The following is a 111,895-nucleotide window of genomic DNA, read 5'->3' as shown; positions in this document are numbered from 1 at the left end:
GGAAGCGCGGGGAGGGCGGGAAGAAGTTGAACCCGACATGGCTCGCCCGCGCCTCGATCGTTGCGGACAGCGCATCGCGGGTGGTCACTCCGCAGATCTTGATCGATGGAGATTGGGCTGACACAGTCGGAACAAGGCCTTCAGGAGGAGTTGATCGATATGCGGATGATTGCCGTGGCTTCCATGGCCATGTTTCTGGCCGCTTGCAATGTCTCCGGATCGGGCAATGGCGGTCAGATCAAGCTGGCCGAGGCCGAGGCTGTTCGGTTCCACGCACGGCTCGATGCCGGAAAGTATCACGATATCTGGCAGGCTAGCAGCGACGTGTTCCAAAAGGCTGCGACAGAAGAGCAGATGAACCGTATCTACACCGCCGTCTCGACCAAGCTTGGCAAGGTCAAGACGTCGAAGCAGGTGCAATGGCGGGAGAACTGGGGCACCGCCGGGCACCTCGTCGAAATCGTCATGGACACGACCTTCGAGAAGGGGACAGGGATGGAAACCCTGACGTTTCTCGAAGAAGGGCAGCGGCTCAAGCTTGCCGGCTACCACATCAATTCCACCGACATGATGCTGAACTGACGGGGATCACACAGTGCCGGTGATCCCCGCGAGCCTTTCCGTTTACATTGCTGCCAGCTCGTAGCTGACGTTGACCGTCACCGTCATTTCCAGCTCGCCAGCTGCCACGGGCGTGGCACTTTGCGCCATCGCCTTGTCAGCACGTGCGAACAGCATCGGCGGCTGCGGCGGGGGAGCCCAGCCACCGTTCTCGGAAATCGACAGAATGCGCACCACGCGCAGGCCCGCGGCCTTGGCATAGAGCTCGGCCCGCGCCTTTGCCTTCTGCATGGCCTCGATCCGGGCCTCGTCCATGGCTGTGCCGGGGTTGTCGATCTGGAAGGCAGGGCCGTTCACCTGGTTCGCGCCTGCCGCTACCAGCGTGTCGATCACCTTGCCATACTGGTCGAGCTTGCGCTGGCGCACCGAAACCTGATTCGCCGCCTGATAGCCGATGATCACCGGGTCCTGCTGCTCGTAGGAGCCATCGGGCAGGCGCTTGGGCTGGCCATAGACCGGGTTCACCGAAAGGTTGCTGGTCTGGATATCGCGCTCGGCGATGCCCGCCTTCTTGAGTGCGGCGATCACCGCGGTCATTCGCTGGGCATTCTCGGTCAGCGCTTCACCTGCCGTCTTGCCCTGCGTCGTCACGCCTGCGGTAAACACCGCCAGATCGGGCATGCGGGCAGACTTGCCCTCAGCCGAGATGCTGAGCAGCGTGTTGCCTGCTGCGACAACCGGTCCGGTCGACATGGTCTGCGCGTTGGCGGCAAGGGGGGCAAGCGCTGCACAGGCAGCGGCGAGAAGGAATGCACGTTTCATCAGGGAGGCTCCCGTAAGTGTCGTTGTCGCACGATGTGGGCAAACCGACGTTACGCAGCGATGAACCGTTCAGCGCAGGCTTCGTTCCAGCACCACCATGCGGAAACGGTCCTCTCCACCATGGGGAAAGGGCCGCGTCTCGCCGGTGCGAACATAGCCCCGGCGTTCGTAGTACGCGATCAGTTCAGGGCGCGCGTCGATAACGGTCATCTCCATGACCGCTGCGCCGAACGCCTCTGTCGCCATATCCTCGGCATCGGCAATCAGCGCGCGGCCAAGACCCTCAGCCTGCAATTCCGGATCGACGCAGAGCATGCCGAGATAGGCGCGGGCCTCTCCGACATCGGTGATGGTCACTGTGCCAGCGAACTTGCCGTCGATCTCCGCCAGCAACACGCGCGAGGCTTCCGAGGCAATCGTCTCGGCCAGTTCCGCATCACTCGTTCGCTCGTCGTAAAGCAGATCAGCTTCGCTCGTCCAGCCCCGCTTCGAGCTTTCCCCGCGATAGGCGCTTTCGACCAGCGCCCGTAGCGCCGGAACGTCGCTCGCTTTTGCCAACCGGAACCGGATCATGGATTTAGAGTGTCGCCTCAATCGCCCGTGCCGCAGCAACGGGGTCCTCCGCGCGGCTGATCGGGCGACCGATCACCAGCACGCTGGCCCCGGCATCGCGCGCGGCGCGCGGGGTGACGGCGCGCTTCTGGTCGCCCAGAGTGCCATCGGCGGGGCGCAGGCCCGGCACGACGAAGAAGCCCTTTTTCCAGCGCTTGTGGATCGCGCCCACCTCGTGCCCTGAGCAAACGATGCCATCCAGCCCGGCTTCCTGTGCCAGATCGGCAAGACGCAGCGCCTGATCATAGGCCGAACCGCCCACGCCCATCGAGGCCATGTCGCCATCGTCCAAGCTGGTCAGCACCGTGACGGCGACGACCTTGGTATGCTCGCCCGCCGCGGCCTTGGCATCTTCCATCATCGCGCGCCCGCCGCCAGCGTGGATCGTGACGATGGCCGGCTCCAGCACGTGGATAGACTGCATCGCGCCCGCCACCGTGTTCGGGATGTCGTGCAGTTTCAGGTCGAGGAAGATCGGCAGACCCACCTTGGCCACTTCGTGCACGCCATGGTGGCCATGGGCGCAGAAGAACTCGAGCCCCAGCTTCAGCCCGCCAACGTGGCCCTTGACCTTCTGGGCAAGCGCAATGGCGGCATCGAGCCGGGGCAGGTCGAGGGCAAGGTAGATCGGGTTGCTCACGGGGTCTCGCTCTTGAGTGTGTCGGAGCCTTGCGCGGCTTCCAGATTGGTGGACGAAAGCGACGGCGCGGCCTTTGCGCCCAGCGACGTTTCAAGGCCCGCAATCCGCCGCGTCAGGCGCCAACGGGTCGCGCGATAGAGCAGCCATGTCGGCACGAGGCCAAGCAGGAAGGCCATGATCACCAGCACCGGCAGCCGGGTTTCCAGGAGCAGGCCTTCCCAGATCCGTACTTCGACGGGTTGCCAGTTGGCAGCGGTGAACGCGGCCAGAACGGCCACCACCACTATCCAGAATATCGTGCGCAGCATCCTCATGCCTTTCGCTCCGTGACCCGTCCGTTGGTCGCATGGTTAGGACAGGTCACGGCTCTTGGCGAGTCCCGCCGCAGCGGTGCAGCAAAGTGGTGCTCAGGCTTCCCCGAACACACGAGCAAAGATCGTGTCGATCGCCTTGAAGTGGTAGTCGAGGTTGAACTTGTCCTCGATCTGCTCAGCGGTCAGCACCGCAGCCACTTCCGGATCGGCCTTGAGCAGTTCCATCAGCGAAAGCTGTCCGTCCGATTCCCACACCTTCATCGCGTTGCGCTGCACCAGACGGTACGAGGCATCGCGCTCCAGCCCGGCCTGCGTCAGTGCCAGCAGAACGCGCTGTGAGTGGACAAGGCCGCCCATCTTGTCGAGGTTCTTCTGCATCCGCTCGGGGTAGATGACCAGCTTGTCGACCACCGACGTCAGGCGGGCGAGCGCGAAGTCCAGCGTGATCGTCGCGTCGGGCCCGATGAAGCGTTCAACCGAGGAGTGCGAGATATCGCGCTCATGCCACAGCGCCACGTTCTCCAGCGCCGGCGTCACCGCCGAGCGGACCATGCGCGCAAGGCCGGTCAGATTCTCGGTCAGCACCGGATTGCGCTTGTGCGGCATGGCCGACGAGCCCTTCTGGCCGGGCGAGAAGTATTCCTCTGCCTCAAGCACTTCAGTGCGCTGCAGGTGGCGGATCTCGACGGCAAGGCGCTCGATGCTGCTGGCGATCACGCCCAGCGTCGCAAAGAACATCGCGTGGCGATCACGCGGGATCACCTGCGTCGAAACCGGCTCGACCTCAAGGCCCAGCTTCTCGGCCACGTATTCCTCGACCGAGGGATCGATGTTGGCAAAGGTGCCCACCGCGCCCGAGATCGCGCAAGTCGCAACTTCCGCGCGCGCGGCGACAAGGCGCGCACGGCAGCGGGTGAATTCGGCAAAGGCCTCGGCCAGCTTCTTGCCGAAAGTGGTCGGCTCGGCATGGATGCCGTGGCTGCGGCCGATGGTCGGCGTGTACTTGTGCTCGAAGGCGCGGCGCTTGATCGCTTCAAGCAGCGCATCAAGGTCTGCCAGCAGCAGGTCAGAAGCGCGGGCGAGCTGCACGCTAAGCGTGGTGTCGAGCACGTCCGAGCTGGTCATGCCCTGGTGCATGAAGCGCGCCTCGGGGCCCACCTGCTGCGCCACCCAGTCGAGGAACGCGATCACGTCATGCTTGGTCACGGCTTCGATCGCGTCGATCGCGGCAACGTCGATCTTGGGGTTGGTCGCCCACCAGTCCCACAGCGCCTTGGCGCCCGAAGGCGGCACTACGCCCAGCTCGCCCAGCTTCTCGGTGGCGTGCGCCTCGATCTCGAACCAGATGCGATAGCGCGCTTCCGGCTCCCAGATCGCGGTCATGGCGGGGCGGGCATAACGGGGGACCATGTTCGACTCCGTGCAAATTCTTGAGGCAGCAGCTTTGCCGCGCCGCTAGGGCGCAGGGGCCGCAAAGGCAAGGGGCCTGTGTCTCAAAACCCGCCCGTCGCCTGCACCATTTGCGCGATAACCCTGTCCGCTGCGCCCCTGGTCAGATGCGTATCGTCGACATAAAGCACCCGGCCACCCCGCACCACGTCGCATTGTTTGCCCCCGCACAACACCGTGGCCGGATCGAAGAACGAGACGCCCGCATGGCGTTCGGCATAGGCGGCCAGCACCGGATTGATCAGGTGCCCTTCGGCTCGCTCTGCCGGAAATGCTGTAGCGCAACGCGCGTTGATATAGGCAAGGCAGCGCAAGTACCCGCCCGCCATCGCCTCGCCAGCAGGTGCAGCGGTCGGGACATTGCCGATCACCACGATCCGCGTGTCCTTGGGCAGCGTTGCGATCATCCGGTCCAGCCCCGCCTCGAACGCGGCACGACCCTCTGCCGATGCCTTACCGATCCTGTCGAAGCTGCCCTGTGCGAACAGTATCCGATCCCACCGCTGCGCCAGAATCACCGTCCCGATCCCCCGCTCGCGCACCAGTCGCGCCAACGCATCGGGCTGCGCGAGGCACTTGGCGGCTTCCGGGGTGTCTTCGGCATAGTTGGTCACCCCCGGCAGTGCGAAGCACCCCGCATCGGTCAGCATCGCCCCTCCGGGCATGCGCTGCGCAAGCGCCGCGAAATACTGCCGCGCATGGCTATCTCCGAAGAGCACCCAGTGCACCGGCTGACCGGCTGGTGGAATGCTCGACACCGGCTCGGGCAGGGCCGCCGGATAGGCCTGCAACGCATCGCGTATCGCTGCGCTGGAGGGTTGCAGGCGCTCCATATGCCCACCAACGCCAAGAGCCACCGCCACGAACAACCCACCACCGCAAAGCGCCACCAGCGCACGCCGCGATTGCAGCCAGCGCTTCTCCCGCACCGGTCGCTCGATCAGATGGAGCGAGGCAAATCCGAGCAACACGGACAGCGCAATGGCGAGTCCGGTCAGCCACAGCGGCGGCGTCCCCCACCAGACGTAGCCGAGAAACGCCAGCAGCGGATTGTGCCAGAGGTAGATCCCGTAAGATGCCCCGCCGATGGCAACGAGCGGCGCGGCGCCCAGAATCCGGCCCGCCAGGTCTGATGCCGAGGCATGACGCACCACCAGCGCCGCCCCGCCCACCGGCAGGATGAACCGCCAGTCCGGCGCCGTCGCCGCATCGGCCAGCACGAATCCGCTCAAGATCAGGCCAAGCCCAACCAAAGCCAGCCCCGGCCTTTGTCGCGAGGGCGCGGGCAGGGCGGCACAGACTGCGCCCGCCAGCAACTCCCACGCCCGCGTCGGCAGGAGATAGAACGCCCATTCCTGCCGCCATGGTGCCAGCGCCAGACTCAGTGCCAGCGACACCACGGCAAGCCCCGCAAACACCACCGGCATCCGCCCGCGCCCGAATTTCCACAGCACCACGACCAGCGCCGGGAACAGGATGTAGAACTGCTCCTCGACCGATAGGCTCCACGTGTGCAGCAGAGGGCGAAATCCCTCGTCGTCATCGAAGTATCCGGTCTGCTGTGCAAACAGCAGGTTCGAGGCAAACGCACCGCTGCTCCCGAGCGCTTGGGCAAACTTGCGGAAGTCCTCCGGGATCATCAGCGCCCACGCCAGCACCGCGCTCACCCCCAGCACCGCCAGCAGCGCCGGGAGAATGCGGCGGGCGCGACGCTCGTAGAACGCGAGCAACGAGAAGCGGCCCGTGGCGAGATGCTCGAGGATCGTCGCGGTGATCAGGTAGCCGCTGATCACGAAGAACACGTCCACCCCGGCAAAACCGCCGCCAAAACCGGGCAGGCGGGCATGAAACAGCACCACCGGAATCACCGCAAGCGCGCGCAGCCCCTCGATTTCCCGCCTGTGTTGCAAAAGCCGTCCGATGAAGTTGCCCCTGCCGTCACGATGGCGAAGGCCGCGCGGCGTGGCAACCGTCTCGCCCTCCGACCCTGTAGGTCACAGCCCGATTGCGTGCCTCGTCCGGTCGCGATATTTGCCGCCCCACCAACGCCAACGGAGAATGCACATGGTTCGCAAGGTTCTTGTCCTCGCCACGCTCGGCCTCTCGCTGGCGCTCGCTGCGTGCAACACCGTTCAGGGAATCGGACGCGACATCGAATCCGTCGGCAAGGCGGGCGAAAAGGCGATCTGATTGCTTAGATCAACCCCTGCGCCTTCAGCGAGGTATAGCCCTCGCGGCCGATCACGATGTGGTCGTGAACGCTCATCCCCATCAGGCGCGCGGCTTCGGTGATCTTGTTGGTTACCTGAATGTCAGCCCGGCTCGGCTTGGGGCTGCCCGAGGGATGGTTGTGGACAAGGATCATCGCCGCCGCCCCCACGTCCAGCCCCTTCTTCACCACCTCGCGGGTATAGATCGGACTTTCGTCGAGCGTGCCGTCCCCCACCAGATGGTCGAGTATCAGCATGTTCTGCGTGTTCAGATAGAGCACCCGCACTCGCTCGACATTGAGGTGCGCCATGTCGATGTGCAGGTAATCGAGCAGCGCCTGCCAGTTTGAAAGCACCGGTTGCTCGCGCACCACCGTCCGCGCCAGCCTGCGCGCAGCCATCGCCACGATGCGCAAAGCCGCCGCACTCGTCTCGCCCATGTTTGGGTGCAGCGCCAGCGCCTGCGGATCTGCCGTAAGCACGCCTGCAAGGCTGCCGAACCGCTGGATCAGCGAACGCGCGATGGGCTTGGTGTCGATCCTCGGCCGCGCCACCATCAGCAGGTATTCGATCACCTCGTGATCGGCCAGCGCATCTTCCCCGCCCGACATCAATCGCTTGCGCAAGCGCGAGCGATGCCCGCTCGGGTCTCCGCCGTCGAAAGTTGCGGCGGTTTTTCCGGAAGGCTGATCCTGTTCAGGAAAGAGTCGGTCTTGGTCGGCCATCTGTCCCTTGCGGGCACCACTTCGGCGCTAACGCGTTCTACGCCGTGCATTGCCCAAGCCATGGGTATGCGCAAGAAGGGGGCAGATGGCAGATAGTTTCGAAATGGCGGAACCGGACCCGGAGTCGGGCAGGCAGCCTGCTCCCGCGCCCCGCCGCCGCATGAGGCGCGTGGGCGTGTCGGCACTCGCCATTGCGGTGCTCGGCCTTGGCGGACTCTGGCTGACGCGCAATTCCATTGCCGACCGCATCATCGTCGGGCAGCTGCAGGGCTATGGCGTGCCTGCCACTTACGAGATCGAAAGCATCGGTCCCGGCACGCAGGTGCTGAGAAATCTGGTGATCGGCGATCCGCGCCGCCCGGACCTGACGGTCGAGCGCGTGGAAGTGGGCATCCGCTATGGCCTTGGCGTGCCTTATATCGGCTCGGTCCGGCTGGTCGCGCCAAGGGTTTACGGGCAATACCGCAACGGCAAGCTGAGCTTCGGCGCGCTCGACAAGGTGATCTACGCGCCCAGGACCGACAACGCGCCGTTCACTCTCCCCAAGCTGAACCTGCAGGTCGAGGATGGTCGCGGGCTGATCCTGACCGATTCGGGCAAGATCGGCCTCGCGCTCGATGGCAAGGGCGCCTTGCAGAACGGATTTGCCGGAACCCTCGCCGCCACCGCGCCAGCGCTGCAAAGTGATGGTTGCAAGATCGATGGCACGCGCTTCTTCGGCCGGATCGCGGTGCAGGACGAGCGGCCCTCGCTGACCGGCCCGCTCCGTCTCGATAGCCTCACTTGCAGCAATGGCGTGGACAGCGGCGCACTGGTTGCCGATATCTCAGCGCGCGCCGACAAGGCCTTCGCCGGTCTCGCCAGCAGCGCCACGGTGCGCGCCGGAAAGTTCACCGCTCCCGGCATTGCTGCCGAGACTCTGGCACTCGACACCCGCCTTGCCTACCGCGACGGCGCGCTTACCGGCCGTGTCGATGCCAATGCCGGCAGCGTCAGCAGCGGCGGCGTGCGCTTTGGCCTGCTCGGCCTCGAAGGCTCGGTCCGGACGCGCGAATCATTTCGCAAGGCCGAATTCCGGGGCACGATCGACGGGCAGGGCCTGCGCCAGGGCGCTGCCCTCGACAAGGCCCTCGCCTCGGGGATGCGCAGCGCGGAGGGCACGCTCCTTTCCCCGATGCTCGCCCAGCTCCGCGCCAGCCTCAAGCGCGAGGAGCGCGGCAGCCGCCTTGCGGGCGAGATCGCGCTGCGCCGCAACGGGGAGGCGATGTCGGCGGTGATCCCGCAGGCACGGCTGGTGGGCGGCAGCGGACAGGCGCTGCTCACCGTGTCCAGATTCCAGATGGCCACCGCGAGCGAAGAGGGCCCGCCGCTGCTCGCGGGCAACTTAGCCACCGGAGGCGCAGGCATCCCGCGAATCGTCGGGCGCATGGAGCGCGGCCGCGCCGGACAGGCGCTGTTCCGGCTGACCATGGCCCCATGGCGCGCGGGCGGCGGGTCGCTGGCGATCCCGGAAATGATGATCGCGCAAGTCGGCGACGGCTCGCTTGGTTTTTCCGGCACGACGCAGGTTTCCGGCGCGATTCCCGGCGGTTCGGTCCGGAACCTCGTGCTCCCAGTTAACGGTGCCTACGGCGCGCGCGGCGAGCTTGCGCTGTGGAAGCGCTGCGTCACCGCCCGGTTCGACCGGTTGACGCTCGGCCAGATGGCGGTCGACGGCAACGCGCTCCAGTTCTGCCCAGCGGGCGGCAGCGCCATCGTCCGCAACGGGACGAGGGGGCTGCAGGTCGCGGCCGGCACCTGGTCGCTCGATCTCACCGGCAAGCTTGGCGAGACGCAGATGGCGGTTCGCAGCGGGCCTGTTGGATTTGCCTGGCCGGGTGTGCTCAAGGCGTCGTCGGTCGAAGTCGCGCTGGGTCCGCCTGCTACTGCCACGCACCTGACAGTTGCCAATCTGGATGCAAGAGTTGGGGGAGAGTTGGGGGGGAGTTACGGGGGAGTTGGAGTTAAGCTCGCCCAGGTCCCGCTCGACGTCTCGAACGCCTCGGGCGAGTGGCGCTATGTCGATGGAAAGCTTGTGCTTTCCGGCACCGAGTTCGACCTGACCGACCGGCTTGACCCTCCCCGGTTCGAGACGCTGCACTCCAGCGGCGCGACGCTGACTTTGGCGGACAATCGCATAACAGCCAATGCCTTGCTGCGCGAAGCGAAGACCGCGCGTGAAGTTGCCGCCGTCGCCATCCGCCACGATCTCGCCACCAGCACCGGCCACGCCGATCTCGTCGTGGACAACCTCTTGTTCGACAAGGGTTTCCAGCCCGCGCAACTCACGCGCCTTGCATTGGGCGTTGTCGCCAACGTCAACGGCAAGGTCACCGGGAACGGAGCGATCGACTGGAACGCGCGCGGGGTGACGAGCACCGGCACGTTCGGCACGCAAGGCCTTGATCTTGCAGCCGCTTTTGGTCCGGTGAAGGGCCTCAAGGGCAACCTGCAGTTCACCGACCTGCTCGGCATGGTCACCGCTCCGCACCAGAAGCTCACCGTCGCCTCGATCAACCCTGGCATCGAGGTCACAGAGGGCGTCGTCGACATAAGTCTGCTGCCGGATCAAGTTCTTAGACTGCACGATGCGCGCTGGCCATTCCTTAGCGGCACGCTCGTCCTCGAGCCCACCGACCTGCGCCTCGGCCTCGCCGAAGCCCGCCGCTACACCCTCACCGTCGTCGGGATCGACGCGGCCAAGTTCATCGAGAAGATGGAGCTGGGAAATCTTGCCGCAACAGGCACTTTCGACGGACAGTTCCCGTTGATTTTCGATGCCAACGGTGGCCGGATCGAGGAGGGTACGCTCATCTCGCGCGCGCCGGGGGGCAACGTGTCCTACATCGGCGCGCTGACCTATGAGAACATGGGGGCGATGGCCAACTTCGCGTTCGATGCGCTGAAATCTTTGGATTACAAGACGATGACCATCGCCATGCGCGGCGATCTGGAAGGCGAGATCGTCACCAATGTGAAGTTCGGCGGGGTGAAGCAGGGCGCGGGGACGAAGCGCAACTTCATTACAAAGCAGATCGCCAATCTGCCGATCCAGTTCAACGTCAACATCCGCGCGCCGTTCTACCAGCTCATCACTTCGTTCAAGGCGATGTACGACCCCGCTTTCGTCAAGGATCCCAGAACCTTGGGCCTCGTCGATGCGCAGGGACGTCCGCTCTACCGTTCCGCGAATGGCGTTCGCCCCGGAGGGGTCCCGGTGATCGTGCTGCCGGAGGCGCATCAAGACATTCAGCCTGCAGAAAGCGGAAACCTGCCATGAGGAGCATAGAATTGACCCGATCCGCGAACCCTGCGACGATCTTTCCGATGAGGAAAAGCGGATCACAATTCGGGCGACGCCTTCTGCTGGCGGCGCCGTTGGTCTTGGGACTGGCGACGGGGGGCTGCATTTCGGTGAAGGCACCGGACAAGCCCATCGTGATCGAGCTCAATATCAACATCAAGCAGGAGGTCGTGTACCGGCTGGCGCAGGATGCCAACAACACGATCGAAAGCAATCCGGACATTTTCTGATGTCCGGCAATGGTTTGAGGATGGACACATGACCATGGTTTCAATGCGCAAGAGCCTTGCCGCGCTGGCTGCTACGGGCCTCCTGCTCGGCACGATCGCCGTGCCCGCATCTGCGCAGAACCGCGATCCCGCCTATGCCGCAGCTCGCGCCTCGGGCCAGGTGGGCGAGAAGATGGACGGCTATCTGGGCTATGTCACGCCGCCCGCTCCGGCGCTGCGCGCGGTGGTCGAGGACATCAACATCAAGCGCAAGGCGGTCTATGCCGAGAAGGCCCAGGCCAACAAGGCCACGGTCGAGGAATACGCGCTGACCTCGGGCTGCCTGCTGATCGCGCAGACCAAGCCGGGGGAAAAGTACCAGGCGCCCGATGGCTCCTGGCAGACCCGCGGCAACGGCCCCCCGTTGCGTGATTCGCGCTGCCCTTGAGGCTGGTTTCTGCATACGAATCGCCAACGCCATTCTGCCGGTTTGACGCCCTTTCTCGCAACTGCGGGGAAGGGCGTTCGCTTTTGCGATGATACCTTGGGTCAGGCTGGGGGCCAGACACGGTTCGTGACGGTTGACTCAACAATACCCCCCGCCTAAGGGGGCGGCGCCCTCGGCGGTCATCCGTCGTTTGTGCTGCACTTTTTGTCGGGCAACTGGCTTCGGCCGGTAGGAATGACAGGGGACAAGGCATGAATGACGATCCGTCCGGGATGGAGCCCATCGGCGAGGATGCGCGGATCGACGCGCTCGACAAGCGGCTGAAAGCCCTTCGAGAGCGGGAAGAAGAGCGCAACCGGCCAAAGGCAGGCGGGGAAACCGATGCGAATTACCGCATGGGCAACCGCGTGCTGGCGGAACTGATCGGGGGTCTCGCAGGCGGCGCGTTCATCGGCTGGGTCATCGACCAGTTTGCCGGGACGTCCCCTGGAGGGTTGCTGGTGATGTTGTTCATGGGGGTCGTCGTGGCATTCCGGAACATCATCCGAATTTCGAGCCGGCGCCCCGAATAGGGCGCTGTTGTTGTATTCGAGTGATACGGGGTTAAGCGCGTGGCCGAAGGCAAGGTCGATCCGGTTCACCAGTTCACGATCGAGACCCTTTTCGGGACCGATCACTGGTCTATTGGTGGTTACAACATCGCGTTCACCAACTCGTCGCTGTGGATGGCGATCACCACGGTGGTCCTGCTCGTGTTCGTGGCCGGTGGCGCCAAGCGCGAACTGGTTCCGGGCCGCTGGCAGATGGCGGTCGAGGGGCTGACCGGCTTCGTCGACAACCTGCTTCAAGCGAACATCGGCAAGGCTGGGCGCAAGTACCTGCCTTACGTCTTCTCGCTGTTCGGCTTCATCCTGTTTGCCAACATGCTGGGCCTGCTGCCGCTGGCGCTGGTTGGCGTTCATCCGTTCACCGCCACGAGCCACTTCACCGTCACCGGCGTTCTCGCCGTGATGAGCTTTGCGATCGTGCTCGGCGTCGGCTTTGCCAAGCACGGCCTGCACTTCTTCTCCCTTTTCGTGCCGCACGGTACGCCCGTTCCGATGATCCCGATCATTTTCCCGATCGAGCTGATCTCGTTCATGGTGCGTCCGTTCAGCCTTGGCCTGCGTCTTTTCGTGGCGATGATGGCCGGGCACGTGCTGCTCGAAGTGCTCTCGGGCTTCGTCATCTCCGGCACCAACGCCGGGGTGGGGACGTTCTTCCTCGCCGCCGTTCCCAGCTTCGTGCTGATGATCGGCATCTGTGCGCTGGAACTTCTGGTGGCAGGCATTCAGGCTTACGTCTTTGCCCTGCTCACCTGCGTTTATCTGAACGACGCCGAGAACCTTCACTGATACCCGCAACAATTTCCCATACGGTTTTGAGAAAAAGGAGTTTTTGACATGGACGCAGAAAGCGCAAAGCTGCTCGGTGCTGGTCTCGCCGCTGTTGGCGCCGGTCTCGCCTCGCTCGGCGTGGGCAACGTGTTTGCCAAGTTCCTCGAAGGCGCGCTGCGCAACCCCGGCGCCGCTGACGGCCAGCAGGGCCGCCTGTTCATCGGCTTCGCCGCCGCCGAACTTCTGGGCCTGCTCTCGTTCGTCGTCGCGATGATCCTGATCTTCGTTGCCTAAGGCAAACGAAGCTTACTGATTGTTGAAATGCTGGCCGGGGTTCGCCCCGGCCGCCTGACGCCCGGACACCCGCGATGCCTCAGATTGAACAGCTTGCCACCACCTATTCCAGCCAGGTTTTCTGGCTGCTGGTGTTCTTCGGCATCGTCTTCTTCGTGATCGGCCGGGGCATGTTGCCCAAGGTCGTCTCCACGATGGACGGCCGCGACAAGCAGATCGCCGACGACCTTGCCGCTGCCGAAGCCGCACGGGCCGCCGCCGATGCCGAGGAAGAGGCATGGCGCGTCCAGGCGAACCAGCAGCGTGCTGCCGCCCAGGCGGTCATCGCTGCCGCCAAGGCCGATGCCGCCAAGGCCACCGAAGCCAGCCTCGCCGTGGCTGCGGCTCGCATTGACGAGACCGTGACCGCTGCCGAAGCCCGCATTGCCGCTGCCCGCGCTGCCGCGCTGGGTGAAGTGGAAGGCGTTGCCGCCGAAGCCGCGCAGGACATCGCAAGCCGCATCGCCGGCCTGTCGATCCCCGCCGACGAAGCGCGCGCTGCCGTGAAGGGAGTTCTCGCAAATGGCTAACGCTGTAGAGACGACCGCAGTCGTCGAGCACGAAGCTGCTGGCGGCGAACACCACGTCGAACCTTCTGCGCTGGGCCTCGGGCCGGGCGCATGGGTTGCGCTGTCGATGGCCATCTTCCTTGCGATTCTCGTGTCGAAGAAGGTGCCTGGCGCGATCGTCGGAGGTCTCGACAAGCAGATCGACGCGATCCGCAAGCAGCTGGACGAAGCCAAGGTGCTCCGCGCCGAAGCCGAAAAGCTGCGCGCTGAATACGCCGCCAAGATCGCCAACGCCGAAAAGGACGCGGCGTCGATGGTCGAACACGCCAAGACCGAAGCTGCGGCGATCATCGCCAAGGCGGAAGCCGACGCTGCGACCACGATCGTCCGTCGCGAAAAGATGGCATCGGACAAGATCGCCGCTGCCGAGCGCGCAGCAGTCGACGAACTTCGCGCCAAGGCTGCCGAGGCTGCTACTGCTGCCGCACGCAACCTGATCGCCAAGAACCACTCTGCCGGAGCCGACAAGGCGCTGGTCGATGGTGCCATCGCCGGGCTGGTGAACTGATCCGCTAACCGCGCGTCAGGGCTTACCGAACACAAAACCCCTTCCGGTTTCCGGGAGGGGTTTTTGTTTGTGTGTTAGAGGTGGCGTTCCACGTCCTGTTTTCCGTGGAGGATGCGGATGATCTCCACCTGATCCGCCGCGATGCGATAGTAGATGAAATGCGCCCCGCAGCGGAGCTTGTTAATGGAGCGCCGAGTGCTGGGGCGACCGATCTTGTTTCCGTTTGCTATGCTTTCGCATGCAACTTGCAAGTCGTCCGTATAACTCTCGGCTTGCTCGATGCCCCAGAGGTCGGCGGTATAGTCCCAGATCCGGTCAATGTCCGCATAGGCGGCAGGTGTAAGCCTGAGTGCCTTCACCTTGCTTCGAACTCACGCCGCTTCCTTGCCTTGAACTCGTCAAAATCGAACGGTTGCGGCTCACCGGATTCTTCGCCTTCGATCAGGGCCTGCTCTAGTGCTCGGACCTTTTGTTCGTGGTCTTCGAGCAGCCTGAGTCCCGCGCGGACGACTTCGCTGGCCGATCCATAACGTCCCGTTTCGACTTGAGACGCAATGAAATCCGTGAAGTGTTCGCTGAGGGTGACGGAGGTGTTGCGGGGCATCTTGGCGTCCATATCTGTCGAGATGTACCAAAATATAATACAACCGTTCGAACGGCTCAAGCCAAGATCAGTGACTTGGATTGAGGGCGAAAAGCAAAGCGCCTAGCAGCGGTAGAGCGAGCAAAGCCATGACGATAGCAGCTAGCGTGAGTGCGTCTTGGCTATCCTGCCGGTTCCACTTCAAGCGCGCGTCGACCCCCGGATCACCAGCCTGACCGGCACGCGCCGCCCGGAGCCTTCCGTACCGTTGATCTTGGCCAGCAGCTGTTCGACCATCAGCGTTCCGGCCATCTGGAAGTCGGGTTCGATCGAGGTGAGGGGCGGGGTGGACCATGCGCCGGCGCGGATGCCGTCGAAGCCGATGATGCCGATCTGGTCGGGGATTGCGTAGCCGCGCGCCGTGAGTTCCTTGAGCGCGCCAAGGGCCATCTCGTCGCAGACGGCGAAGATCGCGTCGAACGGCTCGCCGCACTCCGCCAAGGCAATCGCTGCCCGGCGGCCCTGTTCTTCGCGGGCGAGGCCGCTTTCGACCTGTTGCAGGCGGGGTTCGAGCCCTGCCGCGCGCATGGCTTCGGCATAGCCTTCATAGCGCTCCTGAAACTGGCGCTGGGGCGAGGTGGCAGAGCCGATGCAGACGATCTGCTTGTATCCGCGCACGAGCAGGTGGCGGGTGGCGAGCGTCGCGCCCGAGAGGTTGTCGCTGCGTACCCAAGGCATGTCGTTGTCGGGTGAGCCCCAGCAGGTCCAGTGGCTGCCTTCGGGCAGGTCGCGGAAGTAGTCCCACGCCTTGGTGTTGGTGGTCGTGCCGATGACGATCATGCCGTCGGCCTTGCGGCGGTCCTGGAAGTGGCCCCAGAAGTTTTCCGGTGCATCCTGGAACGAGACCAGCGTCTCGTAGCCCTTTGCCGAGGCGGCGGCACAAGTGGAGCCGAGCAGCGAGAAGTAGAACGGGTTGATGTCCTTGCGGTCCTGCGCCTCGCGGCAGATCATCACCACGGCGAGCGTGCCGGTGCGGCCACGACGCAGACGGGCGGCGTTCTCATCCACCTGATAGTTCAGGCGGCGCGCAGCCTCGATCACGCGCTGGCGGGTGGGCTCGCTGATCGAGGTGTCTCCGGCAAGGGCGCGGCTGACGGTCGACTGGCTGACGCCTGCCGCCTCGGCCACGTCGAACGACGTTACGCGAATGATTTTCCTGTCGCCGGCCATGCTACCCCCAAGTCAACTCACGCTTTAGCAGGATCGGCGCTAGCGGAAAGTGTCCTTGGCCTTGCGCAGGGCGGCAAATGTCTCTTCCGGCGACGATCCGCCCCAGCGCGCGGCCATGTCCGGGTCGTCGGCGCGCAGGAACGGGTTGGTGGCGAGTTCGGCGGCGAGGGTGGTGGGGACGGTCCATTCGCCACGCTCGCGCTTTTCGTCGACGCCTTGGGCATAGGCGGTGAGCGCCTCGTTGTCAGGATCGGCGAATGTGGCAAAGCGGGCGTTGGACTTGGTGTATTCGTGGGCGCTATAGAGCGTGGTTTGGGCGGGCAGGGCCTTGAGGCGCTGGAGGCCCGCCCAGAACTGGGGCGGGGTGCCTTCGAACATGCGGCCGCAGCCCAGCGGGAACAGCGCATCGCCGACGAAGGCGACCGAGGCCTGGGGCAGGTGGAAAGCGCAGTGGCCCATGGTGTGGCCGCCGACGTCGATCACGTGGGCGGTGAAGTTGCCTAGCTGGACGGTGTCGCCGTGGGCAACGGTGCGATCCACGGCGGCGATCTTTCCGGCGTCATCCTCGGGCGCGGTTACGGTGCAGCCGGTGGCGGCCTTGATGGCTTCGTTGCCGCCTGCGTGGTCGGGGTGCCAGTGGGTGTTCCAGATCTGGGTAATGTGCCAGCCCTTGGCTTCAGCCTCGCGCAAATAGGCGGCGGCATCGGGTGTGTCGATGCAGGCGGTCTCGCCGCTGGCAGGGTCGTGGACCAGGAAGCCGTAGTTGTCGGACAGGCAGGGGAACTGGTGGATTTGTAGCGTCATGGTGCCAGCTTAGCGCCGGACATCGGACAAAGCAAAAGCCCGCCCGGATTTCTCCGGACGGGCCTTGCTTGTTCAGTGCCTTGAAGGCGGTGAAGCTTACTGCTTCGCCTTCAGAGCGGCGCCGAGGATGTCGCCCAGCGAAGCGCCGGCATCCGACGAGCCGTACTGTTCCACGGCTTCCTTCTCTTCGGCCAGCTGGCGGGCCTTGACCGAGAAGTTCGGCTTCTTCGAACGATCGAAGCCGGTGACCATGGCGTCGAGCTTCTGGCCGACCTGGAAGCGGTCCGGACGCTGTTCGTCACGGTCGCGGCCCAGATCCGAGCGCTTGATGAAGCCGGTCGCGCCGTCTTCGCCAGCCTGCACTTCGAGGCCGCCATCGCGGACTTCGAGAACGGTGACGGTGACGACTTCGCCGCGACGCAGCGAGCCCGACGAGCTTGCCGAAACGCCACCAGCGGCCGGAGCACCCTTTTCAAGCTGCTTCATGCCGAGGCTGATGCGCTCCTTCTCGACATCGACGTCGAGAACGACGGCCGAGACCTGCTCGCCCTTGCGGTGCAGCGCCAGCGCGTCTTCGCCCGAGATGCCCCAAGCGATGTCCGACATGTGGACCATGCCGTCCACATCGCCATCGAGGCCGATGAACAGACCGAATTCGGTCGCGTTCTTGACTTCGCCTTCCACGGTCGAACCGACCGGGTGCTTTTCGGCGAAGGCTTCCCACGGGTTCTGCTGGGCCTGCTTGAGGCCGAGGCTGATGCGGCGCTTGTCGCTGTCGACTTCCAGAACCAGCACGTCGACTTCCTGCGAGGTCGAGACGATCTTGCCGGGGTGGACGTTCTTCTTGGTCCAGGACATTTCCGAAACGTGGACGAGGCCTTCGATGCCAGCTTCCAGTTCCACGAACGCACCGTATTCGGTGATGTTGGTGACGGTGCCCGAGAGCTTCGCGCCAACCGGGTACTTGGCGGCAACGCCATCCCACGGATCGCTTTCAAGCTGCTTCATGCCGAGGCTGATGCGCTGCGTATCCTGGTTGATGCGGATGATCTGCACCTTGACGGTATCGCCGATGGCGATGACTTCCGACGGGTGGTTGACGCGCTTGTAGCTCATGTCGGTGACATGGAGCAGGCCGTCGATGCCGCCGAGGTCCACGAACGCACCGTAATCGGTGATGTTCTTGACGACGCCGTCGATGATCTGGCCTTCCTTGAGGTTCTGGATCAGGCCCGAGCGCTGTTCGGCGCGGGTTTCTTCCAGCACCGCCCGGCGCGAGACGACGATGTTGCCGCGGCGGCGGTCCATCTTGAGGATCTGGAAGGGCTGCGGCATGTCCATCAGCGGGGTCACGTCGCGGACCGGGCGGATGTCTACCTGCGAGCCGGGGAGGAAGGCAACGGCGCCGTCGAGGTCGACGGTGAAGCCGCCCTTCACGCGGCCGAAGATCACGCCTTCAACGCGCTTGCCTTCGCCGAATTCGTTCTCGAGCTTGTCCCACGCGGCTTCGCGGCGGGCGCGATCGCGCGACAGCATGGCTTCGCCGTCGGCGTTCTCGACGCGGTCAACGTAGACTTCGACTTCGTCGCCGACCGAAAGGCCGTGCGGCTGGCCGGGGGCGGCGAATTCGCGCAGGGCAACGCGGCCCTCGCTCTTCAGGCCCACGTCGATGACGGCCTTGTCGTTTTCGATGGCGGTGATGGTGCCCTTGACGACGCGGCCTTCGAAGCCACCGTTGGCGGCTCCGCCAAGCGATTCGTCAAGCAGCGCGGCGAAATCGTCGCGCGACGGGTTGGTAGCCATATTCAAAGCTTCCTGTAACAAGTATTCCGGCCAGGCGGTTGTTTCCGCCGGTCTTTCCTCCACGAACCGCCCCATGCGGGCCGTGGGCCAAAAAGGGCCGAACCGCCCCCGGAGCCGAATGCCGCCGAAGGCACCCGCTCAGGCCAAGGCCTGCGCGGACGGGCGGCGCTTAGGGGCAAAGGGTGGGAAAAGCAAGGAAAATGGGGGGATGGTATCTTAACCTGTTGGGCCAAAGACCTGTTAATCACCGCATGGTAGACTGATCTTCGGAGGACATTCGTCATGGAGCAGCCGGGGGTGTTCAGCTCATTTGCCGACAAGGCAACCGAGGCGCGCTACAACGAGACGGCGCGTACGCTGCGAACCCCGTTCGTGCGGCTCTATGCCGTGCTGTTCATGACCGTGATGCTGGCCTATTCGGTGGTCAATCCGCTCTATCTCGATCCGGTCGAGAATGCCCGTCTGGCCTTCTGGCTGGGCGTGGCGTTGATGACGACCGGCGTGTACATCGGCGCGACGTTCTGGAAGGACTACATTCGCCATCCGGTAGTCGACTTTGCCGCGTTGCTGGTCATTTCGCTGATCGTGGCGCGGATCAACTTCGTGCTGTTTGATCATCTCCTGCACATTCATGCCAGCCTCCACGCGGTCGGGGTGGTCAACCGCCTTGCGATCACTGCTTTTGCGGCAGTGACCCTTGCGGGTCGTCCACGCCTGTTTCTCGCGTGGCTTGGCTGCGATCTTTTTGGCTGGCTCGGCCAGATCATCCCCCAGCAGACTGCCGATGCCGCGCTGGTCTATGCCCTGCTGAGCTACTTCAGCGGCGCGCTGGTCATGGCGGCGATCAATCTGGCGGTGGGGCGGACGAGCCGCGCCGCGTTCATGCTGGCGGATTCGCTGGATGCGGAGCGTGCGCGCAACGAGGAGCTTGTGCTCAACATGCTGCCTCCGACAGCCGTCGAGCGCATCCGCACGGGGCAAATGGTGGCTGATGCCTATGCCGATGCCAGCGTCATCTTCATCGATATGGTGGGTTTCTCCAAGCTTACCAAGCGGGTCTCACCGGGGCATCTGGTCGAACTGCTCAATTCCTTCTTCAATCACGCCGATGCTTGCGCACGCGAGTTCGGGGTGGAGAAAGTCAAGACGGTGGGCGATGCCTATCTCGCCATAGCAGGCGGCAACGTGCCGAGCGGCAACAGCGCCGATGCGGCCATCGCCTTTGCGCGGGCCGTGCTTTCGGGCGTCGAGGAATTGAAGCGCGTGGCGGGTGTGGATGAAGTGGGCCTGCGCGCTGGCATCCACTCGGGACCGGTTGTCGGAGGCGTGATCGGTGCGACGCGCATGGCCTATGACTACTGGGGCGACACCGTAAACATCGCGGCGCGGCTTGAAGGCACGGCGGCCACGAACGGGATTGCGATTTCGGAAAGCACTTGGCTGCGCGCCAATGATCGCGGCGCATTCGGCCCGCCGATGATGATGACGCTGAAAGGCGTTGGCGAGACCTGCGTATTCCACGCCGTGGTCGACGAGGCCGATCTGAAGACGCGGGCGGCTGCGGCCTAGGCCTTCGCCGCTACGTGCTTCTCCACCAGCGCAATCGCCGTCGCCACCGCCATTTCCTTGGTCAGGTTCGACGTATCCAGCAGCGCTGCGCCCTCGGCCTGACGTAGCGGGGCTTCGGCGCGGTTGCGGTCGCGTTCGTCGCGGGTTTCTAGGTCGGCTTCGATTTCGGTGCGTTCGACGTCCTTGCCCAATTGCTTCATTTCCACCCAGCGGCGCATGGCGCGGGCGGTTACGCTGGCGGTGACGAAAAGCTTGGCGTGCGCCTGGGGGGCGATGACGGTGGCGATGTCGCGGCCATCCAGCACTGCGCCGCCGGGCTGGTTGGCGAAGGCCTGCTGGCGGGCGAGCAGGGCGGCGCGGACGGCGGGGTGGACCGAGACGCGGCTGGCGTAGCCGCCGGTCTCCTCGCTGCGCAGTTCGGGATCGTCGAGCAGGCTTTCGGGGAAGGCGCAGGCGGCCTCGGCCTGCGCCGGATCGTCCGGGTTGCCGCCGCTCAGGAACACCTGCCGCCCGACCGCGCGATAGAGCAGGCCGGTATCGAGGTGGGGCAGGCCGAAGTGCGCGGCGAGCGCCTTGGCGATGGTGCCCTTGCCCGAAGCGGTCGGGCCGTCGACGGCGATGATCACTTGGCGTTACTCCGGTTGCGGAAGGCCTTGACCAGCCCCCATATCGCAATTGCCGCCCAGAAGAACTCCAGCACGAACGAGGCCGGGTTCATGTTGACCAGCAGCGAGATCGTCAGCAGCGCGGCGCCGAGCAGATTGACGCCGTGCTGGACGAAGGGGTTCGGGCGGTCGAGCTTGGTGGTGTAGGCATAGGCGAAGATGATGCAGGCGGTGCCGCAGAAACCTATCGCGTTTGCCAGGGTGTGACTGATCAAGCGCGGGCGCTTTCCAGCAGGCTTTCGAACACGGGGAAGCTGGTGGCGATGGGGCGGGTGTCGTCCACCTCGACGCCGCGCTTGCTGGCGATGCCGGCAATGGCCAGCGACATGGCGATGCGGTGATCGAGGTGGGTGACGACGCTGGCACCCTCGGCTGTGCCGGGGAGGGGGTCGCCGCCGGTGCCGTCGATGATCAGGCCATCCTCGGTTTCGGTCACGGTCGTGCCGGCAAGTTCGAGTGCGGCGCGCATCGCGCTGATGCGGTCGCTCTCCTTGACGCGCAGTTCTTCGAGGCCGGTCGTGACGGTGCGGCCTTTGGCGAGCGCGGCGGCGACGAAGAGGATGGGGAACTCGTCGACCATGCTCGGCACCACGGCGGGATCGACGTCGATGCCGGTCAGCAGCGAATGGCGCACGCGCAGGTCCGCGACCGGCTCGCCACCAACGTCGCGGCGGTCAAGCTCCTCGATCGAGCCGCCCATCAGGCGCAGTACATCGAACAAGGCGGCGCGGGTGGGGTTGAGGCCGACGTTCTCGACCACGAGGTCCGAGCCTTCGACCAGCAGCGCGGCGACGACGAAGAATGCGGCGGACGAGGGATCGCCGGGGACGACGATGTCCTGCGGCTTCAGTTCCGCCTCGCCACGTACGCGGATCACGCGCGCACCATCGTCGGCAAGGTCCACCGTCAGCTCCGCGCCGAAGCCGCGCAGCATGCGTTCGGAATGGTCGCGGGTGGGGATCGGTTCGATCACCGTGGTCACGCCGGGGGTGTTGAGGCCTGCGAGGAGGATGGCGCTCTTCACCTGTGCCGAGGCGACGGGCAGGCGGTATTCGATCGGCACGGCGGGCGAAAGCCCTCGCAGCGTGAGGGGGAGGCGGCCGCCGGGGCTGGCGGTGAACTCTGCACCCATCGTCGACAGCGGATCGATCACGCGGCCCATCGGGCGCTTGGACAGCGAAGCGTCGCCGATGAACGTCGCGGTGATCGGGTGGCTGGCGACAAGACCCATGAGCAGGCGGGTGGAGGTGCCGGAATTGCCCATGTCGAGCGCCTGTTGCGGCTGGAGCAGCCCGCCGACGCCGACGCCGTGGACGTGCCACATGCCGCTGTCGTCGCGCGTGATCGTCGCACCCATCGCGCGCATGGCGGCGGCGGTGGAAAGCACGTCCTCACCCTCGAGCAGGCCGGTCACCCGCGTCTCGCCCACCGCCAGCGCGCCGAGCATGATCGAGCGGTGGCTGATCGACTTGTCGCCCGGAACGCGGATGCGGCCCTTCAAGGGGCCGGTGGCGGTGAAGCGGCGGGGGCGCATCTGGGCGAGGTCGTGTGAGGACACGGAGAAACTCTTTCGGATCGGGGAGGCGGATAAAGCGCGCGGCTTTTGACAGCAGGGCGCGCCTATGGCAAGGCGCGCGCTCTCTTGATTCCGCGAGGGCGCGGACCCATCAAGCGTGCAGTTTCTCCGCCCGGGCAAAATCCTTCGCGCCGGGCCAGTCTTGAGGAAGTTTCATGGTCAAGCCGGAATGGGGCACCAAGCACAGCTGTCCGAAGTGCGGCACCCGCTTCTACGATCTGGGCAAGAGTGACCCGGTCACCTGCGTCGAGTGCAAGTATTCTTTCCACCCGGATCCGGTGCTCAAGTCGAAGCAGCCGATTCCGTACGAGGAAATCCAGAAGGACAAGGTCGATGTCGTGCCTGACGTCGATCTGGCCGACGAGGATCTCGACATCGACGAGGACGGCGATTCGCCGGACAACGACGTTGACCTTGGTGGTGACGACGATCTCGGCGTTGCCGGTCACGAAGGTGACGACGACGAAGTGTGAGCCTTTCGGGAGCCGGTCGAGTGATCGGCTCCCAAAAAAATCCGGTGGCTCGAAAAATGCTCTTGCCAGTGCCGAAAGCCTCTCTTAAAGGCGCGGCTCCCGGCGAGAGACACCCGCCGGAACGGTCTGCCTCCAGCGGCAGACTTGATGGAAATTGGGGCCTTAGCTCAGCTGGGAGAGCGCCTGCATGGCATGCAGGAGGTCAGCGGTTCGATCCCGCTAGGCTCCACCATCCACCTGAAAAGGCCGCCTTCGGGTGGCCTTTTTCGTTCTGGTCCCGCGTGTCGGGCCACCGCTTCGTCGCGCCCTGATTGACGAAGATCACAGCCTTGCTAGCCTTGGTTCAACTAAGGGCCGCACAACAAGTCATAGCGATGGAACATCCAGCATGCGCGTGCCGCAGTCCCTTATTGTCGTCTCGATCCGGATAACTGCCGTTGTGGCAGCTTCTGCCCTGCTGGCGGGGCAGGCATCCGCGCAGTTCGGGGGCTTCAGCATTCCCTCGATCCCGCGCAGCACCTCGTCGGCGCAGAAGAGTTCGGACGGCTGCCCCAAGGGCAAGAGCAAGAGCGCAGGCTCGTCGATTCTCGGTGGGCTGATCGGCCAGAGCGTCGGCCGCGCGGCCAGCTCCGCAGGGGTTGGCAGCTACTTCCCCTCGGCTGAGGTCGCCGATACGCTGACCAACGCCATCGCCTGCCGTCTGGACCCCGAGGAGCAGAAGCAGGCGGCCGAAGCGACGGTTGAGGCGACGCGGGGCGAAGAGGTGGGCAGCAGCTCGTCATGGACATCGAACACGCGCGAGAATGTGTCCGGCACGTCGACGATCACCGAGCGCAACGACGAAGTGGCAGCGAACGGCACGGTCGGCCGCCAGTGCATCACGGTGACCGACGTGATCATCGTCAACGGTGAGGAGACAACTGCGAACAAGCGGATGTGCCGTGCGCCGGGCTCGGCACGCTACTCGCTGGCGGCGTGATGCGGCGCCTACTGCCGGTTCTGGCCCTGCTGTTGGCGACCGGCGCGACGAAGCCTGTGGTCATGGACCCGAAGAATCCCACCTGCCCGGAAAAACCGGATTGGGGTGTGGCGAAGGCGATGACGCTTACTCCTGCCGACAAGGGTGGCAAGCGGGTGCTGATCGCGGACGGGATCATCGATTCGCGGCTGCCCGAGCGGTTGAAGGCGGCGATCGATGCTGACGAGCGGATCGAGGAAATCTGGCTGAAATCGCGCGGCGGCGATGCCGAGGCGGGCAATCGCGCGGGCAAGGTGATTCGGTCCTACCCCGGGCTGGTCACGCGCATTCCGGCGGGCTGGACCTGCTTTTCGGCCTGCAACTTCGTGTTCATGGGCGGCGACCGCCGCTTCGTGGAGCCCGGCGGGATGTTCATGGTCCACATGTTCACCCACACCGGTGACCGCGACGTCATCGAGATATCGGTCGACGAAGGCACCGAGGAGACGACGCGGCTGATCGGCGAGATCGAGCAGGCGAGCGCCTTGCTGGCGAGCGAGGACAACGACTTCCTCATCCGCATGGGCATCAGCCGCAAGCTCCTGACCGAGGTCATGTACAAGCAGCAGGCGGTCGCGACGAAGGAGAACCCCTCGACCCGCTACTGCCTGAGCCAGGATGAGGTGCGGAAATACAACGTTGTGCCGGTTGAGCGGCCTGCGGGATGAAACCGCTTACCTCTTCAGCCCGATCTCGCGCAGGCGCTCTTGCAGGTAGTCATCGGCGGTGATCGACACCGGGTAGCGGTCCGGGTTTTCCGCAGTCACGCACTGGGGCAGCGTTTCGAAGCGGAAATCGCTGCGCAGGTGGAGGAAGAACGGCATCGAGTAGCGGCTGAACTTCGCCCGCTCGCCTTCCGGGTTGCGCACGCGGTGGGTGGTGGAAGGCAGGACATGATTGGTCAGGCGCTGCAGCATGTCGCCGATGTTGACCACCAGCGCACCTTCGGGCGGCGAGACGCCGATCCATTCACCTTCCCGGGTCAGGAGTTCGAGGCCTGCTTCCTCCGCGCCTAGGAGCAGGGTGATGAGGTTGATGTCCTCGTGCGCCCCGGCCCGGATGGCTCCGCCTTCGGCATCGGGCACCGGGGGATAATGCAGCAGCCGCATGACCGAGTTGCCATCTTCGATTGCCGGATCGAACCAGTGCTCGTCGAGCCCCAGCCACACGGCGATGCGGGCAAGGATGCGGGCGCCGACGCGGTCGAATTCCGCATAGAGCGCCTCGAACGTCTCGCGGAAACCTTCGGGCTTTGCGGGCCAGACGTTGGGGAACATCGACATGGCCGTGAGCGGATGATCGGACGGCAGGTCGCGGCCGACGTGCCAGAACTCCTTGAGATCATGAAGCTTGGCACCCTTGGCGATTTCGGTGCCAAAGGGGGTGTAGCCGCGTGCGCCGCCCAGTCCCTCGACGAAGTAGCTGCGCTTCTCGTCCTCGGGCAGGGCGAAGAAATCGGCTGTGAGCTTCCAGGCGCGGGCGATCAGCTCGGCATCGATGCCGTGGTCGCGCACCATGGCGAAGCCGAAGGTGCTGAAGCTCTCGCCAAGCTCACTGGACAGGGCGGCGGGCTCGCTCTCAAGCGAGATCACCGGCAGGGTTTGCAAGGGCATGGTGTTCCAGTTCGCTCAATTGTCGCTATGGAAATCGCCTGTAACGGGATTCGCATGGGGTTTCATGACCAAAATCAACATCACTGACACGGCTGGCCGCAATCTCTGGCTGATGAAGTCGGAACCGGACGTCTATGGCTGGGACGATCTTGTCGCCGAGGGCGAGGGAACGTGGGACGGCGTGCGCAACCATCTGGCCGCGCGCAACCTGCGCACGATGCAGGCGGGCGACCTTGCGTTCTTCTATCACTCCAACATCGGCGTCGAAGTGGTTGGCGTGATCGTGATCAGCCAGGGCGGGCTGACCGATCCCACCGATCCTGAAGGCAAGTGGGCGGCGGTCAAAGTGAAGCCGGTGCAAAAGCTGCCGCAGACGGTCACGCTCAAGCAGATCAAGGCGACGCCGGAACTGCAAGAGATGGACCTTATCCGCCTTTCGCGACTGTCCGTGGGCGCTGTGCGACCGGACGAGTGGGCGCTCATCCTCAAGATGTCCGGCGCGCTCTGACGGGAACATCATCTGGTCTGAAGCGTAGTGTGCTCCGACGATGCAATAGAGCAGTCTGTTGATTTTTCGAGGAGATTTGTCATGGGTGAACTGACTGACAAGGCCAAGGGCCTCGCCAACGAAGCTGCCGGCAACACCAAGCAGGCCATCGGCAAGGCCACTGACAACGCCCGCCTCCACGGCGAGGGCGTAGCGCAGGAACGCAAGGGCGAAGCCCAGCAGGTTGCGGGCAAGGTCAAGGGTGCGCTGGGCGACGACGTCTGAGCCACTGCGACCATGTTTTGACTGGCAAGCCGGTCACGGGAAGGCCGTCCTCAGGGGCGGCCTTTTCGTTAGCACCGCAATTTGTCCCGAACAGGAACGGGATGGAAAAATGTCGCGGTGGTGGGATACCGGATGGTGAATAAATCGTTAAGCTCGCGTCATGAGCACTTCGACAGCCAGCACCTTCGGATCATCCCGCCACCCGTTCCGGGCGTCGCTGCCGCGTCACGTGTTGCGCGAACTGCCCAGCTATGAGCCCGAGGTCATGGCTGCGATGAAGCGGGCCGAGACCATGCTGCGTGAGGCGGAGATCCGGTCAGAGCCGGTCGATCTCAAGCGGATCACCATGCAGGACCTGCGCGATTTCCTGATCGCCTACTGCGCCTGCTTCCTTGCGATCATGGTGTTCATCGCCTGAAGTTCTCTGGGCCTGAAGTTCTCTGGGCCTGAAGTTCTCTGGGCCTGAAGTTCTCTGGGCTTGAAACTCTCCGGGCCTGAGGCATCAGGCCGCAGCAGCACGTTCCGCCTTGTAGAGCAGGTAGCCGAGCCACGCCGAAACAACGCACATCGCCGCACCCAGCAACAACTGATCTACGATCGCAACGCCTGCCGCGCTGAGACCAACCGCCAGCAGCGAGCCGATCACCATCGCGCCCGAATTGACGATGTTGTTGGCCGCAATCGTGCGCGCCGTTTCTGATTTGTCGACGACGGTGGTCAGGAACGCGTAAAGCGGAACCACGAACATGCCACCTGCGATGGCGATACCGAGAAGGCAGAGCAGCAAGGGCACGGCAAGCGGCTGGGCGAGGAACGTGGACACATCCATCAGGGGCATGTCCGGGTGGACCGTCCAGGCATCGCAAACCTGATGAAACGCGGCGATGAACAGGCCCATGACGATCACCGACGCCGGCGAATAGCGCGCCGATACGGTTCCCTTGAGCAGAGCGTTGATCGACATCGAGCCGATGGCGATGCCGACCGAGAACATCACGAGGAACAGGCTCGCCACTTCCTTGCTCGCCGAAAGCACATTCTTGGCGAGCGGCGGGAACTGGATGAACAGGACCGTGCCCACCGTCCAGAAAAAGCTGATCGCGACGATTGCCATGAACACCTGCCGGTGCCGCGTGGTGTTGCGGATCAGGCGCCAGGACGAGGTGAAGACGTTGAAATCGATCTTCTGCGCCTCGACCAGCGGCGGGGCAGGGGGAACCTGCCTTCCCGAGAAATAGCCGATCAGCGCAGTCAGCACGACGCCGCCTGCTGCGACTTCGACCGGAATCCAGCCAGCAAGGATCGTCCCTGCGAGAATCGCGATGTAGGTGCCCGCCTCGACCAGCCCGGTGCCCGCCAGCACTTCGCCTTCATGGAGGTGCTGCGGCAGGATCGCGTACTTGATCGGGCCGAAGAATGTGGAATGCACGCCCATCGCAAGCAGCGCGGCCAGCATCAGCGGGATGGCGATCGCCTCGACTTCCATGCCGAGCCACGCAAGTACGAGCCCGGTGCCGCCGACCAGCATGATCGCAATCTCGCAAGCCTTGACGATGCGGATGATCTGCGCCTTGTCGCGCATGTCTGCGAGTTGTCCGGCGAGCGCGGAAAGCAGGAAGAACGGCAGGATGAACAGGCCAGATGCAATTGCCGAGAAGCGCGCTTCGGCCGCTTCAGAGTTATAGACGCTGTACACGACGTACAGGACCATCGCGTTCTTGTAGAGATTGTCGTTGAAGGCCCCCAGAAGCTGGGTGACGAACAGCGGCAGGAAGCGGCGCGTGCGCACCAGATGCGTCGATGTTGTCATTTACCTTCTTGCCAGCATCTGTCCTTGCCCGCACCCTTAGCCCGATGAGGCAGGCGGGCAAGTGCATTTCGATGGGACAGGTCCTAGTTGGCGAATGTTGCGATTCCGTTTGTCGCATTCCGGCGTTATGGCTGACGCGATGCTGACGCTGCCCAACCTGCTCACGCTGTCACGGATCGTGACCGTTCCCCTCCTGGCAGCTTTGCTGTGGTGGCCGGAATGGCGGCTGGGCTACGGCCTTGCCTTCGGGGTCTATTGCCTGATGGGCGTGACCGACTATTTCGACGGCTACCTTGCCCGGGCACAAGGCGCGGTCAGCAAGCTTGGCATCTTCCTCGATCCGATTGCCGACAAGATCATGGTCGCCGCCGTGATCCTCGTGCTGACGGCGCAAGGCATCCTGCGCGGGCCTTACGTGGGTGACATGCACGTGATCGCGGGGTTGGTGATCCTGCTGCGCGAAATCGCGGTCTCGGGCCTGCGCGAATTTCTCGGCGGCATTCAGGTCTCGGTCCCGGTGAGCCGCCTCGCCAAGTGGAAGACGACCTTCCAGATGATTTGTCTTGGTGCATTGATTCTGGGACAGGCTCTGCCGGAATGGCTTATGACTATCGGCACCTTCACGGTGAACGTGCCGCACACCGTGGGCCTGACCACCCTTTGGGCCGCGGCGGCGCTGACCGTGATTACCGGCTGGGACTACCTGCGGGTCGGCCTAAAGCACATGGATTGAGGCCGCGGCAATTGCTGATCTGTTAACTGCTAACCCTGCCTGCGATAATCTGCAGCACATTGCTTTGAACATCGCCCAACAGTCTTTCGCCCCACCACGCCATGTATTCCGGCAGGCGTGTCTTCATGGCGTAACGCGTAGTCAGACGGATTCTCGTGCGATCTCCAGCCAGTGGCTCGAGGTCGTAACCACCTGAGACGATGCGCAAGTTCTGCCCATCCGGCGCGATATGCCTGTCGGTGTGGTCTTGAAGGCTGCTATCTGGAAACGAGAATCGCCAGCGCATTTCCTTGCCGAAGCGCTCCGAGATAACTTGTTCTTCGAAATGGATGCCTTCGCCCCAGCGGGCATGCCGGACAATAGCTCCGTTGTCCATTTTGACCTGCGCATCTACCGGGCGGGGAATGCCCAGAATGTCGTGCGAGAAGGTCCAACGCCCTTCTCCGGACTTCACATGCCTGATCTCTATGAGTTGCGGCCACACATCCGATGGCTTTGCCGTGACAGTGATCTCCCGCACCACCTCACGCTCGGTCCAGACCGGGGGAGCCACGGTCTCGGCGATGACGAGAAAGGCGGGAAGGACTGTCCACGCTGCAAGCTGGAGACTGCTGTCATCATGCGTGTCATCCTGCGACGCGTCCCGCCTGTGCGTCCATATACTGGCCAAGGTACCGCCAATGGCTGCGGCAATCCAGATCGGCATGATCATCGCGATGCAGATCACGCCCTCACCGAAGATCAGGTACGCGACGAAGAGCAGCGCGATTACCGAAAGTGTAGGCCAGAGAAAACAACCCATCGTCTGATCGCGGTCGATGGTCTGGCCGACAAGCATGCCGAAGGCGAAAGGAATGCCGAGCAGCATGGCGATGCCGCCCCATGCCACTCCGAAATCCGGTCCATAGACCATCAGGGCGACGACGGAGACAAAGATGCAGATGGCGAGGAACGTCAGCTTGCGACCTCGCGCTTTTTCAACAGGAGGTTTGGGTTCGTCGTTCAACTGCCGCTACCCCACCCGCAACTCCTGAGCCAGCATCCGGAACTCCTCCGCGCGCGGGCTGTTGCGGCGCCATACGAGGGCGATGTCGCGCCAGGCGTGGTCGGCTTTCAGCGGGCGGGCGACGATCTGGGTGTCGTTGAGGATGCCTGCGTCGATGGCCATCTGCGGCAGCATGGTGAGGCCAAGGCCGTTGTCCACCATCTGCACCAGAGTGTGCAGGCTGGTGCCGATCATCGTGGCGCTGGCGCGCATTTCCGGGCGGTTGCAGGCGGCGAGCGCGTGTTCCTTGAGGCAGTGGCCGTCTTCGAGCAGCAATAGCCGGTTCTCGTCGATCATGTCAGCTGTGATCGAGAGCGGCGGATCGCGCGGGTCGTCCTTGGGGAAGGCGACGAACAGTTCGTCCTTGAACAGGATTTCGGTTTCCACCTCGCCGGTGGCGTAGGGCAGGGCGAGCAGGACGCAATCGGCACGGCCATGATGGAGGGACTCGATCGCTGCGGCACTCGGTTCCTCGCGCAGGAACAGCTTCAGTTGCGGGCGCTCCTTGCGCAGGCGCGGCAGGATGCGCGGCAGCAGGAAGGGCGCGATGGTGGGGATCACGCTCATCCGCAATTCGCCCGCCAGAGGTGCGCCGTGGCTTTGGACGAGTTCGGACAGTTCCTCTGCCTCGCGCAGCAGGCGATGCGCCTTGGCGACGACCTGATTGCCCAGCGGGGTGAAGCGGACGACCCGGCGCGTGCGTTCCACCAGTGTCACCCCGAGCAGCGACTCGAGCTCGCGCAGGCCCGCAGAGAGTGTCGATTGCGAGACGAAGCAGGAATCCGCTGCCCGCCCGAAGTGCCCATGCTCGTGCAGGGCAACGAGGTATTGCAGCTGCTTGAGCGTGGGCAGGTAGGTGCTCATCTGGGCCTATTCATCCACATGAACGACAATTTCCGGCTCTGCGGAAGAGCCGCCGATATCATCGATATGCGCCATCTTCAGCTTGCCGTTCACCACCGCGAAGGCGAGCTTGCCCTCGACGAGTTCCAGCGCATCGCGGCCGAACTGCTCGAAGCGCCAGCCTTCGAGGATCGGCAGGTTCTTGCGCTGTCCGGCGGCCAGCAGTTCCAGATCGTCGGTGCGGGCGAGGAGGCGCGCGGCGATATCGATCTCGCGGCTGCGGATCTTGAGCAGCAGCTTGAGCAGGTCGGCGACCAGTGCGCCTTCCTTGCCCAGCGGCGCACCACGCGGCGTCTTGGGCGGCATTTCGGCTTCGGTGAGCGGCTTTGAATCCGCCAGCGTCTGCATCAGGCGGCGGCCAATGTCGTTGTCCTTCCAGCCCGTGGAGAGGCCGCGTACCTTGGCCAGATCGTGCTGGTCACGTGGCGGATGGCTGGCGATGTCGGCCAGCGTTTCATCGCGCATGATGCGTCCGCGCGGGATGTTCTTGTCCATCGCCTCGCGCTCGCGCCATGCGGCGAGCGACTTGAGGCGGCCGAGCACGGCAGGATTGCGGCTGGGCGCGCGGATCTTCTGCCACACGGTTTCCATGTCGATCCGGTAGTTTTCCGGGTCCGCCAGCTTCTCCATCTCGATATCAAGCCATTCGCCGCGACCGGTCTTGATCAGGCGCTTCAGCAGCTTGGGGAAGATCTTGGAGAGGTGAGTGACGTCGCCGATAGCATATTCGATCTGGCGTTCGGTCAGCGGGCGGCGCGACCAGTCGGTAAAGCGCGCGCCCTTGTCGATCGACAGGCCAAGCCACGATTCGACGAGGTTCGAATAGCCGATCTGTTCGGACTGGCTGACCGCCATCATCGCGATCTGCGTGTCGAAGATCGGGTGCGGGGTCTTGCCGGTCAGGTTGTAGATGATTTCCACGTCCTGTCCGCCGGCGTGGAAGACCTTCAGCACATCCTCGTTCTCGCACATCAGGTCGAGCAGGGGCTTGAGATCAATGCCGGGCGCCAGCGGATCAATCGCTGCGGCTTCCTTGTCGTCCGCGATCTGCACCAGGCACAGTTCGGGCCAGTAGGTGTTCTCGCGCATGAATTCGGTGTCGACCGTGATGAAATCGGCCTTGGCCAGACGCTCGCACAGATCGGCCAGAGCGTCGGTCGTCGTGATCAGGGGATGTATCTTCATCGGTCTTTTCTGTATGGCGCGCCCAAAGGGCGGCCCGGTGGTGCTCCCGTCAGGGAGCGCGGCTTGACAAATGCGCGGCCATCGCCTGTTAGCCGCCCATTCCCCCTGCCCGATTGCAGACCGATTGGAAAGAGTTTCGATGCACCTTTATCGTTCCCATACCTGCGGCGCCCTCTCGCGCGGTGATGTCGGGCAGACCGTCCGTCTTTCGGGCTGGGTGCACCGCAAGCGCGATCATGGCGGCGTCCTGTTCGTCGACCTGCGCGACCATTACGGCATGACCCAGATCGTCGCCGACGTGGACAGCCCCGCGCTGCCGATCCTCGAAGCGCTGCGCGTGGAATCGGTCGTGACGATCGACGGCAACGTAAAGGCGCGCTCGGAAGGCACGATCAACGCCAACCTTTCGACCGGCGAGATCGAAGTCTATGCGCGCGGTGCCACGGTGCTTTCCGCCGCCGAAGAGCTGCCGATGCCGGTGGCAGGCGAACAGGAATATCCGGAAGACATCCGCCTGCGCTATCGCTTCCTCGACCTGCGCCGCGAAACGCTCCACGCGAACATCGTCACGCGCACCAAGGTCATCTCGGACATGCGCCGCCGCATGGAAGCGGCAGGCTTCACCGAGTATTCGACCCCGATCCTGACGGCATCAAGCCCTGAAGGCGCGCGAGACTTCCTTGTGCCAAGCCGCATCCATCCGGGCAAGTTCTATGCGCTGCCGCAGGCACCGCAGCAGTACAAGCAGCTGCTGATGGTGGCTGGTTTTGACCGCTACTTCCAGATCGCACCGTGCTTCCGCGACGAAGATCCGCGCGCAGACCGTCTGCCGGGCGAGTTCTACCAGCTCGACCTCGAGATGAGCTTCGTCACCCAGGAAGAAGTCTGGGAAACGATGGAGCCGGTGATCGGCGGCGTGTTCGAAGCTTTTGCCAATGGCCGCAAGGTCACGCCCACCGGCAGCTTCCCGCGCATTCCCTATGCCGAAGCGATGCTCAAGTACGGCTCGGACAAGCCTGACCTGCGCAACCCGATCATCATCTCGGATGTCTCGGAAGAGTTCACCCAGTCGGGCTTCGGTCTGTTCGAGAAGATCGTCGGCACCGGCGGCGTCGTGCGTCTGATCCCGGCCCCCGGCACGGCGGACAAGAGCCGCAAGTTCTTCGACGAGATGAACGACTGGGCGCGCGCCGAAGGCCATGCAGGCCTTGGCTACGTCACCCGCAAGGGCGGTGAGTTCGGCGGCCCGATTGCCAAGAACCACGGGCCTGAGAAGATGGCCGCGCTGTTCGACAAGCTTGGCCTCGGTCCGGACGATGGCTGCTTCTTCGCCGCTGGCAAGGCCGAACAGGCTGCCAAGCTTGCTGGCGCTGCCCGCACGCGCGTGGCCGATCAACTCGGCCTGATCGACAAGGACCGCTTCGAGCTGTGCTGGATCGTCGACTTCCCGTTCTACGAATGGGACGAGGAGAACAAGAAGGTCGAGTTCAGCCACAACCCGTTCTCGATGCCGCAGGGCGGACTTGAAGCGCTGAACACGCAGGATCCGCTGACGATCAATGCCTACCAGTACGATCTGGTCTGCAACGGCTACGAGATCGCATCGGGATCGATCCGCAACCAGTCGCCTGAAACGATGGTCAAGGCGTTCGAAATCGTCGGCCTGTCGAAGGCGGACGTCGAGGAGCGTTTTGGCGGCCTCTACCGCGCATTCCAGTACGGCGCACCGCCGCACGGTGGCATGGCAGCAGGCGTGGACCGTGTCGTCATGCTGATCTGTGGCGCTCAGAATCTACGCGAAATCACGCTGTTCCCGATGAACCAGCGCGCTGAGGACCTGCTTATGGGCGCGCCCTCTCCGGCAGCGCTCAAGCAGCTTCGCGAACTGAACATTCGCGTCGTCGAACAGACCAAAGGATGAGGCAGATGGGGCGCGCGGCGTGGTGATCCACAGCGCGCCTCTTGCCAGCGCCCTTCGCGTTGATTAGGGCGAACTCCGAAACAGAACACCAACGCTTTCCTTCGAAGGGGCATTTCATGAGCGATACCGCCGACCGCGTTAAGAAGATCGTTGTCGAGCACCTCGGCGTCGAGGCTGACAAGGTCACCGAAGAAGCCAGCTTCATCGACGATCTGGGCGCTGACTCGCTAGACATCGTTGAGCTGGTGATGGCGTTCGAAGAAGAATTCGGCGTCGAGATCCCCGACGATGCGGCCGAGAAGATCTCGACCGTGCAGGACGCGATCAAGTACATCGACGAAAACAAGGGCTGATTGCCCCTTTCCCCGTTACGCCCTGAGCTTGTCGATGGGCTGCCCAAGGCGTGAATCGCCGGGCAGGGGAGGACTTCGGCAGGCTCAGCCCTATTTCAGGGGCTGGGCCTGTTTGCTTATTTTCCGGAGATTTCAATGCGTCGTGTCGTCGTAACCGGACTTGGCCTCGTTACCCCGCTGGGTGCGGACGTGGAAACCGTGTGGAAGAACCTGCTCGCCGGCAAGAGCGGGGCAGGGCTTATCACGAAGTTCGACACCAGCGACCAGAAGTGCAAGATCGCTTGCGAGGTGAAGCCTGCCGATCATGAGTATGGCTTCGATCCCGGCAAGCGCGTCGATCACAAGATCCAGCGCCAGGTCGATCCGTTCATCGTCTTTGGCATCGATGCCGCAGGGCAGGCACTCGAAGACGCCGGGCTTGTCGACATGGACGACGACCTGAAGATCCGCACCGGCTGCTCGATCGGTTCGGGCATCGGCGGACTTCCGGGAATCGAGAGCGAATCGATTGTCCTGCACGAAAAGGGCCCAGGTCGCGTTTCGCCGCACTTCGTTCACGGACGCCTGATCAACCTGATCTCAGGGCAAGTCTCGATCAAGTATGGCCTGATGGGTCCGAACCACGCCGTGGTTACCGCCTGCTCGACCGGGGCACACTCGATCGGCGACGCCGCGCGCATGATCAAGGACGGCGATGCCGACGTGATGCTGGCAGGTGGTGCGGAAGGCACGATCAACCCGCTCGGCGTTGCCGGCTTCGCACAGGCCCGCGCGCTCAACTGCAGCTACAACGACCGCCCGACCGAAGCGAGCCGCCCCTATGACAAGGACCGCGACGGTTTCGTCATGGGCGAAGGCGCTGGCGTCGTCGTGCTCGAGGAGTACGAGCACGCCAAGGCTCGCGGCGCGAAGATCTACGCAGAAGTCGTCGGCTACGGCCTCTCGGGCGACGCCTATCACGTCACCGCGCCGCACCCCGAAGGCAAGGGCGCCGAACTCGCCATGCGCATGGCCATGCGCAAGGCCGGGATGGAGCCGGGCGACATCGACTACGTCAACGCCCACGGCACTTCGACGATGGCCGACACCATCGAACTCGCCGCCGTGAAGCGCGTTCTGGGCAATGACCTCTCGGGCGCTTCGATGAGCAGCACCAAGTCTGCCATCGGTCACCTGCTGGGCGGTGCCGGAGCAGTCGAGACGATCTTCTGCATCCTCGCCATCCGCGACCAGATCGTCCCGCCGACGCTCAACCTCCACAACCCTGACGAAGGCACCGAGGGCGTCGATCTCGTGCCGCTCGTGGCCCGCCCGCGTAAGGTCCGCGCCGCGCTGAACAACTCGTTCGGCTTTGGCGGGACCAATGCCAGCGTGATCGTCAAGGCGCTGGAAGACTAAGGAAAGCAAGCGATGGCCCGCCGTCGTCGATCAAGGCTGCCGCTGTTTGCGGCAGCCTTTGTCCTGCTGGCCGCCGCCGCGTGGCTGGTCGGGGGCTGGTACTCTGCAGGACCGCTCGAACAGCAGATCGAATTTGACGTGGGCGAGGGCGAAGGGCTCAGCGCGCTGGCCGATGACCTGCAGACGCAGGGTGCAATCGGCTCAGCAACGGTGTTCAAGCTGCGCGCAAAGCTGCTTGGCGGTGGCACCGAGATCAAGGCCGGCTCCTTCCTGATCCCCAAGCGTGCCAGCGAGGCGACGGTCCTTGAAATCCTCAAGGGCGACAAGGTTATCCGTCGCCTTATCACGATCCCGGAAGGCATGCCCTCGGTGCTCGTGGCGGAGAGGCTGTCCGCCAACAAGGACCTCACCGGTACGATTTCCGCACCCGAGGAAGGCTCCGTCCTGCCTGACAGCTATGACTGGCAGAAGGGCGAACCGCGCGCCGCCGTGCTCAAGCGGATGCAGGCGGCGATGGACAAGACGCTGGCCGAACTCTGGGCCAAGCGCTCGCCCCGTACCGTCGCCAAGACACCGCAGGAAGCCTTGATTCTCGCCTCGATCGTCGAGAAGGAGACCGGCAAGCCCGAAGAGCGGCGCATGGTTGCAGGGCTCTATTCGAACCGTGTGCGCAAGGGCATGCTGCTCCAGGCCGATCCGACGATCATCTACCCGATCACCAGGGGCAAGCCGCTCGGCCGCCGCATCCGCCAGTCCGAAATTCAGGCCGTCAACGGCTACAACACCTACACCATGGTCGGCCTGCCGAAGGGGCCGATCACCAATCCGGGGCGCGATTCGATAGCAGCGGTGCTTGATCCTGCCGAAACCGAAGCGCTGTTCATGGTGGCAGACGGTACTGGCGGCCACGTCTTCGCCGACACTCTGCAGCAGCATAATGCCAATGTCGCCAAATGGTTCGCCCTTCGCAAGGCACGCGGCGAACTCTAGTCTGCACGGATATTTGGTCCGGAACGGAAAGAAGTTTCTCCAAATTAACCCAATAACGGTATAAGTCCCTTTACGGAGGCATCAGGGTTTGACTTCGGTCTGCCCGGATTTCCGAGGAACATTCCGGCTTTGCCGAGCGGCACGTTTTACATGCCATTTCGACTGTGCCGAATGTTCCCGCTTTCGCTATGCAACCGGCAGCCATCGTGCGAGAGCGGAGTTCGTGCAGCAAGCCAACCCCAGCGCCGCGCCGTTGATCGTCACGGCAACATTGCCGCCTGACCTTCAGGCCTGGACCACGCGCCTGCGCGACGCTCACTATCCGCCAGAACGCAATCATCTCGCTGCCCACGTCACGCTGTTTCACGCCTTGCCGTGGCGCCTGGAAGAAGAAGCACGTGCATTGCTTTCCACACTTGCCGCATCCACTCCGCCAGTTGCGGCGCGATTGTCGGGCGTCATGGATCTCGGTTCCGGCACGGCACTGCGCATCGACAGTCCCGATCTGACGCTGCTCCGTGCGGAAATCGCGCACCACTTCCATGGCATGCTCGGCGCTCAGGACAGTCACGAGCCGCGTCTCCATGTGACAGTCCAGAACAAGGTGATGCGCAAGGAGGCATGGGCGCTTCAGGATGAGCTTGGCGCCCTGATCCAGCCCCGCGCCTTTGCCTTTGCAGGCCTTGCCCTGCATCGCTATCTGGGCGGCCCGTGGGATACCGTCGCCCGGTGGACCTTTCGCGGCACGTCGCGCCGCAGAACCTGATCGAAGGACTGGCAGGACAACCATGACCGCACCCGAATGGTACGCAAAGGGACGCGAGCACGTCTGGCTGCCCTACACCCAGATGAAGACGGCGCGTGCGCCACTGCCGGTTGCATCCGCGCAAGGCATGCGTCTCAAGCTCACGGACGGTCGCGAACTGATCGACGGCATTTCCAGCTGGTGGGCCTGCGTGCACGGCTACCGTCACCCGCATATCGAGGCGGCGGTCAGACAGCAGCTTGAAACCTTGCCGCATGTCATGCTCGGCGGGCTCGCGCACGAACAGGCCTATACGTTGGCGCGACGCCTGGCCGGGTTGCTGCCCGGGGACCTGGACCACGTTTTCTTCAGCGATTCCGGCTCCGTTGCCGTCGAAGTCGCGATGAAGATGGCGGCCCAGTTCTGGCTCAACCGGGGTCAACGCCGCGTGAAGTTTCTCTGTTTCCGCGGCGGATATCACGGCGATACCTTCGCCACAATGAGCGTGTGCGACCCTGACGAGGGCATGCACAGCCTGTTCAAGGGCGCGCTTCTTGAACAGGTCGTCGTCGACCTGCCGAAGGATGCAGCGGGCGAGGCCGCGCTGGACGAACTGCTCGACCGTCATCAAGGAGAGCTGGCAGGAATCGTCGTTGAGCCGCTGGTGCAGGGGGCAGGGGGCATGGTTTTCCACGATCCCTTCACGCTGCAGGCCCTGCGCCGCCTTGCCGATGCGCACAATCTCCTGCTGATCTTCGACGAGATATTCGTCGGCCTCGGCCGCCTCGGCGATGCAATGTTCGCATGCCAGATTGCCGGGGTGCAGCCCGATATCGTCACGCTGTCAAAGGCGCTGACTGGCGGAACCCTGCCGCTCGCCGCCACCATCGCCAGCAAGCGCATTCACGAAGGCTTTCTGTCCGACGATCCGCTGCATGCGCTGATGCATGGACCGACCTACATGGGCAATGCCATGGGCTGCGCCGCCGCCAATGCTTCGCTCGACCTGTTCGAGAGCGAACCGCGCTTAGCGCAGGCCTGCGCAATCGGCGCGCAACTCGAACGCCAGCTGGCCCCGGCGCGCAACCTGCCAGGCGTAAAGGACGTGCGCGTGCGAGGCGCGATCGGCGTGATCCAGCTTGATCGCACAGCCCCTGCGGACCGGCTTTCAGCAATCTGCATTGACCATGGCGTCTGGCTCCGACCTTTCCGCGATGTCCTCTACACCACCCCGCCGCTCATCGCCGACGAGGACGACATAACCCGCATCACCACCGCCATGCTCGCCGCCACGCGCGGTCTTGGCGAGACGAATGCTGCCTGACCGAAAGTCCCGGCGAAAAAGGGTTGCCTAGCCCCCCACTGCTGGCTAAACGGCGCGCCTGCCCAAGGGGCATGCCGCTTTAGCTCAGTCGGTAGAGCACATCATTCGTAATGATGGGGTCACGTGTTCGAGTCACGTAAGCGGCACCATTTTCCAAGTTTTGATAGGGTTTTTCGCCGGCTGCCCCTGATAGGGGGCGAATTGCCGTCTTGATCGGATCGACCGGCTATCCGCCCTGCTTGAGCACGTTGTCCGATTGTCCCGTGTCGAAAATCTACAGGGATCCAAGTCGGATCCCGTATCGCTGCGGCGCGCGCCCCGGCTGCCGTCGCCAAGATCGGGGTCAGCGTGACGTGAGGCGATCTGGCCGCCGCCACCACTTGCTTGCTTCCGGCTTGGCCAGGATCTTTGGCGCGGCAGTGAGGCAGGGGGGGCACCAGGTTGCAGGTGTGTCCTTTCTCTGCCGCCGCAGGCAAGCGCGATGCAACGGCAATTCCGTCGGGTTCTTTGGCGAATGCCCAAACTCCTTGCTCGCCATGTCATACTCTCGGAAATCGTCTCGGTTGATCGCTGCGCCCAGGCGAGATCAGAAGATGATCCTTCAAGGCTGGTTCTGCGTCACGGTACAAAATCGGCACCTTTGGCCGCTCTGCAGCGCGACCGGTTTTCAGCAACGGTGTGAATCCGAGATCAGGATCTTTCGAGTTTGCTTGCCACCTGCAAGTGGAGCCCCGGTGGACATGCATCACACATTGCATTAACTTCTGGCCTGTTCTAGGCTCAGGACCCATTGATTGGCTGAGGGGGATGTGATTCAGGCTCCGCGAGGAGACTGAGCATGAGCGACCTGTACTGGCTGACGGACGAGCAGATGGCTCGCCTTTCGCCGTATTTCCCCAAGAGCCACGGCAAGCCGCGGGTTGACGACCGGCGGGTTCTGAGTGGGATCATCTTCGTCAACCGGAACGGCCTGCGCTGGCGGGATGCGCCAAGGGAGTATGGGCCACACAAGACATTGTATAACCGATGGAAACGGTGGGGCGCGATGGGCGTGTTTGGCCGGATGATGGAAGGCCTGTCCGCCCAGAGGGCCGAACCTCAGACACTCATGATCGACGCGACCTATCTCAAGGCTCACCGCACGGCTTCCAGCCTTGGGGTAAAAAAGGGGATCTTGGGCGCCTGATCGGACGGACCAAGGGTGGCATGAACACCAAGCTTCACGCGATAACCGATGCCAACGGCCGCCCCCTGAGCTTCTTCATCACGGCCGGCCAAATCAGCGATTACACCGGCGCAGCGGCCCTGCTCGACGACCTGCCCAAGGCACAGTGGATGCTTGCCGATCGGGGCTATGATGCCGAGTGGTTCAGGGACGCGCTTGAGCAAAAGGGCATCAAGCCCTGCATTCCGGGCCGGAAATCCCGCTCCATCCCCGTCAAGTACGACAAGCGCCGATACAAGCGGCGCAACCGCATCGAGATCATGTTCGGCCGTCTCAAGGACTGGCGACGCGTGGCAACGCGATACGACCGCTGTCCAACCGTCTTCTTCTCCGCCCTCGCACTCGCCGCAACCGTGCTCTTCTGGCTGTGATCAGTGAGTCCTGAGCCTAGTCACGAGGATCTGGTTCTTTCGTACCAGACGGCGGATGTGTTTGTCTGCTTCTCCGAGCATGAGGGCTTTGGCATGCCCGTCTTTGAAGCGATGCGTGCCGGATTGCCGATCATAACCTGGGGGCGCACGGCTTTGGCCGAATTGATGCGCGAACACCCCTTCGTGATGGACACATTGGATATTCGTCAGGCGGCCTCGTTCCTTGAATGCCTTGTAGACGCAGAAACGCGGCAATGCGTTGCCGATGTCCAGAACGAGATTCTTTCAACATATTCGATTGAAGTCCTGATCGACCAGATCAGGCAAGGTCTGCAAGGCAAGACTGGTCGTTGGCCGTATACTCTGGAAGCCCGGGTTCCTGCTCGAGCGACAGTGGTCAATCGGGCCAGAGAGATTGCGGCATCATTGCCAGAACCTTCTGGCCTTCCGACAATTGCCTTTGATTACGGGGAAAATTTCGTCACCCTTCACGACGTAGAGTCATACAAGGCGCTTTTGCGCATAGGGCCGCAAGCGGCAGACCTTCGGGATATCGAAGGGCCGGTGGATTTCATACGCTATGGCTTTGTGGAGTTCGCTCATTCGGTCGGTCGGAAGACGGAAGGCGGAATTTCCTTCACTGCAAACAGGGCCAGCAACAGTACATTCGCCATTTTCGGCCCCTACGTGAGTTTTGTAAGGGGCTATTTTGCCGCCGATTTCGAGATCGAGGCCGAGCAATCGGGCGATCTCAATGTCATACTGGAACTGGATGTCTGCCAGGATGGATTTGGTCCTTGCGCCAGACGGATCGTGACGGTGCAACAACTTCGCGCAACCCCGACAGTGCGCCTCTTGTTCCCGGTCAGCAGCTTGACGGCCGTCATGGAGTTTCGTGTCCGCGTAGTGCAGCACGGAAACTGCAACTTTCTCTTCAGGGGCGTGACCGTTCGGAGCATGCGACAGTCAACCCGGCAACTCACCGAGCCAGTGCCGTCCACTCCCTTCTTGCCGCGCTGGCTGCCCCGCGTCCCGAGCAGCGTACCGGCACGGCATTCGTTCAAGGGCGCAGCCATTCGCCATTTCGCAGCAGGTGATATCTCGCGAGACACGGGCTTCTGGAATGATGCCGCAGCTGCCTACAAGGAAGGCCTCAAACTGGAGCCCCACGCTTTCCCATATTGGGTGCAATTGGGTAACTGCCTTAAAGAGGCAGAACGGATATCCGAGAGTGAAGGTGCTTATCTGAAAGCGTTTTCCCTTTCTCCAAATGATACCGATCTCAATCTCCAACTCGGCCGACTCTATGTAATGGCTCAAGACATGGAGAAGGCGCAGCATCACCTGCTGCGCGCAGCACACCTTTCCAGCTCCACGGCGAATGCAATGCTTGAACTGGCAGGGCTTGGCTTTGATATTTCCTCGTTGCCCGATTTTTATTCATGATTCCTTTTGAAAACGCCCAGGCGTCGCTGTCAGGTCAGAAGGTGTTGGTTGACGCCTTCAACATAGCCCTGCCGCACGGCACCGGCGTTGCCACTTACGGGCGCAATCTTGCCAAGGCCGTGCGGGTGCAGGGCAATGACGTGCATCTGCTGTTCGGCGCGTCGCAGGGCAATTCGCGGGTGTCGCTGCTCAACGAGATCGCGCTCGCCGAAGGCGAGCCGGACATGAAGGGCAAGCGTGTCTCCGGGCTGACCAAGGCGGTGAAGTTCGCGCGTGCGCTCAAGGGGGCGGTCCGTCCGGTTCAGGCGATACCGGTGCCGTTGTCCGGGCAGGTCGTCATGCCGCAGCGTCTGAAGGTGGACGCGGTGCAGTACTGGAACGCGCAGGACCTCTATACCGGCTCCGACCTGGCGTTCAGGGCAACCGGCGCGATGACCAGCGTGGCGGTCGAGGGCATCGATCTCGCGCACTGGACTTATCCGCTGCCGGTCAGGATTCCGGGCGCGCGCAATGTGTACACGCTGCACGATCTCGTGCCCTTGCGCCTGCCCTATACCACCGCCGACAAGAAGCGGGCCTACTATCGGCTCTGCCACCGGATCGCGCGCGAGGCCGACCATATTCTCACCGTTTCGGAAGCCTCGCGGACCGACCTCATCAACATTCTCGGCGTCGATCCCGGCAGGGTATCGAACCTCTATCAGGCAAGCGACATCGCATCGACGCTTGAAGGCATCGATGAAGCCTTTATCACCCGCTACGTCGAGGGTTTGCTGGGCGTCGGCCTGCGCGAGTACTTCCTTTTCTTCGGTGCGATCGAACCGAAGAAGAATGTTGCCCGTCTGCTCGAAGCCTATCTCGCCAGCTCGGCGGAGTCGCGCCTCGTGATCGTCGGAGGGCCCGGCTGGGGAGGCGAACAGGACGTCAAGTTCCTCAAGTCACTGGTTGGCCTTGATGGCGGCAGGAAGATCATTTGGCTTGGTTACCTGCCGCGCGACATGCTGGCCATGCTGATCGCAGGCGCGCGTGCGACGATCTTTCCTTCGCTTTACGAAGGCTTTGGCCTGCCGGTTCTGGAATCAATGGCGCTCGGAACCCCTGTCATCACAAGCACTACATCGTCATTGCCGGAAGTGGCCGGAGATGCGGCCCTGCTGGTCGACCCTTATGAGGTACACTCGATCGCAAGGGCTATCCTGCAGATAGACGGGAGTGAGGACCTGCGGTCGGATCTTTCACAACGTGGACGGCTCCGTGCAGAAATCTACAGCGCTGCCGCCTATGCGCAGCGCCTTGCCGAATTCTATCGCCGGATCGCCTGACAAGCATGTCCGCATCACGCCAAAAGCAGATCAACGGGAAGCAATCCATGCACCGAAGCGTCAAGACCTCCACCAGCGCCGAGCGTCGCCAACCGTCGCGTGGCAGCATGTGGCGGTGCCTTGCGGGCCTGTCGCTCGTCGGTCTCCTCGACGGGTGTGCTGCGTTCGGCGGTTCGGGGCCAAGCACTGCAAGCATTGTTCGGGCCGGCAAGCCGGGTGCGGAAAATGCCATTGCGCTGGTCGATGTCGATGCCGGCGCAGTCGCCCGGCTTGGCGCCATGCACGTCCGGCACGGCTTTGCGGAGACGTTGGGCGATGCCGATGCCGATCCGACCGTTATCGGGTCGGGCGATTCAATTGACATCACGTTGTGGGAAGCGCCGCCGGCCCTCCTGTTCGGATCGGGCGGGGGCCTTGCCGGGTTGGCAACCTCCCAGTCGCTCAATCTTCCCCAGCAGATGGTGGGGAACGATGGCCGAGTGACCATTCCGTTCGTCGGCAGCGTTGCCGTAGCCGGACGAACCACGCGCCAGGTCGAACGCGATCTGGTTGCCGGGCTTAAAGGCAAGGCAAATGCCCCCCAAGCACTTGTCCGCATTTCCCAGAATGAAGCGCGAACAGTGACAGTGCTGGGCGAAGTGGCCGCGTCACGGCGCGTTCCGCTCACGTCGCGTGGCGAGAGGTTGCTTGACGCGATTGCGGCGGCAGGAGGCAGTCGCCAACCTGTCGGAAAGACCACGGTTCAGATGACCAGGGCCGCAACCACGCTGTCCATGCCTCTCGACGACGTGATCAGAGACCCGCGGCAGAATATCCGCTTGCGGCCTGGAGATGTCGTCGCAGTACTGTTCCAGCCGTTCAGCTTTACGGCTTTGGGGGCCGGCAACCTGAGCGCGCAAGTACCGTTCGAAGCTACCGGGATGTCACTTGCCGAGGCGCTTGGCCGGATCGGCGGATTGCGCGACGACCGCGCGGACATCAAAGGCATCTTCGTCTTCCGCTATGAGGATGCGGAGGTTGTCGGCCCCCTGGCCCAAGGCAAGACACGCCAGGACGGCAAGGTTGCCACGGTCTACCGGTTGGACTTGAGTAATCCTTCGAGTCTGCTCCTCTCTCAGAGTTTCGCGTTACGGGACAAGGACGTAGTCTTTGTCTCAAGTGCGCCTGCGGCAGATTTCCAGAAGTTCCTCGGCATCGTGACGTCCGCGACGTTCTCGGTCGTCGGGATCACAAACGCGGTGCAATAGAAGGCGTGCGGCATCGCGTGCGAGAATGAGGCACCTCTTCCCATGAGAACTGGTTGAGGTCAGGGTTTAGAGCACTCTCCGACCAATCTGGTTCACCGCGATTGTCGCAGTCAGCCTCTCGATTAGGTGCGTTGTGCAGGGCGGGCCGGTTGCCCGTCCAAGCAAGGCGACTCTGTCCGGGGGGCTGCCTGCGACAACCCGTGCGGGGCGGGCCCCTTTTGGCCGACTGGTGCGTCTTGCGCCAAGATTCGGTGCGGGTACCATGCGCGAGGATGGCTCCCTCCTCGATCCGAACAAGGATCGCGTCGCGTTCCGCAATGACAAGGGCACTCGGCCAAGATCGGCTACGTCACGGGGCGCCAGATTGGTCGGAAAGTGCCCTAAAGAGGCGCATCCTTGCGGCCTGATTGCAGAGACTTGATGCGGGTCCTCATGAGGATCAGACTCACCGAAACTAGCCAGGCGCTTGCGCAGAACATGAAGATGCACAAGGTCTCTGCAGCGTAACCCAGCAGTACGGCCAAGGCGCAAGCAGCAGCGATGAAATCGCGCATCGTGAGCCAGATAAGCAGGTTCGTCAGCAATGAGTTAGGTCGTGACCGCCGTAGATGGACCTTAACCGCCTCGAAATTGATCGGTTGACCCAGAGACTGTGAACGCGATCCGATCTGCCAAAGACCCATCGCCAGAGCGAGGATGCCGATCAGCCCAGCAAGCGCGGCAATCGCCTGGCCACGCGCATAAAGGTTGAATGAAAGACCGCCCAGGAATGCAAGGTTGGTCGCTGCATCGATCAGGCTGTCGAGCCGGGCGCCGGTGGCCGAGGTGCGGTGCGTTGCCCGCGCGATTTCTCCATCCACACCATCGAACACCGATGCGGCGTGAAAAAGCAGCGCCCCGGCGATAGCACCGGCCTCCCCGCCAAGGATCAGGGCGGCAAACATCAACACCGCCAGAAATGCTGTGCCCGCGGTTGCGTGAACTGGCCGTACCGCTGGAAATCTAAGCAGAAGCGAGGAAATCGACCTCGACACCGGGCGGTTCAGGTAGCGTGATACCAATCCATCTTCGCTCTTTGCCGTCGCCTTCAGCATAGCGCGGTTGGCTTCACGGAGCAGCACCTTGAACTTGTGTGGGTCAAGAGATGCTGCGGCATCGGTCCATTCGTACTTCGCAAGCTGACCCGGCTCTGCCCAAGTCCAGGAATTTGGCTTCCGTGCAATCAAGGCGAGCAGATGGAGTCCATCCAGGGTCAGGATATCTGCGGAAGACGTTCCTTGGGGGAGCAACTCATAGGGAGCGCATTGGGCAAGGCGAAGGCTTTCATCGAGGCATTTCTGGGATACATGCCATTCTCCCGCCACGACGCTGCACATCGCCGGCCTTTGTCCCATTGCCTGGACGACAGCCTGAATTACCCGTGCTGCGGCCGGAATTCCCGCGATGAGGTACTCTGCAGAGCGCGCGTCAGGAAAGTAGATCCATATCTCGACGTTGTGTAAATCAACCGAGCGGCAGCTGGCGTTATCAGAAGGCCAATCAGCACTATACAGCAGTTCAGAGGCACCGTTGTCCAAGGTCTTCAGAATCCCTTTTCGACGAGCCGACTTGAAGCAGGAAACCTTGGGCGTACTAATCTAAATTCTCATGATATTCACGCTCAGTTTCGTCCGAAATGCAGCAGATTTGAATTCAACCGGTCCCGCCACTCGCTGATGTAGGGAGTTCACGGGGTAGAAATGGCGGATTTGCTCATCAGGGTTCAGATCTGATCCGGCCACTTTCGGGGCTTGCGAATGGCGAAACATCGAGTGAATCGGCCCGCCGCGAAGGCTGGTTGCCTATGCAAGTGCCGATTTTGTGCTCGGAGATGCAGTTCACCGGCAGGGCCACGCGCTCCTGTTCGCGCTGCTTGCATCCCGGAAGATGACTGAGATCGTGCCGCATGGCAGGGTTGCTGCTTTGACTTGGTTCCCAGCCCGAAATGCCGTGTTGCACGTACCGGATAGCCGTGTTTTACTCGCGTACCGGTCGATCCAGATGCGCTTCGATACGGAACGAGGGTGGATGCATATGAAGCAAGCTTTTCAATATCTTGCGCTGACCACGGCGACCCTGCTCCTGGCGTCTTGCGGCGGCGGTGGCAGTGCTGACAAGTCGGCTGCCGACTCTGCGGCAAAGCCCGCCGAAACGACCGCTGCGGCAGCGCCCGCGCCTACGGCAAGTGCCGCGGCTCCGACGGCGGATTCGACCGACACGCTGGATGGCGCAACGCTGGCCTCGCTCACGGGTGATGCCGCGCATGGCAAGACCATTTTCACGCAGTGCAAGGCTTGCCACGCGATCGAGGCTGGCAAGAACATGATCGGTCCGTCGCTTGCTGGCGTCGTTGGCCGCAAGGCCGGCACCGAGGCTGGATACACCTATTCCGCGGCCAACAAGAACAGCGGCATCACCTGGACGGCTGAAAAGCTGTTCCAGTATCTTGAGAAGCCCGCGCGCGTGGTGCCGGGTACCAAGATGTCGTTCGCCGGCCTGCCAAAGGCTCAGGATCGTGCAGACGTAATCGCCTATCTCAAGGCGCCGAACTGACCTGAACCTGGTTATCGCACAAGAAGGGGCGCGAACCGCAAGGTTCGCGCCCCTCTTTCATTGTGGCATTGTCAGGCAGCGGCGGAGCGGCGTGCCAGCTCGCACTGCGACCAGATATCGCTCAGCGCATGGATCAGCTTGTCGACATCGCCATCGCTGTGAACCGGCGAGGGCGTGATGCGCAGGCGCTCGGTGCCACGCGGCACGGTCGGGTAGTTGATCGGCTGCACGTAGATGCCGTGGTTGTCCATCAGCCAGTCGCTGATGCGCTTGCACTTGTGCGGATCGCCCACCATCACCGGAATGATGTGGCTGGGGTTCGGCAGATGCGGAATGCCCATCGCGTCTAGCCTGCGGCGAACCGTCGCCACGCGCTCCTTGTGGCGTGCCCGTTCCATCTCGCTGGCCTTGAGGTGACGGATGCTGGCCGCCGCGCCTGCTGCCAGCGCCGGGGGCAGGGCGGTGGTGAAGATGAAGCCGCTGGCGAACGTGCGGATGAAATCGCACAGCGCGGTCGATGCGGCGATATAGCCGCCCATCACGCCGAAGGCCTTGCCCAGCGTGCCCTCGATCACCGTGATCCGGTCCATCAGGCCTTCACGCTCGGCCACGCCGCCACCGCGCGGGCCATAGAGGCCAACCGCGTGGACCTCGTCGATGTAGCTCATCGCGCCGTGCTTTTCGCAGACGTCGAGAATCTCGGCAATCGGGCCGATGTCGCCATCCATCGAATAGACGCTCTCGAAGGCCACCAGCTTGGGCACGTCCGGTCCGTATTCCGAAAGCAGCTGGTCGAGATGCTCGACATCGTTGTGGCGCCATACCCGGCAGGTCGCGCGCGAATGGCGGATGCCTTCGATCATCGAAGCGTGGTTCAGGGCGTCGGAGAACACGACGCAGCCCGGAATCTTTGCTGCCAATGTGCCAAGGCCGGCCCAGTTGGACACGTAGCCCGACGTGAACAGGAGCGCGGCTTCCTTGTTGTGAAGGTCGGCCAGTTCCTGCTCGAGGAGGACGTGGTGATGGTTGGTGCCCGAGATATTCCGCGTGCCGCCAGCGCCTGCACCGCACTCGTCGAGCGTGTTGTGCATGGCTTCGAGCACCGCCGGGTGCTGTCCCATGCCGAGGTAGTCGTTCGAGCACCACACGGTGACCTGCTCGGTCCGGTCGTCGACATAGCGCGTGGCGTGCGGGAAATTGCCGCAACGCCGTTCGATCTCGGTAAAGATCCGATAGCGCCCTTCATCCCGGACTGCGTCCAGCTCCCCCTTGAAGTAGGCTTCGTAATCCATGTCGTCGGTCCTCTTCGTGTGTTCTCGTTCGAGTTCGGCTTATCGTATCAATTGGCTGGGCGGCGCGTCGGCAAAGCCCACCCCCACAGCGCCCCGTCGCGTATCGGCAGGGCGAGAAACAGGTGTTCGAGCGCGCCCAGCGCGGCGAGCGCGAAGAGCAGGCTGGCGCCTGATGCACTGGCGCTGCCCTCGGGCGCATTGAGCGCGATCAATCCGAGCCACAAGGCGAGGCCTGAAGTCGCTGCAATCGCAAGAAAAAGGTCGATGCCCATCCGGCGCGGGCCGAAATAGGTCTTGAGGTAGGCCAGGTGCGGCGGAAAGATCTCGGTGCTCATGTTCGGCACGCCGAGGAAGATCACGATCTTGGTCGAAAGCCGCATTGCCAGCAGCAGGGTGAAGGTCATCGCGCCGATCTGGTTGGGCGCATTCCAGCTGAGCGAGATAAGGCCGATGGCGCTCAGTGCCAGCGCGATCTCGTGCCACGCCACTGCGCTCACTGCATGGAAGAATCGCTCAATGCCCCGCGCTTCTGCCGGACACGGCTCGCGCCGTGGTCCGGTGATTGCGCCGGTCAGGAAGGTGATCTCGTGCCACGACCAGATCAGGATGGCCCCGGCAAAGGCGGCATAGACCCCACCGAGCGTTGCCTTGTGCATGGACCAGGCCACGACTGCCAGCCCCGAGACGCCCGCAATTCCCGCCAGCATCAGGCTGCGCGGGAACGTGCGGCGTTCGCGGTTGTCCGCCCATGCGATCAGGCCGGTCGCAAGGAACCAGACCACGATCGTGGCGATCACCGGCAGGACATGGCCGGTCCAGCTTACCACGCGGGCTGCATCCGCACGGTCGCAGGCAGTTCGTTGGCACGCGGGCGCAGCAGGTACATCCGCGCGAAGTTGAACGCCGCTCCCGCAGCGCCCGAGGCGCGCAACAGCGCGCCGGACAGACCGCCACGCTGCTTGCCTTCCTCGATCCGCTTGGATGCGGCGAGCAGGCGGTTCATTGCCCGGCGGAAGCGCGGATCATTGGTGTCGAGTTCGACCGGGAAGACCTGGCGGCTGATCGCGGTGCAGATCTCGAACACGCGGTAGTCGTAGGTTTCGGGATCGAGGCCGAGTGCCTTGTGGAACACGGGCCGCGCATGATCGCGCACGTACATCGTCGAATAGACCGCAAGCAGGAAGAACCGCACCCACAGCTTGTTCATGCCGGTCAACAGCTTCGGATCGGCGCGCAGCAGCAGGGCGAAAGCCTCGCCGTGGCGGAACTCGTCGTTGCACCAGCTTTCGAACCAGTTGAAGATGGGATGGAAGCGCAGTTCGGGATGCGCGGCCAGCTGGCGATAGATCGCGATATAGCGGGCATAGCCGATCTTCTCGGACAGATAGACCGAGTAGAAGATGAACTTCGGCTTGAAGTAATGGTACTTCTTGGCCTTGGTCAGGAAGCCGAGGTCGATGCCGATGCCGGCATCCTTCAGCGCTTCGTTGATGAAGCCGGCGTGGCGGCTTTCATCGCGTGCGAGCAGCTTGAACAGCAGCTTCATGTCCGGATTCTTGGTCCGCCGCGCCATCTCGGCGTAGAGGATGCAGCCCGAGAATTCCGATGTCAGCGAACTGACGAGGAAATCGATGAACTCGGCGCGCAGCTCCGGCTCCAGACCCTCGATGATCCCGGCAAAGCTGCCTTCGCGCTTGAAATGCTTCTTGTTGGGATCGCTGACCATCTCGTCCATCAGCTCGTCCCACTCCTTGCGCACCAGCGAGACGTCGATCGAATCGAGCGCGGCAAAATCGGTGGTGTAGAAGCGCGGGCTGAGCACGGTCTCGTGCTGGACCATCTTGTGGACGTCAGGCTTGGGCGCAGCCACATGTGGCGCAGCCGCTTGCGGACGTTCAAGAGCAATCGCGTTCATCTTAGGCTCCCAGGATTGAAGCTGACCTCGTAGAGTTCGGTCAGGCCCAGATAGGCGATCAGACGCGTCCATCCCCGCAGCATGGGGCCTGCGCGGACGACGGTCGCCATCCGCTCGAACACGGCGTTCTCGCCAAAAGCCACGCGGATCGGATCACCATGGACACAAACCCGATCGCCGGGCTCGACGGCGATGTTGCCGGCGAGTTCGACATGCGCGTGGAAGTGCGCCTCGCTCTGCTCCACCGCGATGCGGCAGGGCACGTCAAAGGCGCGGCGGAGGATCATGCCTGATTTTCCCCAGTAGCTTTAAGGGGCACAGCGGCTCCGCTGAGGAACCGCGCAAAGGCTGCCCGGTTGGTCGCGCCAAACGAGCCAAGCTCGATCGCACGGCCGGTCGCCGGGTCACGCAACGAGAGCGATCCGTTCTCCCACTGCGTCAGTTCGAAGGGAGCCGCTGGGCCGATCCCCTTCATCTTCCTTTCGCGAGCCATGCCGCGCATCACGCCGCGCACGAACCCGCCACCATCCCCTTCGCCGAGCATGACGGCGAGTGTTTCGCCGTTGTCGGAGTCCTTGACCATGACTGCACCGTCCGCCCGGTCTTCAAAGACCAGATGGCGCACTTCGACCGCAGCCACATTGGCCTTGGCCCTCTCGACTGCAGGCACGGCCTCGCGGTCGAGCACGCCGACGCGGACCATTCCGGTCAGCGCGAGGGTCGTTGCCACCAGGGCACCTGCCAGCAGCAGCGCCGGGCGAGGGACGGTGTTCTCATGATCATGGACGAGACTCATGCCGCCGCTCCCTGCATGCCGTGGTCACGGGCAGGGGCCGGGCGCGAACGCTCGATCGCCACTGCTTCGTTCGGCACCACTGCGGCACAGGCGCGGGCAAGCACGCCTGCTGCAGCCTGGGCATCGGGCAGGGCGCGCAGCATCGGGCTGGGCTGCGCAAGCCGCCAGGGCCGGGCATGTGGCCAGAGCATCGCAAAACCGAGGCGGTGGCGTCCGACGATGTTCAGCGCGATGTCGCCGTGGCCCCCTGCCTGCGGGCGCAGGTCGGCCGAGCCGATCATCGCCAGCGGCAGGTTCACGCACTTGTTGAGCGCAATGCCGATGCGCAGGACCACGCGGCGATTGGTGATCGTATAGACCGTCGTGCGCGCCACGAGCACCGCAAACAGCGCCAGCAGGCCTTGCGTGATCGCGCCGCCCACCACCGCTGCCGCTGCGCCGACGAGCTTGCCACTGGCAAGGCCGAGCAGCGCGAGCGCGGCGAAGTAGGCGCTGATCCAGCGCGTGTGCAGCGCGCTGCGGGCGAATGTCCGCCACTCCGGCGATCCCTGCCACAGGATGCTTTCACCTGCAGGCAGGTCGCCGGGGAGTCCGCGGATCGGCTCGTGGTCGTATTCGGTCACACCAGTGGCTCCAGACGATCTTCGTTGGCGTAGAGGTAGCCGGTGCCGAAATAGGCAACGGTGCGCTCTTCCTCGTACCGGGTGATCTCGCCCGGGTTGGCGGGGAAGGGGGCTCCGGCAAAGTCGGCGGCGTTGATCGCGCTGATGATCACCGCGTTCTTCTTGACCACCGCCATCGGCATCGGGGCGAGCACGGTCTTGCCGCCGGTATCGACCGCAAGGTAGCGCACCATGTGCTCGGCACGGTCGACCCACAGGTCGGTCACCACGCCAGCCTTGGCACCGTCAGCGCCATAGACCGGAAGCCCGCGCGGATCGGTGCTGGCAGACGCCACGCTGATCTCGGGCACCAGGCCCATCGGCACGATGCGCGGATTGCCGTTGGCGTCGATGTCGGGCCACTTGGCGCGGTTGGCGTAGGAGCCGGGGCCGACGCCTGCGGCAAACACGTCACCCACCGGCGAGAGCGGGGCTCCGCCGAAGTTCTCGCGGCGCTTGGCATTGACCTCGAAATCATCGCGGTTGCCGTTGGGGACCGAAACGGTGCCCTTGCCGAAAGGCAGGATGAAGGTCTTCGGCGCCGCAGCTGAAAGCGGCCCGCCTTCGGCAAGCGTCCGTCCGGTCAGCGCGTCTTCCAGCGGATAGCCTTCGCGGCGATCCTCGCGGCGCAGCCAGAAGACCAGCGCGATGAAGAAGCCGATGAATGTGATCATTGCGATCTGCGCGGCATCGATTGTGCCGACGATATTGCCAGTGCTCATAGGGGTGTCCTTCCCGTTCTCATGTGGCCCGGTCTCATGTGGGAAATTCCGTCAGTCCGAAGCGATTACCGACTTTCCGGGCGGCAGCCGGGGTCTGGCCTACAAGCGGGCCCAGCACGACGAGCGTGGCCAGCAGGAGGCAGATTTCGATGATGTAGATAGTGGCATAGCCCGTCGCGCGGTTGGCGAGGGTCCGGCCCAGTTCGTCCGACACAGCGAGGCTCGATACGAGGTCGCGCAAGGCCCCGCCCATCGCGATGGCAAGGCCGGCAAAGGTCGTCTGCACTGCGCCCCACGCGCCCAGCGCAAGGCCGGAGCTCTTGTCGCTCGAAAGGGCCATGGCCGAAGTCAGCGTGCCGACGAGGAAAAGCCCTGCGCCTGCGCCGATGGCGGTTGCGCCAAGGCCCAGCACCAGCGGGCTTGCCAGCGGCGCTGCGAAAATTACAAGCATGAACGCGGCGATACCGATCACCACGCCGAAACCGGCAATGCGCAAGGCATCCGTCCCGCGCCCGAGCCACCGGCCCGAAAGGGTAAAGCCGATCAGTGCACCGACCGACCAGGCACCGGTCAGGCCCGTCGTCGCGCCCACCGAAAGGCCGAGGATTTCGCCGCCATAGGGTTCGAGCAGCGCGTCCTGCATGGCAAAGGCGGTGGCACCAAGGCCCACGGCCACCAGCAGGCGCATCGTGACCGGCTCCGCCACGAAAGTCTGCCACACTTCGGTGAACGAGGGGCGCGGGGTATCGGCCGAAGCGGTGGCGGCACTGCGCGCTTCCTGCTTCCACAGGGCGATCACGTTGAGCAGGAAGGTCAGGATCGCCGCGCCTTGGATAACCTGCACCAGACGCGTCGGGCTGAAATTGGCGAGCAGTCCGCCGATCACCATCGAGGCGACCAGCATCCCTGCCAGCAGCGAAAGATAGAGCAGTGCGACCGCGCGCGGGCGGCGTTCATCGTCGACCAGATCTCCGGTCAGGGCAAGGCCGGCAGTCTGCGTCGTGTGCATGCCGAAGCCTGCGAGCAGGAAGGCAAATGCGCTCGCCGTCACGCCAATCGGGAATAGCTGCGGACTCGCCATCAGCAGCAGCGCGAACGGCATGATCGCAAGTCCGCCGAACTGCATCAGCGTGCCGAACCAGATATAGGGCACCCGCTTCCAGCCCAGCACCGAACGATGCACGTCCGAGCGGTGCCCGATCAGCGCGCGGAAGGGTGCGGCGAGCAGGGGAATGGCGATCAGCAGCGAGACCAGCCACGCCGGAATGCCCAGTTCCACGATCATCACGCGGTTGAGCGTGCCATTGAGCAGCACGGTCATCATGCCCACGCTCACCTGAAACAGCGACAGGCGCAGCAGGCGCGACAACGGGATTTCGACGCTGGCCGCATCCGCGAACGGCAGCCAGGTGATCGCCACCCGGCTCCATTTCGCGGCAAGAGGCTGGCGTCCGGCCATCAGCGCTTCACCAGTTCCATCGCGTGGCTCTTGTAGAAGCCGCTCGAAACCCGGCCGCTGCGCACCACTTCCCAGTCCTCGAACTGTGCAAGCGCCGCGCGAAGCTCGTCCTCGGCAATCGGCACGATCGCGGGCGAACGGTTGGAGCGCGGGAAGACCTTGCCCACCGTGTGCATCGCGCCCAGCAGCGGAGTGTAGGGCGCAAACGTGAACAGGATCGAACCGCTGCAACGCTGCATCAGCGCCGAAAGCGCCCAGACCATGTCGGGCAGGGTGTAATGGATCAGCGAATCCATCGCGACGATGTGGTCGAAGCTGCCAAGCGCGGGATCGAGCATGTCGCCAACCCGCCAGTTGATCCGGCCATGGCCAAGATACGAAGGCGCCCGCTCGGCGGCGATATCGACCAGCCCTTGCGCCACGTCGATGGCGGTCACCACCGCGCCCCGGCATGCGGCCTCGACGCTGAGGCTCCCGGTGCCGCACCCGGCATCGAGCACGTCACGGCGGCGCAGGTCTTCGGGCAGCCAGCTCAGCAGTTGCCCGCGCATCTCGTCACGCCCTGCACGCACCGTGGCGCGGATGCCGCTGACCTTGGCGTTCGAAGTCAGGTCGATCCACGCCTTGCGCGCGGTCCCGTCGAAGTACTCGGCCAGCTTCTCGCGCTGGTCGTGATAGCGGACCGGTGCAATCTGGCTTGGTGAAAACTGCGTAGCCATCACTCGAACCCCAGGAAGTCGAAGATATCGCGGTCCTTCATCGGCCGGGCTTCCACCGGCTCGACCCCGTCCCACAGCACTTGCGCCAGGCGCAGGTATTCCTGCTGCGCCGCGATCACTTCGGGCGAAGGCTCCATCTCGAACAGCGTGCACTTCTTGAGGCGGCTGCGGCGGATGGCGTCCACATCGCGGAAATGGGCGAGGCGCTTCATGCCGATGGCTTCGCTGAACCGGTCGATCTCGTCGGTCGCGGCAGAACGGTTGGCGATCACGCCTGCAAGCCGCACGTTGTAGTTCTTCGCCTTCGCACCAATGGCCGCAACGATGCGGTTCATCGCGAAGATCGAATCGAAGTCGTTGGCGGCCACCACCACGGCACGCTCGGCATGCTGCAGGGGCGCTGCAAACCCGCCGCACACCACGTCGCCCAGCACGTCGAAGATCACCACGTCGGTGTCTTCCAGCAGGTGGTGCTGCTTGAGCAGCTTGACCGTCTGACCCACCACATAACCGCCGCAACCGGTGCCAGCAGGAGGCCCGCCCGCTTCGACGCACATCACGCCGTTGTAGCCTTCGAACATGTAGTCCTCGGGCCGCAGCTCTTCGGCATGGAACTCCACGCCTTCGAGCACGTCGATCACCGTCGGGATCAGCTTCTTGGTCAGCGTGAAGGTCGAGTCATGCTTGGGATCGCAGCCGATCTGCAGCACGCGATGGCCGAGCTTGGAGAAGGCTGCGGACAGGTTCGACGAGGTCGTCGATTTGCCGATCCCGCCCTTGCCATAGACGGCAATCACCTTTGCGCCCTTGATCTCGTCGCGTGGATCCAGCTGGACCTGCACCGATCCCTCGCCATCCGGCTGGCTGAAGCGCGCCCTTGGGTCGAGCAGGTTCATCACATTCTCCTTATTCGGCCGCGGTCGCACCCGAGTAGACGCCTTCCAGGCGGTCCTCGAGTTCGTCGTTGGCGATGCGCAGGGCTTCGAGTGTTTCGTCGTCGGGCTCCCACAGGCGGCGTTCGCACGCCTCGAGCAGACGGCTGGCAACCCGTGCCGAGCTGTTGGGATTGAGCTTCGAGAGCCGCTCGCGCATGGCGGGGTCGAGCACGAAGGTCTCGCTGATCTGCTGGTAGACCCACGGCGCCACCTGGCCCGTCGTGGCCGACCAGCCCACCGTGTTGGTCACGTGCTGTTCGATATTGCGCACGCCTTCGAAGCCATGCTTGAGCATGCCCTCGAACCACTTGGGGTTGAGCGTGCGGGTGCGCGTCTCGAGGTCGATCTGCTCGGCCAGCGTACGCACCTTGGCATCGCCCACCGTCGCATCGACGATATAGACCGGCGCTTCGCTGCCCTTTGCCCGCGCGATCGACCGGCTTACGCCGCCCAGCCCGTCGACGTACTGGTCAAGGTCGGTGATCCCGACTTCGACGCTCTCGAGGTTCTGATAGACGAAATCGACGTCCTTGAGCGCACTGCGCAGCAGGTCGCGCTGCGCCACCGGCTTCCCGCGCACGCCATAGGCATAGCCCTTGCGCGTCTCGAAGGCGTTGGCCAGCTCGTCCGGATCGGCCCAGACGCCGCCCTCGATCAGCTGGTTGACGTTCGCGCCATAGGCCCCTTCGGCGTTGGAGAACACGCGCAGCGCAGCCGTCTCCAGATCGCAATCGTGCAGCTTCTGGTGGGCAAGGCTGTGCTTGCGCACGAAGTTCATCTCTAGCGGCTCGTCAGCCTGCGCGGCCAGCAGCGCGGCCTCGGCCAGCATCCGCGTCTGTAGCGGCAGCAGGTCGCGGAAGATGCCCGAGAGCGTGACCACCACATCGATGCGCGGACGGCCCAGTTCGGCAAGCGGGATCAGTTCAGCGCCGGCGAGCCGACCATAGCTGTCGATCCGCGGCCGCGCGCCCATCAGCGAGAGGACCTGCGCAATTTGCGAGCCCTCGCTCTTCATGTTGTCGGTGCCCCACAGCACCATCGCCAGGCTCTCGGGGAAAGGCTCGCCACTTGCGGCATGGCGCGCCAGCAGGCTTTCTGCCTGGACGCGACCCTGCTCGCAGGCAAAGCGCGTGGGCAGGCGGAACGGGTCAAAACCGTGGATGTTGCGCCCGGTCGGCAGCACTTCCGGGTTGGCCAGCAAGTCGCCGCCCGGAGCCGGACGGATGTAGCCGCCGTCCAGTGCATGGACCAGCGCGCCAAGTTCGTCGCAGGAGTCCAGCGCTGCCTCGATGCCCTCGCGGCTCGCCTGCGGATCGGCATCGGCCAGCGCATCGATCATCTCGGCGCGTTCGGCTCCGGCCATCCGCTCGCCCAGCACATGCAGGCCGTGCGGGATCAGCGTGCGCTCAAGCTCGTAGAGATTGGCGCTGAGGTCCGAGATGTCTTTCGCCGTGATGTCGAGCCCGGCGCACTCGTCCCAGATCAGTGTTTCCAGCGCCGCCCGCTCGGCTTCGTCGGTCGATGACCGCCAGCGCTCGACGCTCGTCTTGAGATCGGCAAAGCCCTTGTAAAGCCCGGCGTGCGCCAGCGGCGGCGTCAGGTAGCTCAGCATCGTCGCACCAGACCGGCGCTTGGCCAGAAGCCCTTCCGAAGGGTTGTTCGAGGCAAAGAGGTAGAAGTTCGGCAGATCGCCCAGCAGGCGTTCAGGCCAGCACTTGCCGGTCAGCCCGGTCTGCTTGCCCGGCATATACTCCAGCGCGCCGTGGGTGCCGAAATGGATCACCGCATGCGCGCCGAAGTCCTCGCGCAGCCAGCGGTAGTAGGCGGCAAAGGCATGGGTCGGGGCGAAGTCGCCGTCGAACAGCAGCCGCATCGGATCGCCTTCGTAGCCGAAGGTCGGCTGCACACCGATGAACACCTTGCCGAAATGCGCGCCCAGCACGTGGATATGCGAACCGTCGCTCTGGATCTTGCCAGGAGCCGGGCCCCACTGCGCCTCGATCTCGGCCAGATGCGGTTCGCGGCGAACGTGGTCATCGGCATCGATCCGCGCGGCCACGTTGGCGTCCGAACCGAACCGCTCGGAATTGCCCTTGAGGATCGTCTCGCGAAGCGCATCGACGCTCTCGGGAACCTCGACCGCATAGCCTTCGTCGGCCAGGCGGCGCAGCGTTGCGTGGAGCGATTCAAACACCGCAAGGAACGCCGCAGAGCCCGTTGCCCCGGCATTGGGCGGGAAGTTGAAGATCGTGATCGCAAGCTTGCGCGCGGCCCGCTCGGCCCGGCGCAGCGCCACCACCTTGACCACCTTCTCCGCCAGCGCTTCGGCGCGTTCGGGGCATGCGCGCATCGCATTGACCGCACCGTTGCCTTCGAACACGCAAGCCCGCTCGCAACCTGCACAGGCCACGCCCGCACCGTCAGAGCGCCCGCCGAACACCGTCGGCTGCGTCGCGCCATCCAGTTCGGGGATTGAGACCATGATCGTCGATTCCAGCGCCAGCAGACCCTGACGCCCCGCGCCCCACTGCTCCAGCGTCTGAAACTCGAGCGGATGCGCCGCGATATAGGGAACGTCGAGCCGCGTGAGGATCTCCTCGGCAGCCTTGGCATCGTTGTAGGCAGGGCCGCCGACGAGCGAAAACCCGGTCAGCGAAATCACCGCATCGACCGTGGCCTTGCCGTCCTTGATAAAGAACTTCTCGATCACCGGGCGGGAATCGAGGCCATTGGCAAAGCCGGGAATGACACGCAGGCCCGCCGCTTCCAGCGCGGCGATCATGCCGTCGTAGTGTCCGGCATCCTTGGAGATCAGGTACGAGCGCAGCAGCAGCAGGCCGACCGTGCCATTGGCACCGGGCTTGGGCGGCAGCAGTCGCATGCTGTCCGAAATCTTCTGGTCCGTGCGCGGGTGATAGACCCCCAGCTCGGGATATTCGCGCGGCGGCGCAGCCTTGGTCATGCCCCGGCGGGTCAGGCGCTCGCCCGCAGCATAGCGGTCGATCAGCGCGCGGGTCATTTCCACGACATTGTCGTCGGAGCCTGCGAGCCAGTATTGCAGCGTCAGGAAATAGGCGCGCACGTCCTGCGCGGTGCCGGGAATGAACCGCAGGATCTTCGGCAGGCGGCGCAGCATGCGCATCTGGCCCGCGCCCGAACTGGCCCCAGGCTTGCCCGATCCGCGCAGCTTCTTGAGCATGGCGAGCGGGCCCTTGGCCGGTGCATCCATGCGGTAACCGCCCATGCGCGTCAGCTTGACGACTTCGCCCGCCGACATCAGGCAGACCATCGCGTCGCAACTCTCACGCCGTGCTTCCAGCGTTGGCAGGATCGCGCGGATGTGATCGTCGAGGAACAGCATCGTCACGATCACGATGTCTGCTGCGGCAATCGCGGCCTTGGTCTGCGCCAGCGCGTCGCCCGGCCGGTCCCAGTCGGTCGCGGCATGCAGGCTGATCGTGATGTTGTCCTCGCGCAGCCGCGCATCGGCACGCTCGACGCCTGCCTTGAGGTGGTTGTCGAGCGTCACGATCGCGACGCGAACCTTGGGGGCGCGGCTACCGGGCATAATGGGCCTTCGCATCATAGAGCGTGGCAAGGTCCACCGCGCCCCGGCCTTGCGCTGTGGCAAAGGCTTCGGTGTTGCGGCGGACTTTTCCGCGCACGAAGAACGGGACTTTCCGCAGTTCCTGTTCCGCTTCCGCAGTCCAGGTTATCGCTGAACCTGCCGGCCGGGCCTCGACAAGTTCACCTTCGGAACGGGTATCGACGGCAGCCTGAATTGCACCGGCACCTGCATCGCTATCGTGGCGGCGTGCGGAGGCATGGAGGTGCGAAGGACCTGCGGCATCGGAAAACTCGAAGTCGTCGCGGAACATCGTCAGCAGATGCTCCTCAAGGCCCATCACCAGCGGATGGACCCAGGTATCGAAGATCACGTTGGCGCCCTCGAAGCCCATCTGCGGGCTGTGGCGGGCGGGGAAGTCCTGCACGTGCACCGGTGAGGAGATCACCGCGCAAGGAATGCCGAAGCGCTTGGCGATATGGCGTTCCATCTGCGTGCCCAGCACCAGTTCGGGCGAAGCATTGAGGATCGCATCCTCGACCTCGAGGTGATCGTCGGTGATCAGTGGTTCTACGCCATAGTGCGCAGCGGCGCGGCGCATTTCCCGTGCGAATTCGCGGTTGTAGCAGCCCAGGCCACAGATCTCGAAACCAAGCTCCTCGTGCGCAATGCGGGCTGCGGCGATGGCATGGGTGGCATCGCCGAAGATGAAGACGCGCTTGCCGGTGAGGTAGGTCGAGTCGACCGAACGGCTCCACCACGGCATCCGCGATTGCTGATCGGAGAGCGCGACGGTCGCATCGACTCCGGCGAGTGCTGCGACTTCGGTGATGAACTCGCGCGTCGCACCAACCCCGATCGGCACGGTGCGGATGGCCGGCTGGTGCAGGGCCTGATCAAGCCAGCGTGCCGCTTCCCCGCCCACTTCCGGGTACATCACGATGTTGAAGTCGGCGCGGCCCAGCGTGCGGATATCGTCTGGCGCGGCATCGAGCGGCGCGACGCAGTTAACGTCGATACCGATGCTGTCCAGCAACTTGCGCACTTCGGCAACGTCATCGCGATGGCGGAAACCCAGCGCGCAGGGGCCAAGCAAGTTGACGAGCGGACGACGGCCTTCGCGCGGCGCAGGGCGCACGTCCTTGTCCGCCAGCTGGCGCACGACGCGGTAGAAGGTTTCGGCCGCACCCCAGTTTTCCTTGCGCTGGTAGCTCGGCAGTTCGAGCGGGATGACCGGGCAGGGCAGATTCAGCGCTTCGGCAAGGCCGGCCGGATCGTCCTGGATCAGCTCGGCTGTGCATGATGCACCCACCAGCAAGGCCTGCGGGGTGAACCGCTCATAGGCATCGCGCGCGGCGTTCTGGAAGATCCCGGCGGTGTCCTTGCCAAGATCACGCGCCTGGAAGGTGGTGTAGGTGACAGGCGGGCGCTTGCCGCGGCGTTCGATCATCGTGAACAGCAGGTCGGCATAGGTATCGCCCTGCGGCGCGTGGAGCACATAGTGCATCCCGTTCATCGCCGTCGCGACCCGCATCGCGCCAACGTGTGGCGGACCTTCGTATGTCCAGACCGCCAGCTGCATTGCCCTATACCCTCAAAATGTCGCGACGGCGAAGCGGCCGCGCGAAGAGCTCGGCGAGGTCACCCGCCTGCTCGAAGCCGTGGATCGGCGAAAAGACGAGTTCGATCGCCCACTTGGTCGAAAGCCCTTCGGCCTCCAGCGGATTGGCAAGGCCAAGACCGCAGACGGTCAGGTCCGGCCGGTCGGCGCGCACGCGATCAAGCTGCAGGTCAACGTCCTGCCCTTCGCTCAGCCGAGTGCCTTCCGGCAGCAGCGCCAGTTCGCGGGCGTTGAGTTCGCGGTTGAGGTAGGGCGTGCCCACTTCCACCGGCACCATGCCAAGTTCGGTTGCAAGGAAGCGTGCCAGCGGCAGTTCCAGCTGCGAATCCGGCAGGAAGGTGATGCGCTTGCCTTCCAACCGCTCACGGCAGTGGGCAATCGCACGCTTGGCCCGCTCGCGCCCCGGCGCGACCACGCGGTTGAAGTGCATCCGGTCAACGCCAAAGGCCTCGGCAGCAGAGCGCAGCCAGTCGGTCGTGCCTTCCGCGCCGAACGGGAATAATGCGTCAAGCCGCTTGGCCCCGCGCCGCTGCAGCGCGCCGGTCGTCTCGGTCAGGAACGGCTGGGCCAGCAGAAACACCGTGTTCGGCCCCACCTTGGGCAGATCGGCCATGCGCTTTGCCGGCAGGAAATCGACCGTGGCGATGCCAAGTTCGGTGAACAGGCGGCGGAACTGGTCTTCAACGATGTCGGGCAGGGCGCCGATCACCAGCAGGTTCGGTGCGTCAGCAGCAGTTGCCGCGGGCATTTCCGGAACCAGCGAGGTGAGGCACGCGTCCTCCCCCTCGGTAAAGGTCGTCTCGATTCCGCTGCCCGAATAGTTGAGGATGCGGGTGCGCCCGCCAAACTTCACGTCGAGCCGCTGCGCCGCCTTGCCGAGGTCCAGCTTGATCACTTCCGAAGGGCACGAGCCCACGAGGAACAGCGTGCGGATTTCCGGGCGGCGGACCAGCAGGCGGTCGACGATGCGGTCGAGCTCGTCCTGGCAATCGGCCATCCCGGCAAGATCGCGCTCTTCGATGATCGCGGTGGCAAAGCGGGGCTCGGCAAAGATCATTACGCCGGCAGCCGACTGCAGCAGGTGCGCGCAGGTCCGCGATCCGACGACGAGGAAGAACGCGTCCTGCATCTTGCGATGCAGCCAGATGATCCCGGTCAGCCCGCAGAACACCTCTCGCTGGCCGCGCTGGCGCAGCACTTCGGGCTGGCTGGTCGTGGCGCAGCCGCTGCTCGGCGCGACAAGCGTGCTGTCTGCGCTCATGCCGAGGCTCCCTGAAAAGGCGCGGAACGCTCGGCCTCGAGCCGCGCGGCGCGCAGCTTGAGCAGGAACTGTCCAGCATTGATGACATAAGCGGCATAGCCTGCGAGCGCGATTTCCATGCGCTGGGCAAAGCTGCCGAACTGGCCGAGCAGCATCACCATGTACGTGGCGTGCAGCGCGATCACCAGCATCGAGAACACGTCTTCCCAGAAGAACGCGCGGGCAAAGAGCCACTTTCCGAACACGACCTTTTCCCAGATCGATCCGGTGATCATGATCGCAAACAGCGTGAGTGTCTTGGCGACCACCGAGACGTCCGCCGCAAAGGCGCCTTCGCCCGTAGCAAGGCTGCGCAGCACGAGTCCGAGGCTGATCAGGAAGACGAGGAACTGGAAAGGGGCAAGCAGGCCTTGGACCAGCGTCCAGCGAGTCGCATCGCGGCGGGCACGCTCTTCAGGAGTGTATAGCGCAGGGCGCGCGGGCCGCCTGCCGATCCCGTGATCGGCGGCTCCGGTCCTGATTGCTTCCCCTGACATCCCGCCCGTTCACCTTTTCGTGGAGATTGGAGACTACGCTTCACCGGAGAAGTGTCAACCTATCTTGACGACAAATAAAAATGACAGATGAGGATTTGTCAGCAACGGTTTACAGGCGTAGGATGCCGTTTCCGGACAGAGTCGGAAGAACAAGCGACAGCCCGGGGGTGATATCTCTCACCCACCCAGACCGGAGGGGTCTGTTATGGCGACGCTATATGGTACGGGGTCTACGAAGCGGGCTGCGAGCAGTGTCCGCCCGAAGCGGGCCCGCAATCTGAGACCGGGCGGGGGTCCGAATGATCCCCAGCATTACGAGATGGCCAGCGCGAATGTGCGGCCGACACCTCCCGGTCCGGTCAACAGCCTGATCGAAGAACAGATCATCCCCCGCCTGCTGCTGGCCCACTCCTCGGGCGTCGGCCGGGCACGGCCCACCGGAACGCTGTCGGTCGATCCCGCAGAAGCCGCGCGCTTCGCCTCGCTCCCCCTCGATCTCGATGCCGACGAACTTCTCGAAGTGGTCGAATCCTTCATCGAACGCGGCGTTTCGATCGAATCGATCTTCGTCGACCTGCTTGCCCCGTCCGCCCGCCGTCTCGGCCAGCACTGGGAAGAGGACGAGTGCGATTTCCTCGATGTCACGATGGGTCTCTGGCGCCTTCAGGAAGTGATGCGCCAGGTCGCGCTGCATTATCCGTCGGACCACTTTGACGGGAACATTTCCCGCTCCGCCTTGTTTTCGCCCATGCCCGGAGACGGTCACGCCCTTGGCACCTTGATGATCGAGGAAGTGTTCGCAAGGGCAGGCTGGCAGACGGAAGCTTTGATTGAGCCCAAGCGTAAGGAATTGCTGCAGATTATCGCAGAAAGACACTTCGATGTCATAGGCTTGACCGTCAGTTGCGATTGCACTAACGGAAATCTGAGTGACCTAATTTGCGCCATCCGCAGCGTTTCGAGAGCGCCTAAGGTTCAGATCTTTATCGGTGGACGAATGGTCAATGCCAATCCGGGACTTGTTGACGAAGTGGGCGCCGATGGCACCGCTCCCGACGCGCGCTCGGCCGTCGTCCTCGCCGAAAAGCTTGTGTCCAGGCAACTCATCGGGTCGGCCGGTTTCGATCTTCGGCTCGGCTAACCGGCCCGGTTGATGCCAGCTCGCAACAACAGCATTGAGGGCAAGTTGCCCTTCGGCAGTGCCGAGAGCCATTTTGAAAGGCTTGATGCCGATGCCGCGGCGAAGCTCGCCATGGTTGCCGGCGATATCGCACTGATCATCGACGAACATGGCAAGATCATCGACCTTACCGCCAATCCGCGCGAATTTCCCGATGCGCGGCAGTGGCTCGGCAAGGACTGGCTCGACACAGTCTCGATCGAGAGCCGACCCAAGGTCATGGAAATGCTGGCCAATGCGCGCAAGGGCGTGACGCAGCACTGGCGTCAGGTCAATCAGGTCACCAGCGAAGGCGACGTACCGGTCCGCTTTGTCGTCGTGAAGCTGGGGCAGGGTAGTGGCAGCATAGCCCTGGGCCGCGACATGCGCGATGCAGCAGCGCTCCAGCAGCGGGTGCTTCAGGCCCAGCAGTCGCTCGAACGCGATTACCTGCGCCTGCGCCAGCTCGAGGCCCGCTACCGCATGCTGTTCGACCAGTCGGTTGAACCCGTGCTGATCGTCGATGCCGAAACCTTCCGCATCCGCGAGGCCAATCGCGCCGCGCACCAGCTGTTCCATGCCCGCAACGGCATGCTTCAGGGCGGCAAGCTCACCGCGCTGTTCGGCCGCCCCGCGCGCGAACACCTGATTGCCTTCCTCGGCTCGGCACTGGTCTCTCCCGGCATCATGCCGATCGAGGCCGAGCCGATTGACGGGTGTGAGCCGGTCATGCTTTCTGCCAGCGGCTTCCGCGAACGCGGCGGCCAGTTTCTGCTGGTCAGGCTCGCCGGTGCAAGCGGCGTTGCCGAACACAATTCGGGCGCCACGCTTCGGGTGATCGAATCAATGCCCGATGCCTTCGTGCTGACCGATTCGCGCATGATCATCCAGTCGGCAAACCCGGCCTTTGTCGAGCTCGTCTCGGCCGCCAGCGTCGATCAGTTGCGCGGTCGTCCGCTTGGCGATTTCGTCGGACGTCCTGGCATTGACCTCGACCTTATCGACGGCCAGCTTGCCAAGCATGATATTGCCCGCAATGTCAGCACCGTAGTCGGCGCGCGCGATGGCTTCGATGGCGAACCGGTCGAACTCTCCGCCGTCCGCACCAGCGACGAACAGCCCTCCTACGGCTTCGTGATTCGCCCCATCGGTCGCCGTCTGCGCGATCTCCCGGCAACGACCGATGCCCCGCGCTCGGTCGAACAGCTCACCGAACTCGTCGGCCGCATGTCGCTGCGCGATATCGTGCGCGAATCCACCGACCTGATCGAGCGTCTGTGCATCGAAGCCGCGCTCGAATACACCTCGAACAACCGCGCTTCGGCCGCGGAAATCCTCGGCCTCAGCCGACAGAGCCTCTATTCCAAGCTGCACCGCTATGGCCTTGGAAATATGGCTGACAATCTTGACGCTTAGAGTGTCAAATTGATTTGACGCTTATGCCGCTTGGGCATAGTGTCATGCCATGGCGCGATCGGCAGTCTCGACTACGATATCGCCGCCTCCGGCGGCTCGCGATGTCTTGGAACTTCTCAAACCGATAACTTGGTTTCCGCCGATGTGGGCGCTGATGTGCGGCGTCGTCTCGTCCGGCGTTGCGCCGCTCAGCCGCTGGACCTTCCTGCTGGCAGGCATCGCGCTGACGGGGCCTCTCGTCTGCGGCACCAGCCAGGCGGTGAACGACTGGTTCGATCGTCACGTCGATGCGATCAATGAGCCGGGCCGCCCTATTCCCTCTGGGAGAATCGCCGGGCGCTGGGGTCTGGCCATTGCGATCATCTGGACGATTCTCTCGCTTGTCGTAGCAGCGCTCAGCGGAAAGTGGGTGCTGATTGCCACCGTCGTCGGCTTGGCCTGTGCATGGGCCTACAGCGCCCCGCCGTTCCGCCTCAAGACCAGCGGCTGGGTCGGCCCCGCTGTCGTTGCGCTGACTTATGAAGGGTTGAGCTGGTTCACCGGCGCCGCCGTCATGGCCGGCGCGCTCCCTTCGGTCAAAGTCATCGCCGTCCTCGCGCTCTACAGCTTCGGGGCACATGGCATCATGACTCTCAACGATTTCAAGGCCGTGGAGGGAGACCGGGCAACCGGCTTGCGCTCGCTCCCAGTCGTTCTGGGCGAAAGGCCCGCCGCCATTCTGGCGAGCGTGGTCATGGCCGCACCGCAGGCGGTGGTCGTCGCCCTGATGCTGTCGTGGGGACACCTGATTTCAGGCGCAGCCGTTTCGGTGCTGCTGCTGGCGCAACTCTGCCTGATGCCGAAGCTCGTCTCGGCCCCGGCGAAGAATGCGCCCTGGTACAACGCCACCGGCGTCTCGCTCTACGTGCTCGGCATGCTCGCAGCAGCGCTCGGGCTTGGAGGTTACATTTGATGAACGGCAGGTTTGGCTGGTGGTCGATTGTGCGGCTCGGTGCGGTGCAGGCCTCGATCGGGGCAATGGTCATGGTCGCGACCTCGCTGCTCAACCGGTTGATGGTGCTGGAATATGGCCTTGCCGCCGGAATCCCCGCTGGCCTCGTTGCCTGGCACTACATGGTCCAACTCACACGCCCGCTCTGGGGCCATGGTTCGGACCTTGGCCGCCGCCGCACGCCATTCGTGATTGGCGGCATGGCGATCCTTGGTGCAGGCACGATGCTCGCGGTTCAGGCCACGACCATGCTCGATGATTCCCGCACGCTCGGCATCGTCCTTGCCGTTGTGGCCTTCAGTCTGATCGGCGCCGGCGTCGGCGCGGCGGGCACGTCGATGCTCGCCATCCTTGCAACCGGCGTCGCCCCTGAAAAGCGCGCTGCGGCAGCCGCAACCACATGGATCATGATGGTTTTCGGCATCGTCATTTCCGCAGGCACCGCCGGAGCCCTGCTCGATCCCTATTCGGAACAGCGCCTGCTCATGGTTGCAGGCGGCGTGATCGCTGCGGCCATCACGGTCACCTGCCTTGCCATGCTCGGTCTGGAGTCGAAAGCTGCAGCCGCGCTTGCGCCTGAAACCCGCGAGCCGCCTGCCTCCCTGCGCGAAGCCATTGCCGAGATCCTCGGCGACCCGCAGTCGCGCCGCTTCACCCTGTTCATCTTCGTCTCGATGCTGGCCTACTCAATGCAGGACCTCATCCTCGAACCCTTCGCAGGCCTCGTCTTCCAGATGTCGCCCGGCCAGTCGACCAGCCTGTCCGGCGTCCAGCACGGCGGCGTTCTGATCGGCATGATCGTCACCGGGCTTGGCGGCAGCGCCTTTGCCGGGCGCATGCCGATCGAGCTGCGCGTCTGGACCATGCTCGGCTGCATCGGTTCGGCGCTTGCGCTTACGGGCCTCGCGCTTGCCGCCAGGGCAGGTCCGGGCTGGCCGATTGCCGCCAACATCGCCGCGCTGGGCTTCTTCAACGGTGCCTTCGCCGTCTCGGCCATCGGCTCGATGATGGGGCTGGCAGGCGCGGGCAAACGCACCCGCGAAGGTGTGCGTATGGGCGTTTGGGGCACGGCGCAGGCCATCGCTTTCGGACTTGGCGGACTTACCGGCGCTCTCGGCGTCGATCTGGCGCGCAGTGCCACCGGACAAGTTACCGAGGCATTCCAACTGATATTCGCACTCGAGGCGAGCCTGTTCATGGTCTCGGCGGTCCTCGCAATGCGCGTGACGAACCGGCGATCCGCAGCCGCCAGATTCAGGGCAGCAGGCATATGAACGGCCAAGAGGGAACGGGAACCGACTTTGACGTGGTGGTGATCGGCGGCGGGCCTTCGGGCGCAACCGCCGCTTGGGATCTGGCGCGCATGGGCCGCAAGGTCCTGCTGCTTGACCGGGCAGGGCGGATCAAGCCCTGCGGCGGTGCCGTCCCGCCACGCCTGCTCGAAGAGTTCGAGGTTCCCCAATCGCTCCTCGTCGCCCGTGCCCGCTCGGCCCGCATGGTCGCCCCGTCCAATCGCGCGGTCGACATGCCGGTGGGCGAGATCGGCTACGTCGGCATGGTGGACCGCGATCATTTCGACGAATGGCTCCGCGCCCGCGCCGCCAGCGCCGGGGCCGAACGCCGCACCGGCACCTATGAATCCGTCGAACGCGACGGCCTGCCCGGCGCGGTCGTCTGCTATCGCGAATCCCGCGGTGGCGAGGTGCAAAAGGTTCGCACCCGGCTGGTCATCGGCGCGGATGGTGCCCGCTCGGGCGTTGCGCGCGAGAACATCCCCGGTGCCGAGCGCAACCCTTGCGTCTTCGCCTACCACGAAGTCGTCCGCTCGCCGCAAAGCACGCCCCAAGGCTTCGACGCCACCCGCTGCGATGTGCTCTACCAGGGCAAGCTCTCGCCCGATTTCTACGCCTGGGTCTTCCCCCATGGCGAAACCTCCAGCATCGGCGTCGGCAGTGCCAACAAGGGCTTCTCCCTGCGCGGTTCGGTCAAGCAGATGCGCGAGGAGCTGGGCCTCGAAGGCTGCGATACGCTGCGCCGCGAAGGTGCACCAATCCCGCTCAAGCCCTTGAAGCACTGGGACAATGGTCGCGACGTGCTGGTCGCAGGCGATGCCGCGGGCGTCGTCGCCCCGGCATCGGGCGAGGGCATCTATTACGCAATGGTCTGCGGCCGCATCGCCGCCCAAACCGCCGATGCCTACATCGCCACCGGCAATCCCGTTGTGCTCAAGCAGGCGCGCAAAGCCTTCCTGCGCGAGCATGGCCGGGTGTTCTGGATTCTCGGGATCATGCAGTACTTCTGGTACTCGAGCGACAAGAGGCGCGAGCGTTTCGTCGATATGTGTGCCGACAAGGACGTCCAGCAGCTGACCTGGCAGGCCTACATGAACAAGAAGTTGGTCCGCGCCAATCCGATGGCGCACGTGCGAATATTCCTCAAGGATTGCGCGCACTTGCTCGGCCTGAGGCCCGCTGCGGGATGAGCCGCGCGGCCTTTGTCCCCATCGGGATCGCCTCGCTCGCCGCGTTCGCCACAGCGATGGTCGGCGGGACGATCACCGATCTCGGACCGTGGTACGATTCGCTGATCAAGCCGGATTTCACACCGCCGCGCCCGGTCTTCCCGATTGCCTGGACCACGATCTTCGCGCTCTGCGCCATCGCCGGAGTCGCGGCCTGGCGTGCGGCGAAGGATTCGCGCACCTCGGATACGGTGATCGGCCTCTTCGCGCTGAACGGCTTCCTCAACATTATGTGGAGCCTGCTCTTTTTCCGGATGCAGCGGCCCGACTGGGCGTTCTGGGAACTGTGCATGCTGTGGGTCTCGATCGCGGTCCTGATCGCCTACTGCGGCCGCCTCTCGCGCGTTTCGGCGGCGCTGCTCCTGCCCTACATCGCGTGGGTCACGGTTGCGGGCGCGCTCAACTGGGAAGTCGTCCGCCTCAACGCACCGTTCGGCTGAGGGCTGAAGGCCGATGGAAGCGCTGTTCTCCTCCGGTCACGCCGCCGACATCGTGCTCGCCGCCCTCGCACTCGAAGCGCTATGGCTCTGGCGGCGCGGTTGGAAAGTTGGAGAACTCCTCACGATGCTGCTGCCTGCAGCGCTGATCGTTGTAGGACTTCGCGCGGCGCTGACCGGGGCTGCTTGGCCATGGATCTCGGCGCCGATCGCGCTCTCGTTCCCGGTCCATCTGGCCGATGTGATGCGGCGCGTGAAGGCCCGCTGAAGACACCCGTTTGCATGGGCTTCGTTCAGGAGAGTCACCCCTCTGCCTCCGAGAGTTGCCCCAGAGTCCCCATAGAGTCCCTATAGAGTTGGAAAACAAAAAAGGGGCCGCCGGGCATATGCCGGGCGGCCCCCTCAGGTCCCACATTTCTGCGGGGGATCAGTGTGTTGCGGTTGTCACCGCGCCCGCCACAGGTGCAGCAGGCTCAGCCGGAGCCGCAGCAGCAGCCGGAGCAGCCGCAGGCATCGCGACGGGCGAACCCCACAGCGCCGGGTAGTCCTTGGCCATCTTGTACCCGCCCATGGGCTTGCTCTTGCCCTGATGGCAGGTGGCGCAGCTCACCTTGAACGGATCGCCCATCGGCCCCTTGCGGTGGGCAGGGAAGACGTCCTTCAAGCCGCTGATATATTGTCCGTTTATATCCCGAACCATGCGCAGCCCGTACCACGCCGTGGCGCGCTTGGGCGTGCTGATGTTCCACGGCTTGAACGCCTGGGCGTTGTGGCAGAACGTGCAGTTCACGCCCAACGACGTCGAGATGTGGTTCATAAGTGCATATTGCGGCTCGGTTTCCTTGACCGTCAGCTTGTTCGCCGCCGTCGGGTGCATACCGTCCGATACGACGCGGATCGACTTGTCGGTCTTGGGGTCGCCGGTGAGGTACAAGGCCAGCGAGGCATTGGGCAGCGACGAGTAGGCAGAGGCCGGAAGTGGCTGATTTTGCCCGTGAAGGTTGCCGATGATGCCGTTCTTGCCCGGTTCCGGCAGCGCCCAGTAGTTGGCCGGGATCGCATTGCCGCGGTGACAGGTCCAGCAGGTGACCCCCGTCGTCGCGACGTGCTTCGTCCAGTTCTGGTTGATGTTGCGCGTCATCTGCAACATCTTGCGCGCGGCGACCTTGGTATAGATCTCGTCCGAGGCCATGTTTTCCGGATTATGGCAGTAATTACAGCCTTTTTCCGGTGCTACCCAGGCGGTGATCGCGGCCATGGTATAGGTGAACTGCTCTTCCGAGACGTCCCCCAGCACCTGGACGTTCTGATAGACTTCCCTGGCGCGCGGGCCTTCTGTCGAGGGGCTGTCATAGGGCGGGGCGGGGACATCGTCCTTGGCCATGGCCACCTTCTTCAAGGTGACCTGGTCCATTCCCGTGCCCCGGTGACCGTACTGCACCGATTGCTTGGGCGCGAGTTCGCAACCCGTCAGCGTCAGCGCAGCACTCGCCAGTGCGGCGATTGCGATTGTCCTTTTCATTGACCCGCACTCCCCAGCGTTGCGGGATCGATGACCCCGGTATCGGGATACATCGGGGCGTAGCCGTGCTGCTGTGCCCAGAGGTACCAGTTGTCGACCACGGTGCCGGTCAGCAGGATGCCGATGCCGCCGGTCAGCGTCGTCAGAACCGCGAACCACCATGCCCAGCGATGGATCGATTCCATCGTGGCGTTGAAGCCCATGGTCCACCGCCAGAACAGCGCTGCGCGTTCCGAAGCCGTGCCGCGATCGGTGATCTGCTCGATCTCGCGCTCACCGCCATAGCGGCCGACAGCCAGAATGGTCGCACCATGCATCGCGAATAGCAGGGTCGAGCCATAGAGGAACGCGATCGAGAAGGCGTGGAACGGATTGTAGAACAGGTTGCCGTAGCGGATCGAGAAGGCGGCGGTCCAATCGAGGTGCGGGAAGATGCCGAACGGCACGCTTTCTGCCCACGAACCCATGAAGAACGGGCGGATGAAGCCGAGTACGAGGTAAAGCCAGATCGCCGAGGCAAAGGCCCATGCCACGTGCGTTCCCATGCCGAGGGCGCGGGCGCGGGTGTATGTGCGGATCCACCACAGGATGATCGATGTGGTCAGGAAGAAGCCTGCAAGGATCCACCAGCCACCCTTGGCCAGCGGCACGAAAGGCGTGAAGCCATACTCCGGTCCCGGCGGTTCAAGGCTGAGCCAGGGCAGCATCCGCACGAACTGGATCGGGTTCCAGTTGACCGAGGCGAGCATGTTGAGCCCGATGATCTCGATCGCGAAGAAGCCGAAGATCAGCGCGAATACGCCGGTCCAGCCCAGATAGACCGGGCCGATCTGCGCATGGCCGATCATGCCCATGAGGTGGTTGAAGGAACCCTTGCCGATCCGCGGCTCGCTGCCGGGAGGAAGGTCGATCCCTGCTTCGGGGTGCCCACGAAGCTGGACCTGGGTGAAAATGTTCTGATAGGTCGCCATCGCTCAGTGCTCCTTCACGACCAGATCGGCAGGTTGAGCCACCAGGTCCACCATTCGGGCCAGCCCTTGGTCCACAGGGGCCCGCTGATCACGATGCACACCGCGCTCCAGAAACCGGCGTTCATCGCCAGCAGCAGGCCGACGCGGTGAATGCCGAGCGTGCCGACCGAATAGCCGATGAGATCGCGGAAGAAGGTGTCTTCGTACTCGGGCGACTTCACTTCGCCGCCGGCTGGCGGGTTCACGGCCGAGAGGACCAGAGCGCCGTGCAGCGCCAGGGCCAGAGCCGTGGTGAAGAAGAACGAGACCGCGAGCATGTGTGCCGGATTGTAGTGGAAGTGCAGGTACTGGTATCCCGTGTTGGAAACCCAATCGAGGTGACTGAATATTCCGTAAGGGAAGCCGAAGTGCCATCCGCCCAGAAGGACGGGGCGGATCACCACCAGCGTGAAGTAGGCGAAGATCGCCATGCTGAACGCGGCAGGGACATGGTAGCCCATGCCAAGCTTGCGGCAGATCTCGACTTCACGAAGCGCCCAGCTGCTGAACGAGACGAGCGCGCAGACCGTGATGATCTGCCAGAACCCGCCCTGGGCCAGCGGTGCAAGACCGAGGCCGTACTTGAGATCGGGCGGCTCGATCGAGATCAGCCACGGGTTCCACGTCGGCCCTTGCGAGGCCGCGTAGAAAATGAGGGCGGTGCCCAGTGACGCGAAGATCGCGGTCACCACACCGAAGAAACCGACGTAGAACGGACCCACCCAGAAATCGAACAGGTCGCCGCCGATCAACGTGCCACCGCGAACGCGGTATTTTCGTTCGAAACTAAGGAGTGCCATGGTTCTACCCCTCCCCGCCGCGGCGCGACGGGCTTGATTGTTCCCACCCCGCCTTTGCCGACGGGATCAGTTGTTGGCTCATGCAGCCACCGGAGGCGGCGACGGGAGCGCCGCCGCCTCTCGCACAGGCTGTAATCAGGACGCCGGCGGCGCCGCTGCTGCTGCCTGTGCCATGCCTTGGGCCGAATTCGGGCCGTCGAGCCAGTTGAAGGTATCGGTGCTGAGCAGGATGAAGTGAATCACCAGTGCGAGCACGAAAAGGAACGCGAACAGTGCAACGAGTGCCCTGCGCGGATCGAAAATGAGCCAAATCCTCCACATGGTCTTAGTCCTTGTGCAAGTTAATCAGAGGTTCCACCCACCGGACGTCGGTTGGTGGAGAGGTGTGTCAGAGCCAGGGCTTCCACATCCAGACGAGGACGTGTGCGACCACTGCGACGGCGGTGAAGCCGACGAAGCTGCTCACGAACAGTTTGTGGAATTCCTTTGCTTCCTCAGGCGTGAGGTAGGTCCTCAGCCCGAAGCGATCGTCTTGATCACTCATTGCCCAATCTCCAGTCGTTGTTGGTGTGCGAGAGGCGGAAGACCTCTTTCGGTATCCACGCAGGGAGACCTGCGGGGATGGGGGAGCGCGGCGACCGGAGATCGGTTACCGAGCAATTGGTTGCGCCTGCCGAAGCGGCGGAAAGGTGAGGGCTGCGCGTCATGCGACCTGCGCCTCGAGCATCGCGTCGGCCAGCCTGTCGGCATTGACGCGGGATTCGCCGTGGGCGCGCGCGGCACGCTCTGCGGCATCGCGCAGGCGCTTGGCGGCGGAGATGCGCACCAGCACCGGCTGTGCCTCGACGATCTGGTCGAGCCGGGTCTTGGCATCCTCGTCCCACGGCAGTTCGCGATGGTCGCGCGCGGGCGTGGCCTCGACCTGATCGAGCTGGGTCGATAGCGGGATGATGTTGAACAGCGCGTCGAACAGCGCGTTGCACACTTCCTGGACGAGGTAGGTCGCCCCGGAATAGCCCATGAACGGCGTGCCGATATGGCGGCGGATTGCAGCGCCGGGGAAGCTGGCCGGAATGTAGATCGACCGGCCGCCCTTTTCGGCGTTGTACATGCGCTCGTTGTAGCTGCCGAACAGAACCAGCGGCGGCGTTGCGTGGATTGCGGCGCGCACGTCCTCGTTCTTCGGCTTTACCCCGGCACAGCGCGAGAAGGCGAAGGTGCAGGGCAGACCCATGTCGTCTTCCAGAAACTTGCGGATGCCGCGTGCGTATGTCTCGTTCGCGACGATGCCGAAGCTGGCGGTGGCGAAGAAATCCTGCGTGACCGAGCGCCACAGATCCCACAGCGGCTTGATCGTGGTGTGCTTCTCGCGCTCGATGAATGGCTCGGGATCGAGCCCGAGCTGCGCGGCGAGGGCGCGGAGGAACTTCGTCGTGCTGTCGAGCCCGATGGGCGCCTGAAAATAGGGGCGCTCCATCAGTTCGCACAGATTGCGCCCGAATTCGCGGTACATGCAGACGTTGGCCTGCGCATCGGCAAGCTTGCGCACGTCGGCCAGGTGGCTGCCCAGCGGGAAGGCCATGTTGACCTCGGCACCGATGCCTTCGATCAGGCGGCGGATCTCGTGGAGGTCGCTCGCCATGTTGAACATGCCGTAGGAAGGCCCGAGGATGTTGACCTTGGGCTTCTCGCCGTCCTTGACGGGCTTGACCGCGGGCACCGTCTTCGGGCCGAATTCCGACCATAGCCAGCTCAGTGCGCGGTCGGCGCTCTGCCACTGGTCCTCGTCGATGGTGCGCGGCAGGAAGCGCTTGATGTTCGTACCCTGCGGGGTGACGCCGCCCCCGATCATCTCGGAAATCGAACCGGTGACGACCACGGCTGGAAGTTCGGGATCGAGCGTCTTCCACGCCCGCTTCATCGCGGCTTCGGTGCCGGTCTTGCCCAGCTCTTCCTCGCCAAGGCCGGTGACGACGATGGGCAGTTCGTGCGGGGGAAGGCCGTCGGTATAGTGCAGGACCGAGGTGACCGGCAGGTTCTCGCAACCCACTGGCCCGTCGATGATCACCTGCAGACCCTTGATCGCGGTGAAGACATAGACCGCGCCCCAGTAGCCGCCGGCCCTGTCGTGATCGAGAACCAAGGTCATGCCTCGCCTCCCGCAAAACGAGAGATCACGACAAATTGTCGAGCGCCGTGATCGAGCACCAATGTCATGAGCCCACCGCCTCTGCCGCCTTGCGCGCGGCTTCGTTGAGGGCGGCGTATTTCTTCTTGAACAGGGGGCGGTCCTGCGGGGTTTCTTCCCACACGCCTGCGTTGGGGCCGGTGCCGACGCCTTCGAAGAACGCGCTCATCTTGTCGAACCGTGCCTTGTTGCCCATCGCCGCGTTGACGACCTGGGCAAGGCTGCCTGCCCCTGCCACGCCCATGAGCGGGCGGGCTGAAATGAGGTTGGTGAAGTAGAGCGCCGGGATGGCGCGCTGCTTGGCATGCTGGACCACCGGCGTGGTGCCGATGGCGAGATCGGGATGGAATTCCTCGACCGCAGCGATGTCCTGTTCGAGACTGGCGCGGAAATTCACGCGGACGCCGCGCGCTTCGAGCCATTCGCGATCGGGATCGGACCAGCGGGTGCGCGGGCAGGCGCTGCCGACATAGGGCACGTCCGCGCCGCTCTCGATCAGCAGGCGGGCGACCAGCAGTTCGGAGCCTTCATAGCCCGAGACGGTGATGCGTCCCTTGATCGGGTTGGCGGCAAGCGCGGCCCGGATCATCGGCACGAAGCGGTCCTTGGCGATGTCGACCTGTGCCTGGCTCACGTTGCAGGCAGCACCAATGGCATCGAGCCATGCGGCAGTGCCTTCCGCGCCGACCGGGGCCGAGCCGACGACCTTGCGCCCGGCATGCTCGAATTCACGGACACTGGCGGTGTAGAACGGGTGGATTGCGGCGACCACGGCGCAATCGAGCGCGGCGTAGAGCTCACGCCACTCGCGGGTGGGGACCACCGGCCCTGCGGCAAGGCCCAATGGCTCGAGCATCATGCCGATGCCGACGGGGTCTGCCGGGAACATTTCGCCCAGCAGGGTGACGGTGGGCTTGTCAGAACGGACGGCAGGGGCGGCGACCGGGCCTTGGGCCACTTCCTCGCGCGCGTAGGCGAGCATGGCGCCTGCCAGAACGTCCTTTGCCTCGGCATGGGTCGGGATGCCGAAGCCCGGCACGTCGATGCCGATGATGCGCACGCCGTTGATCTGCTTCTTCAGCAACCTGAGCGGCACGCCGCTGGCAGTGGGCACGCACAGGTTGGTGACGACGATAGCGTCGTAGTTCGCCGGATCGGCCAGGCCTTCGACGGCTTCCTTGATATCCTCGAACAGCTTGCCGGTGACGAGCGTTTCCGAGTTGAACGGCACGTAGCCGACCGTGCGGCGCGCGCCGTAGAAGTGCGAGGTGAAGGTCAGGCCATAGACGCAGCAGGCCGAGCCCGAGAGCACGGTGGCGGTGCGGCGCATCCGGAGCCCTACGCGCAGCGAGCCGAACGCGGGGCACATGCTCTGCGGCTGGTCATGCGGGCCGACCGGGTAGTCTGCTGCATAGCGTTCGAGCAGTTCGGAGCCTTGCGCCTTGTTGGTCGCCTCGCGCAGAGTTTCCGCGCCGGCGTGGCAGCCGCCGCCTTCGACCGGCGGATCGAGATCGATCCGGTCGGGCTGGCGCGAGAAGTCGCCGATGTCAGGGGCAAGATCGCTCATGCGGCGCGCCCCATGCGGTCAGACTTCGTCATAGACGACCTCCAGCGAAGGCCGCGTTTCGAATGATCCGCCGCGCATGTCAGCCTGTGTCGCCGGGACAAGTTCTACGTTGCCGCCAGTGTCTTCGGGGGAGAAGAGGCCGAGCAGTCCATCCTGGTCGAGGGGCTTGGGCTGCCGCGGCGGGGCCGACGCAACATTGGCGGCAAGCTCTGCGAAGAGACTGCCCCATTGCCCGTCGGGCCTGCCGATAATCTGGTAATTCGCGGATTTGCGGCGGATGTCCTCGTCCGCCGGGATGGCGCAGAGGACCGGAATGTCGACCGCTTCAGCAAAGGCCTTGGCCTCGCCAGTGCCATCGTCCTTGTTGACGATCATGCCGGCCACGCCGACGTTGCCGCCCATCTTGCGGAAGTATTCCACCGCCTTGCAGACGTTGTTGGCGACATAGAGCGACTGCAAGTCGTTCGAGCCGACGACGATGACCTTCTGGCACATGTCGCGCGCGATCGGCAGGCCGAAGCCGCCGCAGACCACGTCGCCGAGGAAGTCGAGCAGGACGTAGTCGAAGCCCCAGTCATGGAAGCCGAGCTTTTCGAGCAGTTCGAAGCCGTGAATGATCCCGCGCCCACCACAGCCGCGACCGACTTCGGGGCCGCCGAGTTCCATTGCGAACACGCCGTCGCGCTGGAAGCAGACGTCCTCGATCCGCACTTCCTCTCCGGCAAGCTTCTTGGCCGAGGAGGTCTCGATGATCGTGGGGCAAGCCTTGCCGGCGAAGAGCAGGCTGGTGGTATCGGACTTGGGATCACAGCCGATCAGCAGCACGCGCTTGCCCTGCTGGGCCATCATGTAGCTGAGGTTGGACAGCGCGAAGCTCTTGCCCGATCCGCCCTTGCCGTAGATCGCGATGATCTGCGTTTCCTTCTTCACCTCGCCGGTGTGGGGGGCGTCGGGCTCGATCGCGGCTTCATCGCGCAGGGCGGCGGCATGTGTATCCAGCATCGTCATGCGCAATCGCTCCAGTCGAGGACCATCTTGAGGCAGTCGGGATCGAGGAAGGCTTCCGGATAGGCATCCGGGGCTTCTTCGGCCGGGCGCTGGTGCGAGACCAGTCCGGTGAGATCGAGCGCGCCGCTGTCGATCAGGGCGCGGGTAGTGGCGAGGTCGTCAGGCCCCCATTCGGCGGCAACGCGGAACCGGGCCTCGGCACGGAAGGCGGGGGCGAAGGCGAAGCTGGGGCGATTGGCGTAGAAGCCTGCCAGGACGATCTCGCCGCCACGGCGCAGGCGCGGGACGAGCAGGTCGAGGCAATCGGCATCGCCACTGGCGTCGTAGATGTTGGCGTAATCGCGGCGGTCATCGTCCTTGGGAGCAATGACGCTGTAGCCTTGCGCGCCGGTGCGGCGGGCGGGCTTGTTGTCCCAGACGACGGGCGGCGGCGCTCCTGCGGCAATGGTCATGCGCGCCATCAGGCGTCCGAGCGTTCCGTGCCCGACGATCAGATCGGGCGGTTCGCCACCGTTCATCGCGTGGAGCGCGGTGGCGGCAAGCGCAAACAGCACGCCATCCCGACCCAGCGACTCGGAAACCGGAAGGGCGCGAGCCGAGGGGACTATGACCCGGCGGGCCGTGCCGCCGAACAGGCCGCGCGCATCGCGGTAGCATGTTGCGCCGGGCACGAAGACCCAGTCTCCGATGCGTTCAGAGGCTTCGTCACCGGCATCGATGATCCGGCCGAGCGATTCATATCCCGGCACGAGCGGGTAGCCCATGCCCGGGAAGTTCGGCATCTCGCCGCTCCAGAGAAGCTTTTCGGTTCCGGCGCTTACGCCGCTCCACTGGACTTCTATGAGGACGTCGGAAGGGGCGAGGTGTCCTTGCGCGGGATCAGCTGCGGCGCTGCCGGAGGCCTGTCCTGGCGTCAGCGCAAGGCTGCGAAGCGCGATGCGCCTCGGTGCCTCCAGTATGACCGCCAGCGACTCCATGCCGGTCTTCCCCTCTCTCGGCTCTTGGCCGTGCCGCAGTGCCCGGATGGGACTGTCTGGCATGGTTCACCATACGCTAACGCCAAAGAGTGTCAAACAGATTGGACGGTCAAATCTGTCAATATGAACAGACAATGACGCTGGCGATGACTGGCATTGCAGTGCGACGCGATTGTGAACGGGTGAATCCTGCCTCGCGCGCCATGGCGGCGTACTCGCTCGCAGTGCGGGGCCGGCCCGAGTTCATCGCCCAGAGATACAAGCCGAAATAGGCATCGCCCATCGCTTTGGCGCCACGCACGCCAGCCATCGGTTCGGCGATCACCAGGCGTCCGCCGGGCGGTAGCGCCTCGCGCGCTGATCGCAGGATATGCATGCAGCGATCATCGTCGTGATCGTGGAGAATTCGTACGAGAGTCATGCAATCGTACCCTTCCGGGAAGGGTGTTGCGAAAAAATCGCCGGGATGGAGTGCGACTCGGGCGGGAAGCGATGCCGCGCCTGCCAGCACTGGCGGCAGATCGAGGATGCCGAGCTCGAGCGAAGGACAGGCCGGTGCCAACGCCTTGATGAAGGCGCCATGGCCGCCGCCCAAATCGAGCAGTCGCCGGTGGCGGTCGAAAGGGTAGGCGGCCATCGTCTCGCGCGCGACCATCTCCTGAGAGGTGGCCATGAGGCGCGAATAGCGGGTTGCAGTTTCTCCTTCTGCCTCCGTGGCATAGTGCCAGAAGGTCGAGAGCGCGGTCGGTTCCGAGCGATCCTTGCGGAGCAGTGCCATGGGGTCGGCAAGGTCTGCGTAGAGCAAGCTGTGGTGACGCACCATGGCCAACGCCCCGGCATTGGACTGCAGCGCTGCGCCCTGTTGCCCGAGCATCCAGCACCCCGGCGCAACCTCTTCGGCCAGGTCCAGCGCAGCGGCCGCACGTGCGAGTCGCGTCGCAGCATCGCGGCTGAGGCCGGTCGATCGTGCGACTTCGTCGGCATCGCACGGGCCCATCGCCAGCAGGTCCAGCAGGCCCGTCTGGACCGCCCCCATCAGCACTTGCGAGTAGCAGAAGCCGGCCACCAGATCGAAGGCGCGGGCTGCTCGATGGCGGGAAACGGCAGCGAAAACAGGCAGGCGCGCTGCCCACTCCTGAAAGGTACGACTGCCAAGCACGCGGTTGCGCCACATCGTCCAGCGCCGCCGCCATTCGGGCGGACTGCTGGCGGGCACCGCTTCAGGAAGGGGCAATACGTCGAGCATATGTCCAATTTGTTGGACAATTATCATGTAAAGGTCAATTGTGTTCACAGACGGAGAACGTCTTCGGAAGAGGAGCATGCCTTGGCATCGCGAGTCGCGATCATCGGCGCAGGCATCGGTGGCCTCGCAGCGGCAGCGCTGCTGGCCGCGCGCGGGCTCGACGTCACCGTTGTCGAGAAGGCCTCGCACCCCGGCGGGAAGGCGCGGCAACTGATCGTCGACGGGGCTTCGGTCGATGCCGGGCCGACCGTGTTCACCTTGCGCGATGTGTTCGAGGACCTGTTCCGCGAATGCGGCGCGGAATTCACAGACTTCGTCGACATTCGCCAGGCCGACACGATTGCGAGCCACGCCTGGGCAGCAGGGGGCAAGCTCGACCTCTATGCCGACCCGCAGCGCAGTGAGGAGGCAATCGGCCAGTTTGCCGGAGCCGCAGCCGCCAAGGGCTACCGCACTTTCCGCGCCGAGGCCGCGCGCATTCACCGGATCATCGACCGGCCGATGATGCGCGGCAGCAAGGTTTCATGGCCGCTGCCGCTGATGTGGCGTATCGGGCTGTGGCGTATGGGCGACCTGCTTGCGATCCGCCCTTATGAATCGATGTGGAAGGTGCTGGGCGAACACTTCGCAGATCAGCGGCTGCGACAGCTCTTCGCCCGCTACTCCACCTATTGCGGCTCATCCCCGTTCGAGACACCGGCTACCTTGATGCTCGTCGCCCATGTCGAGGCACAGGGCGTGTGGCTGATCGACGGCGGGATGAGCGCACTGGCCGGAGCCCTGATGCGGCTGGCGCAGATGCATGGTGCAAGGTTCCGCTTCGGCACCGGCGCAGCGCTGATCGAGACCGCGCAGGGCCGCGCATCGGGCCTGATCCTGAGCACCGGCGAGAGGATTGCCGCCGACGCGGTCATCGCCAACGCCGATCCCTCCGCGCTGGCCGCCGGTCGCTTCGGACCTTTGGGCGCGATGGCGGTGAGCGCGCATGCCCCGCGCAAGCGCTCGCTCTCGGCCATGGTCTGGCTCGCCCATGCGCGCACGTCGGGTTTTCCGCTCAAGCGCCACAACGTGTTCTTCTCTCCCGATTATGCGCGGGAGTTTGCCGATATCCGCAGCGGCGCGCCGCCTGCCGATCCCAGCGTCTACGTCTGCGCGCAGGATCGCGAGGGCGGAGCGCAAGTGCAGCCCGGCACGCGCGAGCGGCTTCAGATCATCGTCAATGCCCCCGCCAACGGCGACAGCCACGACTATACCGAGAAGGAGAAGGCGCAATGCACTCTGGCCATGAGGCGCAGCCTGCAGCGGTGTGGACTGGAACTGGAGGAGGACTTCCCCCACACGCTTCTGACGCCGAACGCCTTCGAGAGCTTTTTGCCCTCGACCGGGGGAGCGATCTATGGTCGGGCCTCGCACGGCTGGGCGGCGTCCTTCCTCCGGCAGGGCACGCGGACCCGGATCCCTGGGCTCTATTGCGCGGGTGGAAGTACCCATCCGGGGGCCGGAGTCCCGATGGCCGCCTTGTCCGGGCGGCTGGCGATGGATGCAGTGCTGCAAGACCTCGCTTCGATGCGGCGATCCCACCCGGTGGCTACGGCTGGTGGTATGTCGATGCGATCAGCGAGTGCGGACGCCATGGGCTGACGATCATCGCTTTCATCGGCAGCGTGTTCTCGCCCTACTACAAGAAGAGCGGTCGGCCCGACCCCCTCAACCATTGCGCGCTCAATGTCGCGCTATACGGCCCCGGCGCGCGCTGGACGATGACCGAGCGTGGGCGCGGCCACGTGGCGCGCGATGCCGACAATCTCCAGTTCGGCCCGAGCGCGGTGCGCTGGACCGGTGATGCGCTGGAAATCGACATCGAGGAGCAGGACAAGCGCGTCGGCGTGCCGTGGCAGCGGCGTGTGGCGGGCAAGGTCCGCGTCTATCCCGAAGCGATGAACGACCGCGCTTTCGCTCTCGACCCCGAGGGCCGCCACCGCTGGCACTGCCTCGCCCCGCGCGCGAAAATCGAGGTGGTGATGGAAAAGCCCGGCCTCAAATGGAAGGGCAGCGCTTACCTTGATTCCAACTTCGGGTCGGAATCGCTCGAGGAAGGGTTCCGCGTCTGGCACTGGTCCCGCGCGCACGGGCGGCGGGATTCGACCGTGTGCTATGAAGGCATCCGGCGCAATGGGCAGGCCTTTGCCAGCGCCTTGCGCTTCGGAGCCGATGGCGTGCCGTACGAGGAGGAAGTTCTGCCGCCCGTCGCGCCGCTGCCCAACACGTTGTGGCAGATGGAGCGAAAGACCCGCGCCGACCGAGGTCATGCCAGCGTGATCCGCACCTGGGAGGACGCCCCGTTCTACGCGCGCTCGACGCTGGCCTCGCGTCTGTTCGGCGAGCCGGTGGTGGCGGTGCAGGAAAGCCTCGACCTCGACCGCTTTGCCTCACCGATCGTGCAGTTCATGTTGCCCTACCGGATACCGCGGCAGCCGTAACGGTAACCATCCTGGTTTCTTGAGCCTGTCGGCATCAAGGCTTGAACGGTGGTGCCGGCATGACTTCAATGCCTTCTCCACGCAGTTGTTCAATCGCCAGGCGTTCACGTTCGAGCGCGCGCATGACGGAAGGTCGCGCTTCGACCGCACGCGCATGATTGGCGAATCTGGGATAGGCCTCGACCGGAAAACCTCCCCCCAGCACGCGACACCAGACCCAGTAAAGATAGCCATCCATCACCGACCAGTCCTGACCATACCAGAACGGGCGGTCATCCAGTCGTTCCTCGACGATCTGGAACTGGCTGCGCATCATCGTGACGGCCGCGTCATGGACCTGCCTTTGCGCATCTTGAGTTTCAGCGAAGAAGCGCGGAATGCAGATGCGGGTGACGACGGGGTGCAATGTCGATGCGCAAAAGCAAAGGTCAGCGATCTGATTGAATCTTTCGAGTTCGTCGACAGTTGCTGGCAAAAGAGCGGCTTCGGGGTGGTTTGCGTTCAGGTAACTCAAGATAGCTACATTCTCGGTCAGCACGCGCCCATCGATCACTAGCGCCGGGACCTTGCCTTTCGGATTGACGGCCAGATAATCGGACTGTTTGTGCTCTCCCCTTGCCATCCGCAAGAGGCAGATATCGAAGTCAAGGCCAGCTTCCTCAAGCGCTATAGCCGTAACCCGGGCGCAACTCCCCGGTGAATAGAAAAGTTGAACAGTCATCGCCTTGCCCTCTGCGTTATCATCACTCTGGGTGAAGATTCGCCGAAAACCAAGATAGAAGATGCGACCTTGCTTTACGGCCGTGGAACAGCCGGAGGTCCGGTGCGGATCGTCGAGTAATCGGCTTCGGCCTGCTGCATCTTGGCCGTGCCGCTGGACACGAGGGTTTCGCCGCGCATGCGGTCGGACTGCGCCGTTGCGATCTTGCTCTGGGCCTTTTCCATTGCGGCCTGCGCGTCCCTCATGTCCTTTTCGCCATCGGCAAGCCGGTCGGTGCTGCGCTTGACGAGCTTCTGGCCGTCGTTCTGGTCGCGCTGGCCTTCGGTCCATGCCTTGCCGCGATCGGAAATGGCACTGCCGCGGTCGGAAATGCGCTGGCCCGCGCTCTTGCTTGGTGATCCGCTGGTGGAGCAGGCCGCGAGGGCAAAGGCAGCGACGAGCGGGAGCGAGAGCTTGGCGGTGGTTGAGATCGGCATGATGTGACCTTCCGGGATGTTACGCATTCGCCAGATGACGAAGCGACCAAGATCCCGGAGCAGGCGCTATTTGCCAGAAACTTCAAAAAGATGGATTTGCTTTCACCCTAGATGGGGTGTGATCCCGGCGATGCAAGGACGGATGGGTCAAGCCCCGTCGCCGTCCTGCCGCTTCCTTGCCTCGGCTGCTTCCTTGTCCTTGGCGATCTCGCGATTGATCGAGCGCAGTTGCCACAGACCGAAGCCCAGCGCGATGGCGGCGAAGACGACGATCTCGATCCACCCGAAGTTTTCTCCCACAGCGTTCATGCCGGCGCTCCTGTCTTCTGTTCGACAAACATGCGGATGATGTCCGCCGCGCGGGCGGGTTGTTCTTCGTGGGCAAGGTGGCCGAGGCCGGGCAGGACGTCCAGACGGCAATCGGGGATCAACTTGCCCGCGCACTCCACCGAGTCTAGCGGAACGGCGCTGTCGGCGCTCGAATGGACCAGCAGAACCGGGCTGGCGATTTTCGGCAGGAGCCGACTCAGCGCCTCGAGATCCCAGCTTGCCATCATTTCCATTGCACCGCTGCAATGGCGGTGGTTGCTCATCAGCGCCTCGTAGGCGGCGATACCCTTGGCGTCGATCGTGGAGCCGGTGGCGCGGCGCAGGAAGCGGCCGGTCTCGCCGGGAATGCGCGCGATGCCGGCAAGCATGCGGGGCACGAAGGGGTTCACGAACAGTGCCTTGGCAAGCGAAGGGAACAGCTTTGCGGCAAGGCCGGGGAAGGGCATCAGCGCCGCATTGAAGCCAACGACCGGCGTCGCCTCGCCGCGCGCATGGACCAGTTGCAGCGCGATGGCGGCACCCGCGCTGTGTCCGCCAACCAGCATCGGCTGCATATCCAGCGTTTCCAGCAGTTCGTTGAGGGCAGTGGCCATGCCGGGCAGCGTCAGGCCCTGCCTTGGCCGCCCTTGCGTGAAGCCGTGGCCCGGCAGGTCCGGGGCGATTACGGTGAAGTGCTGCGCCAGCAGCGGCAGGACGTCGCGCCAGCTGTGCGTGGCGGCGCCCGTGCCGTGGAGCAGCAGCACGGCGGGGCCTTCGCCTGCGATCTGGACGTGCCAGCGAATGCCGGTGGTTTCAACGAAGCGGCTGGCCGCGCGGTTGGGCCAGTCCTTGCCCTCGATCTCCCAGCGCGGCCCGCTCATGCGCGCTTCTTCTCGGGCTGCGCGGCGAGCGTGACGGCGGTCTTCAGCGCCTTGGCATCGGCAAACGGTAGCGGGATGTAGCGGGCGCGCATCGCTTCGGAGATGCGGGCGGCTTCGAGGCGGGGGCGAGGGGAGATGTCGATGACCACCGCATCCAGCCCCGCGCTGGCAATGCCGCGTGCGGCGGTCAGGGCATCGGCATTGGCCTGCGGGCGTCCGGGCGAGCCGTCGGCGGCGATGTTGGCGCTGCCGTCGGTCAGGAACACCAGCATCGGCGTGCGCCCGCGCGAGGCGCTGGCGTCGGCAAGCTGGCGGGCGAGCGCTATGCCGCTGGCGAGCGGCGTGCCGCCGCCGCCGGGCAGTTCGGCCAGCGCCCGCTTGGCACGGGTGAGCGAGCGGGTGGGGGGCAGGAGCAGTTCGGCGTGGCTGCCGCGAAAGGCGATCAGGGCAACCTCGGCGCGTTTCACGTAAGCCTGCGCCAGGATCAATTCGACCGCGCCCTTGGCCTCGGCAAGGCGCGACATCGCGGCAGAGCCCGAGGCATCGACGCAGAACAAGGTGACGGCAGTGGCGCGCTCCTCGAAGCGGCGAACGCGCAAGTCGTCGCGGCGGAAACGGATGGGGCCTGCGCCTTCGGGAGCCGGATCGCGGCGGCGCAGAGGTTGCCAAGGGATCGCCGCGCGCAAGGTGTCGACCAGCGCCATGCGCACCCCGCCGCCGGGCATGCCGGGACGCGCGCCGAGGGGCTTGCCACGCATTGCCGAGCCGGTCTTGCGGCCTTGTCCGCCTCCGCGTGCAGAGCGTTGGGCGCGGCCATTGGCGATCAGATCGAGCACGTCGGGCGGGATCATCGCGCGGGCGGCTTCGATCAGCAGGTCTTCGGGAATCTCGGGCGGCGTGTCGTCTTCATCGCTGTCGTTCTGCTCGCGCTCGCTCTCCGGGCGTTCGGGTTCCGGGGGGGGCGGCGGTGTTTGTTCAGGGTCCGGCGGCAGTTGCGTGGCGCGTGGGGCGAGGACAAGGCGGGTCGCCGCTTCGAGGTCGAGCATCTCGGCACTCTCGCGCCCGGCCAAGCCCGCATGGGCGCGGGCGGCGCTGGCGGCATGGATCAGCGGGCGCAGCGAGGGAATGCCGAGCGCCGTGGCGGTGACTGCCAGGGCCGACATTGCCTCGCTCTCCAGCATGGCGGTTGCGGCAGTGGCGGGTTCCGGCAAGGCCATCGCAAGATCGGCGGGGCGCACGGCACCAAGGCTGAGGTCGAAGGCGATGCGCTCCATCAGGGCAAGCGGCGGGCGGTCATCGCCGTCTGCACCATCGTCGAGCAGGATCAGCCGGAAGGCCCCGTCGTTGTCCATCGCCTGCGCCACGCGCCCGGCCACGTCGATGCGCAGGCGCTCGGCCATGGGGACGATGAGGACGCCGCCCGCAACTTCGGCGAGGAGTCCGCGCTGGAGGACAAGCATTCCGGTGGCAAGACTGGCAGCGATGTCGGTGCCGCCCGAGAGGCGGTCATCGTCGATATGGCCGGGCAGGCGGCGGAACGCAGTGCCGGGCGGGAGCAGGCCGCGCAGGGCTTCGAGCACCATGTCGCGCGCAGGCCCGCCGCAGCGCAGGACCATGCCGCCGAGCTTCGCGTCGCAGGCCAGCAGGCGCGCTGCCAGCAGCGCATCTGCGAGCGGGTTGCTCATTTGAAGTGTTCGGCGATCGCGCGTTCGATGCGGGCGGTCGATCCGCTTTCGTCCAGCACGTCGCGGCGCAGGCGGTGGCGCAGGGCGAGGGGGGCTATGTGCAGCAGGTGATCGCGCTTGACCGCCTTGGCACCCTTGAGCGCGGCATAGGCGCGGGCGGCGCGCATCAGGGTGAGTTCGCCGCGCAGACCATCGACACCGACCGCGCTGCACAGGCGCGCGGCATCGTGCAGCACTTCGTCGGGCACTTCGATCTTGCCAAGCTTCTTCTGGCCACGCGCGATCTGGTGGAGAACCTTGTCGTCCTCTTCGGCCCAGCTCTGCGAAAAGGCCTCGCTATCAGCATCGTGGGCGGCGCAGCGGCGCATGATCTCTACCCGGCTCTCGATCTCGCGCGGGGTGCGCACTTCGACCGAGAGGCCGAAGCGGTCGAGCAATTGCGGGCGCAATTCACCCTCTTCGGGATTGCCGCTGCCGATCAGCACGAAGCGCGCCTTGTGGCGGACCGACAGGCCCTCACGCTCCACCACGTTCTCGCCCGAGGCGGCGACATCGAGTAGCAGGTCGACCAGATGGTCTTCGAGCAGGTTGATCTCGTCGATGTAGAGGAAGCCGCGATGGGCGCGGGCGAGAAGGCCCGGTTCGAACACCTTTTCGCCGGTGCGCAGCGCGCGTTCGAGATCGAGCGATCCAAGCACGCGATCCTCTGTCGCGCCCAATGGCAGGTCGACGAAGGGGACGGCTCGCTTGGAGGCCTTCTTCCCCTCGCATGGGCCAGGGCAGGCATGGGGTTCATCGGGCGAGCAGCCAAAACGGCAACCATCCATCACCATGATCGGCGGGAGCAGGCTGGCCAGCGCGCGGGCAGCAGTGGACTTGCCGGTGCCACGGTCGCCAAAGACCATCACCCCGCCAATCGAGGGATCGACCGCTGCGATCAGGAGCGCGAGCTTCATCTCGTCCTGACCGACGATCGCAGAGAAGGGGAAGCGCGCCATCTGTCCAGTACCTTGGACATTAACAGGCGTCAGGACAAGCGGAATTATTTCTGTTTTGACGTCTTGATCAGGCGGTCCTTGAGTACGTGCATGGTCCACCACACGCCCAGCACCAGCGGCACGACCAGCAGGCCGACGACGAACTCGTCGGAAACGCCCAGCACATCGTCCGGCACGGCATAGAGCGCATACTTGAGCAACCCGAGCACGTAGTAGCTGAGCGCGACGGCCGAGAGACCTTCGACCAGTTGCTGCAGACGGGCCTGCATCGAAATCGACTGTTCCATCGAACGCAGCAGCTCGGCGTTCTGGTTCTCGATCCGCGTATCGATCCGCGCCCGCAGCAGCGAAGCCAGCTGTTCCGTGCGGTGGGCGATGCGCTCGATCCGCTCATTGGTGGCAAGGCAGGTGTTCATGGCCGGGCGGAAGCGACGCTGCGTGAAATCGACCAGCGAGGCAAAACCCTCCACCGGCTTGACGTCGAGCTGTTCGAGTCGCTCTTCGACGATCTGGCCATAGGCGCGGGTGGCATCCATCCGGAACGAGATCGCCGTCGAAACCGAAGCAAGATCGAGTGCGAGGCCGGACAGTTCCTCCAGCAGGCTGTCGTCGCGCGCGTCGCTGTCGGCAATGCGGTTGGACAGGTCGCGCAGGCGCTCCTCGGCGGCATCGAGCTTGGGCCAGCATTCGCGCGCCACCGGCAGGCCAAGCAGCGCCTTGTTGCGGTAGTTGCCCAGCTCCTGCATCCGCTGCAGCTGGCGGGTCAGGTCGCGCCGGTCCGCGCCGTTGGCCGCGACGAACAGGCGCCCGAATCCGTCATCCATGATGCGGAAGTCCGACCAGATGCGGATGCCGCCGCCCACGGTGCTCGAAACAAGCTCGTCGCGGTTGAGCGAATGCTGGTCGAGCACGCGCTGCAAGTCGGCGTCGTTCTCGCCAAGCCAGATGCGGGTGCTGCGGATGACCTGTCCCGGAAGCGTCTGCGCCCAGGCAATCGCCTGACTGATGTGTCCGTCACTGGCGGGATCGAGAAACCCGGCCTCGTCACATGGGGACGAATAGAGAGTAAGACTGCTGCCCTCGCTCTGGCGCTCCCATGTGAAGGTCACGCGATCGTTGACGCGGCCTTCGCGGTGCGAGGGATTGCCGACCAGATCCGCGCCGCCTGCCTGCAACTCGATCGCGTGGAGTTCGTCGGCGCGCTCGGCATCGTCGACGGCAAGGACCCATTGCACGATATGGCAAGGGACCGGCAGCAGCGGCCAGCGCCGCAGATGCATCTCGCCGACAGCCCTGCGTCTGAGTTCATGGTCGCGCATGAGGGTAATCTTTCCCTGGGCGCGGCTGGCTGGATGATCGCACCGCTTCGACCGCCGCTTGAACCGAAGCCTATGCGAAGTTCCCGGGTGCTCCAAACGGATTCCTCGGACTTTGGCCAAGCCACTGCGGACATTGCCCTAAAGGACAATGCTGCACTCTTGCTGCATGGCGAACACACTTGACTGCGTGAACGTTCTCATTTAGGTGAACGTTCACAAGAGCAATTCAGGCCCGAAATACGGCGCACAGCGTCGATTCCGAATCTAAGGGGGAGGACCATGAGAGTTTCCGCATCGCGCAGCAGCGCCGTACGTTCAGGCGCGATCCGCGCCGCAAGCCTTGGCGCGATGGCGCTGGCACTCGCTTCAACTTCAGCGCAGGCGCAGGATGCCGCTGCCGCTCCCTCAGACGACGGCGAAGCCATCGTCGTCACCGGCATCCGCGCCTCGCTGTCGAAAGCGCTCGATATCAAGCGCAGCGCTCAGGGCGTGGTTGACGCGATCTCGGCTGAGGACATCGGCAAGTTCCCCGACACCAACCTCGCCGAATCGCTCCAGCGCATCACCGGCGTGTCGATCGACCGTTCGAACGGCGAAGGTTCGACCGTGACGGTTCGCGGCTTCGGCCCGGACTTCAACCTCGTCCTGCTCAACGGCCGCCAGATGCCTGCCTCCAGCCTCGGCGGCAGCAGCGGCGCTCCGGCCTCGCGCTCGTTCGATTTCGCCAACCTTGCCTCCGAAGGCATTGCCGGGGTCGAAGTCTACAAGTCGGGCCGCGCATCGCTGGCTACCGGCGGCATCGGCTCGGTCATCAACATCAAGACCGCCAAGCCACTCGAACGCCCCGGCTTCCATGGCAGCATCGGCGCAAAGGGTGTCTATGACACCTCGCTGTTCGAAGGCACCAGCCTGACGCCGGAAGTTTCGGGCATCATCAGCGACACCTTTGCCGATGGCCGCATCGGCGTGCTGCTGACCGGCTCCTATCAGGACCGCAAGGCGAGCCAGGCGCAGTTCAACGCAGGCTGGCGTGAAGGCTACCTTGGTTCGGAAAACAACTGGGGCTCGCTGGCGCAGCCGGGCACGCCCGGTGCTGCCAACATCCAGAACCGCCCCGGACCGAACGACATCTATCAGGTCACGCAGAACGCGGGCTATGACTTCACCACTTTCCGCCGCAAGCGCATCAACGGTCAGGCCGTCGTCCAGGTTAAGCCGACTGACACGCTGACGGCGACGGTGGACTACACCTTCTCGCAGAACACGATCGACGCGCGCACCAACTCGATCGGCGTGTGGTTCAACCATGGCGACACCTCGAGCAGCTGGACCGATGGTCCGGCGGCTGGCCCGAACTTCTATGCCGAGAACTTCGGCCCCGGGAAGGATCTCGCCATCACCGGCGCGGTCGCGGCCAACCGTTCGCGCAACCACTCGATCGGCGGCAACCTCAAGTGGGACGGCCCCGGCGGCCTGCGCCTTGAACTCGACGGTCACCACTCGACCGCCGAGAGCAAGCCGACCAAGCCCTATGGCTCGGGCATTGCCGTTGGCAGCGCGATCTTCGGCGTGAAGTCGCAGAAGGTCGACTACACCTCCGACATGCCGGTCATCAGCGTGCAGATGTACCCCGGTGCCGAGATCAATGCTGCGAACATCCGCCCGGCAGGCAACGCCTTCCGTACTGCCTACATGCGCGACGAGATCAACGAAGTTGCCCTGCGCGGCGGCTACGATTTCGACGCCTCGTTCATCGACAGCCTCGACTTCGGCGTGACCTACACCGAGAACAAGGTCCGCTCGGCCTTCGGCGTTATCCAGAACGACACCTGGGGTGGCACGCTTTCGGCGGCGGAAACGCCGGACGATCTCTACCAGATCCGCAACCTGCCCAAGGATCTTTCGGGCATGCCGGGCTCGCAGGATGCGTCGATCATACCGAGCTACTTCGAGATCAACACCGATGCTCTGATCCAGTTGCTCGACAGCAAGCTCGGAATCTGCAGCACCGCTGTTTCAGCGGGCACCTGCATCGCCAAATACACCACCGACCGCACCGTGCGTGAACGCACCTGGGCACCCTATCTCCAGACGACGCATTCGTTCGATCTGGGCGCGGGCAAGGCCCACCTGCGCTTCGGTCTGCGTTACGAGAAGACCAAGGTCGACTCGACCGCGCAGGTGCCAATCCCGGTCCGCACGATCTGGACCGGCGGCAACGAAACCGCGATCGACTACGGCAATCCGCAGCAGGTCGCTGCCGCCTCGCTCAAGGGTGAGTACGAGAACTGGCTGCCCGCGATCGACTTCGACATGGAGCCAATCGAGAACGTCCGTCTGCGTGCATCCTACAGCCAGACGATCACGCGTCCCGACTATACTTCGCTGCAGGGCGGCACCACGCTCGCCTCGCCGATCCGCATCGGTGGCAGCACGGCATCGAGCGGCAACCCCGGTCTGCTGCCGTACAAGTCGAACAACGTCGATCTTTCGGCTGAGTGGTACTATGCGCCGACCAGCTACGTTTCGGTGGGCTTCTTCCACAAGGTCGTGAAGAATTTCATCAGCCAGACGCAGGTCAATCAGCCTGCATTCGGCCTGACGAATGCGGCAGCGGGTGCCAATGCAGCAGCAGCGCGTGCTGCACTCGGCCCCAATGCCACGGCGCAGCAGTTGCTCGACTACATCGGCACCAACTTCCCCTCGACGGTCATTCGTGACAACAACGGGGTGGTTACCGGCGTCGTCGGCCAGGCGTCCGATCCGCTCGTGAACTTCATCACCACGCAGCCGACCAACAGCGACCAGAAGGCAAAGCTCTGGGGTTGGGAATTCGCGGTCCAGCACAGCTTCTGGGATACCGGCTTCGGCGCGATCCTGAACTACACGGTCGTCAAGAGCGACACGAAGTTCGACAACACGCTGCGCTACACCATTCCGCAGTTCGCAGTGAACGGGGTCAGCGACAGTGCCAACGCGGTCCTGTTCTACGACAAGAACGGTCTGCAGGCTCGTGTGGCCTACAACTGGCGCGCAGGCTTCCTCGCTGGCTACGGGTTCGATCCGTACTACGTGAAGTCCTACGGCCAGTTCGACGCCAGCGCTTCGTATGAAATCCGCAAGGGCGTGACGGTGTTTGTCGAAGGCATCAACATCACCAACGCCGACCGCAAGGGCTACCAGCGCAACAACCAGACCGTGTTCTTTGCGGCACCGGGTTATGCGCGCTATGCTGCCGGTGCGCGGTTTACCTTCTGATGAAGGCGGGGTAACCCGTTGACATTGAAGGACCGGCGGCCCGTATTGCTTCGGCAGTGCGGGCCGCAGGGGTTTTCGAGACGGACACGGCGGCCGGACCAACCGGCGTCTGGATTGGGTGAGCGATGAGCGGGTCGGTGCAACAGGTTGTCATCGTCGGCGGGGGCACCGCAGGATGGCTATCGGCCTGCCTGCTCGCGGCGCGGCGGCCCGAGCTTGCGATCACGCTGGTCGAGGCACCGGACATCCCGACCATCGGCGTGGGCGAGGGCACCTGGCCCACCATGCGCGAGACGCTCGCCACCATTGGCATTCCCGAAGCGGAATTTCTTGCCCAGTGCGATGCCGCGTTCAAGCAGGGTTCGCGCTTCGATGGCTGGGTCGATGGCACGGCGCAGGACAGCTACCTCCATCCCTTCACGCCGCCGCCGCCGGGAGACATGGCCGCACTGCTCGGCGCGTGGCAGGCCAAATCGGCTGACCTGCCTTTTGCTGCAGCCATGACCCCGCAGCATTCGGCCTGCATGCAAAGCCTTGCACCACGCCAGCGGGCGATGCCGGACTACGCAGGCGCGCTGAACTACGGCTACCATCTCGACGCAGGCAAGTTCGCCGCGCTGCTGATGCGCCACGCCACCACGCGGCTGGGCGTGACGCATGTTGCCGCGCAAGTTACCGGCGTTGAGGACGGCGCAGGCGGCGATATTGCCGCACTGCAACTGCATGACGGACGCAGGCTTGCGGGCGATTTCTTCATCGATTGTTCGGGGCAGGCCGCGATCCTGATCGGCAGGCATTGCGCCGTGCCGTGGGTCGACCGGTCCGACGTCTCCTTCAACGACAGCGTCCTTGCCATGCAGGTGCCGGTCGAGCCGGGCAGTCCGATCGCCTCGCAGACCATCGGCACCGCGCACGAGGCTGGCTGGATCTGGGACATTGGGCTGCCCACAAGGCGCGGCATCGGCTGCGTCTTCGCCTCGCGCTTCATGGAAGACGGGCGCGCCGAAGAGATCCTGCGCGACTATATCGCGGCCAAGGTTCCCGGCGCCGATACTGCCGCACTGCGCCCGCGCAAGCTGTCATTCTCGACCGGCCATCGCGCCCGCTTCTGGGAACGCAATTGCCTCGCCGTCGGCCTGTCCGCAGGGTTCATCGAACCGCTTGAGGCATCGGCCATCGTCACCATCGAGCTTTCGATCAAGGCGCTGGCCGACAACTTCCCGCGCCGCGCCGCCACGATGGGCATTCTGGCCGAGCGCTTCAACGAGCTGTTCCGCTATCGCTGGGACCGCATCGTCGAATTCCTCAAGCTGCACTATGTCCTGAGCCGCCGGACAGAGCCCTACTGGCTGGCACAGCGCGATCCCGCGACGATCCCTGCGCGCCTTGCCGAATGCCTCGAACTCTGGCGGGATCAGCCTCCTTCGGCTTGGGACTTGCCCCGCATGGACGAGTTGTTCTGCGCAGCGAGCCAGCAATACGTTCTCTATGGCATGGGCTTTGCTGTGCCGCAGGGTGCTATGCCCACGTCTGGGGCGGTGGAACGTCTGGCTGAAGTGCACCAGCGTTCGCGCGCGCTGGCAGCGGCGCTGCCTTCGAACCGGACCTATCTCGACGCCCTGCGCCCCGGTTCGGCCGCAGACCCAATCGCCATGCACGGAGCGGCAGTGAAATGAGCAACCACGCAGTCCTCAACCCTGCCGACCACGGCGAGTTGCGCATCGACACCGCAGCGAGCGCCGAGCTTGGCGACAATGTCATGGCCTGCGTCACCGTCCCGGCAGAGTTCCGCTCGGTTCAGGCGCATTACCCCATCGTCTTGCGGCGAGACCTCTCCACCGGCAAGCTGGAAGCGCTGGCACTGTTCGGGTTCGAGACGGGCGAGAACCTGTTCCTGCGCGATGGCCGCTGGGACGCGACCTATCGCCCGCTCGCCATGGCGATCCAGCCCTTCCTTGTCGGTCGGCCGGCGACGCCTGATGGGGTCGGTCAGGTCCACGTAGATCTCGATCACCCGCGTATCAGCACCAACGGCGAGGGCGTTCGAGCCTTTGACGCCGATGGAAAGCCGACGCCGTTCCTCGAGGACATTGCCAGCAAACTCGGTGATCTCGACTTCGCCCACCGCGAAGCAGGCAGTTTCTTCGCCGCGCTCGACCGGTACGAACTGGCCGAACCCTTCAGCCTCGAAGTCACACTCGATGATGGCTCCAAAAACTCTCTCGTCGGCTATCACACCATCAACGAGGAAAAGCTGACCGCGCTTGATGGCGACGCTCTGGCCGATCTGATGGGGAGCGGGCACTTCCTGCGCATCGCGATGATCATCGCCTCGCTGTCGCACTTTGCCGACCTCGTGGCGCGCAAGAACGAGCGGGCGCGTGGTGGCTGACTCAGACGGCCCGTTTCACGCAAGGCTTGCCCCTGTTGCCGAGCGCAAGCTCGGCCACGCGAGCGAACTTGATGCAATGCTGCGCGAAGCCACCGAGCCGTTTGTGCTGCGCGGGCTTGTCGCGGACTGGCCGCTTGTCCGAGCAGGACTAGAATCCGCCCGAGCCGCCCGTGCCTATTTGGTCGATCGCGCGCGGCCCGTGCCCTTTGCCGTCTCCATCGCCGACCCCGGCAGCGGCGGCCGCCTGTTTTATGACGCGGCGATGGAAATGAACTTCCGCATGGCGCGCGGCAAGCTGGCCGATATCTTCACCGGGTTCGATGACAACGAGGAGCGCGCCGATCCGCCGACGATCTATCTCGCTTCCATCGACGTGCCTGCGCACTTTGAAGGCGTCGATGCCGAGAACCACCTCGACCTCGGCCAGCGCGATCTGATCAAGAGCCTGTGGATCGGAAGCCCCACGCGAATTGCTGCGCACAACGACTTTCCCGACAACCTTGCCTGCTGTGTCGCCGGACGTCGCCGCTTCACGCTGTTTCCGCCCGACCAGTTCCGCAATCTCTACCTCGGCCCCATCGACAACACGCCCGCCGGCCGCGCCGTCAGCATGGTCGATTTCGCCAAGCCTGATTTTGCCGCATACCCGCGCTTTGCCGATGCGCTGGCCAGCGCGCAGGTGGCCGAACTCGAGCCGGGTGATGCGCTGTTCATCCCCTCGCTGTGGTGGCACCATGTCGAGGCGCTGGAGCGCTTCAACATCCTGCTCAACTACTGGTGGCGCGATACGCCGCGCTTCCACGGGCAGCCGCAGACCGCGCTGACCCACGCGATCCTTGCCATCCGCGACTTGCCCGAAGCCGAGCGTGCAGTGTGGCGCGACATGTTCGAATACTACGTGTTCTCGGGCGGCGACGACGCCCGCGCGCATATCCCCGAACAGGCGCAGGGCGCGCTTGGACCCATCGACGCGCATGGCGCCGCCCGCATCCACCAGTTTCTCCTTAGGAGCCTCAGCCAATGACCGCTTCGCAACTGCCTCGCCGCATCGTGATCGCTGGCGGCGGCACCGCCGGATGGATGACCGCCGCCGCGCTTGCCCGCACGCTTGGGGCGGTCGCGCAGGTGACACTGGTCGAGAGCGAGCAGATCGGCACCATTGGGGTGGGCGAGAGCACGATCCCGCCGCTGGTCACCTACAACCGCCTGCTCGGCATCAACGAGGCCGAGTTCATGCGCGCCACGCAGGCGACGTTCAAGCTCGGCATCAATTTCGAGAACTGGCGCGTGCCGGGCGAGACCTACTTCCACTCGTTCGGCGGCACCGGCAAGGACCACTGGTCCGCCGGATTCCAGCACTTCTGGCTCAACGGTCTGGAGCGCGGGCATAGCGAGGACTACGGCCAGTACTGCCTCGAACTGAAGGCGGCCCAGGCGAGCAAGTTCGCCCACTTGCCCGACGACAAGATGAACTATGCCTACCAGCTCGATTCAGGGCTCTACGCCAAGTTCCTGCGCGCGATGGCCGAAGCTGACGGCACCACGCGCATCGAAGGCAAGATTGCCCGCGTCGAACTCGATGGCGAGAGCGGCGACATTTCTGCGCTCGTGCTCGAAGGGGACCGCCGCATCGAGGGCGACCTGTTCATCGACTGCACCGGCTTTCGTGCGCTGCTGATCGAAGGTGCGCTGCGGGCAGGCTATGACGACTGGACCCACTGGCTGCCGTGCGACAGCGCGATTGCCATCCAGACCTCGAGCGTGCGCCCGCCGGTGCCCTACACCCGCGCCATCGCGCACGAGGCGGGCTGGCAGTGGCGCATTCCGTTGCAGCACCGCCAGGGCAATGGCGTGGTCTATTGTAGCGACTACCTGAGCCACGAAGCCGCGCTCGAAAAGCTGCTCTCGACGGTCGAGGGCGAGAAGCTGGTGAAGCCCAATCCCATCCGCTTCCGCACCGGCGCGCGGCGCAAGCAGTGGCACCGCAATTGCGTCGCGGTCGGCCTTTCCGGCGGGTTCATGGAGCCGCTGGAAAGTACTTCCATCCACCTGATCCAGCGCGCGATCCTGCGCATCGTGCGGATGCTTCCGGCAGGCCCGATCAGCAGCCGCGACATCGACGAGTTCAACGACCAGCAGTTCACCGACATGGAGCAGATCCGCGATTTCCTCGTCCTGCACTACAAGGCGACCGACCGCCGCGACACGCCGTTCTGGCGGCACTGCGCGAGCATGGAGATCCCCGCCAGCCTTGAACACAAGATCGAACTGTTCCGCGAGACGGGCCGCGTATTCCGTAAGAACGAAGAACTGTTCGCCGAGAATTCGTGGATCCAGGTGATGATGGGGCAGGGAATCATGCCGCGCAGCCACCACCCTGTCGCCGCCAAGCTTCGGGACGAGGAACTGGCGCATCTGCTCGCCAGCTTGCGCGAAAACGTGACCCGCACCGTGGCTTCGCTGCCCTCCCACGCCGATTACGTGGCGCGCTATTGTGGTGCCGAGGTTCCGGCGGCGGCATGAGCATCGTTCTGCTGGTTGCCGCTGCCGCCGCGCCCCAATGGCAACTCGTCTGGGCTGACGAGTTCGACGGCGCATCGCTCGATCGCAATCGCTGGGTCCTGGCCGAGGACTGCTGGGGCGGCGGGAACGAAGAGCGGCAGTGCTATACCGCGCGTCCCCAGAACCACCGGGTGAAGGACGGCGTGCTGGAGATCGTCGCGCAGCGCGAGGACTTTACCGGCCCCGCTTTTCCCCGCGACCAGCGCGACAATCCGCAAAAGGCCGTGGCGAAGCGGGAGAAGCCGTTCACTTCAGCGCGGCTCTCGACGCAGGGCAAGGCGTCGTGGCTATACGGCAAGGTCCAGATCCGCGCGCGTCTGCCGCAGGGGCAGGGGACGTGGCCTGCGATCTGGATGCTGCCCGAAGACTGGGCCTATGGCGGCTGGGCCCGCTCGGGCGAGATAGACATCATGGAGGCGGTCAACCTCGGCCAGCCTTGCGAGCCCTGCGAAGGCGGCTCCGAGAACCGGGTGCTCGGCACGATCCATTTTGGCGGCGAGCCGCCGCGCAACCGCTACATCACCGAAGAGACGGCGCTGGCCGATCCGACCGCGTTCCACACTTACGAGGTCGAATGGGACAAGGACGGCATGGTCTGGCGTGTTGATGGCAAGGACTACGCCCGGCGCGAGCCGCACGAGTGGCACACGCTCGCCTCGGACAAGCCGGGCGCGCCGTTCGACAAGCCGTTCCACCTGATCCTCAACCTCGCCATCGGTGGGCATCTGCCGGAAGGGCGCAATGCGAAAGGCGTCGATCCCTCCGGTTTTCCCAAGACCATGGCAGTCGATTGGGTTCGCGTCTGGCAAAAGCCGCAAGTTGCGGATAACGCTCTCAACGGAACGAAGAGCGGGGGTAACTGACAACCCATGGCGCGCAGGCGGCAGGCGGTAACGATCAAGCACGTGGCAGCCGATGCAGGCGTGTCGCTGCAGACGGTGAGCCGCGTCATCAACAACGAGGCCAACGTCCGGCCCGAAATGCGCGAGAAGGTCCAGGCCTCGATCGACAAGCTGGGCTACGTCCCCTCGATCGCCGCGCAGCGGATGAGCGGATCGCGCTCGTACCTGATCCTGGCCCTGAACGACCGCGAACGCACGATTGCCGACTGGCGCGCGCGGCAGGGGACCGACTGGGTCGACCAGATGCTGCTGGGCGGAATGCTCGAATGCGCCGAGCATGGCTACCGCCTGATCTTCGAACTGGTCGACACGCATAACGACCACGTCGAGCGCGAGCTGGGCGCGGCGATTGCAGCGCTGCAGCCCGATGGCGCGATCCTGACCCCGCCGCATTCCGACAACCCGCAGATCCTCGAGACCCTCGCGCGCCACAAGGTCCCATTCGCCCGGATCGGCGCGCAGACCGGAGAGGCAGGCCTGCCCGAAGGCATCATCGTCTCGATGGACGACGAAGGGGGCGCGCGAACGGCGACGCGCCATTTGCTCGACCTCGGGCACAGGCGCATCGGCTTCATTTCCGGTCCGTCCGAGTATCGCCTTGCCGGAAAGCGCGTCGACGGATGGCGTGCGGAAATGGATGCGGCCGGCCTTGCGACCGATGGCCTGCTCGAAGCGGGAGACTTCACTTATCCTTCCGGCGTTCGTGCCGCGCGGGCGCTGCTGGGCCGCGCCGACCGGCCGAGCGCAATCATCGCCAGCAATGACCAGATGGCACTGGCGACGGCGGAAGTGGCTGCCGAACTCGGCCTTGCCATCCCCGAAGATCTGTCGCTGGTGAGTTTCGACAACACGCCGCTCGTACGCTTCACCCGCCCCGCCTTGACGGCGGTGGACCAGCCCATTGCCGAGACCACGGCAACTGCGGTGCGGATGCTCATCGGGGCACAGCGTGACGATGGGGCGGACATCGCGCCGGTGATCCTGCCGATGGGGTTCGAGGTTCGCGGCTCCACTGGCCCGGCAGGCTGAGCGGCGTGGCCGTCACGAACCGGCAGGAGCACCGCTTCCTCGCGCTCTATGCGCTGGCCTGGGCGGGTTCGACCATCGGATATGTTCCGTTCCTGACCCTGCTGCTGCCGATGCAGGTGCAGCAGCTGGCGGGGACCGAGGCGGTGCGCTGGCTTGCGGCCACGACGTTCCTGGGCGCAATCGCGGCGAGCCTGTGCAACATCGCGTTCGGCTGGCTGAGCGACCTTGCGGGACGGCGCAAGCCCTTCGTCCTGGCTGGCTTGCTCCTGTCATGCGCCATGCTTCAGATTGCGCCGCGCGTGGAGACATTGACGGCCCTGATCGTGGTTATCGCCGTCTGGCAGCTTGGCCTGAACCTGATGCTCGGGCCACTTTCAGCCTGGGCGGGGGACCGCGTGCCCGACGCGCGCAAGGGCATGCTCGGCGGCTTGCTCGCCTTCGCGCCTGCCTCGGGCGCGCTTGCCGGAGCGCTGGTTACGCTGCCGTTCCTTGCCGATCAGATGCAGCGATTTGCTGCAGTCGGCGCGGTGATCATGGCTTGCGTGTTGCCGCTGGTCCTGCTGGGCGAGGACGGCGGGCGAACCGGGGGCGAACCTGTGAGTGGTGGCGGAGAAGTGGCCAGCAAAGTCCTGCGCGCCATGGCCACGCGCATGTGGGTCGCGCGATTGCTGGTGCAGGTTTCCGAAGCATCGCTGTTCGCCTTCTTCTACCTCTGGCTGCGCTCGGTCGATCCGGCGCTTGCCGACGATGCGATTGCCCGGGTCCTGCTCGTCGCGATGATCGCAGGCGCTGTTGCGGCGCTGCTCGCAGGGCGCTGGGCGGACCGAGCGGGCAAGCCGGTCGTGCCGTTGACGCTGTCCTGCGGCGGGGCAGCGATTGGGCTCGTGATAATGGCGCTGGCAACAGGTGGCGAATTGGCCGTGGCGGGATACATCCTGTTCGGCCTTTCGACTTCCGTGTTCCTCGCCCTGCACAGCGCCCATACCTTGCGCGTCCTGCCCGACAGTACGCGGCGCGGGCGCGATCTCGGGCTCTTCAACCTGACCAACACGATCCCCTCGCTGGCGGTCCCGGCACTGACGCTCGCCCTCGTTCCCTCGCTCGGATTCGCCGCGCTCTTCGCCGTGCTTGCAGCACTTGCGCTGACCGCGATGGTGCTTCTTTCCAGACTGCAACACTGACCGTCGCGCAGGACTTGATTTCCGCTGCCGAACGTGTGAAACGCTCGTTTGAGAACGTTCACAGAATTTGGGGAAGTCGATGTCGAAGGGAACCACGGCGCGGATAAAGGCCGGTCTGCTGGCTTCGTCGCTGCTGTTGCTTGGCAGCACCGCGCTGCAGGCTGCGGAAGGTGGCGTTGCCAATCCGGCAAACTGGCCTGCCGCCCACAGTCCTTCGACCCTGACCGACCGCGCAACCGAGCGGGCCATCGACCGCCTGATCAAGCGCATGACGTTGGAGCAGAAGGTCGGGCAGGTGATTCAGGGCGACATCAGCTCGGTCACCCCTGCAGACCTTGAGCGCTACCCGCTCGGTTCGATCCTCGCTGGCGGCAACAGCGGCCCCTATGGCGACGAGCGCGCCGATGCGGCCAAGTGGCTCAAGCTGGTGACCGAATACCGCGCGGCATCGCGCAAGGTGGGGGCGGGCGTGCCGATCCTGTTCGGCGTCGATGCGGTCCACGGCCATTCCAATCTGCCGGGCGCGACAATCTTTCCGCACAACGTCGGGCTCGGCGCGGCGCACGATCCCGAACTGATCCACCGCATCGGCCAGGCCACCGCCGCCGAAGTCGCGGGCTCGGGCATCGAATGGACCTTCGCCCCCACGCTCGCTGCGCCGCAGGACTTGCGCTGGGGCCGCGCGTATGAGGGCTACTCCAGCGATCCCGCCGTCATTGCCGCCTATTCCAAGGCGATGGTCGAGGGGCTGCAGGGGCCTTTGCGCGCCGGTAAGCCGCTTCCCGCCGCCAAGGTCGCTGCGAGCGCCAAGCACTTCCTCGCCGATGGCGGGACCGAGGGCGGCAAGGACCAGGGCGATGCCAAGCTGCCCGAAGCCGAACTCGTCCGCCTCCACGCACAGGGTTATCCCCCGGCGATCGATGCCGGGGCGTTGACGGTAATGGCGAGCTTCTCGAGCTGGAACGGGGTCAAGAACCACGGCAACCGCTCGTTGCTGACCGACGTGCTCAAGGGGCGGATGGGCTTTACCGGGCTGATCGTCGGCGACTGGAACGGCCATGGCCAGATCCCGGGGTGCACCACCACCGATTGCGCGGCCGCGATCAATGCGGGCCTTGATCTCTACATGGCGCCCGACAGCTGGAAGGGCCTGTTCGACAGCACAGTGCGCGAAGTGCGCGACGGCACTATCCCGATGGCGCGGCTCGACGATGCGGTGCGGCGGGTGCTGCGGGTCAAGTACAAGCTCGGGCTGATGGGCGCCAAGCCCGTCGGGCGGGGCGATCCGGCAGCGGTCGGCGCGCAGGCGCACCTTAATGTTGCGCGCGAAGCCGTGGCCAAATCGCTGGTGCTGCTCAAGAATGAAGGTTCGGTCCTGCCGATCCGTCCGGGGGCAAAGGTCCTCGTGACCGGTCCCGGGGCTGACAGTATGGCGATGCAGGCTGGCGGCTGGACCATCACCTGGCAAGGCACCGATACCTCCGCCGCGGACTTCCCCAAGGGCCGCACCATCGGCCGGGCGATCGTCGAGGCGGTCAGCGCGGCGGGCGGCAAGGCCGAGATCGCCAGCGACGTCCCGGCGACCAAGCCCGATGTTGCAGTGGTGGTGTTCGGCGAGCAGCCCTATGCCGAGTTCCAGGGCGATGTGCCCAATCTCATGTTCCATCCGCGCGAGGGTGAGTTGGAGCTGATGAAGCGGCTCAAGGCGCAAGGCGTGCCGGTCGTCGCGGTGTTCCTTTCGGGCCGCCCGATGTTTGTCGGCCCCGAGCTGAACCTTGCCGATGCCTTTGTCGCAGCATGGCAACCGGGTTCGCAAGGGCAGGGCGTGGCCGACGTGCTGGTGGCGGGCAAGGACGGCAAGCCGGTGCGCGACTTTACCGGAACGCTGGCATTCGACTGGCCGCAGGACGCGCGCTCGCCAATGGTCGAACCGCTGTGGCGCGTGGGCCATGGCCTGAGCTATGCAAAGCCCGCCAAGATTGGCCCGGTCAACGAGGACCCGCGCGTCGAACTCGGCTCGGCACTGAGCGAAACGACCTTCATTCGCGCCGGCAAGGTGATCGATCCTTGGCGGTTGGGGCTCGACAGCACGGTCACGATGCGCGCGGTGGACGTTGCCGCGCAGGAAGATGCGCGGCAGTTCACGTGGAGCGGCAAGGGCGATTTCGCGCTTGATGGTCCGCCGGTCGACATGCAACGTCACCTCAACGGCGGGTTTGCGCTGCGGCTTGACTGGCGCCCTGATGCGCGGGGCACGGGGCCGGTGACGGTCTCGTTCGCAGGCGTGCGGCTCGATGTCAGCCAGAGCCTCGGCGCGGTCGGCAAGCCTGGCACCCTGCGCATTCCGCTGACCTGTTTTGCCGCGCACGGCGCGAAGCTGCAGGCGGTTGGCTCGCCCTTGCGGATGGGCGCGGACAAAGGGTTTGTCGTAAGCCTGCGCAATGCCGGGATCGAGGGTGTAGGCGAGACCTACGCCTGTCCGCCGCTGGCGAATTGACCCTAGCGGACCGGAGCCAGCAGGAACGAGGCGGCGACGCCGAGGATGACGAAGGCGAAGACCCGGCGCACGATCCGCGTCCGTGCCGGGTCCGCCAACCAACCTTGCGCGCGGGCGCCGGCGAGCACGATGGCGCAGTGGATCGCGGTGGCAATCGCCGTGCTGATCGCGGCGAGCAGCAGCGCGTTGCGCAGGCCGAGCAGCTCGCCGCCGAGGAACTGCGGGGCGACCACGACGAAGAACATGTAGGCCTTGGGGTTGAGCAGGTTGATCAGTACCCCTGCGGCAAAGGGGCGGGTCGCGCTGCCATTGCCCGGCGCCTGAGGCTTGCCCGCGCCGCGCCATGCCTCGACCGCCAGCCAGACCATCATCGCCGCGCCTGCCATGCGCAGTGCGTTCCACAAGGCGGGCATCGTCGCCAGCAGCGCGGCAAGGCCCAGCGCCGCCAGCACGCCATTGACGAGCAGCCCGATCGCCACGCCCGCCACCGCCGCAAGGCCGTTGCGCCTGCCCTCGGTCGCGGCGAGACCTGCCAGCCATGCCATGTTGGGGCCGGGCGTCAGTTCGATCAGCAGGACGGCTAGGGCAAAACCGGTCAGGTCCAAGCGAGGGTGCCTCTGGTGGGTGGTGGCTTGATGCTTGGACGCGCCGGGGGCGGAGGGCAAGCGGGGTGTTGGGGGCTGGCTGATCTTCTGTTTCGAGGTTGCGCTGTTTGCCCACCCCGCTGCGACTAACTTCACTGCGTTCAGTAAGTCTCGCGGCCCTCCCGCCTGCGGGAGGGCTGGATGAAGCGCTGCGTGTCTCTCCCCTCCCGCAAGCGGGAGGGGCTGGGGGTGGGCATCGCGGATACGCGATAAAGCAAAGCATCCGCTGGCGAATGCGGACGGTCACGCCGGTGGGAAAGCACAGATCGCGCGACCGGTGCGGTGCCGTCGTGGCACGCGCGGGGAGGGCGCGGGACCGGTTGCGAGTGGCCGGGGGGCGGTTCCGGACCCCTTGTCGGCTCAGCCTGAGGGCGGACATATGTGAAAGGACGAAGCTTTGGCAGCGGCTCGCGGGCTGCCTTGGCTTCTTGGCAAGCGGCTGCGTGAAAAGAACCTGTCGTTTGTGCTGACACTGTCGCACAATCATGGCGGGTTCCGCATCCGCAGCGTCGCTCAGGGTTCGGCGCCGTGCTATCAGCCCTGGGGTGTCCTGTCTGTCCTTGGGTAACGACAGGGTTTTGCCCGGTGGGTCTGGGCTTTACGCCCCGCATTGAACCCACGCGCACCTGCCGCACCGATCGCGCCGGAGGCTTCGGCAAAAGCCTAACCTCCGAAGGGAGAGGAGCGGGTTGGCCTTTTGCCCTCTCCTGACCTGTGGGCGGGGCGTATAACCTATATGGTTCGTTTTGTCAAGATGGTACGCAAGCACCGCTCGTCATTCCCGAGCAGAATGACCAAGTGGGAAGGGGTTTCTCGCAGAGACGCAGAGAAGAAGGGAGACGCGGAGAAGGTAAGGGGGGGGGAAGAGATTGGGGCCTGCGGCACTGTCGAACAGACATGCGGATCACCCACTTTCTCCTCCCTCTTATGAGTTTGGACCCTAAACCCCGTAGCGCTTCTTTCCGTTGCTCGTGATGCAGTAGCGTCCACCGCGCTTCCCCACGCAAACTTTGCCCCCATTGCAGGGGCATTTGCCGTCGTCGGTTGTGTCGCGTGATGTTGCGCCGCCTGCATATCCACGCCGCTTCTTTCGCCTTGCGTCTGCGTCGTTTGGGATGCCGACAAAGGCGGCTGATAGAACGCCAAAGATTAGTGCTCGGCGGTCCATTGTTCTTACCCCATGTTTACTAGAGGCAAATCAGAGCCACAAATCCAGGTGTCCAAAACAGCTTCAAAACCCCGGTTTATATATTGGCGCGCCCGGCAGGACTCGAACCTGCTGCCTCAAGATTAGAAGTCTCGCGCTCTATCCAGATGAGCTACGGGCGCGCGCCGGGTGTCCCATAAGCACGCTTTGCGGATCGTGCAAACCGGGTTAGCACTTGGCCCCATGAGCGATCCCCAGATTTCGAGAATCGACGGCACCACCAGCGCGCGTCGGCATTTCCGCTATTTCGACTATGTGATGGCCGCGTTCGTGGCGATCCTGCTGCTGTCGAACCTGATCGGGGCGGCCAAGCTCGCGCAAGTCGGCGGGTTCACCTTTGGCGCGGGCATCCTGTTCTTCCCGGTGTCCTACGTGATCGGCGACGTGCTGACCGAGGTCTATGGCTATGCCAATGCGCGGCGATGCGTGTGGATGGGGTTCTTTGCGCTGGTGTTCATGGCGTTCATGAGCTTCGTGGTGGTGGCGATGCCGCCCGCGCCGGGCTGGGACGGGCAGGCGGCCTATGAAAGCGTGTTCGGATCGACCTGGCGGATCGTGCTTGCATCGGTCACGGCGTTCTGGGCGGGCGAGTTCGTCAATTCCTTCGTGCTGGCGCGGATGAAGGTGCTGACCGGCGGCAGGATGCTGTGGACGCGCACGATCGGTTCGACCGTGTTCGGGCAGGCGGTGGACAGCCTGCTGTTCTATCCCATCGCGTTCCTCGGCATCTGGACGACGAGCCAGGTGCTGACGGTGATGGTCACCAACTGGCTGATGAAGGTGGTGTGGGAAGCTGTGCTGACGCCGGTGACTTATGCCGTGGTCGGCTGGCTCAAGCGGCGCGAGGGGGCCGACGTCTATGATACGGACACCGACTTCTCGCCCTTTGCGAAGGCGCCGCAGGTTTAGGTTTCAGCTCTCCTTACCCAATGTGACGTCACCCCGGCGAAGGCAGGGGGCCATTGCGCTTGTTGCGTTGCCCAACTGCCGTTTTGGATCCCGGCCTTCGCCGGGATGACGGGGTGGGGTGGATTTGTGGTGGTGAAAGCAAAGGCCCCGCCTCTCCGGGGGGCGGGAGAGGCGGGACTGGGTTGCGGGGCAGTTAGCAGGGTCGGGGGGGCTGGAAGGCTGACCCGCAAGATTCGGTCGGTCTGGGCTCAGTCGGCGATCAGGCCGATCAGCAGGTAGACGATGATCGCCGAGCCGAAGCCGAACACGGTGGCGAGCGCGAAGGCGACGCGGACCAGGGTGACATCGACGTTGAAGTAGTTGGCGATCCCGGCGCAGACGCCCATCACCTTGCCGCGCACCTTGTCGAGGCGGAAGCCGCCCTTGGTGCTTTCGATCGGGCGAGGGGCCGAATCATCGAAGCGAAGCTGGGTCATCAGATCATCTCCTGCATGGCAGCGGCAGGGGCCGCGCCGGTGTGGACGGGGGTGTGGACAGTGCCGGCGATCAGGGCGAGGCTCAGGGCGAAGGCGCTGGCAGCAGCAGCGATGCGGTTGGCAAAAGCGGTCATGGTGTGGTCCTCATGTGAACTGTTGGAAGCCGGTCTGGCTTATGCGAACAGCACTGCATGGGGCGTGCCAAACTGCGGGAATGGCGGAAATCCGCGGTTCTCAATCCTATGATGCGGATCGAGTATCTTTCTGAACGCTGAACAGTGGTGAAATCCACCAAGTTTTGGCGAGTGCTTGTTCTGCAGGTGATTGCAGGCTTCCGGCAAGCCCGATTGCGGCTTGCAATTTTCCCGCGACGAGCCTATCTGCGCCTCATCCCGACATTGTGAAAGCAAAGTCAGGCTGGCACCAGACGGTGCCGGCGAGGACCGGCTTTTGCGCGAACGGGGCGCTTTTGGAGATTGCATGGCTGATATCGTACGCATCACCGAGGTTATCGAGCCCGAGGCAAAGGCCCTTGGCTTCGATCTCGTGCGCGTGCGCTATTTCAAGGGCGGCGAGATCGGTGACGAGGAGCACACGCTTCAGATCATGGCCGAGCGTCCCGAAACCGGCCAGCTGGTGATCGAGGATTGCGCTGCCCTGTCGCGTCGCGTGTCCGACCGGTTCGACGAACTGGAAGAAGCGGGCGAGATGTTGCTCGAGGATGCCTATCGCCTCGAAGTGTCCTCTCCCGGCATCGACCGTCCGCTGACCCGCGCGAAGGACTTCGCCGCATGGATCGGCCATGAAGCCCGCGTCGAGCTGTCCGAACTGCAGGACGGCCGCAAGCGTTTCCGTGGGGACCTCAAGGGGTTCGATGCGGAAACCGGAACCATTTCCATCGAGGATGACGGCACGGTCTATGACGTGCCTTTCGCCCTCGTGGCCAACGCCAAGCTGATCCTCACGGACAAGCTCATCGCCGCTTCCCGCCCGCTCGACACCAGCGGCGCGGACGAGATTCTCGAAGAACAGGAAGACTGACCCATGGCCAGTGCGATTTCTGCAAACCGCGCCGAACTGCTCGCGATCGCCAACGCGGTTGCCACGGAGAAGATGATCGACAAGTCGATCGTCATCGAGGCGATGGAAGAAGCGATCCAGAAGTCCGCCCGCAACCGTTATGGCGCGGAGAACGACATTCGCGCCAAGCTCGATCCGCGCACCGGCGACCTGCGCCTGTGGCGTGTGGTCGAAGTGGTCGAAGTGGTCGAGGACTACTTCAAGCAGGTTGACCTCAAGCAGGCCGAGAAGCTGCAGTCCGGCGCGAAGGTCGGCGACTTCATCGTCGATCCGCTGCCGCCGGTGGACCTCGGCCGCATCGACGCGCAGTCGGCCAAGCAGGTGATCTTCCAGAAGGTCCGCGATGCCGAGCGTGACCGCCAGTACGACGAGTTCAAGGATCGTGCGGGCGAAGTGATTACCGGCGTGATCAAGTCGGTCGAATTCGGCCACGTGATCGTCAACCTCGGCCGCGCCGAGGGCGTGATCCGCCGCGATCAGCAGATTCCGCGCGAAGTGCCCCGCGTGGGCGAGCGTGTCCGCGCGCTGATCATGAAGGTCGAGCGTCAGAACCGTGGGCCGCAGATATTCCTGAGCCGTGCGCACCCCGAGTTCATGAAGAAGCTGTTCGCGCAGGAAGTGCCCGAAATCTACGATGGCATCATCGAGATCAAGGCCGCCGCCCGCGATCCGGGCTCGCGCGCCAAGATCGGCGTGATCAGCCGCGATTCCAGCATCGATCCGGTCGGCGCCTGCGTCGGCATGAAGGGCAGCCGCGTGCAGGCCGTCGTGCAGGAGCTGCAGGGCGAGAAGATCGACATCATCCCCTGGAGCGAAGACACCGCGACGTTCGTGGTGAATGCGCTGCAGCCCGCTACGGTCAGCCGCGTGGTGATCGACGAGGAAGAGAGCCGCATCGAGGTTGTCGTGCCCGATGACCAGCTGTCGCTCGCCATCGGCCGTCGCGGCCAGAACGTGCGCCTCGCCTCGTCGCTGACGGGCTCGGCCATCGACATCATGACCGAGGCGGAAGCTTCGGAGAAGCGCCAGAAGGAATTCGCCGAGCGTTCGAAGATGTTCGAGGAAGAGCTCGACGTCGACGAGACGCTTTCGCAGCTGCTGGTGGCCGAAGGCTTCACCGAGCTGGAGGAAGTGGCCTATATCGAGCTGTCGGAACTGGCGGCGATCGAAGGGTTCGACGAGGAACTCGCCGAGGAGCTGCAGAGCCGCGCTTCCGAAGCGATCGAGCGTCGCGAGGAGGCACTGCGCGAGCAGCGTCGCAGCCTTGGCGTGGAAGATGCGCTGGGCGAACTGCCGCACCTGACCGAAGCGATGCTGGTCACGCTCGGCAAGGCGGGCATCAAGACGCTCGACGATCTGGCCGATCTTGCGACCGACGAACTCATCGCCAAGAAGCGTGTCGAGCAGCGTCGTCGCAACGAAAAGGGCCCGCGCGAAAAGAGCGACCGGCCCGAGCGGTCCGAGCGTGCCGAGGACAAGGGCGGCGTGCTGGGCGAGTATGGCCTGAGCGAAGAGCAGGGCAACGAGATCATCATGGCCGCGCGTGCCCACTGGTTCGAAGACGAACCAGTAGCTGAGGAGGCCGCCGATGCGGATTCCTCACAATGAGCCGCTAAGCTCCGACATCGTTGGCAAGGCGCCGGCGGGCAAGACCCCGCCGGAACGCAAGTGCGTGCTGACCGGGCGTCATGATGCGCGAGGCGATCTTACGCGCCTTGCGATCTCGCCCGATGGTGACGTGCTGCCCGACGTCATGGCGCGTGCGCCCGGACGCGGCGCGTGGATCGGCGTCAACCGCGAAACACTTGAAAAAGCGATTGCCAATGGCAAGCTTAAGGGAGCGCTGGCACGTGCCTTCAAGGGTGCGCCGCTGAGCATTCCGGCAGATCTTCCCGAACGCATCGAGCAGGCCCTGCGCCGACAGGTGACCGACCGTCTCGGCATCGAACTGCGCGCGGGCAACGTGCTGCTGGGCACTGAGAAGATTGCGCAAGGGTGCAGGGCAGGGGCGGTGACGTTCCTTGGCCATGCCAGTGATGCAGGCACCGATGGTCCCAACAAGCTGGCTCAGGCTTGGCGTGTTGGCGAGGGGGCCGAAGGCACGGGCAAGAAGGGCATGATCTTGCCGCTAGACCGGGCGGCGCTGTCTGTGGCATTGGGCCGCGACAACGTCGTTCACCTCGCGCTGACCGATCCCGCCGCGACCGAACGAGTCGCAGCGCCGCTGCAGCGCCTGATGCATTTTCTCGGCCACGAGACCGAAACCGAAATTGACGCCGCCAAGCCCTATCCGGGCGCGGTTGCGGACGACGATATTGATACGAAGGGCGAATGAGTTCGATGAGCGATAGCGACAAGAAGCCGACGCTGGGCCGCAGGCCACTGGGTCTGAAGACCTCGGTCGAGGCCGGAGAGGTCAAGCAGACCTTCAGCCACGGTCGCACCAACAAGGTGGTGGTCGAAGTGAAGCGGCGCAAGCTGATGGGCCGCCCCGGCGAGGCTGCGCCAACCGCAGCGCCCGTCGCCGCGCCTGCCGCGCCGACCCCGGTTGCGCCTCCGCCGCCTCCGCCGCCCCCGCCCCCGCCCCCGCCGCCTTCGGCAAGCCGCGAAACACGTCAGGAAATGCAGGCTCGCCTGCTGCGCGAAGCCGAGGAAGCCCGTCTCGCCGCGCTTGAAGCGGCCAACCGCCGCGAGCAGGAAGAGCGCCTGAAGGCGATCGAGGAAGAGCGCCGCCGCGCCGAAGAGAAGGCGAAGGCAGAGGCTGCTCCGGCACCGCAACCGGCGCCCGAGCCGGAAGCTGCGCAAGCGCCCGAAGCTACGCCGGTTGCCGCCGCGCCTGTAGCCGCAGAGCCGGAAGTTGCTGCCAAGCCCGAGGCTGCGCCCGCAGCCGACGAGCCCAAGGCCGCAGAAGCTGCGCCTGTCGTCCCTGCGCCGCGCCGGTTCACGCCGGTGGCTTCGGCTGCTCCCGCCAAGCGTCCGGAGCCAGCGGCCAAGAAGCCCGCAGTCAACCCGCGTGACCGCAAGACTGAAGACCGCCGTGGCGGCAAGCTGACCGTCACGCGCGCGCTCAACGAGGACGAAGGTGCGCGCGCCCGTTCGCTCGCCGCATTGAAGCGTGCGCGCGAAAAGGAAAAGCGTGCCCACTTCGCCGGCCAGTCGCAGCCGCGCGAGAAGCAGGTGCGCGATGTGGTCGTGCCTGACGCGATCACCGTGCAGGATCTTGCCAACCGCATGGCCGAGAAGGCTGCGGACCTGGTGAAGGCGTTGTTCAAGATGGGCATGATGGTCACCATCAACCAGACCATCGACCAGGACACTGCCGAACTGCTCGTCACCGAATTCGGTCACAACATCCAGCGCGTCAGCGACAGCGATGCCGACATCGATACTTCGGCAGATGTCGATCCGGAAGAGTCGCTGAAGGTCCGTCCGCCCGTCGTGGCGATCATGGGCCACGTCGACCACGGCAAGACCTCGCTGCTCGACGCGCTGCGCGGGACCGACGTGGTGCGCGGCGAAGCCGGCGGCATCACGCAGCACATCGGCGCCTACCAGATCAAGACCAAGGGCGGTGACTACATCACCTTCCTCGACACGCCGGGCCACGAAGCCTTCACCGAAATGCGCATGCGCGGTGCCAATGTCACCGACATCGTCATTCTGGTGGTTGCGGGCGACGACGGGCTGATGCCGCAGACGATCGAGGCGATCAACCACACCAAGGCCGCTGGCGTGCCGATGATCGTGGCGATCACCAAGTCGGACAAGCCCGAGTTCAATCCGCAGAAGATCCGCGAGCGCCTGCTCGAGCACGAGATTCTCGTGGAAGCGATGTCGGGTGACGTGCAGGACGTTGAGCTTTCGGCCAAGACCGGTGCCGGTCTTGATGAACTGATCGAGAAGATCCTGCTTCAGGCCGAACTGCTCGAACTGCGCGCCAACCCGGATCGTGCGGCTGAAGCCACCGTGATCGAAGCCAAGCTGGACAAGGGCAAGGGGCCGCTGGTCACCGTCCTCGTCAACCGCGGCACGCTCAAGGTCGGTGACATTCTGGTGGTCGGCACCCAGTCGGGCCGCGTTCGCGCGATGCTTGATGACAAGGGCCGTCAGGTCAAGGAAGCCGGACCTTCGCTGCCGGTCGAGGTTCTGGGCCTCGGCGGCGTGCCGATGGCCGGTGACACGCTGACCGTGGTCGAGAGCGAAGCCCGGGCCCGCGAAGTGGCCGCGTACCGTCAGGAACGCGCAACCGCCAAGCGCACCGTGCAGGCTCCTGCCAGCCTCGAGAACATGTTCTCCGCGCTCGCCGCGAAGAACACGGTCATCGAGTACCCGCTGGTGGTGCGTGCAGACGTGCAAGGGTCGGTCGAAGCGATCGTCAATGCGCTCAACAAGATCTCGACCGACGAGATCAAGGTCCGCATCCTGCAGTCCGGCGTGGGCGCGATCACCGAAGGCGACGTCAATCTGGCCCAGGCCAGCGGCGCGCCGATCGTGGGCTTCAACGTCCGTCCGAACGCCAAGGCGCGCGAGCTGATCGAGCGCAACAAGGTGCGGATGAAGTACTTCGACGTGATCTATCAGCTCACCGACGACATCCGTTCGGAAATGGCGGGCGAGCTGGGTCCGGAGGCAATCGAAACGGTTGTCGGCCGTGCCGAGGTCAAGGAAGTCTTCCCGGCGGGCAAGAAGGACAAGGCTGCAGGTCTGCTCGTGGTCGAGGGCGTTATCCGCAAGGGGCTGCATGCACGTCTCACGCGCAACGACGTCATCGTCAGCCGCACGACCATCGCGTCGCTGCGTCGCTTCAAGGACGACGTGGCGGAAGTCCGCGCAGGCCTCGAATGCGGCGTGCTGCTGCAGGACACGAACGACATCAAGGCTGGCGACCAGCTGGAAGTCTTCGAAGTCGAGATGCGCGACCGGACTTTGTGAGCGAACGAGGGAACTTGGCAGGCATGACTGTAAACGAACGTTTGTTCGTTTGCGGTCTGGCCGACAGGTTCGATATCGCGCTCAGCGAATGGGATTTTGAAACCCTCCAGCGGATCTTTGCGGAGATCGGCTTGGAGGGTTACGACCTCCAGCAATTGCGCAAGATATGACCCGCTATGTCGCCCTGTTCGGATCGATCAACGTCGGCGGCAATCGCGTGACGATGGCGGATTTGCGTTGGGCTTTCGAGCGGGAAGGGCTGACCGGGTTGGAGACGGTGGTGGCGAGCGGCAATCTGCTGTTCGACTATGATGACCGACCGCTCGATGGGCTGGAGGACCTGTTCTCCCACGTCATGCTCGACCGGTTCGAAATCAGGAGCTTCGTTGCAGTGCGCGACCGGGCAGCGATTGCCGAGGCGGTTGAGAGCAATCCCTTTACCGGCATCGGCAAGGACAATCTGGTCCATACCCTGTTCCTTGAGCGCGAGCCGGACCGGGCCGCGTTTGACAAGCTGGCGGCGGATCAGGCGATGCGAGGCATGGAAAAACTCGCCATCGGCAAGCGCAGCATCTATATCGATTTCGCGAACGGCGTGGCCGAAAGCAAGCTGACCGGTGCGTTTATCGAACGCCGCCTCGGCTGCCGGGGCACCGCACGCAATGTCCGTTCGATTGCCCGTATCCTTGCAAAGATGAGTTAGACTTGGCCAAGCAGACCACCCCCGAAAACCGCTCTGTCCGCTTGCTCAAGGTGGGTGAACAGGTGCGCCATATCCTGTCGGAGCTGCTGACCCG

Annotated in this window: 111 protein-coding genes and 3 tRNA genes (2 of these 114 only partly in view); 57 read left to right on the top strand and 57 right to left on the bottom strand. The window is 64.3% G+C overall.

Annotation, left to right across the window (positions count from 1 at the left end; all coding sequences use genetic code 11):
• Positions 1–88 carry the 5' end (the start) of a phosphoribosylanthranilate isomerase gene (locus ACZ1JW_RS01380; protein WP_465141685.1) on the bottom strand. 527 nt of this gene lie to the left of the window's left edge, so only the first 88 of its 615 coding nucleotides appear in the window; its start codon is at positions 86–88; the stop codon falls past the left edge of the window.
• 95 nt (positions 89–183) lie between these two features.
• Here ACZ1JW_RS01380 and ACZ1JW_RS01375 point away from each other — a divergent pair, with 95 nt between their 5' ends.
• Entirely contained in the window at positions 184–582 is a 399-nt protein-coding gene (locus ACZ1JW_RS01375; protein WP_465141684.1) for a DUF4019 domain-containing protein, read from the top strand.
• A gap of 42 nt (positions 583–624) precedes the next feature.
• Here ACZ1JW_RS01375 and ACZ1JW_RS01370 read toward each other — a convergent pair whose 3' ends face one another.
• From ACZ1JW_RS01370 to ACZ1JW_RS01345, 6 genes are all read right to left on the bottom strand, one after another.
• Positions 625–1,383, bottom strand: a complete 759-nt coding sequence (locus ACZ1JW_RS01370) for an SIMPL domain-containing protein (protein WP_465141683.1) — start codon at positions 1,381–1,383, stop codon at positions 625–627.
• Positions 1,384–1,452: 69 nt separating this feature from the next.
• Positions 1,453–1,941 (bottom strand): GNAT family N-acetyltransferase, encoded by a 489-nt coding sequence (locus ACZ1JW_RS01365; RefSeq protein ID WP_465141682.1) that lies wholly within the window; start codon positions 1,939–1,941, stop codon positions 1,453–1,455.
• A 19-nt stretch (positions 1,942–1,960) separates the two neighbouring features.
• Positions 1,961–2,635 carry an orotidine-5'-phosphate decarboxylase gene (pyrF, locus tag ACZ1JW_RS01360; protein WP_465125207.1) on the bottom strand — a complete coding sequence of 225 codons (675 nt, stop codon included), beginning with the start codon at positions 2,633–2,635 and terminating at the stop codon, positions 1,961–1,963.
• A complete protein-coding gene (locus ACZ1JW_RS01355; protein ID WP_465141681.1) occupies positions 2,632–2,949 on the bottom strand; it encodes a LapA family protein in 318 nt (105 codons plus the stop codon). The genes pyrF and ACZ1JW_RS01355 overlap by 4 nt, the downstream gene beginning before the upstream one ends.
• A 93-nt stretch (positions 2,950–3,042) precedes the next feature.
• Positions 3,043–4,359, bottom strand: coding sequence for an adenylosuccinate lyase (purB, locus tag ACZ1JW_RS01350; protein WP_465125209.1), 1,317 nt, complete (start codon positions 4,357–4,359; stop codon positions 3,043–3,045).
• An 83-nt stretch (positions 4,360–4,442) separates the two neighbouring features.
• Positions 4,443–6,308 carry an acyltransferase family protein gene (locus tag ACZ1JW_RS01345; protein ID WP_465141680.1) on the bottom strand — a complete coding sequence of 622 codons (1,866 nt, stop codon included), beginning with the start codon at positions 6,306–6,308 and terminating at the stop codon, positions 4,443–4,445.
• Positions 6,309–6,462: 154 nt separating this feature from the next.
• Between ACZ1JW_RS01345 and ACZ1JW_RS01340 the strand changes: the two genes are divergently transcribed.
• A complete protein-coding gene (locus ACZ1JW_RS01340) occupies positions 6,463–6,588 on the top strand; it encodes an entericidin A/B family lipoprotein (RefSeq protein ID WP_144901921.1) in 126 nt (41 codons plus the stop codon).
• 4 nt (positions 6,589–6,592) lie between these two features.
• Here ACZ1JW_RS01340 and radC read toward each other — a convergent pair whose 3' ends face one another.
• Complete coding sequence (gene radC / locus ACZ1JW_RS01335; protein ID WP_465141679.1) at positions 6,593–7,333, bottom strand: RadC family protein; 741 nt, start codon at positions 7,331–7,333, stop codon at positions 6,593–6,595.
• An 85-nt stretch (positions 7,334–7,418) separates the two neighbouring features.
• Between radC and ACZ1JW_RS01330 the strand changes: the two genes are divergently transcribed.
• The 8 genes from ACZ1JW_RS01330 to ACZ1JW_RS01295 all read left to right on the top strand — a co-directional run bounded on the left by ACZ1JW_RS01330 (position 7,419) and on the right by ACZ1JW_RS01295 (position 14,119).
• Positions 7,419–10,652 (top strand): intermembrane phospholipid transport YdbH family protein, encoded by a 3,234-nt coding sequence (locus tag ACZ1JW_RS01330; protein ID WP_465141678.1) that lies wholly within the window; start codon positions 7,419–7,421, stop codon positions 10,650–10,652.
• 134 nt (positions 10,653–10,786) lie between these two features.
• On the top strand, positions 10,787–10,906 hold the full coding sequence (locus ACZ1JW_RS01325; protein WP_465125213.1) for a YnbE family lipoprotein: 120 nt from the start codon (positions 10,787–10,789) through the stop codon (positions 10,904–10,906).
• Positions 10,907–10,934: 28 nt separating this feature from the next.
• A complete protein-coding gene (locus tag ACZ1JW_RS01320; protein WP_465125214.1) occupies positions 10,935–11,333 on the top strand; it encodes a YdbL family probable chaperone protein in 399 nt (132 codons plus the stop codon).
• 251 nt (positions 11,334–11,584) lie between these two features.
• Positions 11,585–11,905: an AtpZ/AtpI family protein gene (locus ACZ1JW_RS01315; RefSeq protein WP_465125215.1), complete on the top strand. Its 321-nt coding sequence runs from the start codon at positions 11,585–11,587 to the stop codon at positions 11,903–11,905.
• A 39-nt stretch (positions 11,906–11,944) separates the two neighbouring features.
• Positions 11,945–12,727 (top strand): F0F1 ATP synthase subunit A, encoded by a 783-nt coding sequence (locus ACZ1JW_RS01310; RefSeq protein WP_144901911.1) that lies wholly within the window; start codon positions 11,945–11,947, stop codon positions 12,725–12,727.
• A 48-nt stretch (positions 12,728–12,775) separates the two neighbouring features.
• Positions 12,776–13,003, top strand: a complete 228-nt coding sequence (locus ACZ1JW_RS01305; RefSeq protein ID WP_011444975.1) for a F0F1 ATP synthase subunit C — start codon at positions 12,776–12,778, stop codon at positions 13,001–13,003.
• 74 nt (positions 13,004–13,077) lie between these two features.
• Positions 13,078–13,572, top strand: a complete 495-nt coding sequence (locus ACZ1JW_RS01300) for a F0F1 ATP synthase subunit B family protein (protein WP_144901909.1) — start codon at positions 13,078–13,080, stop codon at positions 13,570–13,572.
• Positions 13,565–14,119 carry a F0F1 ATP synthase subunit B family protein gene (locus ACZ1JW_RS01295; RefSeq protein ID WP_465141677.1) on the top strand — a complete coding sequence of 185 codons (555 nt, stop codon included), beginning with the start codon at positions 13,565–13,567 and terminating at the stop codon, positions 14,117–14,119. Before ACZ1JW_RS01300 ends, ACZ1JW_RS01295 begins: the two co-directional genes overlap by 8 nt.
• Before the next feature lie 74 nt (positions 14,120–14,193).
• Here ACZ1JW_RS01295 and ACZ1JW_RS01290 read toward each other — a convergent pair whose 3' ends face one another.
• The 5 genes from ACZ1JW_RS01290 to rpsA all read right to left on the bottom strand — a co-directional run bounded on the left by ACZ1JW_RS01290 (position 14,194) and on the right by rpsA (position 18,539).
• Complete coding sequence (locus ACZ1JW_RS01290; RefSeq protein ID WP_465125217.1) at positions 14,194–14,478, bottom strand: type II toxin-antitoxin system RelE/ParE family toxin; 285 nt, start codon at positions 14,476–14,478, stop codon at positions 14,194–14,196.
• On the bottom strand, positions 14,475–14,735 hold the full coding sequence (locus ACZ1JW_RS01285) for a type II toxin-antitoxin system ParD family antitoxin (protein WP_465141676.1): 261 nt from the start codon (positions 14,733–14,735) through the stop codon (positions 14,475–14,477). The genes ACZ1JW_RS01290 and ACZ1JW_RS01285 overlap by 4 nt, the downstream gene beginning before the upstream one ends.
• Before the next feature lie 168 nt (positions 14,736–14,903).
• Positions 14,904–15,932 (bottom strand): LacI family DNA-binding transcriptional regulator, encoded by a 1,029-nt coding sequence (locus ACZ1JW_RS01280; RefSeq protein WP_465141675.1) that lies wholly within the window; start codon positions 15,930–15,932, stop codon positions 14,904–14,906.
• Positions 15,933–15,971: 39 nt separating this feature from the next.
• Positions 15,972–16,736 carry a hydroxyacylglutathione hydrolase gene (gloB, locus tag ACZ1JW_RS01275; protein ID WP_465141674.1) on the bottom strand — a complete coding sequence of 255 codons (765 nt, stop codon included), beginning with the start codon at positions 16,734–16,736 and terminating at the stop codon, positions 15,972–15,974.
• 96 nt (positions 16,737–16,832) lie between these two features.
• On the bottom strand, positions 16,833–18,539 hold the full coding sequence (gene rpsA, locus ACZ1JW_RS01270; RefSeq protein WP_465141673.1) for a 30S ribosomal protein S1: 1,707 nt from the start codon (positions 18,537–18,539) through the stop codon (positions 16,833–16,835).
• 282 nt (positions 18,540–18,821) lie between these two features.
• Here rpsA and ACZ1JW_RS01265 point away from each other — a divergent pair, with 282 nt between their 5' ends.
• A complete protein-coding gene (locus ACZ1JW_RS01265; RefSeq protein ID WP_465125222.1) occupies positions 18,822–20,108 on the top strand; it encodes an adenylate/guanylate cyclase domain-containing protein in 1,287 nt (428 codons plus the stop codon).
• Here ACZ1JW_RS01265 and ACZ1JW_RS01260 read toward each other — a convergent pair.
• The 3 genes from ACZ1JW_RS01260 to aroA are packed head-to-tail and all read right to left on the bottom strand — an operon-like array spanning position 20,105 to position 22,307.
• Entirely contained in the window at positions 20,105–20,734 is a 630-nt protein-coding gene (locus ACZ1JW_RS01260) for a (d)CMP kinase (protein WP_465141672.1), read from the bottom strand. The two genes, ACZ1JW_RS01265 and ACZ1JW_RS01260, sit on opposite strands and share 4 nt — an antisense overlap.
• Positions 20,731–20,985, bottom strand: coding sequence for a CBU_0592 family membrane protein (locus tag ACZ1JW_RS01255; RefSeq protein WP_465142816.1), 255 nt, complete (start codon positions 20,983–20,985; stop codon positions 20,731–20,733). The genes ACZ1JW_RS01260 and ACZ1JW_RS01255 overlap by 4 nt, the downstream gene beginning before the upstream one ends.
• The gene (aroA, locus tag ACZ1JW_RS01250; RefSeq protein WP_465142815.1) at positions 20,985–22,307 is read right to left on the bottom strand and encodes a 3-phosphoshikimate 1-carboxyvinyltransferase; all 1,323 of its coding nucleotides are present in this window, start codon (positions 22,305–22,307) and stop codon (positions 20,985–20,987) included. Before aroA ends, ACZ1JW_RS01255 begins: the two co-directional genes overlap by 1 nt.
• A 197-nt stretch (positions 22,308–22,504) precedes the next feature.
• Between aroA and ACZ1JW_RS01245 the strand changes: the two genes are divergently transcribed.
• The 4 genes from ACZ1JW_RS01245 (at position 22,505) to ACZ1JW_RS01230 (ending at position 24,508) form a co-directional block, all read left to right on the top strand.
• Positions 22,505–22,822, top strand: coding sequence for an FYDLN acid domain-containing protein (locus tag ACZ1JW_RS01245; RefSeq protein WP_144901896.1), 318 nt, complete (start codon positions 22,505–22,507; stop codon positions 22,820–22,822).
• Positions 22,823–22,978: 156 nt separating this feature from the next.
• Positions 22,979–23,054: transfer RNA gene (locus ACZ1JW_RS01240), tRNA-Ala, on the top strand.
• Between the two features lie 156 nt (positions 23,055–23,210).
• A complete protein-coding gene (locus ACZ1JW_RS01235) occupies positions 23,211–23,801 on the top strand; it encodes a hypothetical protein (RefSeq protein ID WP_465141671.1) in 591 nt (196 codons plus the stop codon).
• Positions 23,801–24,508 (top strand): COG3904 family protein, encoded by a 708-nt coding sequence (locus ACZ1JW_RS01230; protein ID WP_465141670.1) that lies wholly within the window; start codon positions 23,801–23,803, stop codon positions 24,506–24,508. Before ACZ1JW_RS01235 ends, ACZ1JW_RS01230 begins: the two co-directional genes overlap by 1 nt.
• A gap of 6 nt (positions 24,509–24,514) precedes the next feature.
• Here ACZ1JW_RS01230 and ACZ1JW_RS01225 read toward each other — a convergent pair whose 3' ends face one another.
• Positions 24,515–25,453, bottom strand: coding sequence for an isopenicillin N synthase family dioxygenase (locus ACZ1JW_RS01225; protein WP_465141669.1), 939 nt, complete (start codon positions 25,451–25,453; stop codon positions 24,515–24,517).
• A 64-nt stretch (positions 25,454–25,517) separates the two neighbouring features.
• Between ACZ1JW_RS01225 and ACZ1JW_RS01220 the strand changes: the two genes are divergently transcribed.
• From ACZ1JW_RS01220 to ACZ1JW_RS01210, 3 genes are all read left to right on the top strand, one after another.
• On the top strand, positions 25,518–25,961 hold the full coding sequence (locus ACZ1JW_RS01220; protein WP_465125227.1) for an EVE domain-containing protein: 444 nt from the start codon (positions 25,518–25,520) through the stop codon (positions 25,959–25,961).
• A gap of 81 nt (positions 25,962–26,042) precedes the next feature.
• Positions 26,043–26,225, top strand: a complete 183-nt coding sequence (locus ACZ1JW_RS01215) for a CsbD family protein (RefSeq protein WP_465141668.1) — start codon at positions 26,043–26,045, stop codon at positions 26,223–26,225.
• Positions 26,226–26,385: 160 nt separating this feature from the next.
• The gene (locus ACZ1JW_RS01210) at positions 26,386–26,643 is read left to right on the top strand and encodes a hypothetical protein (protein ID WP_465125229.1); all 258 of its coding nucleotides are present in this window, start codon (positions 26,386–26,388) and stop codon (positions 26,641–26,643) included.
• An 84-nt stretch (positions 26,644–26,727) separates the two neighbouring features.
• Here ACZ1JW_RS01210 and ACZ1JW_RS01205 read toward each other — a convergent pair whose 3' ends face one another.
• Positions 26,728–28,035, bottom strand: a complete 1,308-nt coding sequence (locus ACZ1JW_RS01205; protein ID WP_465141667.1) for an MFS transporter — start codon at positions 28,033–28,035, stop codon at positions 26,728–26,730.
• Positions 28,036–28,174: 139 nt separating this feature from the next.
• On the opposite strand from ACZ1JW_RS01205, the gene pgsA reads away from it, so the two are divergent.
• Complete coding sequence (gene pgsA, locus ACZ1JW_RS01200) at positions 28,175–28,768, top strand: CDP-diacylglycerol--glycerol-3-phosphate 3-phosphatidyltransferase (protein ID WP_465126340.1); 594 nt, start codon at positions 28,175–28,177, stop codon at positions 28,766–28,768.
• A 22-nt stretch (positions 28,769–28,790) separates the two neighbouring features.
• Here the strand turns inward: pgsA and ACZ1JW_RS01195 are convergent, their stop codons facing one another.
• Genes ACZ1JW_RS01195 through rnd form a run of 3 tightly spaced genes read right to left on the bottom strand, consistent with a single transcriptional unit; the run spans position 28,791 to position 31,901 of the window.
• Entirely contained in the window at positions 28,791–29,774 is a 984-nt protein-coding gene (locus ACZ1JW_RS01195) for a hypothetical protein (RefSeq protein WP_465141666.1), read from the bottom strand.
• A gap of 6 nt (positions 29,775–29,780) precedes the next feature.
• Entirely contained in the window at positions 29,781–30,677 is an 897-nt protein-coding gene (locus ACZ1JW_RS01190; RefSeq protein ID WP_465125232.1) for a hydrogen peroxide-inducible genes activator, read from the bottom strand.
• Positions 30,678–30,683: 6 nt separating this feature from the next.
• Positions 30,684–31,901 (bottom strand): ribonuclease D, encoded by a 1,218-nt coding sequence (gene rnd, locus ACZ1JW_RS01185; RefSeq protein WP_465141665.1) that lies wholly within the window; start codon positions 31,899–31,901, stop codon positions 30,684–30,686.
• A 139-nt stretch (positions 31,902–32,040) separates the two neighbouring features.
• Between rnd and aspS the strand changes: the two genes are divergently transcribed.
• The 11 genes from aspS (at position 32,041) to ACZ1JW_RS01130 (ending at position 44,243) form a co-directional block, all read left to right on the top strand.
• Positions 32,041–33,822 (top strand): aspartate--tRNA ligase, encoded by a 1,782-nt coding sequence (aspS, locus tag ACZ1JW_RS01180; protein WP_465141664.1) that lies wholly within the window; start codon positions 32,041–32,043, stop codon positions 33,820–33,822.
• Positions 33,823–33,938: 116 nt separating this feature from the next.
• A complete protein-coding gene (locus ACZ1JW_RS01175) occupies positions 33,939–34,175 on the top strand; it encodes an acyl carrier protein (protein ID WP_168853306.1) in 237 nt (78 codons plus the stop codon).
• Positions 34,176–34,310: 135 nt separating this feature from the next.
• Complete coding sequence (fabF, locus tag ACZ1JW_RS01170; protein WP_465141663.1) at positions 34,311–35,573, top strand: beta-ketoacyl-ACP synthase II; 1,263 nt, start codon at positions 34,311–34,313, stop codon at positions 35,571–35,573.
• Between the two features lie 12 nt (positions 35,574–35,585).
• Positions 35,586–36,563, top strand: a complete 978-nt coding sequence (gene mltG / locus ACZ1JW_RS01165) for an endolytic transglycosylase MltG (RefSeq protein WP_465141662.1) — start codon at positions 35,586–35,588, stop codon at positions 36,561–36,563.
• A gap of 223 nt (positions 36,564–36,786) precedes the next feature.
• A complete protein-coding gene (locus tag ACZ1JW_RS01160) occupies positions 36,787–37,329 on the top strand; it encodes a 2'-5' RNA ligase family protein (RefSeq protein ID WP_465141661.1) in 543 nt (180 codons plus the stop codon).
• 22 nt (positions 37,330–37,351) lie between these two features.
• Positions 37,352–38,632 carry an adenosylmethionine--8-amino-7-oxononanoate transaminase gene (locus ACZ1JW_RS01155; protein WP_465141660.1) on the top strand — a complete coding sequence of 427 codons (1,281 nt, stop codon included), beginning with the start codon at positions 37,352–37,354 and terminating at the stop codon, positions 38,630–38,632.
• Positions 38,633–38,705: 73 nt separating this feature from the next.
• A tRNA-Thr gene (locus tag ACZ1JW_RS01150) sits at positions 38,706–38,781 on the top strand.
• 689 nt (positions 38,782–39,470) lie between these two features.
• Positions 39,471–40,228, top strand: a protein-coding gene (locus ACZ1JW_RS01145; protein ID WP_465140710.1) for an IS5 family transposase whose coding sequence is annotated in 2 segments (ribosomal slippage) — positions 39,471–39,804 and positions 39,804–40,228 — 759 coding nt in all. Because the reading frame shifts where the segments join, the coding sequence is not laid out codon by codon here.
• 3 nt (positions 40,229–40,231) lie between these two features.
• The gene (locus ACZ1JW_RS01140) at positions 40,232–41,674 is read left to right on the top strand and encodes a tetratricopeptide repeat protein (protein ID WP_465141659.1); all 1,443 of its coding nucleotides are present in this window, start codon (positions 40,232–40,234) and stop codon (positions 41,672–41,674) included.
• Positions 41,675–41,715: 41 nt separating this feature from the next.
• Complete coding sequence (locus tag ACZ1JW_RS01135; RefSeq protein WP_465141658.1) at positions 41,716–42,996, top strand: glycosyltransferase family 4 protein; 1,281 nt, start codon at positions 41,716–41,718, stop codon at positions 42,994–42,996.
• Between the two features lie 47 nt (positions 42,997–43,043).
• The gene (locus ACZ1JW_RS01130; protein ID WP_465141657.1) at positions 43,044–44,243 is read left to right on the top strand and encodes a polysaccharide biosynthesis/export family protein; all 1,200 of its coding nucleotides are present in this window, start codon (positions 43,044–43,046) and stop codon (positions 44,241–44,243) included.
• 380 nt (positions 44,244–44,623) lie between these two features.
• On the opposite strand, the gene ACZ1JW_RS01125 is transcribed toward ACZ1JW_RS01130, so the two are convergent.
• Positions 44,624–45,820 carry a CDP-alcohol phosphatidyltransferase family protein gene (locus ACZ1JW_RS01125; protein WP_465141656.1) on the bottom strand — a complete coding sequence of 399 codons (1,197 nt, stop codon included), beginning with the start codon at positions 45,818–45,820 and terminating at the stop codon, positions 44,624–44,626.
• 496 nt (positions 45,821–46,316) lie between these two features.
• Here ACZ1JW_RS01125 and ACZ1JW_RS01120 point away from each other — a divergent pair, with 496 nt between their 5' ends.
• Positions 46,317–46,835, top strand: a complete 519-nt coding sequence (locus ACZ1JW_RS01120) for a c-type cytochrome (protein ID WP_465125251.1) — start codon at positions 46,317–46,319, stop codon at positions 46,833–46,835.
• Between the two features lie 71 nt (positions 46,836–46,906).
• Here the strand turns inward: ACZ1JW_RS01120 and hemA are convergent, their stop codons facing one another.
• The 14 genes from hemA to bchF all read right to left on the bottom strand — a co-directional run bounded on the left by hemA (position 46,907) and on the right by bchF (position 62,318).
• Entirely contained in the window at positions 46,907–48,127 is a 1,221-nt protein-coding gene (gene hemA / locus ACZ1JW_RS01115; RefSeq protein ID WP_465125252.1) for a 5-aminolevulinate synthase, read from the bottom strand.
• 47 nt (positions 48,128–48,174) lie between these two features.
• On the bottom strand, positions 48,175–48,954 hold the full coding sequence (gene puhE, locus ACZ1JW_RS01110) for a putative photosynthetic complex assembly protein PuhE (protein WP_465141655.1): 780 nt from the start codon (positions 48,952–48,954) through the stop codon (positions 48,175–48,177).
• On the bottom strand, positions 48,948–49,967 hold the full coding sequence (gene acsF, locus ACZ1JW_RS01105) for a magnesium-protoporphyrin IX monomethyl ester (oxidative) cyclase (RefSeq protein WP_465126341.1): 1,020 nt from the start codon (positions 49,965–49,967) through the stop codon (positions 48,948–48,950). Before acsF ends, puhE begins: the two co-directional genes overlap by 7 nt.
• Positions 49,968–50,038: 71 nt before the next feature.
• Positions 50,039–50,329 (bottom strand): hypothetical protein, encoded by a 291-nt coding sequence (locus tag ACZ1JW_RS01100; protein ID WP_465141654.1) that lies wholly within the window; start codon positions 50,327–50,329, stop codon positions 50,039–50,041.
• A complete protein-coding gene (puhC, locus tag ACZ1JW_RS01095) occupies positions 50,326–50,838 on the bottom strand; it encodes a photosynthetic complex assembly protein PuhC (RefSeq protein WP_465141653.1) in 513 nt (170 codons plus the stop codon). The genes ACZ1JW_RS01100 and puhC overlap by 4 nt, the downstream gene beginning before the upstream one ends.
• Complete coding sequence (gene puhB / locus ACZ1JW_RS01090; protein ID WP_465141652.1) at positions 50,835–51,461, bottom strand: photosynthetic complex putative assembly protein PuhB; 627 nt, start codon at positions 51,459–51,461, stop codon at positions 50,835–50,837. Before puhB ends, puhC begins: the two co-directional genes overlap by 4 nt.
• Complete coding sequence (gene puhA / locus ACZ1JW_RS01085; RefSeq protein WP_465141651.1) at positions 51,458–52,222, bottom strand: photosynthetic reaction center subunit H; 765 nt, start codon at positions 52,220–52,222, stop codon at positions 51,458–51,460. The genes puhB and puhA overlap by 4 nt, the downstream gene beginning before the upstream one ends.
• A gap of 34 nt (positions 52,223–52,256) precedes the next feature.
• Positions 52,257–53,681, bottom strand: coding sequence for a BCD family MFS transporter (locus tag ACZ1JW_RS01080; RefSeq protein ID WP_465141650.1), 1,425 nt, complete (start codon positions 53,679–53,681; stop codon positions 52,257–52,259).
• On the bottom strand, positions 53,681–54,400 hold the full coding sequence (gene bchM, locus ACZ1JW_RS01075) for a magnesium protoporphyrin IX methyltransferase (protein ID WP_465141649.1): 720 nt from the start codon (positions 54,398–54,400) through the stop codon (positions 53,681–53,683). Before bchM ends, ACZ1JW_RS01080 begins: the two co-directional genes overlap by 1 nt.
• Entirely contained in the window at positions 54,400–55,296 is an 897-nt protein-coding gene (bchL, locus tag ACZ1JW_RS01070) for a ferredoxin:protochlorophyllide reductase (ATP-dependent) iron-sulfur ATP-binding protein (protein ID WP_144901838.1), read from the bottom strand. Before bchL ends, bchM begins: the two co-directional genes overlap by 1 nt.
• Before the next feature lie 10 nt (positions 55,297–55,306).
• Positions 55,307–58,903, bottom strand: coding sequence for a magnesium chelatase subunit H (locus tag ACZ1JW_RS01065; protein WP_465141648.1), 3,597 nt, complete (start codon positions 58,901–58,903; stop codon positions 55,307–55,309).
• Positions 58,893–60,482, bottom strand: coding sequence for a ferredoxin:protochlorophyllide reductase (ATP-dependent) subunit B (bchB, locus tag ACZ1JW_RS01060; protein ID WP_465141647.1), 1,590 nt, complete (start codon positions 60,480–60,482; stop codon positions 58,893–58,895). The genes ACZ1JW_RS01065 and bchB overlap by 11 nt, the downstream gene beginning before the upstream one ends.
• Before the next feature lie 4 nt (positions 60,483–60,486).
• Entirely contained in the window at positions 60,487–61,782 is a 1,296-nt protein-coding gene (locus ACZ1JW_RS01055; RefSeq protein ID WP_465125261.1) for a ferredoxin:protochlorophyllide reductase (ATP-dependent) subunit N, read from the bottom strand.
• On the bottom strand, positions 61,779–62,318 hold the full coding sequence (gene bchF, locus ACZ1JW_RS01050; RefSeq protein ID WP_465125262.1) for a 2-vinyl bacteriochlorophyllide hydratase: 540 nt from the start codon (positions 62,316–62,318) through the stop codon (positions 61,779–61,781). Before bchF ends, ACZ1JW_RS01055 begins: the two co-directional genes overlap by 4 nt.
• Positions 62,319–62,637: 319 nt before the next feature.
• Between bchF and ACZ1JW_RS01045 the strand changes: the two genes are divergently transcribed.
• From ACZ1JW_RS01045 to ACZ1JW_RS01015, 7 genes are read left to right on the top strand one after another with little or no spacing between them, the layout of a single operon-like run.
• Positions 62,638–63,459, top strand: coding sequence for a cobalamin B12-binding domain-containing protein (locus ACZ1JW_RS01045; protein WP_465125263.1), 822 nt, complete (start codon positions 62,638–62,640; stop codon positions 63,457–63,459).
• 12 nt (positions 63,460–63,471) lie between these two features.
• On the top strand, positions 63,472–64,893 hold the full coding sequence (gene ppsR / locus ACZ1JW_RS01040) for a transcriptional regulator PpsR (protein ID WP_465141646.1): 1,422 nt from the start codon (positions 63,472–63,474) through the stop codon (positions 64,891–64,893).
• A 49-nt stretch (positions 64,894–64,942) separates the two neighbouring features.
• Complete coding sequence (chlG, locus tag ACZ1JW_RS01035; RefSeq protein ID WP_465125265.1) at positions 64,943–65,845, top strand: chlorophyll synthase ChlG; 903 nt, start codon at positions 64,943–64,945, stop codon at positions 65,843–65,845.
• Positions 65,845–67,158 (top strand): BCD family MFS transporter, encoded by a 1,314-nt coding sequence (locus tag ACZ1JW_RS01030; protein ID WP_465141645.1) that lies wholly within the window; start codon positions 65,845–65,847, stop codon positions 67,156–67,158. The genes chlG and ACZ1JW_RS01030 overlap by 1 nt, the downstream gene beginning before the upstream one ends.
• Positions 67,155–68,366 (top strand): geranylgeranyl diphosphate reductase, encoded by a 1,212-nt coding sequence (locus ACZ1JW_RS01025; protein ID WP_465141644.1) that lies wholly within the window; start codon positions 67,155–67,157, stop codon positions 68,364–68,366. Before ACZ1JW_RS01030 ends, ACZ1JW_RS01025 begins: the two co-directional genes overlap by 4 nt.
• Positions 68,363–68,845 carry a TspO/MBR family protein gene (locus tag ACZ1JW_RS01020; protein WP_465141643.1) on the top strand — a complete coding sequence of 161 codons (483 nt, stop codon included), beginning with the start codon at positions 68,363–68,365 and terminating at the stop codon, positions 68,843–68,845. The genes ACZ1JW_RS01025 and ACZ1JW_RS01020 overlap by 4 nt, the downstream gene beginning before the upstream one ends.
• 13 nt (positions 68,846–68,858) lie before the next feature.
• The gene (locus ACZ1JW_RS01015; protein ID WP_465141642.1) at positions 68,859–69,110 is read left to right on the top strand and encodes a hypothetical protein; all 252 of its coding nucleotides are present in this window, start codon (positions 68,859–68,861) and stop codon (positions 69,108–69,110) included.
• A 159-nt stretch (positions 69,111–69,269) separates the two neighbouring features.
• Here the strand turns inward: ACZ1JW_RS01015 and pufC are convergent, their stop codons facing one another.
• The 10 genes from pufC to ACZ1JW_RS00965 form a co-directional block, all read right to left on the bottom strand.
• A complete protein-coding gene (gene pufC / locus ACZ1JW_RS01010; RefSeq protein ID WP_465141641.1) occupies positions 69,270–70,364 on the bottom strand; it encodes a photosynthetic reaction center cytochrome PufC in 1,095 nt (364 codons plus the stop codon).
• On the bottom strand, positions 70,361–71,335 hold the full coding sequence (gene pufM / locus ACZ1JW_RS01005; protein ID WP_465125271.1) for a photosynthetic reaction center subunit M: 975 nt from the start codon (positions 71,333–71,335) through the stop codon (positions 70,361–70,363). Before pufM ends, pufC begins: the two co-directional genes overlap by 4 nt.
• Positions 71,336–71,349: 14 nt before the next feature.
• Complete coding sequence (gene pufL, locus ACZ1JW_RS01000) at positions 71,350–72,174, bottom strand: photosynthetic reaction center subunit L (RefSeq protein ID WP_144901812.1); 825 nt, start codon at positions 72,172–72,174, stop codon at positions 71,350–71,352.
• 135 nt (positions 72,175–72,309) lie between these two features.
• Positions 72,310–72,495, bottom strand: a complete 186-nt coding sequence (gene pufA / locus ACZ1JW_RS00995; RefSeq protein WP_144901811.1) for a light-harvesting antenna LH1, alpha subunit — start codon at positions 72,493–72,495, stop codon at positions 72,310–72,312.
• Positions 72,496–72,562: 67 nt separating this feature from the next.
• Complete coding sequence (gene pufB, locus ACZ1JW_RS00990) at positions 72,563–72,718, bottom strand: light-harvesting antenna LH1, beta subunit (RefSeq protein ID WP_144901809.1); 156 nt, start codon at positions 72,716–72,718, stop codon at positions 72,563–72,565.
• A gap of 159 nt (positions 72,719–72,877) precedes the next feature.
• On the bottom strand, positions 72,878–74,323 hold the full coding sequence (bchZ, locus tag ACZ1JW_RS00985; protein WP_465125272.1) for a chlorophyllide a reductase subunit Z: 1,446 nt from the start codon (positions 74,321–74,323) through the stop codon (positions 72,878–72,880).
• A 64-nt stretch (positions 74,324–74,387) separates the two neighbouring features.
• Positions 74,388–75,929 (bottom strand): chlorophyllide a reductase subunit Y, encoded by a 1,542-nt coding sequence (gene bchY, locus ACZ1JW_RS00980; RefSeq protein ID WP_465141640.1) that lies wholly within the window; start codon positions 75,927–75,929, stop codon positions 74,388–74,390.
• Between the two features lie 18 nt (positions 75,930–75,947).
• Entirely contained in the window at positions 75,948–76,937 is a 990-nt protein-coding gene (locus ACZ1JW_RS00975) for a chlorophyllide a reductase iron protein subunit X (RefSeq protein ID WP_465141639.1), read from the bottom strand.
• Positions 76,934–77,914 (bottom strand): chlorophyll synthesis pathway protein BchC, encoded by a 981-nt coding sequence (gene bchC / locus ACZ1JW_RS00970; RefSeq protein WP_465125275.1) that lies wholly within the window; start codon positions 77,912–77,914, stop codon positions 76,934–76,936. Before bchC ends, ACZ1JW_RS00975 begins: the two co-directional genes overlap by 4 nt.
• 118 nt (positions 77,915–78,032) lie before the next feature.
• Complete coding sequence (locus tag ACZ1JW_RS00965; protein ID WP_465141638.1) at positions 78,033–79,160, bottom strand: methyltransferase; 1,128 nt, start codon at positions 79,158–79,160, stop codon at positions 78,033–78,035.
• Positions 79,161–79,241: 81 nt separating this feature from the next.
• On the opposite strand from ACZ1JW_RS00965, the gene crtD reads away from it, so the two are divergent.
• Together crtD and ACZ1JW_RS00955 are read left to right on the top strand one after the other, a co-directional pair.
• The gene (gene crtD, locus ACZ1JW_RS00960) at positions 79,242–80,801 is read left to right on the top strand and encodes a 1-hydroxycarotenoid 3,4-desaturase CrtD (RefSeq protein ID WP_465141637.1); all 1,560 of its coding nucleotides are present in this window, start codon (positions 79,242–79,244) and stop codon (positions 80,799–80,801) included.
• Positions 80,802–80,824: 23 nt separating this feature from the next.
• Positions 80,825–81,640 carry a hydroxyneurosporene dehydrogenase gene (locus tag ACZ1JW_RS00955; RefSeq protein ID WP_465125278.1) on the top strand — a complete coding sequence of 272 codons (816 nt, stop codon included), beginning with the start codon at positions 80,825–80,827 and terminating at the stop codon, positions 81,638–81,640.
• A gap of 34 nt (positions 81,641–81,674) precedes the next feature.
• On the opposite strand, the gene ACZ1JW_RS00950 is transcribed toward ACZ1JW_RS00955, so the two are convergent.
• The 7 genes from ACZ1JW_RS00950 to ACZ1JW_RS00920 all read right to left on the bottom strand — a co-directional run bounded on the left by ACZ1JW_RS00950 (position 81,675) and on the right by ACZ1JW_RS00920 (position 88,029).
• Positions 81,675–82,361, bottom strand: a complete 687-nt coding sequence (locus ACZ1JW_RS00950; RefSeq protein WP_465141636.1) for a glutathione S-transferase family protein — start codon at positions 82,359–82,361, stop codon at positions 81,675–81,677.
• Between the two features lie 74 nt (positions 82,362–82,435).
• Complete coding sequence (locus tag ACZ1JW_RS00945; protein ID WP_465141635.1) at positions 82,436–82,864, bottom strand: hypothetical protein; 429 nt, start codon at positions 82,862–82,864, stop codon at positions 82,436–82,438.
• 120 nt (positions 82,865–82,984) lie between these two features.
• Positions 82,985–83,146 (bottom strand): hypothetical protein, encoded by a 162-nt coding sequence (locus ACZ1JW_RS00940; RefSeq protein WP_465125281.1) that lies wholly within the window; start codon positions 83,144–83,146, stop codon positions 82,985–82,987.
• Positions 83,143–84,027 carry an alpha/beta fold hydrolase BchO gene (gene bchO, locus ACZ1JW_RS00935; protein WP_465141634.1) on the bottom strand — a complete coding sequence of 295 codons (885 nt, stop codon included), beginning with the start codon at positions 84,025–84,027 and terminating at the stop codon, positions 83,143–83,145. Before bchO ends, ACZ1JW_RS00940 begins: the two co-directional genes overlap by 4 nt.
• The gene (locus ACZ1JW_RS00930; RefSeq protein ID WP_465141633.1) at positions 84,024–85,712 is read right to left on the bottom strand and encodes a magnesium chelatase subunit D; all 1,689 of its coding nucleotides are present in this window, start codon (positions 85,710–85,712) and stop codon (positions 84,024–84,026) included. Before ACZ1JW_RS00930 ends, bchO begins: the two co-directional genes overlap by 4 nt.
• The gene (gene bchI / locus ACZ1JW_RS00925) at positions 85,709–86,710 is read right to left on the bottom strand and encodes a magnesium chelatase ATPase subunit I (protein WP_465141632.1); all 1,002 of its coding nucleotides are present in this window, start codon (positions 86,708–86,710) and stop codon (positions 85,709–85,711) included. The genes ACZ1JW_RS00930 and bchI overlap by 4 nt, the downstream gene beginning before the upstream one ends.
• A 44-nt stretch (positions 86,711–86,754) precedes the next feature.
• Positions 86,755–88,029, bottom strand: coding sequence for a DUF3422 domain-containing protein (locus tag ACZ1JW_RS00920; RefSeq protein ID WP_465125285.1), 1,275 nt, complete (start codon positions 88,027–88,029; stop codon positions 86,755–86,757).
• Between the two features lie 279 nt (positions 88,030–88,308).
• Between ACZ1JW_RS00920 and ACZ1JW_RS00915 the strand changes: the two genes are divergently transcribed.
• The 9 genes from ACZ1JW_RS00915 to ACZ1JW_RS00875 all read left to right on the top strand — a co-directional run bounded on the left by ACZ1JW_RS00915 (position 88,309) and on the right by ACZ1JW_RS00875 (position 101,850).
• Positions 88,309–91,287, top strand: coding sequence for a TonB-dependent receptor (locus ACZ1JW_RS00915; protein WP_465141631.1), 2,979 nt, complete (start codon positions 88,309–88,311; stop codon positions 91,285–91,287).
• Positions 91,288–91,412: 125 nt separating this feature from the next.
• Positions 91,413–92,963, top strand: a complete 1,551-nt coding sequence (locus tag ACZ1JW_RS00910; RefSeq protein WP_465141630.1) for a tryptophan halogenase family protein — start codon at positions 91,413–91,415, stop codon at positions 92,961–92,963.
• Complete coding sequence (locus ACZ1JW_RS00905; protein WP_465141629.1) at positions 92,960–93,679, top strand: SapC family protein; 720 nt, start codon at positions 92,960–92,962, stop codon at positions 93,677–93,679. The genes ACZ1JW_RS00910 and ACZ1JW_RS00905 overlap by 4 nt, the downstream gene beginning before the upstream one ends.
• Positions 93,672–94,703, top strand: a complete 1,032-nt coding sequence (locus ACZ1JW_RS00900; protein ID WP_465125289.1) for a cupin-like domain-containing protein — start codon at positions 93,672–93,674, stop codon at positions 94,701–94,703. The genes ACZ1JW_RS00905 and ACZ1JW_RS00900 overlap by 8 nt, the downstream gene beginning before the upstream one ends.
• Positions 94,700–96,202 (top strand): tryptophan halogenase family protein, encoded by a 1,503-nt coding sequence (locus ACZ1JW_RS00895; RefSeq protein WP_465141628.1) that lies wholly within the window; start codon positions 94,700–94,702, stop codon positions 96,200–96,202. The genes ACZ1JW_RS00900 and ACZ1JW_RS00895 overlap by 4 nt, the downstream gene beginning before the upstream one ends.
• Positions 96,199–97,104 carry a glycoside hydrolase family 16 protein gene (locus ACZ1JW_RS00890; RefSeq protein ID WP_465141627.1) on the top strand — a complete coding sequence of 302 codons (906 nt, stop codon included), beginning with the start codon at positions 96,199–96,201 and terminating at the stop codon, positions 97,102–97,104. The genes ACZ1JW_RS00895 and ACZ1JW_RS00890 overlap by 4 nt, the downstream gene beginning before the upstream one ends.
• Positions 97,105–97,110: 6 nt before the next feature.
• Complete coding sequence (locus ACZ1JW_RS00885; RefSeq protein ID WP_465141626.1) at positions 97,111–98,172, top strand: LacI family DNA-binding transcriptional regulator; 1,062 nt, start codon at positions 97,111–97,113, stop codon at positions 98,170–98,172.
• Positions 98,173–98,177: 5 nt separating this feature from the next.
• Positions 98,178–99,353: an MFS transporter gene (locus ACZ1JW_RS00880; RefSeq protein ID WP_465141625.1), complete on the top strand. Its 1,176-nt coding sequence runs from the start codon at positions 98,178–98,180 to the stop codon at positions 99,351–99,353.
• A 79-nt stretch (positions 99,354–99,432) separates the two neighbouring features.
• Positions 99,433–101,850 (top strand): glycoside hydrolase family 3 protein, encoded by a 2,418-nt coding sequence (locus ACZ1JW_RS00875; RefSeq protein ID WP_465141624.1) that lies wholly within the window; start codon positions 99,433–99,435, stop codon positions 101,848–101,850.
• Positions 101,851–101,852: 2 nt separating this feature from the next.
• On the opposite strand, the gene ACZ1JW_RS00870 is transcribed toward ACZ1JW_RS00875, so the two are convergent.
• Together ACZ1JW_RS00870 and ACZ1JW_RS00865 are read right to left on the bottom strand one after the other, a co-directional pair.
• Positions 101,853–102,455: a LysE family translocator gene (locus ACZ1JW_RS00870; protein ID WP_465125295.1), complete on the bottom strand. Its 603-nt coding sequence runs from the start codon at positions 102,453–102,455 to the stop codon at positions 101,853–101,855.
• Between the two features lie 1,291 nt (positions 102,456–103,746).
• Positions 103,747–103,823, bottom strand: a tRNA-Arg gene (locus ACZ1JW_RS00865).
• Between the two features lie 61 nt (positions 103,824–103,884).
• Here ACZ1JW_RS00865 and ACZ1JW_RS00860 point away from each other — a divergent pair.
• Positions 103,885–104,610, top strand: a complete 726-nt coding sequence (locus tag ACZ1JW_RS00860; protein WP_465125296.1) for a queuosine precursor transporter — start codon at positions 103,885–103,887, stop codon at positions 104,608–104,610.
• Positions 104,611–104,858: 248 nt separating this feature from the next.
• Here the strand turns inward: ACZ1JW_RS00860 and ACZ1JW_RS00855 are convergent, their stop codons facing one another.
• Together ACZ1JW_RS00855 and ACZ1JW_RS00850 are read right to left on the bottom strand one after the other, a co-directional pair.
• Positions 104,859–105,086 carry a PspC domain-containing protein gene (locus ACZ1JW_RS00855; protein ID WP_465125297.1) on the bottom strand — a complete coding sequence of 76 codons (228 nt, stop codon included), beginning with the start codon at positions 105,084–105,086 and terminating at the stop codon, positions 104,859–104,861.
• Entirely contained in the window at positions 105,086–105,220 is a 135-nt protein-coding gene (locus ACZ1JW_RS00850; RefSeq protein WP_465125298.1) for a hypothetical protein, read from the bottom strand. Before ACZ1JW_RS00850 ends, ACZ1JW_RS00855 begins: the two co-directional genes overlap by 1 nt.
• 346 nt (positions 105,221–105,566) lie before the next feature.
• Here ACZ1JW_RS00850 and rimP point away from each other — a divergent pair, with 346 nt between their 5' ends.
• The 7 genes in view from rimP to rbfA are tightly spaced (at most 23 nt apart) and all read left to right on the top strand, a layout consistent with a single transcriptional unit that may run on beyond the window.
• Positions 105,567–106,127 (top strand): ribosome maturation protein RimP, encoded by a 561-nt coding sequence (rimP, locus tag ACZ1JW_RS00845; RefSeq protein ID WP_465125299.1) that lies wholly within the window; start codon positions 105,567–105,569, stop codon positions 106,125–106,127.
• A 3-nt stretch (positions 106,128–106,130) separates the two neighbouring features.
• Positions 106,131–107,774, top strand: coding sequence for a transcription termination factor NusA (nusA, locus tag ACZ1JW_RS00840; RefSeq protein WP_465141623.1), 1,644 nt, complete (start codon positions 106,131–106,133; stop codon positions 107,772–107,774).
• A complete protein-coding gene (locus ACZ1JW_RS00835) occupies positions 107,755–108,501 on the top strand; it encodes a DUF448 domain-containing protein (RefSeq protein WP_465125301.1) in 747 nt (248 codons plus the stop codon). Before nusA ends, ACZ1JW_RS00835 begins: the two co-directional genes overlap by 20 nt.
• A 5-nt stretch (positions 108,502–108,506) precedes the next feature.
• Complete coding sequence (gene infB / locus ACZ1JW_RS00830; protein WP_465141622.1) at positions 108,507–111,098, top strand: translation initiation factor IF-2; 2,592 nt, start codon at positions 108,507–108,509, stop codon at positions 111,096–111,098.
• A 23-nt stretch (positions 111,099–111,121) separates the two neighbouring features.
• A complete protein-coding gene (locus ACZ1JW_RS00825) occupies positions 111,122–111,268 on the top strand; it encodes a hypothetical protein (protein ID WP_465141621.1) in 147 nt (48 codons plus the stop codon).
• The gene (locus tag ACZ1JW_RS00820) at positions 111,265–111,801 is read left to right on the top strand and encodes a DUF1697 domain-containing protein (protein ID WP_465141620.1); all 537 of its coding nucleotides are present in this window, start codon (positions 111,265–111,267) and stop codon (positions 111,799–111,801) included. Before ACZ1JW_RS00825 ends, ACZ1JW_RS00820 begins: the two co-directional genes overlap by 4 nt.
• Before the next feature lie 2 nt (positions 111,802–111,803).
• Positions 111,804–111,895: the 5' portion of a 30S ribosome-binding factor RbfA gene (rbfA, locus tag ACZ1JW_RS00815; RefSeq protein ID WP_144901759.1), read on the top strand. 304 nt of this gene lie beyond the right edge of the window; 92 of the gene's 396 nt are visible here — the first part of the coding sequence; it begins with the start codon at positions 111,804–111,806; its stop codon lies off the right edge, out of view.

It is taken from the genome of Novosphingobium sp. BL-A-28-Hi1-0D (assembly GCF_055521755.1).
This window is presented reverse-complemented; position numbering and strand designations above follow the sequence as displayed.

Bases quoted from the DNA above. Each gene is read 5' to 3' on its own strand.
- ACZ1JW_RS01375 (WP_465141684.1), top strand. From the start codon at position 184: ATGGCCATGTTTCTGGCCGCTTGCAATGTCTCCGGATCGGGCAATGGC.
- ACZ1JW_RS01370 (WP_465141683.1), bottom strand. From the start codon at position 1,383: ATGAAACGTGCATTCCTTCTCGCCGCTGCCTGTGCAGCGCTTGCCCCC.
- ACZ1JW_RS01355 (WP_465141681.1), bottom strand. From the start codon at position 2,949: ATGAGGATGCTGCGCACGATATTCTGGATAGTGGTGGTGGCCGTTCTG.
- purB (WP_465125209.1), bottom strand. From the start codon at position 4,359: ATGGTCCCCCGTTATGCCCGCCCCGCCATGACCGCGATCTGGGAGCCG.
- ACZ1JW_RS01340 (WP_144901921.1), top strand. From the start codon at position 6,463: ATGGTTCGCAAGGTTCTTGTCCTCGCCACGCTCGGCCTCTCGCTGGCG.
- radC (WP_465141679.1), bottom strand. From the start codon at position 7,333: ATGGCCGACCAAGACCGACTCTTTCCTGAACAGGATCAGCCTTCCGGA.
- ACZ1JW_RS01330 (WP_465141678.1), top strand. From the start codon at position 7,419: ATGGCAGATAGTTTCGAAATGGCGGAACCGGACCCGGAGTCGGGCAGG.
- ACZ1JW_RS01320 (WP_465125214.1), top strand. From the start codon at position 10,935: ATGACCATGGTTTCAATGCGCAAGAGCCTTGCCGCGCTGGCTGCTACG.
- ACZ1JW_RS01315 (WP_465125215.1), top strand. From the start codon at position 11,585: ATGAATGACGATCCGTCCGGGATGGAGCCCATCGGCGAGGATGCGCGG.
- ACZ1JW_RS01305 (WP_011444975.1), top strand. From the start codon at position 12,776: ATGGACGCAGAAAGCGCAAAGCTGCTCGGTGCTGGTCTCGCCGCTGTT.
- ACZ1JW_RS01300 (WP_144901909.1), top strand. From the start codon at position 13,078: ATGCCTCAGATTGAACAGCTTGCCACCACCTATTCCAGCCAGGTTTTC.
- ACZ1JW_RS01295 (WP_465141677.1), top strand. From the start codon at position 13,565: ATGGCTAACGCTGTAGAGACGACCGCAGTCGTCGAGCACGAAGCTGCT.
- ACZ1JW_RS01285 (WP_465141676.1), bottom strand. From the start codon at position 14,735: ATGGACGCCAAGATGCCCCGCAACACCTCCGTCACCCTCAGCGAACAC.
- ACZ1JW_RS01280 (WP_465141675.1), bottom strand. From the start codon at position 15,932: ATGGCCGGCGACAGGAAAATCATTCGCGTAACGTCGTTCGACGTGGCC.
- gloB (WP_465141674.1), bottom strand. From the start codon at position 16,736: ATGACGCTACAAATCCACCAGTTCCCCTGCCTGTCCGACAACTACGGC.
- rpsA (WP_465141673.1), bottom strand. From the start codon at position 18,539: ATGGCTACCAACCCGTCGCGCGACGATTTCGCCGCGCTGCTTGACGAA.
- ACZ1JW_RS01265 (WP_465125222.1), top strand. From the start codon at position 18,822: ATGGAGCAGCCGGGGGTGTTCAGCTCATTTGCCGACAAGGCAACCGAG.
- aroA (WP_465142815.1), bottom strand. From the start codon at position 22,307: ATGCGCCCCCGCCGCTTCACCGCCACCGGCCCCTTGAAGGGCCGCATC.
- ACZ1JW_RS01245 (WP_144901896.1), top strand. From the start codon at position 22,505: ATGGTCAAGCCGGAATGGGGCACCAAGCACAGCTGTCCGAAGTGCGGC.
- ACZ1JW_RS01235 (WP_465141671.1), top strand. From the start codon at position 23,211: ATGCGCGTGCCGCAGTCCCTTATTGTCGTCTCGATCCGGATAACTGCC.
- ACZ1JW_RS01230 (WP_465141670.1), top strand. From the start codon at position 23,801: ATGCGGCGCCTACTGCCGGTTCTGGCCCTGCTGTTGGCGACCGGCGCG.
- ACZ1JW_RS01225 (WP_465141669.1), bottom strand. From the start codon at position 25,453: ATGCCCTTGCAAACCCTGCCGGTGATCTCGCTTGAGAGCGAGCCCGCC.
- ACZ1JW_RS01220 (WP_465125227.1), top strand. From the start codon at position 25,518: ATGACCAAAATCAACATCACTGACACGGCTGGCCGCAATCTCTGGCTG.
- ACZ1JW_RS01215 (WP_465141668.1), top strand. From the start codon at position 26,043: ATGGGTGAACTGACTGACAAGGCCAAGGGCCTCGCCAACGAAGCTGCC.
- ACZ1JW_RS01210 (WP_465125229.1), top strand. From the start codon at position 26,386: ATGAGCACTTCGACAGCCAGCACCTTCGGATCATCCCGCCACCCGTTC.
- ACZ1JW_RS01205 (WP_465141667.1), bottom strand. From the start codon at position 28,035: ATGACAACATCGACGCATCTGGTGCGCACGCGCCGCTTCCTGCCGCTG.
- pgsA (WP_465126340.1), top strand. From the start codon at position 28,175: ATGCTGACGCTGCCCAACCTGCTCACGCTGTCACGGATCGTGACCGTT.
- ACZ1JW_RS01190 (WP_465125232.1), bottom strand. From the start codon at position 30,677: ATGAGCACCTACCTGCCCACGCTCAAGCAGCTGCAATACCTCGTTGCC.
- rnd (WP_465141665.1), bottom strand. From the start codon at position 31,901: ATGAAGATACATCCCCTGATCACGACGACCGACGCTCTGGCCGATCTG.
- aspS (WP_465141664.1), top strand. From the start codon at position 32,041: ATGCACCTTTATCGTTCCCATACCTGCGGCGCCCTCTCGCGCGGTGAT.
- ACZ1JW_RS01175 (WP_168853306.1), top strand. From the start codon at position 33,939: ATGAGCGATACCGCCGACCGCGTTAAGAAGATCGTTGTCGAGCACCTC.
- fabF (WP_465141663.1), top strand. From the start codon at position 34,311: ATGCGTCGTGTCGTCGTAACCGGACTTGGCCTCGTTACCCCGCTGGGT.
- mltG (WP_465141662.1), top strand. From the start codon at position 35,586: ATGGCCCGCCGTCGTCGATCAAGGCTGCCGCTGTTTGCGGCAGCCTTT.
- ACZ1JW_RS01155 (WP_465141660.1), top strand. From the start codon at position 37,352: ATGACCGCACCCGAATGGTACGCAAAGGGACGCGAGCACGTCTGGCTG.
- ACZ1JW_RS01130 (WP_465141657.1), top strand. From the start codon at position 43,044: ATGCACCGAAGCGTCAAGACCTCCACCAGCGCCGAGCGTCGCCAACCG.
- ACZ1JW_RS01120 (WP_465125251.1), top strand. From the start codon at position 46,317: ATGAAGCAAGCTTTTCAATATCTTGCGCTGACCACGGCGACCCTGCTC.
- hemA (WP_465125252.1), bottom strand. From the start codon at position 48,127: ATGGATTACGAAGCCTACTTCAAGGGGGAGCTGGACGCAGTCCGGGAT.
- acsF (WP_465126341.1), bottom strand. From the start codon at position 49,967: ATGGTCCAGCACGAGACCGTGCTCAGCCCGCGCTTCTACACCACCGAT.
- ACZ1JW_RS01100 (WP_465141654.1), bottom strand. From the start codon at position 50,329: ATGATCCTCCGCCGCGCCTTTGACGTGCCCTGCCGCATCGCGGTGGAG.
- puhC (WP_465141653.1), bottom strand. From the start codon at position 50,838: ATGAGTCTCGTCCATGATCATGAGAACACCGTCCCTCGCCCGGCGCTG.
- puhA (WP_465141651.1), bottom strand. From the start codon at position 52,222: ATGAGCACTGGCAATATCGTCGGCACAATCGATGCCGCGCAGATCGCA.
- ACZ1JW_RS01080 (WP_465141650.1), bottom strand. From the start codon at position 53,681: ATGGCCGGACGCCAGCCTCTTGCCGCGAAATGGAGCCGGGTGGCGATC.
- bchM (WP_465141649.1), bottom strand. From the start codon at position 54,400: ATGGCTACGCAGTTTTCACCAAGCCAGATTGCACCGGTCCGCTATCAC.
- bchL (WP_144901838.1), bottom strand. From the start codon at position 55,296: ATGAACCTGCTCGACCCAAGGGCGCGCTTCAGCCAGCCGGATGGCGAG.
- ACZ1JW_RS01065 (WP_465141648.1), bottom strand. From the start codon at position 58,903: ATGCCCGGTAGCCGCGCCCCCAAGGTTCGCGTCGCGATCGTGACGCTC.
- bchB (WP_465141647.1), bottom strand. From the start codon at position 60,482: ATGCAGCTGGCGGTCTGGACATACGAAGGTCCGCCACACGTTGGCGCG.
- ACZ1JW_RS01055 (WP_465125261.1), bottom strand. From the start codon at position 61,782: ATGAGCGCAGACAGCACGCTTGTCGCGCCGAGCAGCGGCTGCGCCACG.
- bchF (WP_465125262.1), bottom strand. From the start codon at position 62,318: ATGTCAGGGGAAGCAATCAGGACCGGAGCCGCCGATCACGGGATCGGC.
- ACZ1JW_RS01045 (WP_465125263.1), top strand. From the start codon at position 62,638: ATGGCCAGCGCGAATGTGCGGCCGACACCTCCCGGTCCGGTCAACAGC.
- ppsR (WP_465141646.1), top strand. From the start codon at position 63,472: ATGCCAGCTCGCAACAACAGCATTGAGGGCAAGTTGCCCTTCGGCAGT.
- chlG (WP_465125265.1), top strand. From the start codon at position 64,943: ATGGCGCGATCGGCAGTCTCGACTACGATATCGCCGCCTCCGGCGGCT.
- ACZ1JW_RS01030 (WP_465141645.1), top strand. From the start codon at position 65,845: ATGAACGGCAGGTTTGGCTGGTGGTCGATTGTGCGGCTCGGTGCGGTG.
- ACZ1JW_RS01025 (WP_465141644.1), top strand. From the start codon at position 67,155: ATGAACGGCCAAGAGGGAACGGGAACCGACTTTGACGTGGTGGTGATC.
- ACZ1JW_RS01020 (WP_465141643.1), top strand. From the start codon at position 68,363: ATGAGCCGCGCGGCCTTTGTCCCCATCGGGATCGCCTCGCTCGCCGCG.
- ACZ1JW_RS01015 (WP_465141642.1), top strand. From the start codon at position 68,859: ATGGAAGCGCTGTTCTCCTCCGGTCACGCCGCCGACATCGTGCTCGCC.
- pufC (WP_465141641.1), bottom strand. From the start codon at position 70,364: ATGAAAAGGACAATCGCAATCGCCGCACTGGCGAGTGCTGCGCTGACG.
- pufM (WP_465125271.1), bottom strand. From the start codon at position 71,335: ATGGCGACCTATCAGAACATTTTCACCCAGGTCCAGCTTCGTGGGCAC.
- pufL (WP_144901812.1), bottom strand. From the start codon at position 72,174: ATGGCACTCCTTAGTTTCGAACGAAAATACCGCGTTCGCGGTGGCACG.
- pufA (WP_144901811.1), bottom strand. From the start codon at position 72,495: ATGTGGAGGATTTGGCTCATTTTCGATCCGCGCAGGGCACTCGTTGCA.
- pufB (WP_144901809.1), bottom strand. From the start codon at position 72,718: ATGAGTGATCAAGACGATCGCTTCGGGCTGAGGACCTACCTCACGCCT.
- bchZ (WP_465125272.1), bottom strand. From the start codon at position 74,323: ATGACCTTGGTTCTCGATCACGACAGGGCCGGCGGCTACTGGGGCGCG.
- bchY (WP_465141640.1), bottom strand. From the start codon at position 75,929: ATGAGCGATCTTGCCCCTGACATCGGCGACTTCTCGCGCCAGCCCGAC.
- ACZ1JW_RS00975 (WP_465141639.1), bottom strand. From the start codon at position 76,937: ATGACGATGCTGGATACACATGCCGCCGCCCTGCGCGATGAAGCCGCG.
- bchC (WP_465125275.1), bottom strand. From the start codon at position 77,914: ATGGAGTCGCTGGCGGTCATACTGGAGGCACCGAGGCGCATCGCGCTT.
- ACZ1JW_RS00965 (WP_465141638.1), bottom strand. From the start codon at position 79,160: ATGCTCGACGTATTGCCCCTTCCTGAAGCGGTGCCCGCCAGCAGTCCG.
- ACZ1JW_RS00950 (WP_465141636.1), bottom strand. From the start codon at position 82,361: ATGACTGTTCAACTTTTCTATTCACCGGGGAGTTGCGCCCGGGTTACG.
- ACZ1JW_RS00945 (WP_465141635.1), bottom strand. From the start codon at position 82,864: ATGCGTAACATCCCGGAAGGTCACATCATGCCGATCTCAACCACCGCC.
- ACZ1JW_RS00940 (WP_465125281.1), bottom strand. From the start codon at position 83,146: ATGAACGCTGTGGGAGAAAACTTCGGGTGGATCGAGATCGTCGTCTTC.
- bchO (WP_465141634.1), bottom strand. From the start codon at position 84,027: ATGAGCGGGCCGCGCTGGGAGATCGAGGGCAAGGACTGGCCCAACCGC.
- ACZ1JW_RS00930 (WP_465141633.1), bottom strand. From the start codon at position 85,712: ATGAGCAACCCGCTCGCAGATGCGCTGCTGGCAGCGCGCCTGCTGGCC.
- bchI (WP_465141632.1), bottom strand. From the start codon at position 86,710: ATGGCGCGCTTCCCCTTCTCTGCGATCGTCGGTCAGGACGAGATGAAG.
- ACZ1JW_RS00920 (WP_465125285.1), bottom strand. From the start codon at position 88,029: ATGCGCGACCATGAACTCAGACGCAGGGCTGTCGGCGAGATGCATCTG.
- ACZ1JW_RS00915 (WP_465141631.1), top strand. From the start codon at position 88,309: ATGAGAGTTTCCGCATCGCGCAGCAGCGCCGTACGTTCAGGCGCGATC.
- ACZ1JW_RS00910 (WP_465141630.1), top strand. From the start codon at position 91,413: ATGAGCGGGTCGGTGCAACAGGTTGTCATCGTCGGCGGGGGCACCGCA.
- ACZ1JW_RS00905 (WP_465141629.1), top strand. From the start codon at position 92,960: ATGAGCAACCACGCAGTCCTCAACCCTGCCGACCACGGCGAGTTGCGC.
- ACZ1JW_RS00895 (WP_465141628.1), top strand. From the start codon at position 94,700: ATGACCGCTTCGCAACTGCCTCGCCGCATCGTGATCGCTGGCGGCGGC.
- ACZ1JW_RS00890 (WP_465141627.1), top strand. From the start codon at position 96,199: ATGAGCATCGTTCTGCTGGTTGCCGCTGCCGCCGCGCCCCAATGGCAA.
- ACZ1JW_RS00885 (WP_465141626.1), top strand. From the start codon at position 97,111: ATGGCGCGCAGGCGGCAGGCGGTAACGATCAAGCACGTGGCAGCCGAT.
- ACZ1JW_RS00875 (WP_465141624.1), top strand. From the start codon at position 99,433: ATGTCGAAGGGAACCACGGCGCGGATAAAGGCCGGTCTGCTGGCTTCG.
- ACZ1JW_RS00860 (WP_465125296.1), top strand. From the start codon at position 103,885: ATGAGCGATCCCCAGATTTCGAGAATCGACGGCACCACCAGCGCGCGT.
- ACZ1JW_RS00855 (WP_465125297.1), bottom strand. From the start codon at position 105,086: ATGACCCAGCTTCGCTTCGATGATTCGGCCCCTCGCCCGATCGAAAGC.
- ACZ1JW_RS00850 (WP_465125298.1), bottom strand. From the start codon at position 105,220: ATGACCGCTTTTGCCAACCGCATCGCTGCTGCTGCCAGCGCCTTCGCC.
- rimP (WP_465125299.1), top strand. From the start codon at position 105,567: ATGGCTGATATCGTACGCATCACCGAGGTTATCGAGCCCGAGGCAAAG.
- nusA (WP_465141623.1), top strand. From the start codon at position 106,131: ATGGCCAGTGCGATTTCTGCAAACCGCGCCGAACTGCTCGCGATCGCC.
- ACZ1JW_RS00835 (WP_465125301.1), top strand. From the start codon at position 107,755: ATGCGGATTCCTCACAATGAGCCGCTAAGCTCCGACATCGTTGGCAAG.
- infB (WP_465141622.1), top strand. From the start codon at position 108,507: ATGAGCGATAGCGACAAGAAGCCGACGCTGGGCCGCAGGCCACTGGGT.
- ACZ1JW_RS00825 (WP_465141621.1), top strand. From the start codon at position 111,122: ATGACTGTAAACGAACGTTTGTTCGTTTGCGGTCTGGCCGACAGGTTC.
- ACZ1JW_RS00820 (WP_465141620.1), top strand. From the start codon at position 111,265: ATGACCCGCTATGTCGCCCTGTTCGGATCGATCAACGTCGGCGGCAAT.